The organism is Xenorhabdus sp. SGI 60 (assembly GCF_056632175.1).
Genome location: NZ_CP196860.1, coordinates 2,180,844 through 2,296,186 on the forward strand (window position 1 = coordinate 2,180,844; position 115,343 = coordinate 2,296,186).

Consider the following 115,343-nt stretch of genomic DNA (forward strand, 5'->3'; position numbering starts at 1 on the left):
GCCACCGAAAATATTGATGCTGGCAATTAACACCGCAATGAATGAGAAGAAACTCACCCATCCCCCTTCACCAATTTGCAGTACGGCGCCAACCACAATGATCCCGGAAATCGCGTTGGTGACGGACATTAATGGTGTGTGCAATGAGTGACTGACATTCCAGACAACGTAATAACCCACCACACAGGACAAGGCAAAAACAGTAAAATGAGATAAGAATTCTTTTGGCGCAACATGTGCTAACCAACCATACAGGATTATCACTAGTGCGAGTGCACCATACTTTAGCCACGGAGATTTAGGCTTTTCTGCTGGTTTCTCCTCTTTCTTTACTGGCGTCGATTTGGCAGTTGCTGGTGGGGCTGAAACTTGGATAGGTGGAGCTGGCCATGTGATTTCACCTTCTTTAATGACAGTGACACCACGAACAACGACATCATCAAAATCAATGGTGATTTCTCCATTTTTTTCTTTGCACAGTAGTTTCAGCAAATTGACCAGATTTGATCCATAAAGTTGTGATGATTGAGTCGGCAATCGGCTGGGTAAATCTGTATAGCCGATAATTTTCACCCCATTTGCTGTCACAACAAGTTGATTGGCTTGCGTGTATTCACAGTTGCCGCCAGTTTGAGCAGCCAGATCGACAATCACGCTGCCAGGCTTCATGGAATCAACCATTTCTTTTGTGATAAGTCGTGGTGCCGGTTTCCCCGGAATCAATGCAGTTGTAACGATAATATCGACTTCTTTTGCTTGTGCAGCAAACAATGCCATTTCTGCTTTGATAAAAGCTTCTGACATCACTTTTGCATAACCATCACCACTGCCCGCTTTTTCTTTGAAATTTAATTCCAAGAATTCAGCCCCCATGCTTTGTACTTGTTCCTTCACTTCTGGACGTGTATCAAAAGCACGGACAATTGCACCAAGGCTACCGGCTGCACCAATTGCTGCTAATCCGGCAACCCCTGCGCCAATGATCATGACCTTAGCTGGTGGTATTTTGCCCGCTGCTGTAATTTGCCCCGTGAAAAAACGACCAAATTCATGGGCAGATTCAACAATGGCACGATAACCCGCAATATTTGCCATTGAGCTGAGAGCATCTAAAGATTGTGCGCGGGAAATTCGAGGAACTGCGTCCATAGCAAAAACAGTTACCTTACGTTCTGCTAATTTTGCCATTAATGCCGGATTTTGCGCTGGCCAAATAAAACTAATCAGCGCAGCACCTTCTTTCATTAAAGCAATTTCATCATCTTCAGGGGCATTTACTTTTAAAATGATATCTGATTGCCAAACTTGATGGATTTCCGCTATATCAGCTCCTGCTTTTTGGTAAGCAACATCACCAAAACTGGCAAGTTGCCCTGCGCCTGTCTCAACTGTGACGTTAAACCCCAATTTCTGCAATTGCTCCACGGTTGATGGTGTGGCAGCAACGCGCGCCTCATTGGAAAGTCGCTCTTTTGGTACACCAATACGCATAATGTTTCCTTCTTTAAGAATGAAATATTGCTGATTATTACCTTGTTGATGCCTATTTAACGATTAGATTGACTTTATTGCTGCTATCAGCAAAATCTATCAATAGAATACCAAATAGTAACTTAATGAAAATAATGTCAACGAATTATCATAAAATCAGAAAAACAAAATGACCTTTTAATGTAAACAATTATTTGACTCAAATACTAATCCAACTTCAAAATGCATGTTATATTTCCCCGCTGCGCAGGGAAATATAAGGCCTCACGTCATCTTGCGGATTGCAACTTGGGGTTTGTACATAACTTACTATGTTTATTAAAATTCTTAGTGTTATATACTAAAATCTAGCAATCGTTTCTTTAGAAGGCATAATTTCTTGCGACAATTGGCATTATTACATGTAATAATTGCATTCTATGTGATGCATAACAATGTTCAGCACGTTATAAATATTTTAATGCGCAAGGCGAAAGGATTTTTTATGAAGCTGAAGACAACGATCATCGCGACTGCGGTGTTCTCACTAACCACGATGACCGCTGCACATGCGGCTAAAGAGTTAACTCCAGAACAAGCGGCAGAGCTTAAACCTTTTGAGCGGATCTCAGTTACTGGTCGTTTTAATGCAATTTATGAAGCGGCGGATGCGGTTTCCCGTCAGGCCGATAAAAAAGGCGCTGACAGTTTTTACATTCAAAGTCTTGATGATCTTAATGGACGAGGTAATTTGCGTGTTGTCGCCGATTTGTACCATAAAGATGCGGAAAAAGCAGATAAAACACCTAACTATCGCATCTACCGTGGCATCAAAGAGTTACCTAAAACTGAAGCCATTACTTTAGAGCCTTTCGATACTGTCACAGTGAATGGTTATTTCCCGACTGATCCTGACCTGAAAGAAGCTATCGCTAAGGCAGCTAAAAAGAAAGATGCTGCATCTTTCTTTATTGTCCGTGATATTGCACCGAATAATGGTGGAAACCAAATAGTCACAGCCTATGTTTATAAAGAAGATGCGCCCAAACGTAAGGTTCAGTCTAGTGAGGCTATGATCCCAGCCGATTCTGAAGCAGGACGCCAGGCTCTGGCTCAAGGCGGAGAGGAAGCTAAGAAAGTTGAAATTCCAGGTGTTGCTTCTTCAACTTCAACAAGCAATGTGGTTGGTCGCTTTTTTGAAACCCAGTCATCAAAAGGTGGGCGTTACACTGTAACTTTACCTGATGGCACAAAAATTCAAGAATTAAATAAAGCCTCCGCCGCTCTGATGGCTCCATTCGATTCCGTCACCTTTTCTGGTTATTACACTACCGCACCTGAAGTTTCTTATCAGGTTGCTAAACGTGCAGCAGAGAAAGGCGCAAAATACTACCATATCACACGGGAATGGCAGTCTAATGGTGGTAACGTTACCATCAGTGCAGATTTATTCAAATAATCATAGTGTTGTAGTTCAGTAATTCATGAAAAAGGCACAAATATTCTTTGTGCCTTTTTCATCGGTTTTTTTGGTATTTTATTATTTGTTTGCATCAATAACCTCGTGGGAATTAACAATTCAATAACGTTACAATGCGGTATAATTCGCAGATTATCCTGTTTAGCCTCTCTTTTATTGATACCATTTACATAATTGTTTGTTATTTGTTTCAATAGAGTAAAATATATAACTAATATTATCCAAAGTGCTTATCTTGTGATCATCTCAATGTTTATTAAGGCAATAACACACATTAGAAAAATTATCCGTAATTTGTTTTCTTACTCCTCTGTATAATTTTATGCATAAAATTTATATTTTTTTGCATAGTAAACCATTGCATACAATCCTTTCACTCCGTAGAATCGCCCTGTTTTTAGATTTATCGACTAAATCCGTTCTGCAATCCATCGCATGGATGCAATAAATGTCCAATATGTGTTCGATATTCAGAACAAATGTTCTGGCTAATCGTGTCGATTATATTTTTTTAGGAACGTATCTTTGGAAAAGAAATTAGGCCTTACGTCTCTGACCGCACTGGTACTCAGTTCTATGGTCGGTGCCGGCGTATTCAGTTTACCGCAAAACATGGCGCAAATAGGCAGTCCTGCTGCATTAATGATTGGTTGGGGAATAACAGGCATAGGTATTCTCTTTGTAGCCACTTCCTTACTTTTACTTTCACGACTGCGCCCTGATTTGGACAGCGGTATTTTCACTTACGCAAGAGAAGGTTTCGGGGAATTAGTTGGATTCTGTTCTGCATGGGGATATTGGTTCTGTGCCATTATTGCCAATGTTTCTTACTTAGTTATTGTCTTTGCCGCGTTGAGTTTTTTCACTGATACCGAACACTCAGTAATTTTTGGTGAGGGCAATACTTGGCAATCGTTAATCGGTGAGTCTATTTTACTTTGGTTTGTTCACTGCTTGGTATTACGTGGTGTACAAACGGCTGCGGGAGTTAACCTGCTGGCAACATTGGCAAAATTATTACCATTGACCCTATTTATTATCTTAGCTGTCATTGCTTTCAAAATGGATGTGTTTTCTTTTGATTTCAGCGGCATTGAGATGGGTGTTCCTGTTTGGCAGCAAGTTAAAGACGCGATGTTAATTACTCTGTGGGTTTTTATCGGTGTTGAAGGTGCAGTTGTTGTTTCAGCCAGAGCCAAAAGACGCAAGGATATTGGTATCGCAACTGTACTAGCTGTGATTTCAGCATTAGGGGTATATGTGCTGGTAACCCTGCTTTCACTAGGGTTGGTCACCAGACCTGAATTAGCGGCTATGCGTAACCCTTCTATGGCAACTTTAATGGTCGGGTTAATGGGTTCTGCGGGTGAAATTGTGATTGTTGCTGGCTTGATCATCTCTGTTTGTGGAGCTTATCTGAGCTGGACAATCATGGCAGCAGAAGTCCCCTTTATCGCTTCTTTACACGGTTCATTCCCTAAAATATTCAAAAAACAAAACAGCCAAAAAGCCCCTGAATCATCACTTTGGATCACAAATGGCGCGGTTCAACTCTCTTTGGTTGTAATTTGGTTAAGCGGCAGTAATTACAATACATTACTCTCTATCGCTTCTGAGATGATCCTTGTTCCCTACTTTCTTGTCGGTGCATTTTTAGCGAAAGTGGCCTTTCAACGTGGTAGCCGTGCTTTACTCTTTATTGCTCTGGGTTCTTGTATTTATGGGTTATGGTTACTTTATGCTTCGGGGCTAATGAACCTCTTACTTTCGATAGTACTATACGTTCCTGGATTGCTGGTTTTTCTGTACGCACGCAGACAAAATCAGGAAAGAGTACCGTTAACTGTTACAGAAAAATCGACTATTGTGGTTTTGTTCTTAATAGCGCTCCCGTCTACATGGCAATTAATGCACTAATATAAAAAATCAACTATTCCAAAGAATCCGGCCCTTGTGCCGGTTTTTATGTCCCATTGTTGATCTTTGGGGTGATGCGGTTAATTAGGGTAGGGGCCCCCCCCTCCTCCTCCGTTGTAGGAAACTTCCCAAAAAAAATAATGGCTGACTATGGCCAAAAAAGTTTTGTTCTATTCTTTTATTTTTGGGAGATTGGAATGGTTAAAGGAGGTTTGCCACATGGCCAACAGGGGAAAAAACCCCCCTTACCCCCCCCTCCCAAAAAAAAGGGTTAAAAAGGAAGTTGGCGGCAACCCCCATAAGCCGTATTGTAAAGGTAAAAGGACAATTTCGGATACAAACCAAAGGGGAGGTCATTTACCGGCTGTTGTAAGCAAGAAGATTTTTGGCAAAAATAAACCCCCTCCCACACCCCGCAAAAAAAAAATACCACCCACGCTTACCCTACACTCCACAAGCCAACAACCAAAAAACGTGTGTGACAAGCTCCCCACTATCCGTAACCTATATAAAAAAATAGGTAATGTGAAAAAAAATTTATATTCCTGTATATAAAAAAAAAAAAAAAAAAGAGAGCCTTATCTATAACTAACACTCCCTATCTCTTTTTATGGAGGGGGAAGTATTGGGAGCGAACAAGAAACAAACAAAGGGTAAAGCACAACCCACCTTTCTTCTGTGGAGATTGCATGAAAAATTGTGCAGCTAAATTATGGTGGTCGCCCATACTGTTAGGTGCATGTCTTTAATTAGATTTTTTGCTTAAAAACCAACCTTTTATTATTAGTAGGTTGGCTTTTAAAAAAGGTAATAAAGGGCTTATTTTTTAAAAAAACCCAACAGGGGGTTGTTTTTCCTTCCGGTTTTGGGTTTTGTTTTGTTGTGTTATTCGTTTTTATTTTAAAACCCTTTTTTTTTAGTTTACGTGGTATTGTCATCTATTCCTAATAGATATATGTCATGATTTTTGTTTTTTGAGATGGTGTTTTTATAAATTTTTGATACTCATAAATATGTTGTAACTAAAAAAGCAGCGACAGATCATTTTGCACCCAAATCATAATGATTAATTATGCTTCCATATCAATATATTCTTCAAATAGATAAAACTTGAACTATGACAGAGTATTTATCATAAAGATTTTATCAATAAAAAGTTAGCTTTAATCAGATGCAATTGATTTTCATTTAGCCTAAAAGTAGGTTTTAGCTCTTACATAATTAAAATAATCAGATATAAAAATTAAAAAATAAAAGTCACGTTACAAATAAACAATAATTATATAATATATAGTTAAAATTTTAACAAAAAAGAAAAATTTAAATATATTATGTGCCTTGTATCATTTTTATTTTTACAGAATGTCATCAATTAATAATTAATCTTATAAAATAGAATAAAAACTCATTTATGTTCAGAAAAAAATCTATGTTATGCATAACAATTCTATTAATTCTTCCATAATAGCTTAAAACTTCAAATTATGAGATTAGTCAAGTTATTATTTTGATCTTTGTTAATTATTCGCTACTATATTTTTTATCTCATCTGTTGATGAGAAAATATGAACTGTTGTTTCTGTGTTATTTTACAGAAATAAACTAAAGCAATTCGTGGTCGTATTTATATACGGCATTAACATTAACCCAATAATCTGTTTCTCTGTAGAATAAGTTTGTCAGAGGCAGATGCATTAAGAATTAAGAAATGAAAACCAAGCTAATTATTTCATCTTTACTTGTTTCATCTGTATTTATGTCCGCGGCTCATGCTGCTGATGGACAAATTAAATTTACGGGAAAAATTACCGCCAATGCGTGTAAAGTCGATTCAAATTCGGCTAACCAAACCGTAAATATGGGAACTATCAGCTCAAGTTCATTTGCTGGAGCTTATAGTACTTCTGCCCCTACCCGTTTTAGTATTAAATTGTCCGACTGCCCACAAGATTACCAACATGCACAGGTTAAATTTGACGGCCAATCGGACAGAGCTAGTAGCCGATTTTTAGCGTTAACGGGTAATGGCGGAGAGAGTCCGGCTCAAGGTGTCGCAATTGCACTTTATGAAGATGACAGTAATACCATGATCAATCTGGCAGAAAATTCACGTCCCCAGTATTTCTCACATAGAAAAACAGAAGAATTGAGATTTGTTGCCAAATACATTGCAACAGCTAAAACCGTAACCCCAGGTACGGGTGATGCAGTCGCTAACTTCACTATTATCTATAACTAACTACCTGTAACCAAAGGAAGTTATGGCAGGGAAGCCAAAACAATATCACTCTGGTCTAAATATTGTTTGGAGCGACCGCTTTGAAATATTTTCGTGTTTTAATTTTCACTCTTATTTATATTTTCAGTACTAATACTTCTTTTGCGGGCGTCGTCATTGGCGGCACACGTGTTGTTTATATTAGTGACCAGAAAGAAGCCTCTATTTCTATTAATAATCCAGAAGCTGATATCTCTTACCTCATTCAATCGTGGGTTCAAGGTGAAGATGATGAAACTAAAGTCCCTTTTATTATCACTCCCCCTCTTTTTAAATTAACAGCCGAGAATGAGAATGTTTTACGAATTGTTAAAATTGGCAATGGATTACCTGATGACAAAGAATCTTTGTTCTGGCTCAATATCAAATCTATTCCTGCCACAACTAAATCAGAACAGAATCAATTGCAAATCACGGTAAAATCTCGATTTAAGTTATTCTATCGCCCCGCCAATTTAGCCAATAATGCCGGTATTGCTTATAAGGCTCTGAAATTTAAAACCGATGGACTCAAACTCATTGCAGAAAACCCAACGCCCTACTATATCTCTTTTTCTGTGTTGACCACCGGCAATAATGTAGAAAATTACGAGATTAAATCAGCGGGGATGATCCCACCTTTTCAACAAGAGAGTTGGGATGTTCCTATTAAAAATATCAATCGAGTGACCTGGAAAACGATTAATGATTTTGGTGGCGTAACACCAGAAGAAAGACGTGAATTGTAGGATAGTAGGTATATCACAATTAAAAATTTATTATTATGAATAACTATCGTCATTATCTTCAACAAAATAGTCCTGATAATTGGACATTACTTATCAAGCTAAACTTGCGTTGTCTATATTGTAAGGTGCCTCTTTGTGCATTGTTAACCACATCTCTTTGGATGTATAACAATGAGGCTTACGCTGAAGAGTATTTCAACATCAATGCACTGGAAATCCATTCAGGTTTTGAAGATATTGATCTCTCTATCTTTACTCAAGATGATCAACAGCCTCCCGGGCGTTATTGGGTAGATATTTATCTTAATCGAGAAAAAGTAGATACGGGGAATGTCGATTTTATTATCGTCAATAACAAGTTATCTCCCGAAATTAAGATACAACAGCTCAGGGAAATGGGGGTGAATATTGAGTCATTTCCCACGCTGCTTACTTTGCCGCAAGAAACGGGGCTTGCCGATCTTGGCCAATATATTCCATCCGCATCGACATCTTTCGATTTCAAACATCAGCGGCTGGATATCAGTATTCCCCAAGCCGCCTTAAAGAGTCAGGCGAGAGACTACGTACCCCCTCATTTGTGGGATCAGGGATTAACGTCCCTGTTAGTCAACTATAGCTATAGTGGCTCCATGACCTGGCAGGATGATCAAGTAGGTTCAACAAAAAATCATTTTCTCAATCTGAGAACGGGCGTTAATTGGGAAGCATGGCGTTTGCGCAACTATTCCACTTACAGTAGTCAAAATAGAAAATGGCAGAATATCAATATATACCTCCAGCGAGATATTCATGCACTGAAAAGCCAATTAATATTTGGAGACAGTTACACACCTTCACTTATATTTGATAGCTTTCAGTTTCGCGGTATGCAATTGTCTTCCGATGACAATATGTTGCCCGATAGCTTAAAAGGATTTGCACCGATAATTAGAGGAATTGCCCAAAGCAATGCCCAAGTCACCATCAAACAAAATGGTTACATTATCTATGAATCCTATGTTTCTCCTGGGCCTTTTGTCATTAATGACCTCTATCCAACAAGTTCAACCGGAGATATAGAAGTCATTGTTAAAGAAGCTGATGGGAAAGAACATCGTTCTGTACAAACTTTTTCCACTGTGCCGATTATGTTACGGGAAAATAGCCTGCGACATTCGCTGACTTTGGGAAAATACCAATCTAATTCTCACCGTGGAAAAACACCCTATTTCATGCAGGGTACGGTGATTTATGGTATTTCTAATCATGTCACTGCCTATGGTGGAAGTACGATTGCAAAAGATTACCAATCCATTGCTTTGGGTACAGGCTATAGTCTCTCTGACTGGGGTTCCCTTTCTTTTGATGTGACTCACGCCAAAACCAATTTAATACCGAACTCCAACAATTATGGTCAATCGTACCGTTTCCAATATGCCAAAGATCTATCCCAGACAGGCACTAACCTCACTCTCGCAGGTTATCGTTACTCAACACAAAATTTTTATGATTTTAAAGAAGCGAATGAGTTAAATACTGCAATCGATGGAAGGAGCAGCAATAAACGCAGTAAATTGCAATTACATATTAATCAAACCCTTGGGGATTGGGGAACCATTTATTTATCTGCTTTTCAACAAGATTATTGGCATCAAAAAGGTTACGAAAGGAATATCAGCGCAGGTTATAATACAAGTTACAATTCAATTAATTATAGCTTGAATTATTCTCACAGCGCTTTCCCCGGTTCAAATCGCAGTGAGCAAATTGTTTCATTCAGCATGCAGGTTCCCTTTGATCGTTGGCTGAAAAACAGCTGGGTAAGCTATAACATGACCAGCAACAAAAGCAGTGATACGTCTCATCAAGTTAGCTTAAATGGTACAGCTTTTGAAGATAACAATCTGATTTATAGCATTCAGCAAAATTATACTGACCGTAATCAAAGCGTTGGCGGAAATATCAGCGCAGAATATAAAGGAACATATGGCCAAGTCAGCGCTGGTTACAATTACGACAAATACGCCAAGCAACTGACTTATGGTTTAAATGGCGGGATTGTTGCTCATCCTTATGGTATCACCCTTTCCCAACCGTTGGGAGGTACATCGGTATTAGTACGCGCCAATGGTGCTTCAGAAATCAAAGTGCAAAACCATACCGGTATCAAAACTGACTGGAAAGGCTATGCCATTGTGCCTTATGTCAGTAGCTATCGGAAAAACCGTATTGCGCTAGATACGCATTCAATGGGTAACAACGTTGATATTGATATCAATACGCAAACTATTATTCCAACCCAAGGTTCACTGGTACTGGCCAATTTCCAGACTCGTATTGGTTATCGCGCTTTACTGACACTTTCTTATCAAGGCAAAGAGATCCCATTTGGTGCAACTGCGACACTGGAAAAACAGCATGATACTGATGTTCCCAACAGCGCAATTGTCAGTAATGATGGGCAAGTTTATCTCAGTGGTATTCCTAAATTTGGTCGGATATGGGTTAAATGGGGATATAAAGAAATACAAGAGTGTTATGCCAACTATCGACTCTCTGGTGAAGAGCCTGCTTCAGGTTTGTATATGGTTGAAGCTTCTTGTGAATAATCTCTTGTAAATAACAATGACGATATATTTATATGATATATAATAAAAATAGTGGAAATTATTCTATGGCCAACAAATTAAAATTATTATTGGCAAGTACGTTTCTCATCGGCACGATGAGTAGTTTTTCCAGTTTAGCGAACAACTATTGCCAATATTCTGCGGGTTTTGTGCCTGGCATGACTCTAGTTTCTTTTGGTACGATTACAGTTCCCCGAAACCATCCTATCGGAACAACTATCAAAGAAATACGTTTGGATCAGGTGGATGAAAAAGGTAATATCGCCCTCTGCGATACTTCCTTGCCTGCAATATGGGAACAACCTGATCTTACACCTGCAAGCTATAATCAGGATGCCATTTATGAATCCGGTGTTTCGGGAGTGGGTATCCGTATTAACACCTGGGGACCATATTATGGTATTGATTGGCTGCCCAGAACAGCGACCTATCCATTCACTTGTCCTTCACCGCCGCAATTTCAATGGAAAAAACAATATTGCGGTAAATCATGGGGTTATTTAACTGTACAGTTAATTAAGATTGCACCAACAACCGGTTCAGGAGCTATCAAGTCGGCGAAACTGACTCGTGCTACATTAGGTCACAATATCCCTGTTCATACTTTCAATTTATCGAACACATATATCATGACCAAAGGTTGTTCTCTCAATCAAAAAATGATTTCAGTCAACATGGGAGATATTAAAAAAAGTGATTTTCGCGGTATTTATAGTACAGCGGGAATGCAACATTTTGATATCAATATAAATTGCGATGCTAATGTGAATGTAGGACTGGCGCTGGATGGCAGGTCTGCAAACTGGAATTCCCAAGATATCTGGGCATTGGACTATAGTGACAACGTCACGGCAAAAGGGGTTGGTTTACAGATATTATATCAAAATCGCCCCGTAACAATGCGTTCTCCAGTTGTATTTGGCTCCACTCAATCTGGTGGAAATATAACCATTCCATTAGTTGCCCGTTATATCCAAACGGAAACGGAAATTAAGCCGGGCAAAGCAGATGCAACAGCAACAATTACTTTTGTATATCAATAGATGAAGATTGCCCCCTGCTTGGTATTGATTATTAGTGTTATTAAGTGGGGGATTTGGTGGTTTAAATAAGTATGTTGTAACTAAAAAACAATAATTGAACCTCTATAAAAGTTTTTGGGCAGTTGTTGTTTACAACTGCCCCAACATATCACGATGCGATATTTTCCATCGCCTGTAAAATACGCTTATCTGATATTGGATACGCAGTACCCAGTTGTTGGGCAAACAAGCTAATCCGAAGTTCTTCAATCATCCAACGAATTTCTTCGACTTCCGCTAACTGCTTCTGCTGAACAGACAGTTTTGCCAACCATTGTTGCCATTGACGCTGGATATGCTCAACCCTGCTCATATGCGCCCTATCTTTATTAGGATCTACCGCCAATTTTTCCAATCGACGTTCGATACCATTCAAATAGCGCAAAACATCTGCCAGGCGTTTCCAGCCGTGCGAAGTCACAAATCCATTAAAGGCCAGACCGGAAATTTGTTCTTTAATATCGGATAACGCCAGCGCGAGAGAGATATCCACCCGCCCTTTCAGGCGCTTGTTGATATTAAAGACCGCAGTCAGGATCTGCTCGACTTGTTTGGCAATATCAACCACTGCGTCATTCAAATTAGCTCGAACTTTATCATGCAAACTGGAAAATGCCTGTTCATCCCAGGCTGGTCCACCATTTTCTGAGATCAATTTATCAACACCACAGGAAATACAATCATCAATCAAATCCAACACTTTTCCATATGGATTGAAGTACAGCCCCAGTTTAGATTTGTTCGGTAATTTTTCATGCAAGTATTTAATCGGCGATGGAATATTCAGCAATAACAGGCGACGTGTTCCTTTCCACATTGCATTCTGCTGTTCGGATTCGGTTTCGAACAGTTTAATACCGATGCTATCCTTTTCGTCCACCAAGGCCGGAAATGCCTTAACAGAATAGCCTCCGCGCTTCTGTTCATAACATGATGGCAATGTCCCAAAGCTCCAGATATGTAACCCATTTTGTTCTATGCCATTATCTGCAACTGCCGAAAGAGTTTCCTGAACTTTTTCTTTCAATTTCAGTTTCAATGCTGACAGATCTTTGCTTTCCGCTAGCGGTTTATTTTTTTCACCTGTTTTCTTCTCTCCGATAATGCGGAATGTGATCTTCAAATGATCAGGCACTTGTTCCAACTGCCAGTTATCACGTGACACCGTCACTCCCGTCATGCGACGTAACTCTTTCTCAAGGCTATCCAGCAAAGAAGCCTGAGGTTGTGTCACACGTTCCAGAAATGCCTGCGCATAGTTAGGTGCCGGAACAAAATTACGACGTATTGGTTTTGGCAATGATTTAATCAAGGCAACCACCAATTCATGGCGAATTCCCGGAATTTGCCAATCAAATCCTTCATCTTTAACTTGGTTCAATACCGGTAAAGGAATATGCACTGTTACACCATCAGCATCGGTTCCCGGTTCAAATTGATAACTCAAACGGAATTTCAAGTTACCTTGATGCCAGTAATTGGGATAATCCAGCGCACTGACTTTATTTGCATCTCCCTTGATTAACATACTCTTTTCAAAGTTGAGCAATTCCGGCTGATCTTTGCTGGCGACTTTCCACCATTGATCAAAATGGCGCGACGAAACAACGTCTTTGCCAATGCGCTGATCATAGAAAATGAACAAGGTTTCATCATCCACCAAAATATCTCGTCGGCGAGATTTATGTTCCAGTTCTTCTACTTCTTCACGTAATTTCAAATTAGCGCGGAAAAATGAATGACGAGTTTGCCAGTCACCTTCTACCAGTGCATGGCGGATAAATAATTCGCGGCACAACATAGGATCAATTCGGCTGTAATTGACCAGGCGGCCCGTCACAATTGGCAAACCATATAAGGTGACTTTTTCCGTTGCCATTACCGCCCCCTGGGACTTCTGCCAGTGCGGTTCACTATAGTGCTTTTTGATTAAATGGGCCGCCAATGGCTCTACCCATTCTGGCTCGATGCGGGCGGCAATACGTCCCCACAAGCGGCTGGTTTCCACCAATTCAGCCACCATCGCCCATTTTGGGGGTTTTTTAAATAGTCCAGAGCCAGGAAAAACAGAAAAACGGGCATTGCGCGCACCGGTATATTCTTGTTTATCCGTATCTTTCTGGCCAATATGGGATAACAACCCTGCCAACAAGGCAACATGAATACTACGATAATCTGCTTCCTGACTGTTAATCGGCAACCCGATTTCTTTCACAACTTGCCGTAGCTGAGTATAAATATCCTGCCATTCCCTAACACGGAGATAATTCAGATAATCCTGCCGACAAAGTTTACGGAATTGGGAACTGGAAAGCGCGTTCTGCTGTTCCACCAGAAAATCCCACAGCTTCAGGAAGGCGATGAAATCTGAATCCTTATCCACAAAACGACGGTGTTTTTCATCAGAAGCCTGCTGCTTTTCCAACGGTCGTTCCCGTGGATCTTGAATTGACAATGCGGAAGCAATCACCATCACTTCGCGAACGCAACCATGTACCTTAGCTTCCAGTACCATACGCGCCAGACGGGGATCGATAGGCAACTGGGCCAATTGTCGTCCCATTGGGGTCAGTCGATAACTCCCTTCTGACAATGACTCTGGATCAATAGCCCCCAACTCTTCCAACAGGCGAACACCATCCTGGATATTGCGTTTATCCGGTGCTTCAACAAATGGGAAGGCGCTGACATCTCCCAAGCCAATGGCGGTCATTTGCAAAATAACGGAGGCCAGATTGGTACGCAGAATTTCAGGATCAGTGAATTCCGAGCGTGACAAAAAATCTTCTTCCGAATAAAGGCGAATACAAATCCCGTCCGAAACACGGCCACAACGCCCTTTTCGCTGATTGGCTGATGCCTGCGATATCGGTTCTATCGGCAAGCGTTGTACTTTGGTGCGATAGCTGTATCGGCTAATACGTGCAAAACCGGTATCGATCACGTATTTGATGCCTGGTACAGTCAGTGACGTTTCCGCCACGTTGGTTGCCAAAATAATGCGGCGACCGACATGGGGCTGAAATATTCTGTTCTGTTCGCTGTTAGACAACCGTGCAAAAAGTGGCAAGATTTCGGTATGTGGGAAATTTTGCTTGTTGAGGGCATCCGCCGTATCACGAATTTCACGTTCACCGCTCATGAATACCAGTATGTCACCTGAGCTTTCACGCCCTAATTCATCCACTGCGTCAATAATGGCTTCAAGCTGGTCGCGATCACTATCATCACCAGCCACGGGACGATAACGCACGTCTACCGGATAAGTACGTCCAGATACTTCGATAATCGGGGCTGTGTTAAAATGACGGGAAAAGCGTTCAGGATCGATAGTTGCAGAGGTAATGATGACTTTCAGATCTGGGCGTTTTGGCAGTAATTGGCGCAGATAACCGAGGATAAAATCGATATTCAAGCTGCGTTCATGGGCTTCATCGATAATTAACGTATCATATTGCAATAACAAACGATCTTGCTGCAATTCTGCCAGCAGAATACCGTCAGTCATCAATTTGACCAACGTATTTTCACTGACCTGATCATTAAAACGAACTTTATAACCGACCGTCGAGCCAAGTGGCGTTTTCAGTTCATCCGCAATACGGTTAGCAACCGCACGTGCTGCTAAACGACGAGGTTGGGTATGGCCGATCAGCCCTTTGACTCCCCTTCCCAATTCAAGGCAGATTTTGGGGATCTGAGTTGTTTTACCCGAACCGGTTTCTCCGGCAATGATAACAACCTGATTATCCCGAATGGCTTTATAGATATCGGCTTTCTTCTGGCTAACCGGCAAGTTTTCAGGATATTGAACCGAAGGACATGCAGCCTGGCGATTCATGATCTTCTGTTTTGCAGTCGCTATATCCGCCGCAATGGATTGTACTACAGCCTGCAAGGAGACTTGATTCTTAATTTTTGCTGCTCCATGCAGACGTTTTTTTAAACGGAACTGATCGCGCAACGGTGTGTGATCAAGTTCAGCGAATAATTCAGCAAATGGTGCTGTCAAAGGTGATTCCACGTGATAAATCCTTGTGACGTTTTTTAACTGAGTAGCGCTGTCTTTGCAGGCCAAGAGGATTATTTTTTATGACATAATGATATTAGAAGTGTAACATATCTTATGCGATCTCACGTACTCCTCCACACCAACTCATCGTTTGATTCAATGAATTTGAATGAATATCTCAAAATATTGAGCTATTGACTGAACAATTCACTATATAAAATATGATGCTCAAACAATATTATCAATGAAGTTATTAGTATCTTAGATAACTTGGGTTGTAGATAACTGAGGAAGTAGAGAATGAGTAAAGTACTGGTTCTGAAATCCAGCATCCTGGCACAATATTCCCAAAGCAATAAACTGGCTGACTATTTTGTTGAAAAGTGGTTGGCTGACCATTCAGAGAGCAACATTACCACACGTGATCTGGCTGAAAACCCAGTCCCAGTACTGGATGGAGAGTTAGTCAGTGCCTTGCGTCCAAGCGATGCGGAATTGACAGAACGTCAAAAAAACGTATTGGCGCTATCAGATGAGTTGATCGCAGAGTTAAAAGCACATGATGTTATTGTCATCACTGCGCCAATGTATAACTTCGCTATTCCTGTTCAACTAAAAACCTATTTTGATCTGATTGCCCGTGCTGGAGTGACTTTCCAGTACACTGAAAAAGGCCCACAAGGGTTACTGAAAGGCAAACGCGTTGTTATTTTGACCAGTCGTGGCGGCATTCACAAAAACAACCCAACAGATTTGGTGACACCCTACTTACGTACTTTCCTCGGATTTATCGGTTTTACAGATGTGGAATTTGTCTTTGCTGAAGGCTTGGCTATGGGGGCAGAATCCGCTAACCAGACACATCAAGATGCCCGTGACACGATAGATAGTATCATATTGAAAATGTGACAAAAGCAAACCGAAAAAATCGTTGTCTGATATCGTTCAATAAAATATCTCTTAATAAAAGTGAGATGGCGCGCCAAACAGCGCGCTGCTTATTTCTGCACCCAATTACCATTAATACCAAGCACATATTCTCCAGAAGCTGCACGGTTTACCAATTTTTCTCCCGTTATTTTGGCAACCTGTTCTGGTGTCATGTTGTTTTGAACTGCGATCTCCGCATATTTCTTTTGTCGCTCACTGTTAACTCTTTTCACCACTGACTGAGCATCTTGGGTATTTTTTATCGGTGCCAGATAGCCACTGAATGTCTCTCCCACCAGCCCTTGTTGCTTTGCTTCATTCAATGTCATGCCTATGGCAAAAGAGCTGAATAGCAGGCTCAACAGAAATATCCCCCCTATTTTTTTCATATTCCAGCCCTTAGAATAAATTAGAGTTGTTTTTGAGCATATCTTCAATTTGTCTGTCAACCTTAATATGGATCTCATGCTCAATTTTGACGTTCATGTTGATGTTGATAGGCTTATCCGGTGTTGCCATTTCCAGCCTGATGCAGCCCGCCAATGCCATACTGAATAAGGCTACACAGGCCAATATTATCCCCATTCTGACCGTTGGCAACTTGAATTCAATGTTCATTATCATTTATCACTCCTGCTCATTACAGATATATTTTTCTGCAACCATTTTTCCAAGTTACTGCCAAAACGCAGGCTACGCCATAACTGAAAAATATTCTCCTCATGATGATAGTTAAGCCTGACTTCACGTTTTCTATCTATCACGGGATTTACACCACTAATTTCTGAATGCAATGTCAAGATCCCCAAATTATCGAGCGTAACATACGCTTTTGAACGATCGATTTCTAAATAACGCAGCCAATCCATTGCCATACCTGCCGATAAGTCATTTTTTCCTATAGAATCAACTGTATCCTTATCCAACCTTAATGTCAGATAATCCTCATTAGATACCCACCCCCGTTGAATAATCCAACGTTTATCATTTAATAATACGGGTAATTCACCACTAATTTTTCCTGACATCGCCATTTGTTTGACTTTTAATACGCCAAACAATTTACTCAAATTCAGTTTGTTAAACCGTAATACTGCGGCTTTTTTTTGTGGGATCTGTAATTGGTCCATTGCCAATTTACCATCCAGCATATCCACATTCACATTGGTCAACGTCAATGGTTGTTCGTCCGTTGCTGGATAGTAACCCAGCAGATCAGCTGTTACATTTTGCATATCAAATAGCCCCTTAATGGCTTTGATCCGCAACTGGACGGGAGATCCCAACCCTAACTGCCACGTGTGCCCCTGTAAACGCCACGGTAAAACAAAATCCAGGTCATTAACTTCCCCATTTTTCAGCCACATACCCGCATTTTTGACCACCCAATGTCCCCCTGCACGCAATCCTTGCCCCTTTGCTGCGGAAAAAGCGGCCTGAGCATAAATAGTTCCACCAAGCACGGTAATACCCAAATCTGACGGAATTAGAGATTGAAAGGCTAATAAAGATTGCCTCGGCCAGCGGGCTTCTCCCCTCAATCGCTCTCCATCCCAACGACTATAAAAAGGAATTGGACCAATACCGTTAGAGTACAGCTTGCCATTCAACATAAAGTTATCTGGAGATGCTCCTGTAAGCGTGGCCTTAAAATCAAAGGCAGGCAAAAAACCACCAGAACGAAATTCTGTTTTCTGAGCAGACAATTGTAAATTTCCCGTTAAGTTAGGGCGATCTGCCGCCCTCTCCCAAATTAACGAATTTGTCAGTTGTAAGCGCGGTGCTTTCATCTTCACAAGACCATATTGGATAAGATCAAAGCCGGTATTTAATTTCTCTACTGTTATCTTTGATTGATTCCAACTTCCTCTGCCAGCGATATCCCAGTTAGCTTGTAATGGCGGTAAATGCCCATTTCCCCAATAACGCCAATGCCAATTTCCCTGATCGGGTATAAAATCTTTTGCCCACCCCTCCAGATGTAGCTTAAATTTCCCCCAATAACGGTCTTGTGCCACCACAATGGCTTGAAGACGGCCAGTAAAGCCATCACGGGTCAAATAAGTACCTGCCAAAGGTAATCTGGCTTCCTTGACCGTAAATGTTTCACTGACCTTCCCCCATGCCCGAAACAGGGCACCTGGACGAAAAGTAATTTTAGGATCAACCAATGGCCCTGTAATAATGGCAGGCAATGACATGGTCATGACCATCCGACCACGATTCATTTGCCCGGTAAACTGAAACGGAATATGAGCATTGGTTATATTGACTGGCGTTGGTTTCACGGAAAGAACAACATTGCCTTTACCCTGCTCATTTTGGGTGACCAGATTTACCCGTCCACTGACGAACATACCTGACAAGCCTTTTTTCCATTGTTCAAGCGTAATATTCGCCCTTCCAGACAACGCTTGATTACTCTCCAACCATTGCCATTTTCCATTAACAATCTGGAACTGCGATTCGTCAAATGACCAGGGTAATTCTGCCAATACCTGCTGATTTTTTCCTTCAATAACGGTGAGCAACCCACTCTGTTCCTGCCAATTCAATGCCAGTTGCAACGGATCGGGATATTGGCTCAGAGATAAGTGCGCTATGATTCGGCCTTGTTCTGGGAGCGTTGCAGTATTCAAGGGTAATGCGATATTTCCATTCAAGGACATCATCTGTTCAGGCAACTTCACAATAAAACGTTGAACAATGAGTTCCTGTTTATCTGCAATATGCGCATTGAGTTTTAATTTTTCACTTTGATAAGAGAAAATTTGCCCCTGAGATGATGAGCTAAATTGAAATTTGCCTGCAAACTCCTGCCAGGGCATAAGAGCCAACCGATCAACAGTAAGATTAACCGAAGGTATCGCAGATAATAGCTCTTGCACTGATAACGGGGCTGATTGCCCTTCTGCTACAGGGAGTTGCGCCAAGCATTGGCTCTGGCTGTCAATATTGGCGGCATGAATGTTCCAGCGGCGATTTTCACTATTTTCCCCGGATAAATATTCCACAGATAGCCCGGAGACTTTGATCCATTCACACTCTTTTACTTGCCATGACAATTCATCTAACCACAATTCACTGTTCTTCCATTGAGGTTGGCTCAAAGAAAAAGTGACTCCTTGTGGCAACCAATAACTGGCAATCAATGGTAACCAGCGTGGAAGTGTATACCATCCCATCGACACCAATAACGCCAGCAGTATCCCCATCACTGCAAGCACTTTGAGTATTTTTGCCATTAAATCCTTATCTCATCTTGTCAACCTGAGAACAACTTCCTGTTATGATAATCTCATATCAGGCTCTGAGCCGATTTATTATACAAGCTATCCCTATGAATAGCTTATCCGGCGATTTATTCGAGTATAGCGAAAGATAACGCTTAGAACCTTCAGGAGACGTCATGATTGCAGGCAGTTTTTGCAGCAAAGTGAATTTAATGAATGGCTCGAATGATTCTATAGTTGCTGTAGAGTGGAGATGTTGTTATGAAACTGGTTATTTACAGTACAAAGCAGTATGACCGTAAGCATTTTGAAATGCTCAACCAAGAACTTGGCTTTGATTATCATATCGAGTTTTTTGATTTTCCTTTAAGTCCACAAACTGCCAAAAATGCCGTTGGTGCGGATGCCATATGTATTTTCGTCAATGATGATGGTGGACGGGAAGTGCTGCAAGAACTGGCAGAGATGAATATCAAAATCCTGGCACTACGCTGTGCCGGATTCAACAATGTCGATTTGGATGCAGCGAAAGAATTAGGTATTCAGATTGTCAGAGTGCCTGCTTATTCTCCTGAATCCGTTGCTGAACATACTGTTGGATTGATGCTGTGTCTTAATCGACGTATCCACCGCGCCTACCAGCGCACCCGCGATGCTAATTTTTCCCTTGAAGGGTTAACCGGTTTTAACATGTATAAACGTACTGCGGGCATTATCGGAACAGGAAAAATCGGTATTGCTATTTTGCGGATTTTGAAAGGCTTTGGTATGCGTTTACTGGCACATGACCCCTATCCCAATCCTGAAGCCTTGAATATGGGTGTGGAATATGTGGAACTGGATACTTTATATGCTGAATCGGATGTGATCTCCCTGCATTGCCCCATGACACCGGAAAACCACCATTTATTGGATGAAACAGCATTCAACAAAATGAAAGATGGCGTGATGATCATCAATACCAGCCGAGGTGCCCTCATTGATTCCGTGGCTGCCATTAACGCGCTGAAACAACAAAAAATTGGCGCATTAGGTATGGATGTTTATGAAAATGAAAGAGATTTATTCTTTGAAGATAAATCAAATGACGTTATCCAAGACGATATTTTTCGCCGCTTGTCTTCTTGCCATAATGTACTATTCACCGGCCATCAGGCATTCTTAACCGAAGAAGCCTTAACCAGTATCAGTGAAACAACTTTGCAAAATATTCAGCAATTAGTTTCAGGAAAGGTTTGTCCAAATATTGTTGAATAGTGTTCAATAATCACTAACAACTGCGGCAAGTACATCACGGCCATAGGCATCAACCGAAGAGCCTAACCAGTATCAGTGAAACAACTTGCAAAATATTCAGCAATTAGTTTCAGGAAAGGTTTGTCCAAATATTGTTGAATAGTGTTCAATAATCACTAACAACTGCGCCTACGGACTGTGATTACCCAGTTGATACTGGGTAATCACAAATAATAAAACCCCGCCAAGGCGAGGTTTAGGGTTAATTTCTCTTATTTTCTTATGACAAGATAATACCAATCGTCAATGTTACGGTAATCCAAACCCCTACAAACGTTACATAGCTCATCAATCTGTTCTTCATTTTACTTTCCCTCATTATCAAACAAACATCCATAGCTGCACGGTAGTGGCCCTGACTGTCTGACATAAAAAATATAAACAGCATTTAATATATATTTGGTATGCAGCATAAGTTCCATACTAATATTTATTACAAAGGGTATTAAATTAGCCAGGTTGTTATAGCAATAAGACAATGCTCAGGTAATAAAACTGACCAGAATAAGAGAGTTAACTCATAAAAAACCACAATACGTAGTTTTTAACGAATTATTCACCTGAACCGGATTCAGTATGTGGTTTTTCGGGATATAACGATGCACTCCAGTTACTGTAAGTGCAAACAAATATCGACGGATCTTTGTTTGAAAATGGCGTAGCCATAGATTTGATTTTTTCCGCCAACTGCACGGATTCCATCGTCGAATTACCAATATAAGTTCCACCAGGCAGGCGATGCCATTTCCCATTAGGAAAGCGGATAGATTGGCTGAATTGATTCGCCGTCATCCTTTTATGTAATTTTTCATAACCCTCAATACCCGTGCCATAAAGCTCTACGCGAATCAAATAACTTGCCATTTCTCTTTCCTTGTTTTTGATTTTTGACCAAACAAGTTATCAGTTTTTCTTTACTGTTTAAAGTCAGAAAAACGGGATAAAAATCCGATATTAATGCCAATTCCGGTACTTACATTATATGTATTTGATATAAAATCCCTTTCATATCAAATAATAAAACAATTACATTGGTGTATTTAAAATATGATCTTCCCAATCCACCACATCCGCTTCACACACAGCGATATGCCTGACAGAAATACGCTCCGCATGCATTGCCGATTTTGAACCGCTAACTAGTGGGTGCCACGGAAGGAGTCTTTCCCCCTCGCCAATCAGACGATAAGCACACGTCTTTGGCAACCATTCAAAGGTGTTCATATTCTCACGGGTCAATTTGATACAGTCAGGCTCGTATCTGAAACGATCTTCATAATTCTTGCACTGGCAGGTTTTAATATTCAGTTGATTGCAAGCAACATTGGTGAAATAAATTTCATCCGTATCCTCATCCATCAACTTATGCAGGCAGCACTGACCACAGCCATCACATAGTGCTTCCCACTCTTGATCTGTCATTTGTTCTAAGGTTTTCACCTGCCAGAAAGGTTGAGACATAATTTCTGTCATTCCTCGTGTTAAATCACTCTGGTTGTCAAAACGTGCTCATTGAGAGAAACATCTAACACATCACCAGATTGCAATGGCCCTACGCCTTCAGGCGTTCCCGTCAAGATAATATCGCCCGGACGTAAGGTAAAAAAACGCGACATGTAGCTAATCAACGGGATGATAGGCATTCGCATGTCACTCGTATTGCCGTTTTGGCGCAATTGGCCATTTACTGTCAAAGAAAGTTCGGCATTTTGTGGATCACCAAAAGCATTGACAGGAATAAATCCCGATATCGGGCATGACCGATCAAATGCTTTACTTTTTTCCCACGGTTGCCCCGATTGTTTAAATTCACGTTGCAAATCACGTAATGTCAAATCCAGTGCAACTGCAAAACCTGCAATCGCCTGACTGACTCGCTCTTCATTGGCATTCTTAAGTGCCGAACCAATCAAAACAGCCAATTCTATTTCATGGTGCACAGCACCTAATTCCTGTGGAATGAAAACAGGTTGGCGCAGATCACACAACGCGGTTTCAGGTTTAATGAATATCACTGGCTCTTCAGTGGATTGAGAGCCCATTTCTTTCATATGCTTGTCGTAATTACTGCCGACACAAACAACCTTATTAGCAGGAAAATCCAACAATACCCCCTGCCAATCTCGATGTTGGTACATAACATGGTTCCTTTAGCTTGTTTTCAGGATTTGATTTTCAGCGATTCAGCGAGTGAAAAAATGAGTACGTTGCATGATACCGTCTGCCATCATACCAACACTGAGCGCAAAATAGTAAGAACGATTCCAGTGCATGATAGTGCGGAAATTTTGTGTCACCCAAAATGCCCGTTGTGCCGAATCATCAGGGATGACTATCCAACCTTTGGTATTTGCAGGCAACTTAGCAAAATGAGGAGATGAAATTCCCAATGCCTGCCACTGTGCAATGGTTTTTCCCTGTTCAGGTTTAACGCCTTCTAAAGCGATATCAAAGCCTGTAGGTAACGAAATCGCATACCCCCAAGGTAAACCTTGTCTCCACCCTTCCTTATGTAAATAATTGGCAGTCGAGGCGAAAACATCTGCTTTATTATTCCAAATATCAATTTGGCCATCATCATCGCCATCAGCACCATACGTTAAGTAAGAGGTTGGCATAAATTGATTTTGGCCCATTGCTCCCGCCCAAGAGCCTTTCAGCACCTGATCTTTATCAATATATTGATTTTCAATTATTTCTAACGCTGCCAGTAACTGTTTGATAAAAAATACTTCTCGACGTCCCTCAAAAGCCAGCGTGGATAACGCCGAAATGACATCTTCTTTTCCCTGAAATTTGCCAAAACCGCTTTCTAATCCCCACAATGCAACAATATAGGCTTTGGGTACACCGTATTTGTGGCTGATCCTTTCTAGCTGGAGATGATTATCTTCATATTCCTTGACACCCTGTTCAATCTTCCGGGCTGGCAAGACGCGGTTCAGGTAATCATCCAAAGTCACTTTTTTTTCTGGCTGGTTACGATCGGCTTTAATGACGCGCGGAATAAAATGGATATTGGCAAATGCCCGATCCAAGGTTTTTTCACTGATCCCCTGCTCTCTGGTTTGCTGTTTTAGCAAGGCCACATAAGCAGGAAATTGTGATGGCTCACGGGCGTTCAATGGAAAATCCTGCTCCAATGCCCTGACTTCGGCTTGAGATCGTGAAGCCAACACGGATAGAGAGTACAATTGTTTGGCACTTATTTGTTTACCACTTAATGTACTGCACCCTGTCAGCAAAGTTGCTGTCAATAAAGTCAGCCCAGTGATTAATTTCATAAATCGGCTCCTCATCAATAATTCAGGATCAGGCAGTTACCAGCGATTTTTATTGCTTAGGCGGCTTATTTGGTGCCAGATGTTCATTGAGCAAACTTTCCATTGGCGGTGGTACTTGCAGGTAAAAACCCTGTTCACTCAACGCGAGTTTTACTTTTTCAATATCAGCATTAGCCAGTGTTTTTCTTCCAGATAATGAAATCATCATTGAATATTGAGGTTCACCAAATGCTTTTAACAGATCTTCAGGAACGCGTGAAAAATCCCCTTTCCTTCAATATATAGATATGTTTGGTCACGTTTTGGGCTTCTGTAGATTACACAAATCATTGTTATAAACTCTTTTAAATTAACTCTGTGACTTGCTTGAATAATTCACTAACTATAACATGCTTATTATATCTAAGAATATCGTCTCCCAGAGGCTTAGGAAAATGTTTGTGTAAACGACCTTGGGAAACTTAACCTTGCTGAGTCAGAATATCGATGTCACAATCGCCAATTGAACTAAAAGGCAGTAATTTTACGCTTTCGGTCGTTCATTTATATGATGACCAGCCGGAAGTTATTCATAAAGCTATGCAGGAAAAAATGGAGCAAGCGCCCGAATTCCTGAAAAATGCGCCCGTTGTTATCAATATATCTGCTCTCCCTGTTGATGCAGATCTCCCCACACTCCACCGAGCCATCGAGTCAGTTGGATTGCGCATCGTCGGCATCAGCGGTTGTCAAAACGAAGAACAACGAGAAGTCGTTCTAAAATCTGAACTTCCTTTATTGAAAGAAGGTAAAAGTCAGAAAGTTCTTACTCAAGAAAATAAACCGGCTGAACCTATTTTCAAAAAAACTCGTATAATTAATACACCTGTTCGTTCAGGACAAAGAATTTATGCACCAAACAGTGATCTTATTGTGACAAATAATGTGAGCGCTGGTGCAGAATTAATCGCTGATGGAAATATTCATATATATGGTGTGCTGCGTGGACGAGTATTGGCAGGCGCATCTGGTGATCAAGAAAGCCAGATTTTCTGCACCCATTTAAACGCTGAGCTCACCTCTATTGCAGGTCAATATTGGCTCAGCGAGAAAATCCCAGAAAATTTTGTTGGTAAAGCAGCAAAATTACGTCTGGTAAACAATGAATTAACTATTGAAACTTTAGTCTAGCCCTTATAACAAGGAATCGCTTCATGGCACGCATTATTGTTGTTACATCTGGTAAAGGTGGCGTTGGCAAAACCACTTCAAGCGCGGCCATTGCTACCGGCCTCGCCCAAAGAGGAAAAAAAACCGTCGTTATTGATTTTGATATCGGTTTACGGAACCTCGACCTAATTATGGGCTGTGAACGCCGTGTGGTTTTTGACTTCGTGAACGTCATTCAAGGTGACGCCAGCTTGAATCAGGCAATTATCAAAGATAAGCGCACAGATAATCTCTATATTCTGCCCGCTTCCCAGACCCGCGATAAGGAAGCCCTCACCCGAGATGGCGTTGAGAAAATTCTGAATGAATTGGATCAACAGGGATTTGAGTTCATTATCTGTGATTCACCTGCTGGTATTGAAAGCGGCGCATTGATGGCGCTCTACTTTGCCGATGAAGCAATTATTACGACAAACCCAGAAGTATCTTCTGTTCGTGACTCTGATCGTATTTTAGGTATCCTGGCATCCAAATCACGCCGTGCGGAGAAAGGGGATGAACCTATCAAAGAGCACCTTCTGCTGACACGCTATAATCCGGGACGTGTGAACCGCGGTGATATGCTGAGCATGGAAGATGTACTGGAAATTCTGTGTATTCCTTTGCTCGGTGTTATCCCGGAAGATCAATCTGTTCTCCGTTCATCCAACCAAGGGGAACCCGTCATTTTGGATAAAGACTCTGACGCGGGTAAAGCATACGAAGACACTATTTTACGTTTACTCGGTGAAAAACGGCCTTTCCGTTTCATCGAAGAAGAAAAAAAGGGCTTTTTAAAACGCCTGTTTGGGGGGTAACGCATGGCTTTGTTAGATTTCTTCCTGTCGAGAAAAAAACCGACGGCCAATATCGCCAAGGAGCGGCTACAAATCATCGTGGCAGAGCGGCGCCGTGGTGACTCTGAGCCTGCCTATTTGCCCGACATGAAACGGGATATTCTGGCTGTAATTTGTAGGTATGTGCAAATCGATCCAGATATGCTTTCTGTGCAGTTTGAGCAAAAAAATGATGATATCTCTGTACTAGAACTGAATGTAACATTACCTGAGGTTGAGGAATCGCCAAAATAGCCGTATCAAACGACGCTATTTAATTTAAGGCGGTGATTTTTGTAAAACAGTTTGTTATTTAAATAATAGATCAGGAAGTAAAGATAATTTTCCCTGCCTATATATCAGGCAGGGGGGGATCAAATTGACATCTTAAGTACTACATCTCATAAATAAGACCATAATGGTGATTGGATTAACGCTATTCCTGCGAATAATTTGCCAATATTTCAGCGATAGGTTCAGCCAGCAACTTGCCTCGCCAGCCCCTGATTAACTCAGGTTGATATTCCGGCGCTTTCAATTTCCAATGCCAACAAAGTAATTGATTAATTTGACGGCGAGAAGCCAGCAGTTCAGCACTGAAATAATGGGATCCCCCACCTGAGTGACCAAAGATTTAATTTCTTTAAATGCCTTACGATAACCAGGATAATCAACCAAATTCACAATTTGAGCCGGACACGCTTCTGCGGGAATATCCTTACTCTCCGCAACCATCGCCAACAATCGACGACCATGACAACGAATTTCTTGCCCACTCAATCCCAAAGCGTCCAATTCAGCCAAAGAAGTTGGCATATAACGGGCAACCTGCCATAAATTTTCTTCGCGGATCACGAAATTGACCGCCAAGTCACGTTCACGAGCCTGATTTAAACGCCATGCAGCCAATTTTTTCAAACAGGCCAATTGCCTTGGACGCAATTGCCATGCATTACCAATATCCTTATAAGCGTATTCCGGCATCAATACTTCTCTACGGCGTTCGGCTATCAGATTGCTTTCATCTTTTGCCGCATCCAAATATCCCGCCTGCCCTGTTTTTTCCATCAAAATATCGGCCAGCGGTAATAAATAGTAGACATCCGCCGCCGCATATTGACATTGCTTTTCGCTCAACGGTCGAGCCAACCAATCAGTGCGGGATTCACTCTTATCCAATTCAATATGCAAATACTCAGCAACTAATGTTGCAAAGCCGCATGACATGGGGTGACCAATAAATGCAGCCAGTACCTGAGTATCAATCATGGGTTCTGGCAAGCACTGGAAACTATTACTAAAAACTTCTAAATCTTCACTGCCGGCATGGATAAATTTTAATACGTTCGGATCTGTCAATAGCTCCCTAAAGGGCTGCCATTGCGAAATTTCGAGGGGATCAATCAGAGAAAGCTGTTCACCATCAAACAGTTGTATCAAACCTAATTGGGGATAATACGTCCGTGTACGTACAAATTCAGTATCCAGTACAATTCTTGCGTGTTTTTTTGCCTGCTCACAGGTTGACTGCAATTGGGCATCGGTAGTAATCAACTGATAATTCAAAACATCATTCTCTTAACCATTCATAAGACATGCACAACAACGCCGGTAAAACCGGCGCTGTTGATGTGCAATGGGATATGGCAATAAATAGGCTCAATTTGTAGCAGCATTATCCATTTTTGCCAATTCTTCATTGCGAAGTTCTCTGCGAAGAATTTTACCGACATTAGATTTTGGTAATTCAACGCGAAATTCAATGAGCTTCGGCACCTTATATCCCGTCAGGTAACGACGGCAATGCGTTTTAAGTTCATCCTCTGTCAAACTGGGATCTTTGCGTACCACAAATATTTTGACAATTTCTCCTGAGTTTTCACTCGGAACGCCCACGGCTGCCGACTCTAACACTTTAGGATGGGAAGAAACAACATCTTCTACTTCATTTGGATAGACATTAAATCCAGAAACCAGGATCATGTCTTTTTTCCGATCAACAATGTGTAAAAAGCCTTTTTCATCTACGCTGGCAATATCCCCAGTTGCCAACCAGCCATCTTTCAACACCTCATCAGTCGCATCAGGGCGATCCCAGTAACCTTTCATTACCTGTGGCCCACGTACCCACATTTCACCTGCTTCGCCCGGTGAAACTTCATTACCATCATTCCCTACCAACTTGATTTCTGTTGAAGCAACGGGAAAGCCAATACTGCCACTGTAGTAGGTCAAGTTATGCGGGTTAGCTGAAACCAGAGGGGCACATTCTGTCAATCCATAACCTTCCAACAGATGACAACCTGTCAAGTTTTGCCATTTTTCAGCCACCACTCGTTGTACGGCCATGCCGCCACCAACAGATAAACGTAATGAGGAAAAATTTAGCTTCTGGAATTCCTGATTATTCAGCCAGGCATTGAATAACGTGTTAACTCCCGATAGTGCAGTAAAATGATAACGCGATAGCTCCTTGACCGTGCCGTTTACATCGCGAGGGTTGGTAATCAACAAATTTTGCCCCCCCAATTCAATAAAGAACAGGCAATTTATCGTTAAAGCAAAGATATGGTACAACGGCAATGCAGTTACCACTAACTCTTGCCCAGGCTTCAATAACGGAGAATAACAGGCTCTGGCCTGTTCAAGGTTTGCCAACATATTACGATGAGTCAGCATTGCACCTTTCGCAACCCCTGTGGTGCCCCCTGTATATTGCAAAAAAGCCAGGTCCTCGTTTTTCACATCCGGTTTGACATACTGCATGCGATAGCCTTTATGAATCGCACTACGGAACGAAATAGCATCCGGTAAGTGATATTTAGGCACGAGCCTCTTAATGTATTTAACGACGAAATCAACAAGAGTCCCTTTAGGACGTGAAAGTTGGTCACCCATACGCGTCAAAATAACGTTCTTGACTTGCGTATTAAAGACAATCTTTTCTAAGGTATGTGCAAAGTTAGAAACGATAACAATGGCAGATGTGCCACTGTCATTAAGCTGGTGTTCCAATTCACGCGGGGTATAGAGCGGGTTCACATTTACAACAACCATACCTGCACGCAGAATACCAAATAGTGCCACAGGGTATTGCAGTAAATTGGGCATCATCAATGCCACGCGATCCCCTTGTTTCAGCCCCAGGCCATCCTGTAAGTAGGCAGCAAAGGCACGGCTACGCTCTTCCAATTTACGGAAAGTCATTACCTCGCCCATATTGATAAATGCGACTTGATCGGCATAACGCGCTACAGCATTTTCAAACATTTCAATCAACGACGAATAACGATCGGGATCGATTTCTGCCGGAACATCTGCCGGATAATGTTTTAGCCAAACTTTTTCCAAGTTGAATACTCCTGAAATCTAATTGCGATGTAACCACTGACCATAAAACAAACCTGACCTGTATATTTAACAAATTATTAACTCAGCGTACCAGTTTGCAAAGCAACAATGTTCAGGTTGGCGATACACATCACTAATTTAATACTATCAATTACTGCAAAAAAATAAGGCAGCTTTTGCCGCCTGAGTATTTTTTATTATTTATCAATAAATTAGTTAAATTATTAGCACTTGGATTTATAATTAACTAATTATACACTGATTTAATAATTTTTGGCTTGGAGTCTTACTATTATTCCAAACAGTTATAAGTAAGGCATGACAGTTAAAGGATAATTATCAGGAGTTCATGTCACACCAGATACCCCTTGGTTGGCAAGAGGTTTATTCAGTTAAAATTGTTTCAACTGATACAGGCTGGAATGATGAATAACCGAGCCAAAACGGATCATAAGGGTTGCCATAATAGCTCCATGGACCCGTTCCTACAGCAGGAGAAAAAATCATTCTCTGAGATTCATACCAACGTTTCACTCCTGTTGCATTCATCACAACATAATTGTACGGGCTATTGCCTACTTTTCCTTTTTCAAGACCAGTAATCAAACCTACAACAGTCACATAATGATCTTTAAAATCATTGGGTTCTAAAAAAGTATTCACGTAGGCATAAACTCGTCCCAAAGAAGGCGCATCCAAACGAGGGGAAGCATTGCCTGCTAATGGCATGGCAGATATTTCTAATCGAGTCTGGCTTTTTTCATTCAAGACACTAAGCACTTTGCCGCCAAATCTCCCTTCATGTCCAATGTATAACTCAGGTATATTCTTGACAGAAAGCAGGTTTTCCACTGGTGTTTTAGTCGTTCCTTTAATAACATCAGGAACTGACACGCAGCCCGCAAGTACCAGGGTTCCCAATAATGCCAACGCTTGCAGTATGCTTCGATAGTATATTCCATTGAGCATAACGCCTCCAACGCAGAAAAATCTTATTAGACTAACCCTCGTCTGGTTAGTCAGACTCTAACCCTTTATACTTCATGGACACCGTTTTCTGCCACAAGTTGCATGAATTTTATTGCACCAGGCAGAAGCGCCTTAACGGCCCGGCAATTTTTTCCATGTCACTTCATTACGTAAGTAAACGGGTTCAGCATGTTCAACCGCTGTCGCCTCCCCCGCGTTCCACATCTGAATAGCCAGTGGCAGCATATCTTCCGCATGGGGTAAAGTAACATCGCTGGTAGTCAGCATTAAGTGGCAGTTCAATAATTGAGGATAGGCTTCCCAGCCCGTTCCAGCAATTCCCCATTCGCCTGATAAGGAATTCATAATCTCTTGCACTTGCTCAGGTTTCAAAACTGCTTCCGTTTCATCGCCCTGCCATTCGCCTTGTGAATTACGAGTGTATTGCCCCCAGTAAACTTCCCCCATCCGCGCATCAATAGCAACCAAAACGTTTGTTGCTCCTGTTAAGCGAAAAGCCCCTTGCGCCATTGTTTTCAGCGAAGAAACACCAATCATCGGTAATTCAGCGCCCAATGCCAGCCCTTGGGCGATGCCAACACCAATCCGTACACCGGTAAAACTGCCCGGTCCACGACCAAACGCTAACGCATCCAATTGTTGCAGGTTTACTCCACCTTTTGATAAAACCGCTTGAACCATCGGTAAAATACGTTGCGTGTGCTCCCGTGGGGAAATTTCAAACTGTGCTTCAATAGCACCTTCATTCCAAAGTGCAACAGAACAGGCTTCAGTTGCAGTATCAATAGCTAAAATTCGCGTGGACATGCCTTAACTCCGGCAAGATATAGGATCCAAAACAAGGGGCTATACTACCATAGCCTCAACATCATCGCCCCGACATTTTATTACCCAGACCGCGGTGGGCGTGAGTTTAGAAACGCAATTGCTTTTGATAAATCACGGGTACGGGAAGCGGGAGGCAGGCTGTTTAGAAAAACCTCACCGTATGGACGCATCACCAGCCGATTATCACAAATGACCACCACGCCATAATCATCAATATCACGGATCAGACGCCCAACGCCCTGCTTCAAATCAATCACGGCATCGGGAAGCTGGACTTCGTGAAAAGCATCCCCGCCCTTAAGTTGACAATCCTCAATACGGGCCTTAAGCAAAGGATCATCCGGCGCAGTGAACGGCAATTTATCAATAATAACGCAGGACAATGCATCACCGCGGACATCCACCCCTTCCCAAAAGCTGCCGGTCGCCACCAGCAATGCATTACCCGCAGAGATAAATTGTGCCAACAGTTGTGACTTGCTCGTCTCACCCTGCACTAATACTGGCAATGTCATACTGGCACGGAACTCTTCCGCCAAACTGCGCATCATTTGGTGAGAAGTACAGAGAAAAAAACAGCGCCCTTTATTGCTTTCAATTAATGGTTTCAACATACTAGCCAACCATTTTGCACCACCATTTTGGTTAGGTGATGGCAAATGACGCGGAACACACAATAACATTTGACGTTGATAATCAAATGGACTAGACAAGAGTAATGTTTGGGCTTGTTTTAGCCCTAAACGTTCAGTGAAATGATTTAGCTGTTCATTGACCGACAATGTTGCCGATGTAAAAATCCAACTACCTGATTGTTCACGGAGCATCTCACTGAATTTGTCGGCAACAGATAACGGTGTCAGAGCCAGTAAAAAATGCCGCCCATAACTTTCGAACCAATAGCTGTAATTAGGTATGCTGACATCAATCAGACGCTTAAGACGATTGCGATACACCGTTGCCCGTTCAAAAGCCGCATCCAACATGGCTGAACGCCCCAAAGAGAGTTTCATCACGTCATAACAAAGCTCAAGAGCATCATCCAACCGCACTAATGCGCGCCGAACTTGCTGCTGTTGTAAGGCTTCACGAAGGTTACCCCGATAGCTGTTTTCCCCCAATGACAAACGAAAATCTTGTGCACTTTGGCTGAGACGATCTGCACTTTTTTGCAATTGTGCCTGATCCCGCACTTCTGTACGGTAAGCCATGATGATATCACGCGATAAGTCCATCAATTGACGGCTACTTAATTGCTGGCCAAAATATTGGCTGGCAATATCAGGGATCTGGTGCGCCTCATCGAAAATCATCACATCAGCCTGCGGGATTAATTCACCAAAACCGGTATCCTTAACCATCATATCAGCCATAAACAGATGATGGTTAACAATCACCACATCCGCTTCCATTGCTTTTCGACGGGCTTTCAGAACGAAACATTCCTGATAGCATGGGCAATCACTGCCAAGACAATTGTCATTAGTACTCGTGACCAATGGCCAAACAGTACTATCTTCTGCCACTTGATGACAGGTACTGATATCACCATCTTTTGTATGGCCTGACCAATGCTTCAATTTGATGACTTCCGCCAAGATTTCAGCATCTAACTGGGAATTGCCGATCGTCTGCTGCTCAAGGCGTTCAAGGCATAAATAATTTGAGCGCCCTTTTAATAGCGCCAGCTTGCCGGTAAAACCTAACGCATCAACGATAGTGGGTAGATCTCGATCGTAGAGCTGATCCTGTAATGCCTTAGAACCCGTAGAAATAATCACTTTTTTACCGGAGCGCAAAGCAGGTACTAAATAAGCAAATGTTTTACCGGTTCCCGTTCCTGCTTCTACGACCAATTGTTGCTGTTTTTTAATCGCAACTGTAATAGCCGAAGACATTTCCCGCTGGGCATCGCGTGGCTTGAAACCTGGTATGGCTTTGGCTAGTATGCCATTTTTCGCAAAATCGTCTGACACAAACAGTCTCTTTCAATAAAATGTGGCAGAATTATGCCAATATTGAGTTGTAATAACTACTCAATTCAGCAAAAAACTGGATAAATTAACAGGAGATTTAATGACTATTAAACGCATTGATCCAGATACCCGTTGGTCAGAAGCGGTCGTTCACAATGACACTATCTATTATACCAGTGTGCCAGAACAACTGGACGGTGATATTACAGAGCAAACCGCCGATACTCTGGCAGCCATTGATACCCTGTTACATCGTCTTGGTTCAGATAAGAGCAAGATTTTGGATGCTACGATTTTTCTGGCTGATAAAGCCGATTTTGCAGGCATGAATGCCGCATGGGACGCATGGGTTATTGCCGGAAGTGCGCCAGTTCGCTGTACTGTTCAAGCAGCATTGATGGACCCTAAGTATAAAGTCGAAATCAAAATTATTGCTGCTTTATAGTTTGTATCTACATAGTTTGTATCTACCAAACAAATATGGCCTTAAATGAGCTATTGTTCATTCAAGGCCATGTCAGAAATGAAATTTAAGGAATGGAGAGTAGAAATTAGGCCATTTTAATAATAATCATGCCAATCAACAGCAGCACAATACCACTCCATCCCTTAAAATTCAGTCTTTGGTTAAACATTATCCAGCCAGCGGCGACGGTAGCAATAATGCCGAATGCTCCCCATAAAGCATAAGCAATGGAAAGTTCGATCCCTTTCACTGCCTGAGCCAACGCACTGAATGCGCCCAAAACAGCAACCAGAGACAAAATACCCATCCAGAAGCGCTGAAATCCATTGGATAATTTCAATAAAATATTCGCCACAATTTCCAAAACAACGGCCAAAACCAGGAACGCACCATGCCACCATTCAAATTGAGTCAGCATATCATGCCTCCTTGATTTGCTTGTTCAAAACACCGTTTAGTGAGCTTGATGGAGTATTTTTTGATGTATTGTTTGAAGCATGGTCTTTGGTTTTTTTCTCCCCCACCTTGATCAAAGCAATCCCGGCTATCAACAATGCTAATCCACTTACTTTCATCAATGACAGCGATTCGTTAAACCACATTACACTAAAAGCGGTAATAAACAGGATCCCAATACCTTCCCAAAGTGCATAAGCCACGCCCAATGACACTTTTTTCACAGCGATTGCCAGCAAAATATAAGAAGTTGTGATCATGGTATACATCACGATCATGCCTGTAAAATCACCTGAAACGCTGGCGTGTTTCATTGACAGAGTACCAATGACTTCTGTCATAATCGCCAGTACAAGAAATACCCAATAAAACATTTTTTTTCTCCTGAACATACTGATAAGCATGCCAAGATATCAAGCTATAAATGCCAACAAAGTCGGCTGCAAATGCGATTATGCAACATCAGAATCAAACTGACTTTTTAGCGAAATATTTTGGCAAATGAAAATTGCCGGTGAAGAACCGGTTAGCAGGAGAAGGCCCTAAAGGGCGCCGCACCAGTAGTGCTCACTGGATAAGATAGTGGAGAGGAAAAAAACATGGGTACAACGTTGAATTTTGTTACTATGTTGAATGTTGACGCTTTTGGCGCTATTCATGATGTTTTATTCTTTCATCACACATAACTACCGCGTGATATACTAAGAACCCTCGTATTAAAATGTAATAATGCATTTCTATCATAGCACCAAATAAAAAGCAATGATTTATATTTGGCTAGCTAGTCTCCATTTTTAGTAAAAAAGTGGAGTAATGGACTATTTTTATTAAAATTTTATTATTCAGATAGCAAATTTTGAATTATTTTTACAAAACCCAGCCGGACATTAAGTCCGGCCATTACTTCGATGAGTTGTTTAGTGCAAACTAAAAAACACACCATTTATTCAAACTCATTCCATGAACGACCATCACGTGTAATCAAAGCGATAGAAGCCACGGGTCCCCACGTGCCTGCCTGATAAGGTTTCGGTGGTTCATTATCCGCTGCCCATGCATCCATAATGGAATCCACCCATTTCCAGGCTTCTTCCACTTCATCACGACGGACAAACAATGCCTGAATACCGCGCATTGCTTCCAACAATAGCCTTTCATAAGCATCAGCAAGGTGTGTCTGATTAAATGTTTCAGAGAAACTCAGATCCAACTTGGTCGTTTGCAAACGGTGTTTATGTTCCAGCCCCGGTGCTTTATTTAGCACTTCAATATCAATGCCTTCATCTGGCTGCAAACGAATGGTCAATTTGTTTTGTGGTAATTGCTGGTAGGATTCAGCAAACAGATTCAGGGAAGGTTCTTTGAAATAGACGACAACTTCAGAACACTTCGCCGGCAACCGCTTTCCGGTTCTCAGGTAGAAAGGCACTCCAGACCAGCGCCAGTCATCGATATCGACACGAATCGACACAAAAGTTTCTGTTTTACTGGCTTTATTCGCCCCTTCTTCTTCCAGATAACCCGGAACTTTCTTACCATGCACAAAACCTGCGGTATATTGCCCGCGAACCGTTTTTTCCCTGACATTAGTCTGATTAATCCGACGCAAAGAACGCAACACTTTTACTTTTTCATCACGAATACGATCTGCTGTCAGGTCAGCCGGTGGTGACATAGCAATCATAGTCAGAATTTGCAGAAGATGATTTTGGATCATATCGCGCATCTGCCCCGCCTGATCGAAATAGCCCCAACGCCCTTCGATACCAACTTCTTCAGCAACAGTAATTTGCACATGATCAATCGTGCGATGATCCCAATTATTGACGAAAAGTGAGTTGGCAAAACGCAGCGCTAACAAGTTCAATACCGTTTCTTTCCCCAAATAATGGTCAATACGGTAAATTTGGCTCTCATTGAAATATTTTGCAACTTCATCATTAATCGCTCTGGAAGAAGCAAGATCGGTTCCCAGCGGTTTTTCCATCACTACACGATTGGGTTCCGTATTCAGCTCCGCAGCGCCTAACCCATGGCATACTGCTCCAAATGTACTTGGAGGCATGGCAAAATAGTGAATAGCGGGTAAGTCATCTTTATTAATTATTTTTGCCAATTCGTTGAAATGCTCCGTTTCATTTACATCCAAATTACAAAATTCCAGACGTGAACAGAGTTTCTTCCACAATTCTGCATCTAGTTTTTCGGACATAAACGTCACCAATGCTTCTTCAACGACTTTGGTATAGGCTTTTTTATCCCAGTCAGCTCGACCGACGCCGATAATTCGGGTATCAGGATGGATATAACCCGCTTTTTCCAACTGGTAAAGGGAAGGCATTAATTTCCGGCGTGCTAAGTCTCCTTTCGCCCCAAAAATTACCAAATTACAAGCCTGAGCTATAGACGTCACCGCCATGTTGCATCTCCTCAATTACGGGATATTGTAATTTTTTTACAGAATCTGTGGGTAATGTACTCTTTTGGTTATATGCAGTAAACACTGATTATTCATGGATTATTGATATAGCTCTTCGTATTTCACGTTGCTGCTGGATTTAGTGACAAAATGAAATCCATTGGACACAGGCTATTAAATAACCACACACCCGCTTCCTGTACACTCTTTCACATTCATGGTAATTTTGTATTCACTGGCAGTATGGTCATAATTCATACTGAGCAGTGATTGTAAACTGAAAATTTACAACGATTAAGAAGTAATCTTACCAAATTGAAAATTAGACACCTGTCATATTTTCATGAAAAATCCCATGTTATCCGGTTATTGCCACTGCCAGCTTTCAATAACAAGTAGTATATTTTCATGAAAATGAAATAGATTTCTCCTGTTAATGAAATCGTTAAAACCGAGGTTAAACTTCGTTTTATGAACACACTGGAACGGCTCCAAAATAGTCTTGATGTTTTGAGTAAGTCAGAGAAAAAGGTTGCGCAGGTCATCCTTGCTTCACCACAAACTGCCATCCATTCAAGCATTGCCACTCTGGCTAAAATGGCGAATGTGAGTGAACCGACGGTTAATCGTTTTTGTCGTCGCCTCAACACCAAGGGGTTTCCTGACTTTAAATTGCATCTGGCACAGAGCCTCGCCAATGGTACACCTTATGTAAACCGAAACGTGGAAGAAAGTGACAGCGTCACCTCTTATACAAACAAAATTTTCGAATCAGTCATGGCAAATCTGGAAACGGTCAAAAGTAATCTGGATATTGCAGCAATTAACCGCGCAGTCGACCTTCTGACACAAGCCAGAAAACTCTCTTTTTTTGGTTTGGGAGCATCAGCCGCTGTAGCCCATGATGCCATGAACAAATTTTTTCGCTTCAATATTCCAGTGACCTATTTTGATGATATTGTGATGCAACGAATGAGCTGCATCAGCAGTACCGAAGGAGATGTTGTCGTATTAATTTCCCATACGGGAAGAACAAAAAGCCTTGTAGAAATTGCTAAACTGGCCCGCGAAAACGATGCAACAGTGATCGCCATTACCTCAACAGGCTCCCCATTAGCACACGAAGCTACCCTCCCCATTCTGTTGGATGTCCCCGAAGATACAGATATCTATATGCCGATGGTCTCAAGAATAGCTCAATTAACCATCATTGATGTGCTGGCAACGGGTTTTACACTGCGCCGCGGCTCAAAATTCAGGGATAATTTGAAGAGGGTCAAAGAAGCGTTGCGTAATTCACGGTTTGATAAGCCTGAATAAACCAGAAAATAGACTGTGTTTTTGTTCACTATTTATCAACTCTCCAGACTGATAGCATATGTAGACTTTTCCCCACTGCATATTCGCAGTGCGGGGTTAATAATCAATAAATTAAATGGTTATCCTACGGTAATCGAAAACTCATATACCCAATGGATTTCAAGTGACCACCCAACGGTGCGGTAACTTGAAAAACAAAAGGTATACTTCATAGGTCAACGGAGTAATACATGTCCAGACGGCTCAGAAGAACAAAGATCGTCACTACACTTGGCCCAGCTACAGATCGTGACGACAATCTAGAAAAAGTTATCCAAGCAGGGGCCAACGTCGTCCGCCTTAATTTCTCTCATGGCATTGCGGAAGATCATATCCAACGTGCTAATAAAGTGCGCGAAATTGCTGCCCGTTTAGGTTGTCATGTTGCCATCCTTGGTGATCTTCAAGGGCCTAAAATACGCATATCCACCTTTAAAGAAGGAAAAATTTTCCTGAATATTGGGGATAAATTCCTGCTGGATGCCAATCTAAGTAAGGGAGAGGGAGATAAAGAAAAAGTCGGTATTGACTATAAAGGTTTGCCATCTGATGTAACGGCTGGTGATATCCTGCTATTGGATGATGGACGTGTTCAATTGAAAGTCCTGGAAGTTCAGGGGATGAAAATCTTCACGGAAGTGACTGTAGGAGGCCCGCTTTCCAACAATAAAGGCATCAATAAATTGGGCGGCGGGTTATCAGCCGAAGCACTGACAACAAAAGATAAGGAAGATATCATCACAGCAGCCAAAATTGGTGTTGATTATCTTGCGATTTCTTTCCCTCGTTCAGGTGAAGATTTGAATTATGCGCGCCGTCTCGCACGAGATGCGGGTTGCGAAACTCAAATAGTTGCAAAAGTTGAGCGAGCGGAAGCTGTTAGTAGTGACGAAATTATTGATGAAATTATTCTGGCATCGGATGTTGTCATGGTCGCTCGTGGTGATCTCGGTGTTGAAATTGGTGACCCCGAACTGGTTGGTGTACAGAAGAAACTGATCCGCCGCGCTCGCCAACTGAATCGTGTTGTGATTACAGCCACACAAATGATGGAATCCATGATCACCAATCCAATGCCGACGCGTGCTGAAGTCATGGATGTCGCCAATGCGGTACTGGATGGTACTGATGCGGTTATGCTTTCTGCTGAAACAGCCGCGGGTCAATATCCTGCGGAAACCGTTGCCGCTATGGCACAAGTCTGTCTTGGCGCGGAAAAAATGCCAAGTGTCAATGTTTCCAAACATCGCTTGGATATTACATTTGATAGCATTGAAGAAGCGATTTCAATGTCTACCATGTATGCAGCCAACCATCTGAAAGGCGTCAAGGCAATTATTGCCATGACTGAATCTGGCCGCACGGCTCGCATGATGTCCCGCATCAGTTCTGGCCTGCCTATCTTCTCTATGTCTCGCCATGAATCAACCTTAAACCGTACCGCCCTGTATCGTGGTGTAACACCCGTTTATTGTAGTTCGCATACTGATGGGATCACAGCGGCAAATGAAGCAGTGAATCGTCTGCGCGATAAAGGTTATCTCATCTCTGGGGATTTGGTACTTGTGACCCAAGGTGATCAGATGGGAACTATTGGCAGTACCAATACCTGTCGCGTACTTGAAGTGGAATAATAGGCTATATATATTACCACTGGCATCATTTTTATGGTACGGTTTTAACGTAGGCTCTCACCCGAGAAGTGGGGAGATATAAACGATCACATTGACTTGCAAGCTGCAATATTACGTTACATGCGTATAAGAGTCAGTATACTCATTTATTAATTGCTCTCAATCACAGCACGTCCATTATTCAAATCAAGTTTAATTACACCTTATCAATCATAAGTCTTCCCTTTTATAAGGCTCAATATCCCCTTTTTTCCGCGTCTTAAGCAATTTTAAGATCCAAGTGTATTGTTCAGGATTCGGCTTCACCAATTCCTCCAATTCCTCATTCATTCGGCGAGCAATATAGGTATCATCCTGTCCTGCAATATCCTCCATGGGTGGACGGATATAAATGTCCAACTGATGAGTTTGGCAATTATAAACCGGAAATAACGGAACAACGGCTGCGCGGCAAACCTTCATTAAGCGCCCAAGTGCAGGCAACGTAGCCTTGTAAGTGGCAAAAAAATCGACAAATTCACTGTGTTCTTCGCCATGATCCTGATCGGGCAAATAGTATCCCCAAAAGCCTTCACGCACTGTAGAGATAAAGGGTTTAATTCCCGCATCACGGGAATGCAAACGACCACCAAAGTGACAACGCGCTTTATTCCATAAGTAATCAGCCACGGGATTACTTTGATGGTGAAACATCGCTGACATTTTTTGGCCACGGGCAGCCAACAACATCGCGGGAATATCAACAGACCAACCATGTGGAACCATAAAAATCACATTTTTGCCTTGTGCTTTTAAGGCTTGAATAATGTCTTCGCCATGCCATTGGGTTCGCTCAAGTGTCGATTTTGCTCCCCTGAGACAAAGCTCCGCCAGCATAACAAACGATTGAGGGGCGGTAGCAAACATGCGATCAATCAGCTCTTCGTGCTGCTGTTCCGTTAATTCGGGAAAGCAGTAAATTAAATTGATTTTCGCCCTGCGACGAGCACTTTTCACTTTTCTTCCCGCCCAAATACCTATCCTGGCCAGAAATGGATCACGCCATTTTACAGGGACATAAGACAATCCTGCCAATATCCCCACGCCAGCCCAAAGGCCCCAATAACGGGGATGTAAATAAGCTCGATGAAACCGAGGGACATATCCCAATTTACTATCTGTATCTTTTTCTTTATTCATGAGCTAACTCTGATGATCCCAATATTTGCTCTCAAGGCGAAAGTTTACAACAAAAAATAAGATAAAAGCGGATGATAGTCATCATCCGCTTTTATCTCTGTCAATAATCGGAAGTTGATGCTCTTAATCTAGCAACAATTGAGGCTTAGTTTCCTTAACCATGGCTACATATTCTGCACGCTCTTTGCCACTCAACCCGCCAGAACGTGGCAATTTTGCAGTGAGCGGGTTAACCGGCCTCTGGTTATCCCAGAATTCAAAGTGCAGGTGGGGGCCTGTTGAACGCCCCGTATTTCCTGATAGCGCAATACGTTCACCCCGTTTCACTTTCTGACCCGGTTTTACCAGTATTTTTCTCAAGTGCATGTATCGAGTTGTATATTGACGACCGTGCCGTATGGCGATGAAATTACCGGCCGCACCATCAAATTTGGCGACAACGACTTCACCATCACCGACTGCCAAAACAGGTGTTCCTACTGGCATAGCAAAATCAACCCCTTTGTGAGCTGTAATTCTGCCGGTTACCGGATTTAAGCGATGTGGATTGAAAGAAGAAGATACTCTGAACTGTTTAGTTGTAGGAAAGCGCAGGAAACCACGCTCAAGACCGGAAGCATTGCTGTCGTAAAAACGACCATCATTGGCCCGGAAGGCATAATAATCATTGCCACCACTCTGTAAGCGAACGCCTAACAATTGGCTCTGTTCACTTTTCCCATCAAGCATTTCACGGGACATCAGCACAGAAAAACGATCACCTTTACGCAATTTGCGGAAATCTATCTGCCATTGCAACGCTTTTGTCACTTCTCTGGCCTCGCTGCTTGTTAATCCAGCAATCAGGGCACTACTATTAAAACTGCCATCAACTGTACCTGTGATGACACTATTTTTCCATTCTCCCTTCTGAAACTCTTGCGTTTCGTTAAAAGTATCTCCTTCGCGAGTATAAACGCGAGTTTCACGACGTGATATATCCCAGGTCAGCGTTTTTAAATTCCCATTATCATCAGTAGTCCACGATAATGACTGACCAATACCTAAATTACGCAATGATTTATATTGATTTGCTAACAAAGCAACATCAGAGGAATCAATTCCGAACTGAGTCAAAATCGAACTCAGGGTATCACCACTGGAGACAACATATTGGTGCGGAACATTTACTGCTGTATCAACAGAACTGCCATCATCATCCCCAATGCCCTCATTGGGGAGTTGTTCATTAGCATCCCCAGCGACATCATCCGTTGCTTCTGGAATGCTATCGGGAGTACTGAGAATAATACTACCTGTCCGTTCTTCTTGTTCATGATAAACAACAGGCCGCCATATCGCGATAGCCAAAGTGACCAGCGTTAGAGATCCAAGCATGATCTTGTGTGGTTTGGGCAGGTTGTTGTATACCAGAACGATAGTTTTAGCTATCTGCTGCACTTGCACTAATAAAATTCCTTATTGTACTAATTCAGGCAGCTCGCGTATTGTTTTGATAGTTGAGTTATAAATTTCATGTAGCTATCTTTATCCAATACAATGCCGCTCCCTAAAGGGTCAAGTATTCCAATACGTACATCAGTACCTTTTGCTACGGCATGAATAACGGCTGGCCTGAATTGAGGTTCAGCAAAAATACATCTTGCTTTCTGCTCAACCAATTGTGTTCGTATTTTGTGTAATCTTTGCGCACCAGGTTGTATTTCAGGATTGACCGTGAAAACACCTAGCGGAGCCAATTGGTAATGTTTTTCAAAATAACCGTACGCGTCATGAAAAACAAAATAACCCTGATTTTGTATAGGCTTTAAAACATGAGTAATATTCTTATCAGTTTGTGCAAGCTGTCCATTGAATTTACGTAGGTTTACTTCTAATTGCTGTTTTTGTTGAGGATATTGCTCAATAAGCTGATCATATATTGCCTGAGCGGCTTTTCCCGCAATCTCTGGAGAAAGCCAAAGATGCATATTATATTCACCGTGATGATGTTCGTGATCTTCCTCATGTTCATGCTGATATGATTCAGCATCAGAATCATTACCATCTTCACTATTTTTCAATAATAATGGCTTAATGGTAGATAATTCAGCCAGTGCCAGTTGTTTATTCTGCTCAATTTTAGCTATCGGTTTCGCCAAAAAGGTTTCCATATCTGGGCCAATCCAAACAACCAAATCGGCTTGATTAATTTTCCGTACATCCAGAGGCCGTAACGCATAATCATGTGGAGAAGCACCATCGGGCAGAAGTACCTGAGTATTTGTTACACCATCAGCAATGGCAGCAGCAATAAAGCCCAATGGGCGAATGGATGTGACAACATCTGCCTGCGCAGAGCCATTCACTCCTGCCACTAACACAGCAGCTAATGCGATTTTATGAAAAAGTTTATGCGCGTATTTCTGTGAGTTGTGTAACATAATATGAATATTCCATGCAGAAAATTGAATTTTGTTATATTATAACATTTCAATGATTCTGCAAGATACTTTTAACTCGTCAACTATGATCACCCTAAAAAACATTACGGTTGAATTTGGTAACCGCAAGGTATTAAACAATATCTCATTCAATCTCAAACAAGGGAAAATTCTGACCCTGATCGGCCCAAATGGTGCGGGGAAATCAACTCTGGTTCGCGTCGTTCTTGGATTAATCCCCCCCACTTCGGGCACTATCGAACAAAACCCTACGTTGAGAATTGGTTATGTTCCGCAAAAACTAAACCTTGATCCCACTCTGCCCTTAACCGTTAAGCGTTTTATGATGCTGAGACCCAACGTGAAACAAGCGGATATCTTACCGGTATTAAATCGGGTCAAGGCTGCTCATTTACTGGAGCAACCAATGCAAAAGCTATCTGGTGGTGAAACTCAGCGAGTGCTACTTGCCAGAGCCTTACTTAATCAACCTCAGATTTTGGTTCTTGACGAACCAACACAAGGTGTCGATGTCAATGGACAACTGGCACTTTACGATCTGATCAATCAAATCAGGACAGAACTTAATTGCGCGGTACTTATGGTATCCCATGACCTGCACTTAGTGATGGCGAAAACAGACGAAGTTTTATGCCTTAATCAACACATTTGTTGTTCTGGCACACCGGAAGTGGTGTCAATGCACCCAGAGTTTATTGCAATGTTTGGGCATCATGGCGCAGAGCAACTGGCAGTTTACCGCCATCACCACAATCATCATCATGATCTTAGAGGGAAAATTATTTTGAAAAATGTTGGGGAATCACATCGATGATTGAATTATTGCTTCCCGGCTGGCTCGCCGGTATTTTTTTGGCAATTGCCGCAGGACCTCTTGGTTCTTTTGTCGTCTGGCGCAGAATGTCCTATTTTGGCGATACACTGGCACACGCATCACTGCTCGGTGTTGCATTCGGTTTCTTACTGAATGTGAATCCCTTTTATGCGGTTATTGCGGTTACACTTATCCTGGCCACTATTTTAGTTTGGCTGGAAAAACGCCCGCAATTGGCAGTTGATACATTATTAGGCATTCTGGCTCACAGTGCCTTGTCGTTGGGCTTAGTCGTCGTTAGTTTTATGACCAATGTAAGGGTCGATCTAATGGCTTATTTATTTGGCGATTTATTGTCTGTAACTTATGAAGATCTCTGCTTGATTGCGGCCGGTGTCGTGATTGTTACCGGATTACTGACATGGCAATGGCGCGCCCTGCTATCAATGACAGTCAGCCAGGATCTGGCTTTTGTCGATGGCATTAAAATTCAACGTCTGCGTGTCCTGCTAATGTTAGTGACAGCATTAACTATTGGGTTGGCAATGAAATTCGTCGGGGCGTTAATTATCACCTCCCTGCTGATTATCCCTGCCGCTACCTCCCGTCGTTTCTCCCGCACGCCTGAGCAAATGGCCGTTTTTGCAATTGTTGTCGGTATGCTTTCTGTTACGGGAGGATTAACGTTATCGGCGTTTTATAACACACCCGCGGGGCCTTCCGTTGTACTTTGTTCGGCAATGTTATTTGCATTGAGTTTAACGATCAAGGCAAGAAACTGATATTTATCCCCTCAGTCTTTCAATTCGCTGCTTTTTAGCAGTAATACAAATACAAGTGACAAGGGTTATAATTTAGATAAGTTATAATCCTTTATTCGCCTTCCTTGCTCAATCCAAAATGCCGATAAGCATGATGGGTTGCAATACGCCCGCGTGGCGTTCGTTGAATAAATCCTTGTTGGATCAGGAAAGGTTCCAGCACATCTTCGATCGTTTCTCGTTCTTCACCAATCGCCGCTGCCAAGTTATCCAAGCCTACGGGACCACCCATAAATTTATCAATAATGGCAACCAGCAACTTACGATCAAGGTAATCAAATCCGGCTGAATCCACATTCAGCATATCCAGGGCCTGGGAGGCAATATGATTATCAACTGTGCCATCACCTTTCACTTGCGCAAAATCACGTACACGACGCAATAATCGATTGGTAATACGGGGAGTGCCACGGGAACGCATCGCGATTTGCCTTGCCCCCTCATCTGAAATGTCTAATCCCATATAGCGTGCACTACGGGAAACAATGCTTTGCAAATCATCAACATTGTAAAATTCAAGGCGCTGTACGATACCGAATCGATCACGCAATGGCGAAGTTAAAGAACCTGCACGAGTGGTCGCACCAATCAATGTAAATGGGGGAAGATCAATCTTGATAGAGCGGGCGGCTGGCCCTTCGCCAATCATGATATCCAGTTGATAATCTTCCATTGCCGGATAAAGGATCTCTTCCACAACCGGCGATAAGCGGTGGATTTCATCAATAAACAGGACATCATGCGGTTCCAGATTAGTAAGCATAGCGGCAAGATCCCCTGCCTTTTCCAATACCGGCCCAGATGTGGTACGAAGATTAACCCCCATTTCATTGGCAACAATATTTGCCAGCGTGGTCTTTCCTAATCCAGGGGGACCAAAAATCAATAAGTGATCCAGTGCATCACCACGCTGACGTGCCGCCTGAATAAAAATTTCCATTTGCTCACAAACATGGGGCTGCCCAACATATTCAGACAGAAACTTCGGCCGAATGGCACGATCAATGGCTTCATCATCTTGCAGAACTTCTGCTGAAACCAGACGGTCAGCTTCAATCATCACTTAACTCCTGTGATTACAGAGCCGCTCGAAGCGCTTCTCGAATAAGGGTTTCACAATCGGCACCCGGTTTAGCAACTTTGTTTACCATCCGGCTGGCTTCCTGTGGTTTATATCCTAGAGAAACCAGTGCCGCTGCGGCTTCTGCTTCAATATCGGCAGCGGAATTCGCTTGTTTGCTGACAGCAGGCAAATTAACATCACTACTTTGGTTAAATAGATCGCCATTAAGCCCCTTAAAGCGATCTTTCATCTCTACCACCAGCCTTTCAGCCGTTTTTTTGCCAACACCCGGCAACTTAACCAGTGAAGCAATCGCTTCTTGTTCTATAGCAGTGACGAATTGCTGAGCAGACATACCAGAAAGGATCGCCAGCGCTAATTTAGGCCCAACGCCATTGACTTTAATCAGTTCACGGAACAGTGCACGCTCTTGTTTATCATTAAAACCGTATAATAGCTGGGCATCTTCACGCACAATAAATTGTGTAAATAAGATAGCTTCCTGACCAATTTCAGGCAGTTCATAAAAACAGGTCATTGGCATATGAACTTCATAACCGACACCATGAGTTTCCAACAAAACCAACGGTGGCTGTTTTTCCAACACGATTCCTCTCAAACGCCCTATCACTGCTTACCCCCTGAAAATAAAATAAATCGTTTCGCTAGCTTATAGCACAAAAAAAGCTGGACGTATATCCAGCATCATCTATTTCAGACGGCCTCGCGTTAAATTTAACCGCGCATTACCTACCCGAAGTAAATTTTGACTGAGATGACAATGTGTAATCGCAACAGCCAGAGCATCGGCAGCATCGGCCTGCGGATTAGCAGACAGTTTCAACATCGAACGAACCATGTGCTGTATCTGGCTTTTTTCAGCCGCTCCCGTACCGACTACAGTCTGTTTAACCTGACGGGCGGCATATTCAAATACCGGTATGGATTGGTTAGAAGCCGCAACAATTGCTACACCTCGCGCCTGCCCTAATTTCAAGGCAGAGTCTGCATTTTTTGCCATGAAAACTTGCTCTATGGCAAAAACTGTGGGCTGGAATTGAGTGATAATTTCAGTAATTCCGGCGTAAATCTTCTGCAAACGACCGGGTAAGTCATCCACTTTTGTTCGAATACAACCGCTACCGAGATAGATAAGTTGTCGTCCCTGCTGGCGAATAACGCCATATCCCGTGACTCTGGAGCCAGGGTCAATACCAAGAATAATCGCCATATCGAATTATTCGCTTAAATCGGTTTGCTTGTGATATGGGATAAAAACGTTAGAGAAAGTGCCCTGATTTGAGGAACACTTTCTCTACGCTGTGAACCCTAATGCTAATTACAGCAGTGCTGCAACCTCATCAGAGATTTCACCATTATGATAAACTTCCTGCACATCGTCAGAATCTTCAAGCATATCGATCAGACGCAGTAATTTAGGTGCAGTTTCTGCATCCAGTTCCGCTTTCGTGGATGGGATCATAGAAACTTCCGCGGAATCTGCCTTGAAGCCTGCTGCATCCAGTGCATCTTTAACTTCGCCAAAAGACTCTGGAGTAGTATAGACGTCAATCGCACCATCATCATAAGTTTCAACATCGTCAGCACCCGCTTCCAATGCTGCTTCCATCACCGCATCTTCGTCCAGGCCTGGTGCGTAGGAAATAACCCCTTTCTTGGTGAACAGATAAGCAACAGAACCGTCAGTTCCTAAGTTACCACCTGTTTTGGTGAACGCATGACGAACTTCGGAAACCGTGCGGTTACGGTTATCACTCAGGCATTCAACCATCACTGCCGTACCACCAGGGCCGTAGCCTTCATAAATGATGGTTTCCATATTGTCTGATTCGTCGCTGCCAACACCACGGGCAATTGCACGATTCAACGTATCACGAGTCATATTGTTGGACAGCGCTTTATCGACGGCAGCTCGCAGACGTGGGTTGGAATCTGGATCACCACCGCCCAATCGCGCCGCCGTGACTAATTCACGGATAATTTTTGTGAAAATCTTACCGCGTTTTGCATCCTGTGCAGCTTTGCGGTGTTTCGTATTGGCCCATTTACTATGACCTGCCATGCAAATATCTCCGATAAAACATCTTGTAGACTAAATGACAAATTCTTCAATTGCTTGCCGATTGCTCCACGACTTCGTCAATCTGGCCGCTTCTTCCGCAGCCAGCCATTGATAAGCCAGATGTTCGGTCAGCAAAATTTCTCGCTCCTCAGGTAACGCCAGAGAGAACCAATGTTCTTTATTGCGCGTTATCCCCGGAGCATACCGATATCGTAGGTGAGAGAAAATCTCATAATAAAGACAGCGTTGACAATCTTTCAGTTCAAGATTTTCATTGATAATATCAATGCCTGTCTCTTCCTGTACTTCACGTAACGCCGCCTCCCACGGTTTTTCGTCCTCTTCAAGGCTACCTGTCACAGATTGCCAAAATTCAGGATCGTCCCGGCGCTGTAGCATCAGCACCCTTTTGCTGTCAACGGCGTAAATCATAACCAGTACAGATTCAGGGCGCTTATAAGCCATTATTCGTTCTCTTTTTTAACGACTGAAATAGCCAGTTCTTCCAACGCTGCTGAACTCGCTGGGCTTGGTGCATCCGTCATCAAACACGCCGCTGCCGTTGTTTTCGGGAAAGCGATCACATCACGAATATTATCGGTATCAGTCAGCAACATGACCAGGCGATCCAAACCGAAAGCTAAACCGGCATGTGGCGGTGTGCCGTATTTCAGGGCGTTCAGCAAGAAACCAAATTTTTCCTGCTGTTCCTGCTCATTGATACCTAAAATGCGGAATACCGTCTGCTGCATTTCATTGCGATGGATACGGACAGAACCACCACCCACTTCATAGCCATTGATAACCATGTCATAAGCATTCGCAATAGCGGATTCTGGATGACTTTCCAATTCAGCCGCCGACATATCACGCGGAGAAGTAAACGGATGGTGCATTGCTGTCAGGCCACCTTCTCCGTTGCCTTCAAACATTGGGAAATCAATAACCCAAAGTGGTTTCCAGCTTGCCAGATCGATGATGTTCAAATCGCGGCCCAGTTTCAGACGCAGCGCTCCCATGGCATCAGTGACAATGTTTTTCTGGTCAGCGCCGAAGAACAGGATATCGCCATCTTGTGCGTTGGAGCGGGACAGCAAACCTTCAACCACCTCTACAGACAGGAACTTAGCTATCGGGCTTTGCACGCCTTCCAGGCCAGCAGCACGGTTATTCACTTTCATCCATGCCAAACCCTTCGCGCCATAAATGCCAACAAATTTACCGTACTCATCAATTTGCTTGCGACTTAGCTCTGCCCCGCCGGGCACGCGAATAGCCGCAACACGGCCTTTTGGATTGTTTGCCGGTTCGGCAAAAACAGAGAATTCCACGTCTTTAACCAGATCGGCGATATCCACCAATTCCAGAGGGTTACGCAAATCTGGTTTATCTGAACCAAAACGGCGCATGGCTTCTTCAAATGTCATAATTGGGAAGCTGCCCAAATCGACATCTTTCACATCCAGCCACAGTTCACGGATCATTTTTTCCATGATTTCGCGAACTTGTTCAGCGGTCATAAACGAGGTTTCAACGTCGATCTGGGTAAACTCTGGTTGACGATCGGCACGCAGGTCTTCATCGCGGAAGCACTTCACAATCTGGTAATAACGGTCGAAGCCAGACATCATCAACAACTGTTTGAAAAGCTGCGGAGACTGCGGCAGTGCATAAAATTCACCTTTATGTACGCGGCTTGGCACTAAATAGTCACGCGCACCTTCTGGTGTTGCCTTAGTCAGCATTGGTGTTTCAACATCAATGAAACCCGCAGTATCCATAAAACGACGCACAAAACTGGTGATCTTTGCACGGGTTTTCAGACGCTGCGACATCTCAGAGCGACGCAGATCAAGATAGCGGAATTTCAGGCGCTGCTCTTCACTGTTATTCTGGTTGCTGTCCAGAGGCAATGGCTCCGAGCGGTTGAAAACCATCAGGCTTTCTGCGAAAACTTCAATTTCGCCGGTTGCCATATCTTTATTGATTTGGTTATCAGGGCGCGCGCGCGCAATCCCTGTGATTTGAATACAAAATTCATTACGCAGTTCAGAAGCCTGAGCAAAGACCTCTTTCTGGTCTGGGTCAAAAAATACCTGAACGATACCCTCGCGATCTCGCATATCAATAAAGATCAAGCCACCTAAATCACGGCGACGATTTACCCACCCACAAAGAGTCACTTTCTGGCCTTCATGGGCCAGGTTCAACTGCCCACAATAATTAGTACGCATACAATATCCTTTTACTCAGCTCGTTATGCTTTCTGCTGCGGAAATTTTAGCATTATTCGTTTTAGGAAGAATTGCAAAAAAAGGTCACTATTATACTGGAAATTCTGACCGGAGATAAGGTCATAACGCCGTTCTTGGCAAGACAATTTTTTGCTATCCGCTAACATTCATAGAATTTATTATTAAATACTATGATTTATAGCGACAGTTTTCTTTTTGCGGTTTATCATCATTCGGCCGTTTTTTGGTTAGGCAATTGGAGTTAAAAAATGGTTAGCTCGCTTTATATCGTACTGGGCGCACTACTGTTAATTAAGCTGTCTCTGGATGTAGTCAAATTAAGAACCCAATATCGGGTAGCTTATGGCGATGGCGGTTTTTATGAATTACAAACAGCCATTCGGGTTCATGGTAATGCAGTTGAATACATTCCAATTTCAATGTTGTTATTGATTGTGATGGAGATGAATGGTGCCCCCGTTTGGATGCTGCATATTTGTGGATTGGTATTACTATCAGGCAGAATACTACACTACTTTGGCTTGCGTCATCGAGAAATACGCTGGCGACGTATGGGCATGGCAGCAACCTATATCTCAATGATAATAATGATTCTCAACAACATCTACTATTTACCGTGGGAGCAGATCTTTTCTCTCTATACATAATCTATTCCCTCTATAAATTCTGCATATTTTGTGTTGTAGTTCAATGGCAAAGCATGGATGATTAGAGTGATACCCAAGGCGGTGTGCTGCCGCCTGAGGGTCTATCTATTGATTATCCCCCTTTCTGCCTTTTCCTGCATTCTGTTAGAATAACCGCTTCTTATTGTTTCCAAAATCAATGCTGTTATGTCAAATCAAGAATCTCATAATCAACGGGATAGCCTGTTCTCTGCCCCCATCGCCAATTTAGGTGACTGGAGTTTCGATGAACGGGTTGCAGAAGTTTTTCCTGATATGGTGAAACGCTCAATTCCCGGTTATTTCAATATCATTTCCATGATAGGTATGCTGGCAGAGCGTTTTGTAACGCCAGACAGTCAAATCTATGATCTCGGCTGTTCCCTTGGCGCAGCCACGCTGTCAATCCGTCGTGCTATTAGTTCCGAAGATAATAGTACCCATTCCCATACAGAAGGTTGCCGTATTATTGCCGTCGATAACTCACCGGCAATGATCGAACGCTGCCGCCGCCATATTGACTCTTTCAAAGCCAACATCCCCGTTGAAGTCATCGAACAGGATATTCTTGATACCGACATTCAAAATGCATCAATGGTCGTTTTGAATTTCACATTACAGTTCCTGCACCCTGATGATCGCCAGAAAATGCTGGATAAAATCTATGCCGGACTAAAACCCGGAGGCGTTTTGGTGCTATCTGAAAAATTCAATTTTGATGATGAGCAGATTGGCGAGTTGCTATTCAACATGCACTATGATTTCAAGCGAGCCAATGGTTACAGTGAACTGGAGATCAGCCAAAAACGCAGTATGCTGGAGAATGTCATGCAGACAGATCCTGTTGAAACTCACAAGTCACGCCTCAAACAAGCAGGATTCCAGCATGTGGAAGTCTGGTTTCAATGTTTTAACTTTGGCTCATTATTAGCAATAAAAGGAGCTGAACAATGATTGATTTCGGTAACTTTTATCAATTGATCGCCAAAAATCACTTAAGTCACTGGTTGGAATGCCTGCCTGCACAATTATGCCACTGGCAACAAGCCTCATTGCATGGTCAGTTCAGTTCATGGGTAAAAATTCTGGAGAAACTGCCTGAAATTAACCCCACCCAACTTGATCTGAAAAATGGTGTCATTACGAACCATGAACCAGAGCTATCAAACGGTGAAAAAGCCCGTATTCAAAATATCCTAAAGCTATTGATGCCGTGGCGTAAAGGACCTTTTTCACTGTATGGTGTGGAGATTGATACCGAGTGGCGTTCTGACTGGAAATGGGATCGCGTCCTTCCCCATATTTCTTCTTTAGCAGGCAGAACCGTCCTTGATGTCGGCTGTGGCAGTGGTTACCACATGTGGCGCATGGTGGGGGAAGGTGCCCATTTAGTTGTCGGTATTGACCCAACCCAGCTTTTCCTTTGCCAATTTGAAGCCACCAGAAAGTTACTGGGTAACGATCAACGCGCCCATCTTCTGCCTTTGGGCATTGAACAATTACCAGAACTAAAAGCCTTTGATACGGTGTTTTCAATGGGCGTGCTTTACCATCGCCGCTCCCCCCTCGACCACTTATGGCAACTGAAAAACCAGTTAGTTTCCGGCGGCGAATTAGTTTTGGAAAGCCTGGTGATTGAGGGGGACGAACATCAATGCCTCATTCCGGGTGAGCGTTATGCTCAAATGCGGAATGTCTACTTTATTCCGTCTGCCAAAATGCTGAAAGTCTGGCTAGACAAATGTGGTTTTATTGATGTTAGAATCGTTGATCATGCAATTACGACTTTGGATGAACAGCGCCAGACAGAATGGATGAAGACTGAATCGCTGATCGATTTTCTTGATCCAACCGACCAGAGTAAAACGACAGAAGGCTACCCCGCACCACTGCGGGCAGTGCTTATTGCCCGCAAGCCATAATCTTTTACTTCATCTTTTAGATTATTATTTTGCTGGCTGATTACCCCAGTGACATCCTTGACAATGTCACTGGGAATTTATATGAAATATAGCGTGTTCTATTTTTTCCGTTGAACCAAACTAATCACGCCCTTCATCGATTCAACTAACTGACCATCAACACAGTGATAAGCATATTCATCTACATCACTGTCATCAGAACTCATTTTTACGCCAGCTTTCCGGTATTTCATGGCAGAAGGCACGATCTTACCTGCTGAACTGTGGACTTCTGTTATGCCAATTTCCAGGAACTTACTGATATTACTCATTCTGACTCCCGCCCCAGGCATAATAATCGGTCCCTGGCTAGCCTGTAACAACTCTTTTAACAAAGGTAATCCCAACTCAGCACTTTGTTGCTGGCCCGAAGTTAAAATACGCTGCACACCAAGCTCTGTCAGTTGTTCCAACGCAACATGTGGATTAAAACACATATCAAAGGCGCGATGAAAAGTGATTGCCATATTCCCTGACAATGACATCAATTGCCGCATACGAAGCCTGTCGATATGACCTTCTTCGTTTAGCACGCCGAAAACGACGCCGGGAAATCCCATATCACGGATACGAGCAACATCATTTTTCATCACTTCAAAATCAGGGTTGCTGTAACAGAAGTCTCCTGCTCTTGGCCGTACAATAGGATGCACTGCAATTGATAAACTCTGTCGCGCATGCTGCAATGCTCCGATGCTGGGTGTTACCCCGCCTTCCAACGGGCTTGCACACAATTCAATGCGATCAGCGCCTGCCTTTTGTGCAACCAAAGCACAGTTTACGCTATAACAACAAATTTCCAGCTTTATCATTCAAAGCCCCTCGGATATAAACGCCCAATTAGCCGACACGTTTCACATCTCCCACAAGAAAAATATAGGAGAGTGCGCCAATCAATGTGACGACAGAAATGTAAACCAGTGCTGGAGAAAAACCGTAACTCTGCGCCAAATAGCCAATCACAAGTGGTACAGAGATCCCCCCCAACCCGCCGACAAAATTAAAAATACCGCCGGTCAAACCAATCAAATGCATCGGTGCCAGTGAAGAAACCAGTGACCAGGTAATGGATGCAAAGCCGTTACCAAAGAAAGCCAGTGCCATTAGCACCATGATCCATATCGGATTGTTAGTGTAATTGGCTCCCATAATACAGGCGGAAATTATCAAACCACAAATAATCGGGGTCTTACGCGCCGCTCCCAAAGAGAAACCTTTACGTACCATTTTATCTGCCAACCAGCCAGAGAGCAGCACACCGAGAAATGCAGCCAGAAACGGAACTGTAGTCATGAAACCGACTTTTAGAGCGGTAATCCCCTTCTCTTGAGTCAAATAACTCGGGAACCAGGTTAAAAAGAACCACAACGTTGAAGCGACGGCAAATTGCCCCAGATAGACCCCCACCAGCTTATGGTGGAACACCAGCTTCCAGTCAGCGATAGTAAGAGACTGTCGTGCCATTTTCTTAGCTGGCGAGTCATCATCGACTAATCCTCCTCCCATGCGGATATATTCAAGCTCCGCCTGACTCATGTTTTTTGTTAACCGTGGCCGCCGATAAACGTTAATCCAGATTAATGACCAAATAATTCCGATACCCCCGGTCAGGAAAAAAACCCAGTGCCAGCTAATCAATTCCTGGATCCTATTAGAAATGGCGTCAGAAAAGCAAGCCCGACAAACTGCCCTGATGTGTAAAAACCAACGGCAGAGGCTCGTTCATGTTCAGGGAACCAGCTTGTCACCATGCGGTTATTGGTGGGAAATGTCGGTGCTTCAAAAATACCAATAATGGAACGTAATCCAATGAGTGACATCAGCCCGATTGCAAAGCCCTGTAATAGAGTCGCCACCGACCAGCCCAAAATGGCAATAAAATAGGTCAAGCGTGAGCCAACGCGATCCAGGAACCAACCGCCGGGAATTTGACATAAGGTATAAAACCAGGAAAAAGCAGAAAAGATATAACCCATTTCCGTTTTCGTGATAGCAAACTCTTTCTGGATATTTGCTGATGCAACAGCAAGGTTGGCTCGATCAACATAACAAATAACGACCGTAATAAAGATCATTATCAACGTCAGATAGCGCCGCCGCCCAATTTTCGCAGTTGTTACTGAAATCTTCATCTCAATCTGTCTCCAGATTTTGGGCACAGTGAAACCGTTCACCCTGCCCTATAGTTAACAGAGTGTGTAAAAGAACACATTGATTTAATTATTTAATAACGGGCATGATTACCATTCAGCAACGGAACCATCTTTGTGTCGCCACATTGGATTTCGCCAGTCTGGTACATTTTTGCTGCGCTCAATGACCTGTGCTTCGTCAATTTCAACACCAAGACCCGGTTTCATTAAGGGTTTAAAGACCCCCCCATCCATACTGAAATCTTCTTTATTTTTCACAAGATCAAGTAATTCTGTTCCTTTATTGTAATGAATGCCCATACTCTGTTCCTGGAATACCGCATTACGTGATATGAAATCGATGTGCAAGCAAGCGGCCAGCGCAATCGGTCCCAGTGGGCAATGTGGTGCCAGTGCTACATCATAAGCTTCAGCCATGCCCGCAATTTTGTAGCATTCGGTAATGCCTCCCGCATGCGATAAGTCTGGCTGGAGAATGGCCAGACCGCCCGTTTCCAGTACACGTTTAAATTCAAAACGGGAAAACATACGCTCACCTGCCGCAATTGGAATATAGGTTTGCGCCGCCAGACGTGGATAATATTCCGCCTGTTCCGCCAGCACGGGTTCTTCAATAAATAAAGGACGATATGGCTCTAACGCCTTAATTAATACCTTCGCCATGGGTACGCTAACACGACCGTGAAAATCAAGCCCAAATTCAATTTCATTACCGAACACTTCTCTGATCTGCGCTACCGTATTGACGGCAGTATCGATTTTTCGCGAATCATCAATGATACTCAGTTCTTCACAACCATTTAATTTGAATGTATCAAAACCGATCTTTCGTAAGGTTTTAATACCATCAATCACCTCCGACGGACGATCGCCTCCCACCCAGCTATAAGCTTTGATCATATCGCGCACCAATCCACCCATCAGTTGCCACACGGGCGCATTCAAGACTTTACCTTTGATATCCCATAAAGCCTGATCGATTCCCGCTATGGCACTCATCAGAATGGGGCCGCCACGGTAAAAGCCGGCACGATACATCACCTGCCATAAGTCATTAATGCGGGCAGGATCTTGTCCAACCAAATATTCACCTAGCTCGTGCACTGCCGTTTCCACTGTGCGGGCACGGCCTTCAATCACCGGTTCCCCCCAGCCTACAACACCTTCATCTGTTTCAATTTTTAGGAACATCCAGCGTGGAGGTAAACGATAAGTCGTGAATTTAATTATTTTCATTGCACAGCCTCTCGATACGCATTAACAAATAGGACTGCTTGCCGTGCGGTACGATCAACCGATTGACCGGCACGATAAAGATCACTGCCTAAACCGGCTCCTATGCAACCTGCGTTAATCCATTGAGACAGATTATCTGGCGTTACACCGCCTACTGCGAAAACAGGCACGTCTGGCGGCAAAACAGCTTTTAGCGCTTTGATATAAGCCGGACCAAATGCCGATGAGGGAAAAATTTTTAATGACTGTGCACCCGCTTCCAGCGCGGTAAAAGCTTCTGTGGCCGTCGCACAACCTGGACATACTGTCATACCATAAGCGACCGCTCTGCGGATCACTTCACTGCGGATATTAGGCGTGACAATCAGTTCGCAACCCATTTCCGCCAACACATCTACCTGTTCTGGTTTGAGTACAGTTCCCGCCCCAATCAATGCCTTACTGCCAAACGCTTTCACAATGGCCGGAATACTCTGTTCCCACTGCGGAGAGTTAAGTGGGATCTCCACTGTGTCGAACCCAGCGTCAATGACCGCCGCGATGTGTTCAAGCGTTTCGTCCGGTTTAATACCGCGAAGAATAGCGATAAGCGGAAGATTGGTTTGCCACAACATTTGCGATACTCCTTATACCTACCTGAAAAACGGTATCACCGTCTGCCAGAGCGATATTTCGTCCGATAGCGCTGAACGCCTGCTTATAACGAGCCGCTAACGAAAGTCCGGCGACAAGAGTGATAGCCGGTTGATCAACAAAATAGTGACTCATGCTCGCAACTTCTGCGCCAATCAACAGGCCGGATAAAAATTCACTGACATGTTCACGCGGCAGAACACCTAATATAGGTGAGGCGCGAACTTCGAATAAAAATGGCAAAAGCACAGGAGAATCTATTCCCCGTTTAAGCCCCGCATTAAAAGCCTCTGGGCAGGCAACCTGTTCTGGCAACCCTGCTCCCACCAGTGAATGATGCAAAAGTAAATGGTGGAGTTCGCCGGTCATCACAGTACGAAAATCATGGATTTGTTGGTCGTCAGCTAATACCCATTTACAGTGAGTGCCGGGCATGACATAAAGAGAAGCAGGAAAAAGCTGATGAGCGCCTAATAATTGAGTCTCTTCGCCTCGCATCACGTTGTGATTATCTTCACGTGAAACACACAATCCCGGAATAATCCAGACATTGTCTGCAACGGGGGTTAATTGTTCTCCTATTGCAGAAAACGAAATGGGAACTGGCAGGTAGGGGGCTATTTTCCAACCCACATTACTACCAACCATACCGGCCATAACAACCGGTGTTTGGTCATCCCGCCAGCCTTGAGTAATTTCTGCTAACACCACCTGCGGGGATTTTCCATTGAAACGGGTGACTCCCGCTGCGGATTGCCTGCTTTCCAGACATTCATCACCCTGATATAGCCAGGCTCGTAAATTGGTCGATCCCCAATCAATCGTGATGTAGCGCGCTGTCATGTGATTTCCTTAAGCCTTCGTGCTGAACTGGCAATCATGACAAAGGCCGTCTGTTTCTGCGGCATTCCCGCCTTGATGCCGTACCGTATCAAACAGCGCCTTCTTTTCCTGGAGTGTCTTAATCGCCCATCCAGATTCGTTCAAATATCGCTCACTGAATCGAGCTTATCGCTACGCTGAGTTGCAGTACTACGATAAAGATCACAAAAAGAACACTGCATGTTTAATTTTTGATAATTTCTTTGAGAGAAAAAGGGTGAAATTTGATTGTGACATCATCTTTTGTCACGGCTAACGTTGGATTTGGTAACCTTTCATTGTCACCTTTCGGATAGCTCTCTTTTGTACGAAAAACAACGGGCAACGGATCAGGCAGTAATTTATAGGCTTCGAGTATCAGTTGTTCTGGTGGCACAGGCAGGACAAATTCGACATGTTCCCAACCTTCGTGAATATATTGCTTTTTACCCGGATAAGGTAATTCGACACAATCAATTTGCCAGCCAAGTAAAGTGATTGGCTGTTCTAACTCAAATAAGCAGATCGGCCGGCCATTGATCCTGCTTTCAGACAACAATTGACCACATTGTAGAAAACCTTGACGCCAGCGATCAGCAATTGAAATAGCATTACAACGCAGGGAAATATGATCCGCTGCATATTGCGTAAGTTCCAAGCCCAAATGTTCACCAAACTGCTTTAACTTTTGCTCAAACTTATATAAATCAGTCACCAAATCCTGTAATTCAGAAATTGTTGAAAAGTGTGTCATCTTTCCCCCAGCAAAAAACTATCGCCTGAAAGGCGAGCTGAAAACAAAAAGTCATACCGCAAGCGGCGGCTGATGGTAGCATGCAGGATGCTGAATATGGTATAAAACCCGTTATTTTGTCTAACCCACACGCTTGAAAGTATTTGCACAGTTCAAATGCAGGGGCTTTTGTGCGTAATTTAAGGTAACTCGGTGAATATTCAGGCCATTCTTTCAGAAAAAATCAGCCATGCGCTGATTGCTGCTGGTGCTCCAGCCGACAGTGAAGCTCACGTTCGTCAATCTGCAAAAGCTCAATTTGGTGACTACCAGGCAAATGGTGTCATGGCGGCAGCGAAAAAAGTGGGCATGCCACCCCGACAATTGGCAGAAAAAGTCGTCTGTTTACTGGATCTGCAAGGAATTGCCAGCAAAGTTGAGATTGCAGGCCCTGGCTTTATCAATATCTTTCTGGATAAAACGTGGATGCTGCCAATGTTGAAACAGCGCTGAAAGATGAAAAACTGGGCATCACGCCAGTAGCACCGCAAACCATCGTTATCGACTATTCTGCGCCGAATGTGGCAAAGCAAATGCACATTGGGCACATTCGTTCCACGATTATTGGCGATGCCGCAGCACGTACCCTTGAGTTTTTGGGGCATAAAGTCATTCGAGCCAATCACGTTGGTGACTGGGGTACTCAGTTCGGGATGCTGATTGCCTATCTGGAAAAAGTCCAGAATGAAGATGCCGGTGATATGGCATTAGCCGATTTGGAAGCCTTCTATCGTGAAGCGAAGAAAACTTACGACGAAGATGAAGAGTTCGCTGTTCGCGCCCGTAGCTACGTAGTAAAACTGCAAGGCGGAGATGAATATTGCCGGACGATGTGGAGCAAACTGGTTGATATCACCATGTCACAGAATCAGGAAACCTATGATCGCCTGAATGTGACGCTGACAAAAAACGATGTTATGGGTGAAAGCCTGTATAACGATATGCTGCCTGGCGTTGTTGCCGACCTGAAACAACGTGGGCTTGCCGTTGAGAGTGATGGTGCTATCGTGGTTTACTTTGATGAGTATAAGAACAAAGAAGGCGAACCAATGGGGGTTATCATCCAGAAAAAAGATGGGGGCTATCTTTATACCACCACGGATATCGCTTGTGCTAAGTACCGTCATGAAATCCTGCATGCTGACCGGGTTCTTTACTACACCGATTCACGCCAACATCAACACCTGATGCAAGCCTGGACAATCGTACGCAAGGCCGGTTACATTCCTGAATCCATGTCGCTCGAACACCATATGTTCGGCATGATGTTGGGCAAAGATGGCAAACCATTCAAAACCCGTGCAGGTGGTACAGTAAGACTGTCTGATTTGCTGGATGAAGCGATCGAACGTGCAGACACTCTGATCCGTGAGAAAAAACCAGATATGTCGGAAGACGAACTGAAAAAAGTTGTCAACGCCGTAGGTATTGGCGCGGTGAAGTATGCCGATCTCTCCAAAAACCGGACTACCGACTATGTATTTGACTGGGATAACATGCTCGCCTTTGAAGGTAATACCGCACCTTATATGCAATATGCATATACCCGCGTAAATTCTATTTTCAAACGTGCACAAATCGATGAAAACAGCCTGATCCACCCTATTCTTCTGAACGAAGAACGTGAACAAGCGCTGGCAACGCGCCTGTTACAATTTGAAGAAACCATCACAACCGTTGCCCGAGAAGGCACTCCTCACGTAATGTGTGCTTACCTCTATGATCTGGCTGGCCTGTTCTCTGGTTTCTACGAACATTGCCCAATCCTGAATGCGGATAGCGAAGAAGTGCGTCAGAGCCGCCTGAAATTAGCACTGCTGACGGCAAAAACGTTGAAGCTGGGTCTGGATACCCTGGGTATTGAGACGGTAGAACGGATGTAATCACCTTGTCTGAAACTGGCATGGACAAATCATGCCAGTTTTTAGTCCATTTAATACAAACAGTCCAATTAAAATCAAACGCAATTAATCAATCGATATGATTTTTCTTTGACAATGTAACGGTATGTTGTGGGAGCAATTAGTGGGTGACAATTGAATACTAAGGGAACCCCAAATTTATAATTTAAGTTTGCCAAAACTGTGTTTAGTGTGGCCATTTCCCTGCTTTAGTCAACGCCCATAGTAACTAGTGGTTGGGGTTATGTAGGCTAATTTGGAGGCTAGGGTTTTTCTGTTTAGTTCACGGTTGATAAAGAAACGTTATCACCAAAATTTGCTCATAGGTCAGTTTTATTCCCAATTGGGGTAGCCGGCAAGAAAAATTCTCCATTAATGTCTAACCATTGGCGGGGCGTTCATAATAACTGAAGTTTCGTGATTTTTGCAGTCACTTAAACGATATAGGTTTAGCGGAAAGTTTAATTAGTCGCCCAAACTTGCAGTCCAATGTTGGTTTTTTCAGTAAAGTGACCATCATAATAGTATTTAAGCCATACATCAGTCTGATTAAAATAGCGGCCACCTAACCGAGATTCAGGGTTTTCGGTATTTTGTTATACTTGGGAAAAGAACAACATTGTTTGTTTCGTAGGGGTTAGTTTCGAGCGAGTTATTTTCAGTGTCTTTCTATTAGCAGGTTATTCTGGAGTGCATGTGTACATTTTTGAGCTGGAAGGTGTTTAAATTTACAACGTAGGATTTTGTTTTTCGATTCGAGGGGGAAGAAGTTACTGCAATCCCCGTTGAGCAAAATCCTTCAATCGAAACCCCATTACAGCCAATGCGGCAAAATAACTCCCCGCACCGGCCACCACGACCCCCATCAACCGTAACAGGCGCAATGCCATATTGCCCTCATCCCAGGCAGGCATAAACCACAATATCGTCAACAATACCCCGACCATGACCGCAATGGCCACCACCAGTTTCAACAGGAAAATGCCCCATCCTGCCAGCGGCTTAAAAATCTCACGCTTGCGCAATTGCCAATAAAGCATACTGGCATTGAAGCAAGCAGCCAAACCAATAGAAAGCGCCAACCCTGCATGTTTTAATGAACCAATAAAAGCCAGATTCATTAACTGAGTCAAAATCAGGGTTGCAATCGCAATCTTGACTGGGGTTTTAATATCCTGACGGGAGTAAAAACCAGGAGCGAGGACTTTAACCACAATCAATCCCATCAAGCCAAAGCAGTACGCAATTAATGCGCGTTGTGTCATTTCTGCATCAAAGGCAGAAAAATTGCCGTACTGGAAGAGTGACACGGTTAAGGGCTTTGCCAAAATGCCCAACGCCACCGCGCAAGGTAAAGCCAACAAAAAGCAAAGGCGCAATCCCCAATCCATTAGCCTTCTATATTCCTGGTGATCCCCATTGGAAAAACTTTTTGCCAGTGAAGGCAAAAGGATTGTTCCTAACGCCACTCCCAACACTCCCGAAGGCAATTCCATTAAACGATCGGCGTAATACATCCACGAAACAGAGCCAGAAACCAGAAATGAAGCAAAAATGGTATTGATGATCAATGAAATTTGACTGACTGAAACCCCCAAAATAGCAGGTCCCATCTGACGAATAACACGCCATACTCTGCTGTCACGAAAGGAAATTCGTGGCAATACCAGCATACCTATTTTTTTCAGGTGCGGAAGCTGATAAGCCAATTGCAAAATACCACCAGCGATCACTGCCCAACCTAATGCCATCACAGGTGGATTGCAGTAAGGTGCCACAAACAACGAAAAAATAATCATGCTGATATTAAGCAATGTTGGTGCAAAGGCAGGCACAGAAAAACGATTCCACGTATTGAGAACCGCTCCCGCTAAGGAAGCCAGAGATATCAAAAAAATGTAAGGGAAGGTAATTCTGAGTAGATCACGGGTTAAAGTGAATTTATCCGGTGTATCGGTAAAACCCGGCGCCGTGACATAGATGACCCAAGGCGCGGCAATCACCCCAATCACCGTAACTATCGCCAAAATCAGCGTCAACATCCCTGATACATAGGCAATAAAGGTGCGTGTTGCCTCATCCCCCTGCTGATTTTTATACTCAGCAAGTATCGGAACAAACGCTTGTGAAAAAGCGCCTTCAGCAAAAATACGGCGCAATAAGTTAGGGAGTTTGAAGGCAACGAAAAAGGCATCTGTCGCCACACCTGCACCAAATATACGAGCAATGATGGCATCACGGATAAAGCCCAGAACGCGGGAGAACATCGTCATTGAGCTGACCGCAGCCAGTGATTTCAGTAAATTCATGGTATCTTCTAAGATTGATTTTTATGAAATGAGCATAAAAGATGTAAAGCGATTAGGCCAAAGAAATCAAGATAATATTGTTGAATATTAATAATTTCCATTCATTTCAAGGTTGAACAGAATACCAGTAAAAAGGGCCGTCAGGCAGCTAAACGTTGAAGAGCCACTTGATCAGGGGATTCCGCAGCCAACTTATCTTTGATTAAATCAAAGGCAAAGCGAAATCCCGCCTTGTCTATTAATCAAACACATTATTTGACAGAGAAATGACTTTTAGAACCGCAACTTTCAGAGATGAATTTCTCCTGAAAGAAGACATTTTTAAGATGACTACTCAGAGGGCTTTCATGAGTGAATTTATTATATAAATGCAAGCACTTTTGAAAGTATATACGCATTAAACTTCAAGTTGCAATTTACAACACAATATGAAACCTGATTTCTCCCCGCTTCGCGGGAAGAAATCACACTCATCTTGAAGTTATACGCATTAAACTTCAAGTTGCAATTTACAACACTGTATGAAGCCTGATTTCTTCCCCGCTTTGCGGGGAGAAATCACACGCATCTTGAAGTTATACGCATTAAACTTCAAGTTGCAATTTACAACACTGTATGAAGCCTGATTTCTCCCCCGCTTTGCGGGGAGAAATCACACGCATCTTGAAGTTAGATTGGTTTAGTTATTATGTGAATCATATAATTAAATAAATTAATATTTTATATTTTTGTTTTTATAACCTTTGATTATAAATTAAAAAATAAATAAACCAGAATTTAATTAATTAAACTTGTATATAATTCATTTAATATCTGCAAAGTATAATTAAAAATTTTTTATGGACTAATTTTCTATATACCAATCTCCTTTCAAGATGCGTCTTATATCTTCCCGCGTAGCGGGGAGATATAAAAAATCACATTGATTTGCCAGCGGCAACCTGAAGTTAGATTGGTATAAACACGGATGCATTCCTGTCATTGTATTCTCCGCTATCTGTCATTATCTGGCTTCTGCGGCTGAATCATTTCACATACTATCTCTACTGCGGCTTCTGAGCGGTATTGGTGAAGTTTTCTCTTAATTGTAAGATTAACGTTAATTATAACGAAAAACGACCTTGTGTTTATTAAAACCCTTTACTTAATAAACACATATAAAAAAACACCTAACAACCAAATTAAACTAAAAACAAAACTATATATTTCATAAACGAGATAGCACCTGTAGATTGCAAATACTAAACATTATGCTTAACTCATAGATCAGAGAAACTATCGCCCTACATTCCCATTTCTGTATGTTCCTTAGCCCTGCAAGGAATATGCGGTAGCTTTAAGTAAAGCAAGGATATCCTTATGGAAAGACAGTTTATCGCACATACCTCATTATCTGATAATACGTTATATTTCAAATCCCTTAGAGGGATAGAAAGACTATCTGAAGCCTATCAGTTTGAGATTGAATTATTGAGCGAAAAGAGGTTATCAGACCCAATAGCGCTGCATAAGACGATATTAACGGTAGAAATAAAGAATAAAACAGCACAAACAAGATATCTAAGTGGTTATATAGAAAAGATATCCTATGCCCCATTCTATAAGTATGATGACAGGCTTTATTTATATACGGCCACTGTCAAACCTAAGTTATGGGAATTAAAACAAAATCTTGGTTATAGTATATGGCAAGATAATACTGTACCCGATATTATCGCCGAAGTTCTTAATAAGGCTAACATTCTATTTGAAAATCAGCTTATTGAAAAATATCGCACATGGGAATATTGCGTCAAGCATAATGAAACTGATTTTGATTTTATCCATCGCCTGATGGAACATGAAGGAATTTACTATTATTTCAAACATGAAATGGGAAACCATACTATGATCCTGGTTGATGCGCCTCAATCACATGAGCCAATGCCTGGATATGAAAATATTTACTATATCAACAAGGGTGATTCACCAAGAGCACACATCAAAGAATATATCTACAATTGGAATGTTTACAGTATCACTATACCAAATACATACAGCCTTGATGACTACGATTTCCGTAAACCACGGGCTGAGTTATATACCGCTACTCAGACCCCAATCAGCTCTATTGATAACACAGAAATATTCATTTGGCCCGGACGCTATGTAGAAAATGAACAAGGGCAATTTTATGCCCGAGTTCGCCAGCAAGCTGCCGAAGCAAAAAGTGAACTGGTTAATAGCAAAGGCAATGTGCTGGGAATCGCTCCGGGAAGTACTTTCACACTATCACTCCCCAATGACATCAAAGGCGATGATCATGGTGACTATTTAATTATAGGCGCACACTACTTTCTTTATGAAAAACCTTACATAGCCAGTTCTTCTGACGATGTTTTTGATATCGTTGTTGATGATATCTTTAATACACTCACTGGCGACCTGTTTAATTCAGACGCAGATAAAAACAAAAACACGATTCAATTTGAAGCAATTCCTGCCAACACTCATTGGAAACCGCTGGCAGTGACACCGTGGCCAAAAGTGACCGGTCTTGAAACTGCTGTTGTTACCGGCCCCAAAGATAAACAAATATGGACTGACAAATACGGCCGTATAAAAGTGAAATTCCGTTGGGATAAGGATCGCAAAAAAGATGATACCCGCTCTTGCTGGGTACGTGTTGCGAGCCATTGGGCTGGCTGGCGTTATGGCAATATATGTGTCCCTCGTGTGGGCGAAGAAGTGGTTATCAGTTTCGTCAATGGTGATCCTGATAAACCTTTAGTGATTGGCAGCACTTATAACAATGAGAATATGCCTCCATGGGAACTACCTAAACATGAAACTCGTGTTGGTATTATGTCGAATACCAAGGGAGGTAAGCATGATCAGGCAAATTATCTCTTTTTAGATGATGAACCGGATAAGGAATTATTTGATCTACATGCAGAAAGGAACATGAATATCTCGGTAGAAAAAGATAAAAATGTCACTATTGATGGAAACCGTACGACTGAAATAAAAAAACAGCAAAAAGATACTGTGACTGGAAATGCTAACTTTACCTATAAGGCAAACCATGAAACAACCATTCAAGGCAAAGATACATTAACGATCAACAATGGTCAGCAAGAAACCATCAAAAATGGACGAAAAACCGAGATTAATGGTGGTGATACTTACACACTTAATGGGAATTTAAACGCAAAAATTGAGGGGAATTGGGTGCAGAACATTACAGGAGTGACGGCAATCTCAAGCCCCAACCTCATTACGATAAAAAGCGATACCAATGTAATAATAGATTGTCCGCAATCTATTATTACAACGAAATATGCTTCTATAACCACAACACATTTCTCAATGAGTGCGGCCGTAATAACATTCAATGCTACCGAGCAGTCATACAGTGCCGGTGCAGAGTCGCTGAATGTAAAAGGTCTAGACATATCATTTACTGGCTGTAGCATCAGTAAGACAGGGATATCCAAAAAACAAACAGAAGTTGGTATACAAACAGCGGAGATAACATTGGAGGAGTCAGAGGTTTCAATTGAGAATTCAAGCGCCAATATTTCAAATAGCAGCTTACATATCCTCAACTAATGACTATCTTCTAATAACTATCCCCATGAATAATTGCCAATACCTCCAGGGTTGTTATGAAAATCATCAAACCGTTGCGCCTGAGTGTACTTTATCGGCCTTATCGTTGGTTACAAAACAACTACCTCGGAATTTCCATTATGGCACTGGCAGATATGGGAGCGAGCCCACGCTTACGCCCGGAAATAGAACTTTGGCAACTTGCAGAAAATGAGTTGCAAACCTGTAATGGTGTTATCGATCTCGCTATGCCGAAGTCGTGTGCTGAATTTTTGGCGACAGGATATGCCTATACCCACCACCAAGCTGATAAAACCACCTGTGCTGCACGTATTCAGATTGGGCAGTTGGACAAGACATTAGTTGCGTTTGGTGATCGCTATTGGATTGATGATTCTCCTTCAAAACCCCAACCCTTTACACAAATGCGATTAGACTGGAGTCGAGCGTTTGGGGGGGAGGGCTGTGAAGAAAACCCATACGGAATTGGTTTCACCCCAGAAGAACGGGATAATAAGCTGAAAATTCATCGTCTGCCCAATATTGAAGCCCTGCACCATCGCTTAACATCACAACGGCAATTGGCATCACAACAGGAAATTCCCATTCCGGCCAGCTTTTGCCCTTTAGATTTTGTATGGCCGCGTCGTTTTACCCGTATTGGAAAAAAATACGACAAAGCCTGGCTGGAAAATGAATTCCCCGGTTTTGCCAATGACATTGACTGGCGGATATTTAATGCTGCCCCCGAAGATCAATGGTGGGAAGAAAACACCACACTGCCAGAGAAAGCGGCGTGGCGCATTTGGAATATGCATCCAGAACAACCTGTTCAGGAAGGCATTCTGCCTGCATGGAACGCACGTTGTTTTATCAAACGGTTGCGTCTTGATGAGGAGATTTTTGAAGAAGTCGTCATGCGCAACACAACGGTATGGTTCTTTCCTCACCTGGAAAAAATGGTTCTGGTTTGGCATGGCAGCGCACAAATTAATGAAGATGATGCCAGGGATGTCTTGCAAATGATATCGGCATTAGAATTAAGCGATAATCCTCGTCCGCCGGAACATTACCTGCATGTCCTTGAACAACGATTGGATAAAGAAAAAGGCGCCCTATACGCTTTTCGGGAAAAAGATCTTATCGCCGAAGAGATGATTGGCCCGTGGCTAGATACAGAACAACCAGAAAATAGTTCACCATTGCGACAAAACTTGCAAAATCGTGAAAAACGCCTGCGTGAACAGCAACAAGAACGCTTGTCTGAATATGGCTACGATATCAATACGATACTGCCTGTTGATACAGAACCTCCCCCTCCTGCTCCAAAACTGGCTGAGTTACCAGAGTTCATGGAAAAAATCGAACAATATACCACCGAAAAAAAGGCTGAGGCTGAATTACAGAAAGAAAAAGCAATGGCTTTAGCCAAAGAACACGGCATTGATATTGAAAAAATAACGGCAAAGTCAGAACCCAAGGGGCCAGAAAATCTGCATCAGATGCGGGATATGTTACAAAAGCACCCATTAGACTTCAATGATAAAGAGCTGGCACAAATCGAGCAAACACTACACTCAATGTATCTGTCTTCAGTACAGGCACAAAGCCCTGCCCTGCGCTTAACAGGTAGCCTGTCACAGATCATTCGTAAAAGAGTACAAAAAATCATGCTGCAAGGGGGAAATTTCACTGGCATGGATTTTACTGGCGCGGATTTGTCAGGCATGGATCTACGGGGAGCTAATTTCACTCGCACTTTATTGGAAAGCGCATGTTTAAACCATTGTCAGTTGGACGAAGCAAATTTCAACGAAGCTATGCTGGCGAGGACTGAAATTTGCAACGCCTCATTACGTGGCGCCAAATTAGATCATGCCAGCCTGTCGCTGGCTAAATGTGAACAGAGTGACTTTTCTTCTGCAAGTTTCACTAAAACCCAGCTGCAAGAAACGCGATTTGACCATTGTCACTTTGACCATACCCTGTTTACAGGGCTATTTCTGCAAAAAATATTTATTACGCATTGCCAATTCCAATATTCACAGTGGAAAAACTGTACATTTATAGGGCTTGAACTTCCTGCTCTTAGCTTCAATCACACAAACCTGAATAAAGTTTCGTTTATTAAGTGCACGCTAACACAAGCAATTTTTGATTACGCAAAACTGGAAAGTTGTTCATGGGTGGAAACTAAAGCAAACGGTATCCGGTTTCAGTCAGCCAAATTGTTGACCTGCGCATTTGCCATGGACAGTGAGCTTAATCAAGCCGATTTCAGCCATGCAACATTGACAGAATGTAATTTGCGCCAATTGCCGTTAGTCGGGGCGAAATTCTATGCCACAACCTTGAGTAATACCGATCTCAGTGAATCCAACTGCCAGTCAGTTGATATGCAGTACCTTAATGCCGAAAAATGCCTGTTTATTAGGACAGATTTCCGGGGTGCCTTACTGAATAACGCTAACCTGATGAGCGCATTTATGCAGAAATGCAACTTCAATAATGCCGACTTACAGGGTGCCAACCTATTCCGCACTGATATGTCCCAATCAATTATCAGCGATTCAACCTCAATTACAGATGCTTATATTAAGCGCACCAAGACCTTGCCCAAACGGGATAAGGATGTGATATGAGTTCACTGACAGCCGATGAATTAGTAGACAAAATCAAGCAAGGTGAGGTTATTGAAAAAATCAGTTTGCAGAATATTTCCCTGACTGGACGTGACTTATCTGGCGGCATTTTTAAAGAAGTCGATTTTTCAGGTGCTGATTTTTCTCGAACTTTAATAAAAGAAACGAATTTTACCGAGTGTCAGGCACAAGGCGCTATTTTTGACTCGGCTGTACTTGAGCAAAGCACGTTTGAACAGTGTAATCTGAAGCTCGCGGTCTTTAATAACAGCACATTAACCGGCAATGTATTCCATAAATCTGTTTTAGAAAAAACCCAATTTACAACGACAAAACAGAAAAATAACCAGTTTGCATCTTGTTCACTGCAACATGCTGATTTCAGCCACAGTGACTTCGAACGAATCATATTTTTTGCATCATCAATGGATCAAACAAGGTTTAGCCACGGTCACTTTTTTTTGGTCACTTATTTTCGGCAGGATTTACGAACAAGCCATTTTTCTGCCAGTGAATTTAATAAAACCGTTTTTTTCGAATGCGATCTGCGTAAGCAAAATTTCCATAAACAAATCTTTAAAATGTGCCAATTTATGGATAGTCAGCTTGAATCCGTCAATTTTAATCACGCCATACTGACTAATTGCAATTTCAAAGGTGCCATTTTAAAAGACGCCTTACTATCAAATGTCAATGCAACCCAGGCATTATTTACTGAAGCTGATTTAACCCAAGCCCGTTGCCAAAATAGCCTATTTGAACAAGCCCTTTTTATTCAAGCATCCCTTGAATTTGCCGATTTTCGGCATAGTAACCTGGCATTGGCGGTTATGCACAAAGTACAGGCAATGAACGCACAATTTACAGGCTGTAATATGCGTTACACCGATTTTTCCTATGCAAACGTCAACAATAGTGATTTTCGCACTGCTCAATTTATGAGAACACTTTTTCATCGTGCTCAACAAATTGGAACTCTATTTTCTGACCGTCAAGGTATTCTGGAAAATGATCCTGAACTATTTGCCGCTGAAGAGTGGAATATACGACATAACAAGCTTTCATCAGGAGAATCAAAATGACGAAATCCGCTTATGCACTTTCTTCATTCACTCTTAATACTGAGCCATTACAGCAGATTACCGGCCAGATTGTTAACGTTCTTCCAGATGGCAGTTTTATGGTGGAAAGCCATAACAACCGTGGCTGGCATTGCCGACAAGCCGCCAGTTGTTTATTGATACCCAGCATGGGGGATATGGTGTTAATGACGAAAACCAACAACCAACTCTGGATATTAGCCATATTGGAACGGGCGGAACAACAGCACATTGCTGAAATCAGCGTCCCAGGTGATCTTACCATCACCGCGCAAGGGAACCTAAGCATGCACAGCAACGGATTCGCTATCACCGCCAATAATGGCAACTGTCATATCAATGAAATGCAATATAGCGGGGAATCCCTGTCGGCATGGATCTCAATCACTCGTCTGGTTGGTAATCAGTTCGAATCTCTTTGGAAAACAGTTACACAACTGAGTCATCGTCTATTTCGTCATACCACCCAAACAGAGCAGGTTCGTGCAGGTCAATTAGATATGCAGGCTGAAAATTATGCCCGCTTACATGCTCAGCAGGCTATTGTCTCGGCAAAAGCCATAACCAAAATCGACGCTGAACAAATTCATATCGGCTAAGGATAAAACTATGTTTGCTAACACACAAAGTGGTGGAATGGATATAGCCGTTCCTGATGTCTGCCTGACGCCAATGTTTACACCTGTACCTGTGCCTTATCCCAATATGGCACAAGGCACTACCGGTATAAGCAATGCCACCAATATCTTATTTATGGGTTGTCCAGCCCATAATTTGACAACAACCATACCCATGACGACAGGAGATAACTCCGGCGTTAATGGTGGTGTAGCTTCCGGCACCGTGATGGGTAGCGCCCGCCATGTTATGGGGGCCAATTCCGTCTTGATCAAAGGCTCTCCGGCAACCCGACTTTCCAGTTCGACTATGCAAAATTCGACCAATGCCATGGGTTCACGCCTTGTACCCAGCCAAACTAAAGTTCTTATCACGGCTGCTTGACTTTTTTATTTATTAACAGTGCATTATGCCTCAATATGCTTTAACAAACATGATGACAATGTCTCTTTCACTCAGTAAAAAGATGGCAGAAAGAGGACTTATCATATCGATAACTACAGCATTGATAGTCATAACGGGTTGTTCATCAAAAGCAAATTTGCCGCCCTATAAACTCATTTTCAATACAGAATCTAATGTAAATGATTCCGCTCCCGTGAAAATCGATGTCTTTTTACTAAAATCGAATGAAAAGTTTATGTCTGCCGATTTTTTTTCCCTGCAAAATAAAGCGCAGAATACGTTAGGCGATAAACTGGTTAATAAAGATCCATTGTTTATACTCCCTTCCCAATCTACGCATTGCCTGTTGGAAAAAAACCAACCGGAAGCTAACTACATCGGCCTCATCGCTGAGTATAAAAACTTGAACGGCAAGAAATGGCGCATTTCATTTCCCGTTCCTGTACCTGAAAAGCCCTCTTTTTACGAATTTTGGCGCACTCCTTCTGAAGAATTACGTCTATGCGTAAAGGTCACTAACAATGGCTTAAGTCTCATTAAAGAATGTAACTTGAGTTGTGTGACAGGAGATAAATAAGATAATGAATAAACCAGAAAAAGTTATCTGGACAGAAGGCATGTTTTTACGTCCCCACCACTTCCAGCAGGCTGAAAACTACCTGGAAGCCTATGTTCGTGACTGGGGTATCACACAACACCCTTACTACTGGGGGTTTTTAACGCTCGAATTGGATCAGGAACTGCTTAATCAGGGTAAAGTCAGCCTTTTCACAGCCAGTGGTATTTTCCCTGACGGAACCCCTTTTAGTTTTGATGCCGCCAATGCCCCCACCCCCTTACAGCTTGGTGAAAACCCGTCTGATAACCATGTTGTTCTGGCTGTACCGGCTTGTCGGCGAGGAAAAGAAGAGGTTATTTTCAGTGAAAAAAGCGATTCGCTGGCACGCTTTATTAGCTTTGAAGCTGAAGTCAACGACTTTAATGCCATGTCTGTTGGCAATGCTGCAATACAATTTGGCAAAATGCGTTTGCGTCTGATGTTGGCCTCTGATTTAACACCCGAATGGACCGCATTGGGTCTTGTATATGTCATGAATAAAACAAATGACAAGAAACTCTATCTTGACTCGCAATTTATTCCGCCCCTGCTCAACTGCCATGCGAATCCACAAATAGGAAGTTTTATTAATCAAATACAAGACTTACTAGAACAGCGCCGCCAACAAATTAGCCAGCGTCTGTTACAGTTGGGGCGATACAATGATTCTGAGATTATGGATTTTCTCTTGCTGTCACTTTTGAATCGCTATAGTGGCCAGATGAACCATCTGCAGAACCTGTCACTATTGCATCCAGAACGGTTATTCAGCGAATGGCTACAATTTGCCACTGAATTGGCGACATTTTCTCAACACCGTGTACCGGAAGAAAATTTACCTCTCTATGATCATGATAATTTAACGCAGTGCTTCAACCAACTTATGTTCCAACTACGCCAAGGGTTATCAATCATACTTGAAGAACATGCCATTCAGTTGCCATTAACGGAATACTCTCATGGCTTGAATATCGCCACATTACCCAACGCCGATATGATACATACGTTCAGCTTTATTCTGGCCGTCCATGCTGATGTTGCAAATGATATGCTTATGAGCAAATTTCCTGCCCAAATGAAAATTGCCCCCGTTGGCCGTATACGTGAATTGGTTCAATTGCAATTACCCGGTCTCTCACTACGCGCCATGCCCTCTGTACCCAGACAAATTCCCTGGCATTCAGGTTATGTCTATTTTGAATTAGAAAAAGAGGGAGACTTATGGAAACAGATGGAGAAATCCAGCGGTTTTGCCTTACATCTGGCCGGTGAGTTCCCTGGCTTGATCATCGAGTTTTGGGCTGTCCGTAATCAGGAAAAATCGAGGTAATGAAGCCTATGACGCAGGAAAAACAGATAACTGAACATCAGGTGTTTTCTGATGATACCAATCGTAACCCGTTGGTTTCTTCCGCAAATCCATTGTTAAATACGATCCCCCAGATCCGGCATTCAATTGTTCACCCTGATCCAACCCATTTACGCCAGCAACTGATTAATGAAATCCGGCGTTTTGAAGTGGAATGCCAACAAGTCAAACTACCCTATAACGTGATCATTGGCGCCCGCTACTGTCTATGCACCGCATTGGATGAGGCCGCAGCACTCACGCCTTGGGGGTTGCGCAGTGTTTGGTCTGGCAGTGGCCTGCTCGTCACTTTTCATAATGAAACTTGGGGGGGCGAAAAATTTTTCCAACTATTAGCCAAGTTGTCGCAAAATCCCAAGGACAACTTGTTCCTGTTAGAACTCATGCACTTTTGTCTCCTGCTTGGATTCGAAGGGCGCTATCGTGTCATCGATAACGGCCGTACCCAATTGGAAACCGTGAAGCAACGTTTATTCCAGTTAATAAGTTCGATTAGAGGTAGTTATCCCATTGAGTTATCAAAAAAAACACGAGCCATTACCTTACCGAATAAACCTCAATATATTTCCTTACCAGTATGGATATCTATAGCAATATTAAGTTTTCTGGTATGTCTCTTGTATATAAACCTGAACTGGAAGTTGAATGATAAGGTTAATCCCATTTTGGCTAAAATCTACCAGACTAATTTGCCTAATATCACCGTCAGCGATAGAAGATTTCCACGCACTCTGAACCTGCAAAACAGGCTACAGGATGAAATAGCCACAGGATCATTGGACGTCACTGACTTACCTGATAGAAGCGTGATCACGCTAAAAGGCGCTGGTTTATTCAACACCAGTGCCATTCAGATCAAAAGCGGCTATTTGGATGTCATCAGGCGGGTTGCTGAGGTATTAAACCATTTTAACGGCGAAATTCTGGTTGTTGGGTATACCGATAATATTCCCATTAATACCCGTTTTTCCCGTTTTTCATCCAATGATGCTTTATCACTCGCGAGAGCCAAGTCTGTACAAAAAGAACTTCAACGTTATCTGAACCAACCAGAAAGAGTCAAAGCAGAGGGAAAAGGTGCCCAAAATCCTTTAGTTCCCAATAATACTGCCAGTAATCGAGCCAAAAACAGACGAGTTGAAATCACACTGTTTGCTTCTCCTGTAAGCCAAACGATGTAAGGAAATTAAGACATGCTGAATGCACTTTTTTCTATCATCACCAGCCCGTTGACATGGAGTTTTCTTAGTGTAACGGCAGTCTCTTTTTTTATCTGGTTCATTGGTCCCATTATTTCTGTTGGTAACAAGTTCCCTTTTGAAACAAATACAACACGGATCATTACCATTATTTCTCTCTTCTTGATCTGGTTTTTCATCAAAGTAATGCCGCGGTTATACCAATCATGGCTTAACCAAAAGCTGACCAAGGAATTGAACATCACTAAAAATGAAAACGAAGAAAAGAAGCAGAATGAACAATATATTACATTAGCAGAGCGTTTCTCTGATGCTGCAAAGTTATTGAAAAAAGCCTATTTTTCTGGTTGGTATAATAAAAATAAACCAAGCTGGATACACTTTCTCAGTCGCCGATATATATATCAATTACCCTGGTATCTGGTTATCGGTGCCCCCAGTTCAGGCAAAACGACAGCACTGACAAACTCTGGTCTACATTTTCCTCTGTCGGACTACCTGGGTAAATCGGCACTGCACAGTACACAAGACATGAATAGCTGTAGCTGGTGGTTCACCAATAAAGCCGTTCTGCTAGATACTACAGGTCGCTATGTCACACAGGATAGTTTTCACCAACAGGATGCTGATGAATGGAAAAACTTCATCCGACTGTTGAAAAAATATCGGATAAGCCAACCACTGAATGGAATTATTATTACTATTAGTGTGGAAGATTTGCTCAATCTATCTACTGAAAAACGGGAGCAGCAGGCTTATATGCTGCGTAAGCGCCTGTCAGAGCTACATGAACAACTTAAAATACAGTTCCCTATTTATATCATGATCACTAAGACGGATTTATTAAAAGGATTTAGTGCTTATTTCTCCCATTTTGACAAAAAATCCCGTGAACAAATTTGGGGATTTAATTTCCCATGGAGTAACACTTCACGGGGAAAACGGAATAAAGGTCTTGATTTTGATTTGCATGACATTCTTAATCAACAGTATAACCAATTAGTATTGCGGTTAGATGCTGAATTACCTTCTATTCTCTTAAACGGACACAATTCACAACAATGTGCCGAAAGTTATTTATTCCCACAAGAATTTGCATCCCTGCGCCCCCTGATCGCACAATATCTTGAAATTGTATTCGCAAAGTCGGGCTTTGAAATACCCTATTATCCACGTGGGCTCTATTTCACCAGTGGAACACAAACAGGATTTTCCTTTGACAATGTCATGGAGAAATTTAACCGCAATTTTCAGTTACCAACCAATAACAATAGTGAAGCCATGTCATGGGAGAATAATAAAGAAAGTGTTCATCCTGCTCCGGCCAGCCAGGCTTACTTTATAAAAAATTTACTGGAAAATATCTTTAATGAAGCAGGAATTGCCGGTTATAACCGCTGGTGGATATACCGCAGACGCTTGCTGGGCGGATTGGAATATGTTGTTTCAGTGGCAATACTGGCATTGGTAGCCAATTTACTTTTGATAAGCTACAACAATAACCAAGATTACCTGATGGAAGTACAAGCCAGATTTCCGACCATTGCAAAACAAAGCGCTCACTTAAAGAAGAATGCCAATGATATTTATGCCTTGCTGCCGATTTTAAATAGTTTGGCTCATTTAGATAAAAGCCAACGTTTTTCCTTAAATGATCCCCCCTTATCCTATCGAATGGGATTGTATTGTGGTGAACAAATCAGTGATGCCAGCCGTTTTCTATATAGAAAGGCCCTAAAAACATTATTGTTGCCCCAGATAGCAACTATCATCACTAACCAGCTGTATGATGACAACAACGATGACATAGAGAACACCTACAATACGCTCAAGGCTTATCAAATGTTATACCAGCCTAAGCATTATGATGGTAAGTTTCTGCATAATTGGATCATGCAATATTTGAAAACCCAATTAAACACAGACACAACCCAGCAGCATTTGCAACAAATCTCGGAACACATCGGCCAATTGTTAGATAACCAAGTTGTCACATCTCCTTTCATTCGCGATGACGCGCTGATCAAAAAAAAACAGCAATTAATTAGCAATATTCCACCAGCACAACGTGCTTATAACTATATGAAGGAAAAATTAATCAATGATCCCAGTTTAGCCCCCGTAAATCTGGAATCACTCGCAGGTCCGCAGGCTGAATTGGCTTTCTCACGTATCAGTGGTGCGCCCATTACAGATGGCATATCAGGGATGTTCACCCCAGCGGGTTATCAGCAAGGTATTGAGAAAAACCTCAACACTTTTCTAACAACCTTATATTCACAAGACAGTTGGGTACTCGGTAGCTATGCAAAAAAGCAGACCGATAAGGAAATAAAATCCGCTGTTAAGCAATTTTATATTAACGACTATATATATCAATGGAACGAGTTTCTGGCGGATATTGGTTTGATAAATATCGATACCCTGGAACAACGGATCAACACTTCACGCCTGTTGTCTTCTTCTGATTCACCTATGCGTAACCTTTTAATTAATATCAGTAAAAACGTCATACTGAATGAAAATAGCAATAATATCAAACAACTCAACGATATTGAGAATAGCCGTATTGTGAAGAGTCAATCAAATAAATTAACGAAATTAGTGCCCAAACAAATAATGCCAGTTAATAATCAACCTACACCAGAGCGGGCATTAGAAGAATCTTTTGCCTCAATTATTGCGTTAGCAAAAAGGCCAAATAAAAACACCCAAAGTATCCCTTTTGATAAGACCTTAAAAGAAATTAGCGAGTTATACCTGTATTTAACCTCAGTACAAAATGCAACCAATGCAGGAATGCCCTTGCCCCCTGGTCAGATTGTCACGCAGCTACAAACAACATCTGCTCTCCTGCCTATACCGTTCAGAAGCATAGTTTCGTCACTCGCAGTGGGAGCCAGTAGCGATACTCAGCTTAGTGATATGAAAAATGTCGGTAAGCATCTCAGTACAGAAATCGGCGGGTTTTGCAACCAGGCGATTGCCAATCGCTATCCGTTAAACCCTAACGCAAAGCAGGATATTAAGCCCGATGACATGGCACGAATGTTTGCGCCAGAAACCGGCTTAATGGACAGTTTCTTCCAGAAAAATTTAGTGGGTAAAGTAGATACGACTCTGCCAAAATGGCAATTTATGCCAGGTGTGAATGGCAAGCCCTTGCCAGGGGGGGGAAATCTGCTCAAACCTTTCCAACAGGCCCAGATTATCCGCAATACGCTATTTACCAACGGAACTCCAACACCATCATTTCGCGTCATGGTTCGTCCAATCAATATGAGTAACGATATATTGAGTATGGTGCTGGATGTTGATGGACAGATAGTAGAATACAGTCACGGCCCGCAACTTTCACAACTGATTAGCTGGCCTGGCCCTGCCAATATCAATCTGGTTCGCATTCAATTAAATCTCACGGATGGTACAACGGCAAACTTATCAACGTCAGGTTTCTGGGCACTAAACCGCTTGCTGGATCATGCCAAACGTATCTGGCGCGGTAAAACAGGGGAGTCAACCAATAATGGTGATATGAGCTTATGGGCAAGGTTTAATATCAGTGGTCATACTGTCTTGCTAGCATTTACCCCGAACAGCATTTTCAGCCCGTTTAATCTCCCTGCTTTCTCATGCCCAAATCCAAAACGGCTTCAAACAGCATGATCGATATCCTTACTGTGGACTTGTGAACTGAATATAAGCTGAAAATACCATGAATATTGATACCTTACTCACTCCAATCAGTGTAGCGTTTCCGTGCGGGGAAGACCTCGAATACGATGATGAATTTCTGACATTAGAGCGAAACCTAATCGAGAAACCTGAACAGCAATTTGGTGATGTACTCATCCCTGCTGAACCACCAAACTGGATAGAGGTGGAAAAAAAAGCCACTCACCTACTGTCCCGTTCCAAAGATCTGCGTGTCATCATCGCCCTGATGCAAGCATGGTTAAATATTCGGGGAGTATGTGGGTATGCCGATGGACTGAATTTACTACGCCAAACCCTGGAACGTTATTGGGAAGATGTATGGCCAAAATTGGAATTTAATGGTGAATATGATCCCTTATTCCGCCTCAACACGCTAGCCATCATTGAAGATGGTTCACCCTGTACGATAAAAGCCCAGAACTCGATTGTGCTCAGGAGTGTTTCAACGGAATTGTCATTACAGGAAATTTGTTCACTGCTTAATGGTACGGTAACCGAAATCAAAGGTTATACTGGCGGACGCACAAGATTAATTAATGAATTACACCAACAATCTAATAGCCCTGAGATCAAGGCAGTCATTGCCATTCACGAGCAACTCACTGCCTTGATTGAAATTATTCGCCATCATTTACCCAACAATTACCTTCCCGAATTGACGCAGTTTTTAAAACAGTTGGATACCATCATTAAATTTTTTCCCATGCATAAACCAGGAACAGATATTCAGGAATATTCTGACAGCGCAAAAACATTTGCATCCGAACCTATGCAACAAAACAGTGCAGCGGAGCAAATAACTTCATCAGCAACAATCCTTGAGTCCCTTGAAAAGAGTGAATTTACTCATTGGCGAGAAATCGAAGTCAGTAACCGAGACGATGCACGCATTTTATTAGAAAAAGCCAAAACTTATTTTCTTCAACATGAGCCAAGCCATCCAGCGCCTATAATGATTGACCGTATTCTACGGCTGATTGACAGTGATTTTATTAATATTATCCACGATCTTGTTCCCGAAGGGTTAAGTCAGCTTGAGAGCGTTTTTGGTCGCTCCAATACCCCTGAAACGGATCAGTAACTTATTGTTTTAACCAATTAAATTAGTTATCCGCGAATCCCTTTATACCCATTAAACTTCAAGTTGCCATTGACAACACGATATGAAATCACACGCATCTTGAAGTTAGATTGGTATAACAATCATTTTCTAGTTGCAACCTGATGACAACAGGAGCAGCTCCCTGAACACATAGCTAAACGCTATAGCTATTAGTCGGAATACATGTACGTCACTTACCAGCGGCTTAAAGCTAAAAGGGTATTAACTTAGTTATCCAGACAATAACGGAGAATGTGTTATGAAATCCAGTGGACAAAAATTTATCGCACGGAATCGCCCTCCTCGTGTACAGATTGAATATGATATCGAGCTTTACGGTTCGGAGAAAGCGGTTCAATTACCCTTTGTTATGGGAGTTATGGCTGATTTAGCAGGAAAACCGGTAGAAGCCTTGCCAGACGTTAATGATCGTAAATTTTTGGAAATTGACATTGACAACTTTGATGAACGGATGGGTTCAATCAAACCGCGAGCAGCCTTTCAGGTTGAAAATACCCTGACTGGTGAGGGTAAGCTGAATGTCGATTTAACATTTGAAACTATGGAAGATTTTCAACCTGACGCCATCGCCAAAAAGGTCGAGCCATTGGCGCAATTGCTGGAAGCACGCACCCAACTGGCAAACCTGCTTTCCTATATGGATGGCAAAAATGGCGCAGAAAAACTGATTGCCGAGATATTGCAAAACCCCGCTCTGCTCAAATCCTTGGCTGAAGCACCAAATCTTACAGAGGGTGCTCCAGCAGAAGTTAATGAAGATAAGGAGTAATTGATGAGCCAAATTGACCAAGAAACCCAGATTCAACACGCACAGGGAGCAAAAGAATATACCCCTGATGAACTAAGTACATTGCTGAATAAGGAGTTTCGTCCGCAAAGTGATCATACCCGTAGTGCCGTTGAAAATGCGGTGAAGACACTGGCACAACAGGCGTTGGAAAACACGGTCACTATTTCTGGCGATACTTACCGTACTATCCAATCATTGATTGCTGAAATCGATACCAAGATATCACAACAAGTGAACCATATTCTGCACCACGAAGAATTCCAGGCCCTGGAAGGCGCTTGGCGTGGCTTGCATCATCTGGTAAACAACACAGAAACCGATGAAATGCTAAAAATCCGTGTGATGTGCATTTCCAAAAAGGAGTTGGGCAAAATATTAAAACGTTTCAAAGGCGTGAGTTGGGATCAAAGCCCCATTTTCAAAAAGATCTATGAAGCGGAATATGGTCAATTTGGTGGCGAGCCGTTTGGCTGTCTGGTGGGGGATTACTATTTCGACCATACCGCACCAGATGTTGAACTTTTACGCCAGATAGCACAAATCAGTGCAGCAGCACACTGTCCATTTATTTCAGGTGCATCACCAAGTGTTATGCAAATGGAATCCTGGCAGGAATTAGCTAATCCACGGGATCTCTCCAAAATTTTCCAAAACACCGAATATGCGCCCTGGCGCAGCTTACGTGAATCAGAAGACGTGCGTTACATCGGGTTGGCACTACCGCGTTTCCTCTCCCGTCTCCCCTATGGTGCCCTCACTAATCCCGTTGATAGTTTCAATTTTGAGGAGAATACAGAAGGCCCAACGCACAATAACTACACTTGGGCAAATGCCGCTTATGCTATGGCAGTTAATATTAATCGTTCTTTTAAACTGTATGGCTGGTGTACTTCTATCCGTGGTGTAGAATCCGGCGGTATTGTAGAAAACCTGCCTTGCTACACCTTCCCTTCTGATGATGGAGGGGTAGATATGAAGTGCCCAACGGAAATCGCCATTAGCGATCGCCGTGAAGCAGAATTAGCAAAAAATGGGTTCATTCCATTATTGCATCGCAAGAACACGGATGTTGCCGCCTTTATTGGTGCCCAATCCCTGCAAAAACCCGCAGAATACTATGATCCTGATGCGACTGCCAATGCCAACCTTGCAGCCCGTTTGCCCTACTTATTTGCCTGCTGTCGTTTTGCCCATTACCTGAAATGTATCGTGCGCGATAAGATCGGGACTTTTCAGGAACGTTCAGATATGGAACGTTGGCTGAATGATTGGATTATAAATTATGTTGATGGCGATCCCATTAACTCATCACAAGGGACTAAAGCGCGAAAACCGCTAGCTGCTGCAGAGGTTACGGTGGAAGAAGTGGAAGGCAACCCAGGCTACTATCAGGCTAAATTTTTCTTGCGTCCCCACTACCAACTGGAAGGTTTGACCGTTTCCCTACGCTTAGTTTCAAAACTCCCTTCACTAAAAGGAGCCTAATATTAAAAAATTAAAGAATACTTTTTTACTTATAAAACGTCTATCTGTCCAAAACCTATTTATTCATCTTTGAATTTCAATACATATATACCCTTATGTCTAGCACCAATAGGTAGTTATTGGCTGCACTTGTTAGTTTCATTCAACTCTCTATATTAAGGAGAAAATTATGTCTACTCCAGGCATTGATGCATATATTAAATTTACTGATGTTAAAGGAGAATCAGGCGATAACGAATTCAAAGAGTGGACGGCTGTCCAATCGTTTGCACTTGAAGTAATGAACAATGTTAATTCACATGCTCAGGGTTCTGGACTCGGTGCAGGTATCGTGACAGTTTCCGGTTTGTCTTTGGATATTTTGTTTGACAAGTCTGCCATAACCTTGCGCCAATACCTCGTTAAAGGGACACATATTAAAGAAGTGCAACTTAAAGTACGTAGACAAGGAGGTAAACAAGAGCCTTGGTATACATTGGTTTTGACAAACGCTTTAGTCGCGAGATCCAGCCTGGCATACGGGGATGGTGGTTTTTATTCTTCTATCCTCCTCGCCTTCCAAAAACATAAAGAAAGCTATTTCTCTCAAGAATATGGCTCAGGCGCTAAAGGTGCTGAAGTTAGCTATGAATGGGATTCTTACGCCAATAAAGGCGGTTAATCACACATATAATAGCCTTCCTGTGGATACTCACAGGAAGGCCGTCTTTTCAATTTCATTATTTCAAAACGTCATTATTTTCTCATTCATCGTTATCTATACGCATTAAACTTCAAGTTGCCATTGACAACACGACATGGAACCTGATTTCTCCCCCACTTCGCGGGGGAGAAATCACACGCACCTTGAAGTTAGATTGCTATATAACAATAGGTATCCATACTTATGAGATTCACCATTGTTAATCACTCTGGCTCCAGCCAACCCCCACAACTGAGTCATGATTTTTCTCCTCCTGGCGGCACAATCGGTCGCAGTACGGAAAATAACTGGTATTTGCCCGATGACGGACAAACAATTGCCAGACTGCAGGCCATTGTGTCTATTTCTGCTGACGGAGAATGCCAGATAAATAATCAAGGCTCTGCCTCTGAAGTTTTATTGAACATGATCCCCTTGGCGCCCAATCGCCAAGTTGAAATTCGTGATGGTGATATGCTGAATATTGGCAATTATCAGATCCAAGTTATTGATATCAAAAAGAACCCATCACAACACGGGATCAATGCCGAGCACTCGCTAACTGCCAGTGAAATTTGGGACGATCTTGAGCGTATTTTAACCTCCTCTGATACCTTATCTTCTTCTGATTCGCCCCAAGCTAAACCAGAAATAAACGACAATAATCCTCTGGTAACAAACCAATACGATAAAGAACGCAATCCAATTGATCCATTGGCAGAAATTGAGCCAACAATCGATTTTGACGCCCTACAATTGCGCACAACAGATCCGATCGCCATGTTCAATGCAGATACCACTTTTCAACAAGAAAACATATTGGATGACCATACACCTACCACGTTATTGTCACATGATGAGAATGAGCAAGATGATGATAAGCAGCAGGTTGATCCACTGGCACTGTTTTCCGACAAACACATTAAGGTTGCACAATCAACCAAAAATGATGATCTGTTGAATCAAATATTGGATGAGGCCATACCATTGAATGCGGTCGATGACGCGACTACTTCAGCATCTCAACTTTTTTCTCAGCCATCATCCGAGTTATTTGAAGAAAAAATCCTAAAGGAATCAATTAACTTAGAAGAAACAGATCAAGATGCACACCAAAATCAAGACAATAACGTCAAAAATAGCATCAAATTGGAAGGAAAATTACTGGCGGCGTTATTAGAGGGTATGGGACTGAAAGAGATCAACAACCTGCAATTTGATGAACAAAAGATGTATCAATTAGGACGATTCGTCAGTCAGTTAACTCAGGGTATCGTTACTCTCAACACTTTACGTACCCAACTGAAACACGAAACAAAAGCAGCCATGTCTCTGTCTCAACCTCAATCTAACGCCAATAACCCATTTAAACTTCTGCCTACTGGTCAGTCTATTTTGGTGCTGATGCTTTGTCATCATGTACCAGGGTTTATGCCACTTGAAATGGCAACCCGTGACATTTTGATTGAGTTGCAAGCACACCAAATGGGAATGATTGCGGGAATGCGTGCTATTACGACAGATATATTGCATCTATTCCATCCCGCGACCCTTGAACGCAAAGTACGCGAAAACAATGAATTATCGCGTTTTCCTTTGTCATTGTCTAACAACAAAGCCGCAATGTGGGAGTACCTCATCAAACATTACCAAAAAACAGAGAAAGCGTTTAAACAAGATCCTTTCCTGTTTGATGAAAAATTCCTGCAAGCCTATGAAGCAGAAGTTAACCGATATAAAAACTCCCAATGTAATGGCGAATAGGTGAATCATGAACGAGAATATAACTTTATTACATGGTGGTTATCATAGCCGGAATAACGCTACGCGCATCACTGCCAGAGATAGGATGTTACCTTCTTTATTCGACAGACTCACCGATCATGAACCTGATAAAAAACAAGAAACAATCAACAATTACATGTTGTCGCACACAGCCCTAAGGCAGAATGTCCTAAGAGATTTGCAATGGCTGCTCAATAACATCAACAACGAATTTTTGGAAGATCTCACCCCATTTCCAGAAATTCGTCATTCTGTGTATAACTTTGGTTTACCTTCCTTAGCGGGTGAATGCATATCTGAAATAGAATGGGGAAATATCCAGAACAGAATCATTACAGCAATTCATATATTCGAACCACGTATCATTCCCGATGGGCTTGAAGTCAACTGTGTATCCGATCCCCATACATTACCCCTATACAACACCTTATCCATAGAGATAAAGGGCTTGTTGTGGTGCGTTCCTTGGCCACTAGAGTTCCTGTTCCGCAGTGATATCGATCTTGAAAACGGTTACTTCACTATAAAAGAGACTGCATAATCGCCATAGGTGGACGGTGCTGAAAAAATGCCAATCGGCCTGTGTAGCGATTCCTTTAACTTTTAACCACAAGGGTGAATGCAGAAAGATTGCCGAGGCAAGAATAACGATGTCAAAGTGATTTTTGTCTTGCAAACGGGATGCGTTCATATAGGGAGTATGGATAATAAATTACTTGAATATTATAACCGTGAATTAATGTATTTACGGGAAATGGGTAAAGAATTTGCCAAACTCTATCCTAAAGTTGCCAATCGTTTAGGAATGCATGGCATTGACGTTGTTGATCCCTATGTTGAACGCTTGATGGAAGGTTTTGCTTTTCTGACTTCCCGCATCCAATTGAAAATGGATGCGGAATTCCCTCACTTTTCCGAGCAATTACTGGAGGTCCTGTACCCTAACTATTTATCTCCTACACCTTCAATGGCAATCATCGAACTCAAGCCAGATACCAGTAAGGGGGATATCAGCCATGGATTTTTAGTGCCGCGTGGCACAATCATGCACTGCCAAACATTGAAAAAGGATGGGATCAATTTCTACTACAGCACCACACAAGATGTCACCTTACAGCCGCTGCATCTAAAAAACGTTGAACTTGGCAGGATCCCCGCTAACCTCCCGCTCGTGGCACTGAACCTTCATCAATATGGCGCCGTCAGTGCACTACGCATTCATCTTGGCTGTCAAGGAAAATTCTTCCTCAATGAACTGAATCTCAAGAAGCTGGTATTCTTTCTTTCCGGGCCAGATATTCAATCCCAACGGTTGTTGGAACTGATTATGGAACATTCTGTTGGCATAGTATGTCAGACGCTGGGTGATACTCCCCAATATCAGGTCTTGCCCGATATCTTCCCGCATCATGAAGGATTTGATGATGATCAGTCATTACTCCCCAATGATTCGCGTAATTTCAGTGGTTATCGTCAACTTCAGGAATATTTTGCTTTTCCGGCACGCTTTCAATTCTTCAGTATCAGCAGTATGGAATCTTTACTACAACAAACTCAGGAAAAGAATGAATTTGAGTTGATACTGCTTTTGGATCAAACCGACTCCGAACTGGAACGTCTGGTAGATGCCTCTTATCTGGCCTTGAACAGTACACCAGTCATTAATTTATTCCCTAAAATCACGGAACGGATCTCAGTGGAAGAAAGTGCCAATGAATACCACTTAGTGGTCGATAACATTCGTCCTCTGGATTACGAAATTTTTTCAGTACAACGTCTGCACGGTGCAAACATCAAACGTAAAGAAACACAAATATTCAGGCCATTTTGGTCTACTTTCAGTGACGACCAGGATAATTACGGCTCTTACTTTTCTGTGCGCCGTGAACCCCGTATCTTATCTGAACATACCCGTCACTACGGAACCCGAACCAGTTATGTTGGAACAGAATCCTTTGTCTCTATTGTTGATGAACAAAACTCCCCGTGGCTCAATGAGTTAAAATTCCTGACCGCTGATGTCATGTGCACTAATCGTGACTTATCAGTGATGTTGCGCCAACAGGATCTCAACAGTTTTGTCATGTTAGATTCGATTCCAATTAACCAAATTGTATTTCTAAAAAGGCCCACCATTCCACGCCCTGCCTTAGCACAAGGTTCAACCTCTTGGAAACTAATTAGCCAGCTTCAACTTAATTATCTAAACCTCATGGATAAAGATGACGAGCAAGGTACCCAGGCATTACGACAATTGTTGAGCTTATACGCCAACCTTGCAGAGCCAGCCGTCATGCGCCAGATTAATGGTATCCGCCACAGTTCATTAAAAACGATTTATCGGCGGGTTCCTGAACCTGGCCCGATCGTCTTTGCTCGTGGTGTTAGTATTAGGATTGAAGTGGATGAACAAGAATTTGCCGGAACCAGTCCCTGGTTGTTGGGCAGCGTATTGGAAAAGCTCTTTTCACGACTGGTCACCATGAACTCCTTTACTGAAATGACATTATATAGCCAACAACGCGGCAACATCGGATTTTGGCCTGCCCGTATGGGCAACAAGAATTTGCTATAACAGACAAGAAATGAATATGATGCAAAAAAATTCCATTTCTATTCATCACCTATGTCGTTTACCGGATAACTTTTGGCAGCAACTCAGCCAAACTCCCTGGCAATTCGACTTATTTCAAACCCTGCGCCGGATCGATGCCCAATCTGGAGCAGATTATATGCTCGGTTCTGCCCCATTGCCGAAATATGAGCTACTGCGGTTGGGACAAAAAGCGTCCATGATTTTCGCCCCTTCTACTATTGCTGAAGTCAGGCAACGAGAAAACTCGACACTGTATGACATACTCATTTACAGTTTTGGTTTGTTCGGTCCCAATGGCCCATTACCACTGCATATGACCGAATATGCCTATACACGACAATATAATTATCAAGATCCAACCCTGAATGCTTTCGCTAACCTATTCCATCATAGATTAATCCTGTTGTTCTATCGAGCCTGGGCCAATACTCAACCAACCGTATCACTCGATCGTCAGGATAATCAACGCTTTTGCCATTATTTCTCCTGTTTGGTGGGTATGGGTTTGCCTGCTCAACAACAACCAGACACCATCAATGATCACGCGCGTTATTTTTTATCTGGCCATTTATCCCGTCAAGGGCATAACTCAGAAGGGTTAGAAAAAATACTGTCCTGTTATTTCCATGTCCCACTCAAAATTGTGCAAAATATTCCCCAATGGCTGGAAGTCGAAGTACAGGATCAGGCCCAATTAAAAACAGGACGTAACATGCCACGTTTGGGTAAATCGGCTTTTTTAGGCATTGCACACTACGATATTCAACATAAATTTCGCATTAAATTAGGTCCGCTAAAACTGGCTGAATACCAGATGTTCTTGCCGGAAGGAGCCAAATCAAGGCAGTTGCGTGACTGGGTTTATCAATATTTGGGGATTGAATACGCATGGGATATCCAGTTAATTCTCCACCAGTCAGATGTAAAAGGGATTTGTCTGTCTGAACCGATAAAATTAGGACTCAGCAGTTGGCTTGGAAAAATTGAGCGGGATAAAAATAAACAACCAACCCATCGCGGGGATTTAATTTACAAGCCGGAATGATCCCCCGCTCTTGCCTGCAAAACTCAATCACTGTCAACAATACTACGGGTTATACACTATGTCAGAAATCAGTCGTTCTGTACTCTTCGGCAAACTTAACCGCACCCTGTTCACTTCCTTAGAAAGTGCCACCACTTTTTGTAAACTACGCGGCAACCCTTATGTTGAATTAGTTCACTGGCTGCATCAACTCATGCAGCAACAAAACAGCGACTTACAGCAAATTATCCGCCACTTTTCACTGGACGAATCTGCGTTGGCTAAAGACATTGTTACAGCACTTGATCGCTTGCCACGGGGAGCCAGTGCCATCTCTGATCTTGCCGAACATATTGATAATGCCGTAGAACGCGCTTGGGTATATGGATCGCTGAAATTTGGTGTCAATGAAATTCGCAGTGCCCACTTGCTGATAGGCATACTGAAAACCTTTAACTTACGCAATGCGCTGAAATCCATTTCCCCCCAGTTTGACCATGTGAATGCAGATACTCTACTCGACAATTTCAACAGCATCTGCAACGATAGCGATGAATCCCAATCAAATGCACCACAGAGTGCGGCAAGCCCTTCCCCACAATCATCCTCTCTACAACCGTCTTCTCTGCAACAATATGGACAAGAACTGACTGCGCGCGCGCGCAATGGTGAAATTGATCCAGTATCAGGGCGTGATGAAGAAATTCGTCAGATTATTGATATTCTGATGCGTCGTCGCCAAAATAATCCACTACTGACTGGCGAAGCCGGTGTCGGTAAAACCGCCGTCATTGAAGGGCTGGCATTGAAGATTGTGGCGAAAGAAGTGCCCCCACCTTTGCTGGATGTCCAGCTTTGGTTATTGGATATCGGTATGCTACAAGCCGGTGCAGGAGCCAAAGGCGAATTTGAGTCACGTCTACGCCAAGTGATCGATGAAGTACAATCTAGCCCTACCCCAATCATTCTGTTTATTGACGAAATTCATACCTTGATTGGGGCAGGTGGACAACAGGGAACCGGTGATGCTGCCAACCTGTTAAAACCGGCATTGGCACGCGGGCAATTACGTACTCTTGGCGCCACAACCTGGTCGGAGTACAAAAAATATATCGAAAAAGATCCCGCACTTACCCGCCGTTTTCAAGTCGTTCAAATTCATGAACCCAATGAAAATAAAGCGCTGATCATGCTACGCAGTCTGGCCAAGGCACTGGAGCAACATCACCATGTGCTTTTGCTGGATGAAGCCATTGAAGCCGCTGTACGCCTTTCACATCGCTATATTCCCGCCCGTCAATTACCGGACAAAGCTGTGGCCCTATTGGATACCGCCTGTGCCAGGGTTGCAATCAGCCAATATGCAGAACCACCCCAACTGGAAAATTGCCGTCATCACATAGATGCATTGAAAATTGAGCTGGAGATTGCCGAACGGGAATTTAAAGTAGGCATCGGTGATAAACAACGTCCGGCCACTATTCTGAACGAACTATCTACGCTGGAAGCTCAAAAAAAACAATTACAAGAACGTTGGGAACAAGAACTGTCCTTGATCGATAAAATTATTTCTCTGCGAACGCAATTACACACCGACCAGGATGACAACTTTGCAGCAAAACATGCCGAATTGTCAGAGTTACAGCAACAATTGAAAACCTTACAAGGTGAAGAACCTCTTATCTTTGCTGCTGTAGACAGCAATATTATTTCTTCCGTTGTTTCAGACTGGACAGGCATTCCACTCAATCGTATGGTAAAAGACGAAATCGATGCCGTATTACAATTGGCTGATATCCTTAGTCAACGTGTTATCGGTCAGTATCATGGATTAGAGTTAATTGCAAAACGCATACGCACTTCACGCGCTAAACTAGATGATCCCAATAAACCTGTTGGTGTTTTCATGTTGTGTGGCCCATCTGGTGTGGGTAAAACGGAAACAGCTCTCGCCCTTGCCGAAACATTATATGGCGGAGAACAAAATCTTATTACTATCAATATGAGCGAATTTCAGGAGGCACATACGGTATCAACGTTAAAAGGAGCGCCTCCTGGCTATGTTGGTTATGGTGAAGGTGGCGTACTGACGGAAGCTGTCCGACGCCGCCCTTATAGTGTAGTCTTGTTGGATGAAGTAGAGAAAGCCCACCCCGATGTACATGAAATTTTCTTCCAGGTCTTCGACAAGGGCTGGATGGAAGATGGCGAAGGGCGCCACATCGACTTTCGAAATACGATTATTATCCTGACATCTAATATCGGTGCTGATTTGATCAGTTCATTGTACAGCCAACAAGATACCTTACCGGAACCAGAAGAACTCACTGCTGCATTGCGTAAGCCGTTATTGAATGTGTTTCCTGCCGCCCTGTTAGGACGATTACTGGTCATTCCTTACTCCCCATTAGGTCATGAAGTGATGATAAATATTGTGCACTTACAATTGGAGAGGATTAAAAAACGTCTGTTGGAAAACCACGGAATTACAGCAACATTCGATGATGTCATGGTCGAGCATATCGTCAGTCGATGTACAGAAATTGAATCAGGTGGACGCATGGTTGATGCTATTCTGACAAATACCCTGCTACCGCAAATCAGCCAGCAACTGCTTTCCGCTAGTGCACATGATGAACAATATCATCAGCTTCAGGTTTCTCTTGAGCAAGGTGAGTTTCAGTGTAAATTCATGGAATAAGCAGATAACAAGAGATTGCCCATTTGCAAAATTTTCACAGGATACATATCGGTGGTAGCATTGGCTTTACTCCCCCTCTTCCAATCGGATACTGCCTCAATGAATTTGAAATCGAAGAAGTCATTGGCAAAAGCCGCAGCAGTATTGTGTATCGTGTTTGGGATCACCATCTCAAGCAATCTATTGCTATCAAAGAATATACGCCCCACTCTTTTGCTATACGCCGTCAAGATATGAAACTCAACTTACGAGGAAAAAAATTAGAGGAACAATTTTATGCTGGGTTGCAAAACTTTATCCGTGAAGCCCACTTGATGTCCTGTTTCAAACACCCCTGTCTCCCCCGTTTTCTGCGTTTTTGGCAACAAAACTGCACAGCATATATAGCAGCTTCCTTCTATAAGGGGATGACATTAAATAAATTGAGGATAAAACATCCACATTTCATCAATGAAAATTGGCTTCGTCAGATACTGTTTCCCTTGTTAAATGTCCTTGATACGCTCCATCAAAGAAATTATTTACATTGTGATATTTCCTTGGACAATATTTTGATCCAAGAGAATCAATCACCCATATTGCTGGATTTAGGATCTACCCGCCAAACAACAACACGCTTGTCTGATGATACAGAAATAACCATCCGCTCCGGCTTTACTCCCGTTGAGCAATACACTGCCAATGAAGAAAACCAACATGGACCCTGGACAGATCTCTATGCGTTGGGAGCAGTACTCTATACTTTGATTGTGGGTAAATCCCCTCCTGTCAGCATCGTGCGCAATCTTGAAGATAATTATCAGCCGCTGGTCAAACTGCGTCCTGCGGGATATTCCTTACCGTTTCTGCATGCCATTGACTCTGCCCTGGCAATAAAGCCCTCAAGACGGCCACTGTCTATATCCGAATTCATTGCTATTTTTTCAACAAATTTATCGCCATGCATCATCAATCAGTGATGTCAACACATGATCCTGCCAAACTCCGTCAATCATTAAATAGTTCCTGGCATAACCTTCTCGTTCAAAACCTAACCTCTTAAGTAAATTTCCACTGCGATGATTATGTGGCATGTAATTAGCCATAATCCGGTGCATTTTTTGGTGGTGTTGCATATAACGGATCGTCGGTTGCAAAGCTTCATACATTAACCCTTGACCTTGCCATTTTTCGCCTAAAGAATAACCAAGATAACAGGAATAGAATGCCCCCCGTACAACATTAGTGAAATTAGCAATCCCCATTACTTCATTTTCATTAAGATCTAATAACAAGAAATTAAATGCCGATCCCTGCCGCTGTAATTCCGCAATATAATTCAGCCTATTTGTCCATCCAGAAGGTTGATAAAAACTACTATCTCTTGTTGGTTCCCATGTCTTAAGAAAATCTTTATTTTCTGCATAATATTCAGCCAATCTATAGGTATCCCGTTCATACACCACACGAACAACCATTCTATGCGTAATAAAGCGAATCTTGGGAGATGCAGAACGATAACCAAACATGTTTTCTCCTGATATTTACCTTGGAAAATTTATTAAGTAATTTAGCGCTTACGGTATTTTTAATCACCATCCGACGATAAAAAAATATCATATATATTCCTCTACCTTAATACATAAATTAAGTCCAAAATAACAAAGTATTCACATTTATCTTTTCATATTCCAATGGTGCAAAATGTCATTAGTTTCACAAGCACGTAGCTTGGGTAAATATTTTCTTTTATTTGATAATCTGTTAGTTGTTTTAGGATTTTTTGTTGTTTTTCCCCTAATTTCTATTCGCTTCGTCGAACAACTTGGCTGGGCTGCCGTTATTGTCGGTTTTGCACTCGGTTTGCGTCAACTGGTACAACAAGGGCTGGGTATCTTTGGGGGGGCTATAGCGGATAGGTTCGGTGCCAAGCCAATGATTGTTATAGGTATGTTACTGAGGGCTGTGGGTTTTGCCTTGATGGCCCTGGCATTTGAGCCTTGGATATTACTCCTTTCCTGCATTTTATCTGGTTTGGGCGGAACATTGTTCGATCCGCCAAGGGCTGCATTGGTCATAAAATTAACCCGCCCTCATGAACGTAACCGTTTCTATTCGCTTTTATTGATGCAAGATAGCGCGGGTGCCGTCATTGGTGCGCTGATAGGAAGCTGGTTGCTGCAATATAATTTCAATATTGTCTGCTGGATTGGCGCAACAATTTTTGTACTGGCCGCTCTATTTAACGCTTTGTTTCTGCCGGCATACCGTATCTCAACAATTCGCACACCAATCAAGGAAGGTATGGGGCGTGTGATTAAAGATCGGCGTTTTTTTTACTACGTACTGACATTAGCCGGTTATTTTGTCCTATCAGTGCAAGTTATGTTGATGTTTCCTATCATAATCCATGAAATTTCCGGTACAGCTACCGCCGTTAAGTGGATGTATGCCATTGAAGCCGTGATTTCCCTGACACTGCTCTACCCCATCGCCCGCTGGAGTGAGAAATATTTTCGCCAAGAACAACGCTTGATGGCAGGTCTGTTTTTAATGAGTCTTTGCATGTTCCCAATAGGTTGGGTCAATCAACTGCACCTCATATTTGGCCTGATTTGTCTGTTCTATCTGGGCATGGTGACAGCTGAGCCGGCACGTGAAACGCTGAGTGCTTCACTGGCTGATCCACGGGCACGCGGTAGTTATATGGGATTCAGCCGACTGGGGCTGGCATTAGGAGGCGCTTTAGGCTATACCGGCGGCGGGTGGCTCTATGATGCAGGCCATGCCTTGAATATACCACAATTACCGTGGCTCCTGCTGGGATTGGTGGGCTTAGTTACCATTTATGCCCTGCACCATCAATTCAACCAGAAGAAAATTGAACCTGTCATTATCAGCAAGCATTAATCATATGATGAGCTAATTAAGTCATAATTAGTGTAAGATCTGCTCATTGAAAACGAAAGGAGACAACAATGAGAAGGTTTTTCTTAGGGGCGGTATTGGTATTGGCAGGATTAATCAGCGGCTGTGATCAATTCAAGGAAGTCAGTATTAACGAAGGTTTGCTGAATGATTATTTATTAAAAAGAGTTCATTATCAAAAGCAAATTAGCCTGCCCGCAGCTACCAAAGCCAATATCACACTGGGAGATTTGACCAGTCAAATCGGCCGCCAAGATCCAGAAAAAATTGAATTATCAACTCTGGCAAAAGTTCAATTAGTGACCTTGCTGGGAACGGTTCATGCTGATATGAAACTGACTATCAGGGCTAAACCGCTATTCGATGCGAAAAAAGGCGCTATTTTCATTAAGGGATTGGAAATCGTAGACTACCAAACCACACCAGAGAAAGTCGCCACGCCAATTAAAACGTTACTCCCTTATTTGAATGTGTCTTTAAATGAGTTTTTTGATGCTCATCCGGTTTATGTCTTAAATCCAGAAAAAAGCAAGTCTGAAGCCGCTGCTTTAAAATTAGCCAAAGGCTTGAAAATTCAACCCGGTAAATTGGTTATTGATTTGGGTGATAAATAATTTTCATTATCGATAAAATAGTAAAGGCGGGTCATTTAACAACCCGCCTTTACTTATTGTCGCTATTTACCGATTGACTTATCTGTATCTACTTCCAGATCTTCACGTAACGCTTGCAACGCCTCTCGGGTCATCATCGCCAACGTTCGATAAAAACCGCTGGTCGCATGGGCTTCAACTTTACCAAGAAATTGCCCACACCAAGGCAACAAATATTCATCAAACAACTTAATCTGGGCCAGGATTTCATCCTCTGCGGCCTGATCTTCCAACCATGATGCAGCTAACAATAAAGAGCCAAATTGATCGGCAGGAGTATCAGACAAAGGCATGCCTCGTTCCACCAAAAACTGGCGTACTTCACTTTCATCCTGATCAGTATAATCAGAGCGGCAGACTGCAACGCCCGCTGACGCTCCGGTAAACAAGGCATGATAATCGGCTTCAACCACCGATAACTCACTGTTTTTCTGTAACCTATCCAATAACTCATCCTGATCCAAAGGCCACAATGGTTTCAATTTTCCCTCAGCAATCATGGTGATTATAGGTTGCAAAACAGGATCTTGTGGTGCCCGGTTAAACAATGTTCCCAATATGCGGCAGACAATAGAAAATTCGTTCATAGTTTAATTTACCTCCCAATAACTTACCTAAATAATAGATATCTGTTATTGTCCCTAATCGTCTGCCTTTCTGTAAAGCAACTTGTCAATAACCAAGGCTCATATCAACGAGGCCAATGGGTAATTCACCTTTTTCCATTCGTCTGATATTGTCACAAATCATATCCATAGCTTCATCAGGAATAGTCTTAGCCGCGATATGTGGAGTGATATTAATGCGTGGGTGAGTCCAGAAAGGGTGAAAATTTGATAGTGGCTCTTCAACAAATACATCAAGGGTCGCACCAGCCACATAACCTTTATCAATGGCTGTCAGCAGATCTTGCTCTACCAATTGGGCGCCTCGTGCAATATTGATCACATAGGAGCCAGATTTTAACTGCCTGAATAATGAAAGATTTAAGAGACCACGAGTTTCTGGCGTATCCGGCAGGATATTAATCAATACCTTACATTCAGAAAGAAAGTCATCTAGCTGTGCTTTCCCATAGAAATTCTCGACATGATCTATTTGTTTTGGCGTTCGGCTCCAACTACGAACGTTGAAACCAAATTCTTTCAATTTTTCAATAACGCTACGCCCCAAAATGCCTGCCCCCAAGACGCCAATAACAAACTCTTTTCGATTATGGGCAGGCATGGGGTTCCAGAGACGCTGTGCTTGATATTGTTTATATTCATCCATGCGGCGGAAATAATATAAAACGGAGGAAACCGCATATTCCTGCATTTGCTGTGCCATACCTGTATCTTCGAGACGTATTAACGGGATCCCTTTAGGTAATGTTCCCGGATTTTCTAACTCTTGTTGAAGGATGGTATCCACTCCAGCCCCAAGCGAAAATATCCCTTTGATATCCTGGCGGTTAGATAACATTTCATGGGGAGGCAACCAAACTAAAGCATAATCAGCAGGAGCATTATCACCCCTCACCCATTGCCGGATGTTAGCCTCAGGTAACCTAGCTTGTATGCCCTGAAACCATTTATCGCAATTAAAATGAGGAGCAGAAGAGTGAAAGAAAATGATGTTCATAAAATCTCATTCCTTTTTGTTTTTCTAGTAGGGTTAACTTATTGCTGAAAGGTTGCAAGCCTCCAATTAGGAAGAGAGGAATGAAAATATTGATAATGTTATCTGGTTAACAAATTTGCCATGACGCGTTGCAACAAAAAAAGCATTTTTACTCCCGTAATTGGCTACCAGCCACACAAATTGTTTTTTATTTGTCTAATCGGTCAAAAAGCCTGAAAAAAATCGTCATAAGCCTGTTGACGCCTGCCCTGCTTTTCCCTATAGTAGCGCCCCGTTGCAACGATGAACTCAAGAGAAATCACTGCAATATAAATATGGTGAGGTGTCCGAGAGGCTGAAGGAGCACGCCTGGAAAGTGTGTATACGTGAAAACGTATCGAGGGTTCGAATCCCTCCCTCACCGCCATTTTCTATGAAAGAGCCTGAACAGAATACGCAGGCTTTTTTTAATGCCTGACAAAATAACCATAAACAGTTAGGTTCATTAGTAATGCGGTTACAATAGTGCATTCTTATTAAATGCAACAAAACAAAATTCGGTGAGGTGTCCGAGCGGCTGAAGGAGCACGCCTGGAAAGTGTGTATACGTGAGAACGTATCGAGGGTTCGAATCCCTCCCTCACCGCCATTTTCTATGAAAGAGCCTGAATATCAGTTTAGGCTCTTTTGCATACCAAATACCCAATAAAATCGCCTATACCACCAGCATAATCACCAGCAATAAGATCGCAACAATCACATCTGCACCACGTCCATTAGGCGCTTGATTTATTTTTATCTATCTTCTTTTTATTATAGGTGTTACTATCGGACAGCCATTTTTATTAAAAAAATATAAAATAATTTCAACTTATTCCTTTTTATTATTTTTATAGTGAATAAATAAATTAAGCGTTCCTCCCCAAAAGACACCATCCGATAGACCACAGATAAAACCAAACAGTAAATTAAAATTGAAGGAATATAACAAATTAGAGTTAATACTCATCATGGAAGAAATAATAAATTTCACTATAAAAACAGTAAGAATCAGACTCAAAGTCAAAGGAGTTCCTGAACGAATGATTGAGCCATCTTCATTACCCTTTCTTAATCTTGGTTGACTACGCCATAAGCCCCATCCGATACCCCCTCCCACAACAATACCGACAATAAGCGCCAGGAATGCCGAATTTGGAAATGTCGTTTCATTTAATACACTGTAAACAGCCCATATTAAAAACAAAACCGGCATAAAAAAAAGTCGATCAATACGCATTTCTCTGTCATATAACGCATTGATACCCCGTTTAATCAGAAAAACAAATAAAATCCAAACCCAGATAGGAGTACCTTTAATAATGGCCAAAATTGACATATTACTCACCCTTCTTACATTGAGCATTAAGCCCTTTACATTTTAAATAAAATAGTCCACTCTTCATATTTATTCATCATTAAACTGTTAATTCTTAATATGATATGGACAAAATCGTTATGTCAGTATCAGTTACTGATAACATGCAAGGTTAAAAGTAACAAATGGAAACAATACCAAAGATAAACCAATTGCACTTTGATTTACATTATCAGTAACCTTATGACAAATAAAAACTTACTCAATAATAACCTCTTACTTTTAACCACAACATAGGGGATAAGCAGTGACATTTTTAGGAATAATCAATAGTAAAGATATAAGACATGAAAGCGCCCACCCCCTTTTCTCCCTTGCTTTCATTTTCATGAAATCCATGAATCAGAATCTATAAAGATCGCCGTTCTCGGTAACCCAACCTTTCAACTTGAATACACCTACCGCGCGTGCCAACGGTATCAAAGCAACAAATTGTTGATCTGTCATGAACAACGCCGGGCATTCGTGATACTGCCCGGGCGCTACATATCAGCATTAATGCCGTTGTCTGCACTTTAAAAAAACTCCAGCCGCGATGCGTAACGATACTCCCGCTGGATAAGGTCGAAGTTCAGCTCATCTGTGAAGTTTGTCGAAGATTTTCACCCAACCTATCTTCATTTCCCTTAATCCAAAGGACAAACCCGAATCATATGACCATCGGGATCTTTCGCGAGAAAAGTGCGGCCAAAAACGTCAGTGTAGGGTTCCTGCTGAATGTCAATATTTGGATTTCGTTGCCATTTTTCAAAGAGTTGATCAACCTCTTCGCAAGTAGGTAACATAATACCAATTTCTGAAAACCGCGGCACTGTGTTGTCTGGCTTCGCCCCACCACTCCAAATAGCAAAGATAGCTTCTTTACCTACAGTAAATGCGACATAACGCGGGCTGGAAAAAACCGGTTCAGCATTAAAAATAGTTGAATAAAAGGCCGTAGAACGTTCGATATCAGAGACATAAATCAGTTGAAGATTGGGTTTAACAACAGAAATGAGTTTTTCTGTCTCGTTTTTTTCAACCACAGCTTTAAGCCTTGAGAGTGTTTCTACCAAGTCTTGCGTCACTTGCTTAAAAAAACGGACTGCCTGGGAATCAGGCAGGTGCTTTTCAGGCTCAAAAGAAACACGCACCTGAATGCCATTTGCCATGTTACTTTCGTCGGTCAAAATTTGGTGACAGAAAGTTAACTCTCCCATCTGTGGCAGATTGACTTGGTCAGTGAATTCTTTATTGATTTCAATATTTGCAAGATAGAAACGAATTTCCGGCATACCACTCAATACCATTTTGCCGTATTGCCCTGTTTTCACTTCACTTTCAAATTCAAAATATTCAAGATCCACTTCCCATTTTTTTCGTAAATCAGAATCGACATAATGGGACCAAATATGAGATGGCTTTGCATTTACCGATGTAGAAAAAGTTAGGGTTAACATAAAAAAACTCCAACAATCAGATAGCGGGTTCAGTACATTAAGAACCTTCAAGGTAACAACCCCGTGTGACAGTTTTTGTCAGTAGTTAACGCGATATTTTTTCCATTTCCCGCCATTCTTTAAGTAAAGACTGCCTTGAACGGGGATAACACTGTTGTTCTATCTTCAAATGGCTCATTCTATCCGATCTGAAATGGCGAAATGATTTTCTTAATTCACACCAACCAATAACAATACTGATATTCTCAAAATATCCCAATGCAAATGGCCATATTGTTCTTGTCGATTGATTGTTTTTCAGATCTAAATAAATGAAAGTGATTTTATGCCGCTGACTGATCGCTTGCCGTATTTGCGGAATATCAACGGAGGGTTCAATTTTCGCAGCCGCAGGCCCAATTAATAATGCGTTCGTCTCAAGATATTGTCTGAGTTCTGTTGGGATAACTGAGGCAATTTTATTGATTGCACTATTGGCAGAGGCTTTTAATTGTGAATCAGCGCGTCTAGCCACCCAACTAGCCCCTAATGCCAAAGCTTCTATCTCATTTTGCGTTAACATCAATGGGGGTAAAACAAACCCCGGCCGTAAAACATAACCAATACCCGTTTCTCCCTCAATATTTGCCCCTTGAGCCTGCAAAGTCAAAATATCCCGATAGAGAGTTCTTAAACTAATATTCAACTTTTGCGCCAATACCTTGCCCTGTACGGGAAAGTGATAACTACGCAATATTTCCATCAGAGTTAACAAACGTTGTGCTCTAGACAATTTATCGTATCCTTTAACATTAACCGCTAATTCACCAACTTCACGTACAAAAATCGTAATCAAAATCATCATCATCTTCCTCACGATAGATTTCAATTACCTTTATTTGATTGCTATTTTGCATTTTTTACTTTATTTATAATGATGATAGTTTGACCTATAAGGAAATTTAGGACAAGATGACCATCTATACTCTCAAACCTCACTTTCAGAATCTCTTACGTCCTATCGTAATCTCTTTGCACAAACATGGGCTGAGAAAGCCATTATTATTTTTCACCGTGGTCATGAACACTCGGGACGAATCCAACATGTCGTTAATGAGCTGGATCTGCCGGATGTAGCAATGTTCGCGTGGGATGCCCGTGGACACGGAAAAAGAAAAAATATCAATTAACTGATAACTATGAAATATTTACTGTATCAATCGCCAAGAAAGTCCATATTGAGAATTAATTTATCATCGTTAACGCCCCCTCAGAGGCGTAGAAATTAACCGATTAGTTTGACACCGAAATATTGTATTGGATCTTTAGAAAGTCGTTTTCATTAAATTCAATGTTTGCTTTTTCACCCTTATCATTTAATATCTTTTCCACAATAAGACTGGTTAATGGCCTAATAATATTAAAATGATCACCATTTTTAATGCGATAAATATATAAAGGAATACCTTTTTTTGAAGCAATCTCTTTGACTTCATCAAACTCATCCCAATAAGCATATTCTCCTTCAAAATAGAAAGTGGGAGATTTTATAGATTTTAAAAAAGTTCGGGGAGAACGAAGTTCAAATTCTTTAGGATCATTCTGATCAAAAGGCACTGTAACAGGAATAGGGGCATAATTAATACGTAAACGTAAATCAGGAATACCCCCTAATGAAAAAACTGCTCTAAATCCTTTGGAATATTCGCTAGCTAACAGTGATCGAGTCCCACCAGTACTGTGTCCAGCCAAATAAATTCGATTTGGATCAACATAGGGTAACTTGGCAAGATATTGTCTCGCTGAGTCAATGTCACGCAATTCGCCATAAAACATTTCATAACGCCCTGGGTTGGCATTTTCTCCCCTAAAACTAGGGATCATTAATACCAATCCATCGCGTCTAAATGATGAAGCTGATTGATCATTATCAGCAGAGTGCTCAGACCAGAAAAAGTCATCATTACCAATGCCACCATATCCTCCTGTTAACCAAATTATCGCCGGATATTTTTTAGTCTTATCGGCTGGTGGGGGGCTAAGAAAGGCAGCCATGTTTCCATCTTCAGCAGAATAATATATTAACGAAAAAATATCTTTTGGTGGCATAGCCGGTTGTCCATCACCAACAAAACTGTCATCAACAATCTGAGTTTTGAATTTACTATGCGCTTCAACATAATCATCTTCACGTAATTTAAAACTGTAATTGTCTTCATCACACGCCAAGAGCAAAAAACTAAAAATAAGATGGGTAAATTTTAACCATCGGTATGGTCTCTTCATAAAGATTATGCCTAATAATTTTTTGTTAAACGTTATATTTTCTTCTCCTTATTTTTATCACTTAGTTTTAGACTTGAAAAGCTCAAATATAAGTGTAATCCAACAATTATCTGACTTTTTAATAGCTTCAATAAAATTCCCTATCGATAAAACTCGTACTAAAATGATTGAGAAAGAACATTTTCCAAAAATGGACAAGTAAAATTAGTTAACTTTTTGACATATAACACTTTTCTGAGCTGATAAAAGCGATATGCTGGCATGACTTTTTTCAGCTCATCACTTGCTATCTTATTTTTTGGTTCTCAATTAAATGAATACTCGTAAAATTAAGGGAATACGTCCATTTAGTGCGCTTATTGACGCTTGTTGGAAAGAAACTTACTCTTTTCACCGTTTTATTAAAGACCTGATTGCCGGGATCACCGTGGGAATCATTGCTATCCCCCTGGCAATGGCGCTGGCAATCGGCAGTGGTGTTGCACCACAATACGGCCTGTATACTGCGGCCATTGCCGGCATGATTATTGCTGTGACCGGAGGATCGCGCTATAGCGTTTCCGGTCCTACAGCAGCTTTTGTGGTTATACTCTATCCTGTATCACAGCAATTTGGTCTTAGTGGTTTGCTTATTGCCACGCTCATGTCAGGTATTATTCTGCTTATCATGGGATTAGCGCGATTAGGCCGACTGATTGAGTACATTCCACTGTCTGTTACGCTTGGATTCACTTCTGGTATTGCTATTACTATCGCTACCATGCAAGTGCAGAATTTCTTCGGCCTGAAATTAGACCATGTACCGGAAAATTATATTAATAAGGTGATTGCCCTTTCCCAAGCGTTTTCTTCATTACAACTCAGCGATACCCTCATTGGTTTAACAACCCTGCTGGTATTGATTTTTTGGCCAAAGCTTGGGTTAAAGTTACCGGGTCACCTTCCGGCTTTGATGGCAGGTACGGGTATCATGGGGATCATGCATCTGTTAGGCCACGATGTGGCAACGATTGGTTCATCATTTAGCTATACGCTGGAAGGGGGTACACAAGGACAAGGTATTCCCCCTATTCTTCCTCAATTTGTCCTGCCGTGGCAATTACCTGATACTCACGCTTTTGATATTAGCTGGAATACAGTATCAGCATTACTGCCCGCTGCATTTTCTATGGCAATGTTAGGAGCAATTGAATCCCTGCTGTGCGCCGTTATTTTGGATGGTATGACTGGAAAAAAACATCATTCCAACAGTGAATTAATCGGTCAGGGAATGGGGAATATTGTCGCCCCCTTCTTTGGCGGGATCACCGCAACTGCGGCTATTGCGCGTTCAGCCGCCAATGTGCGGGCAGGGGCAACCTCACCAATTGCCGCTATTGTTCACTCCCTGCTGGTATTATTGGCGCTGCTGGTTCTTGCCCCAATGCTTTCTTATTTACCGCTTGCCGCCATGTCAGCCATTTTGTTGATTGTGGCGTGGAACATGAGCGAAGCCCATAAGGTGGTAGATCTCATCCGCCGTGCTCCCAAAGACGATATCATCGTGATGTTGCTGTGTATGTCATTAACTGTTCTGTTTGATATGGTAGTGGCAATCACAATAGGCATTGTGCTGGCTTCACTGCTGTTTATGCGCAAAATTGCCAATATGACCCGAATCAGCATTTCTCCTGTAACAAATCAGGATACAGGTTTGTTGGTTGTGCGAATTAATGGTCCTCTGTTTTTCGCAGCCGCCGAGCGTATTTTTGCTGAACTGAAAGAACAAGGAACCGATTATCACACCATTATTATGCAGTGGGATGCTGTTCCGGTTCTGGATGCGGGTGGGCTACATGCTTTTCAGGGATTCGTTCGGGAGATGGGAAAAGAGAGAAACATCTCGTTGTGTGTGATATCTCCTTCCAGCCCTTGAAAACGCTGGCAAGAGCTAAAGTCGAGCCGATTAAAGGGCAATTGAGTTTTTATGCCACTTTATCCAAAGCGCTGCAAGAAATAGATTAGCCTGAATCTCCAGATAAGAATATTAGATGTTTTAGGGGTCTAATATTCTTCTTGAATCAGTCTCAAAATAAACTCATGTTTGTTACAGATTCCATTGCAGCTGGCTGCTGAAAGAGACGATTTATTAAAAATAATACGTAAAAAATCAGCGGTTACAGAGTAAAGTATCTGTAACCGCATTCTCAAAAAATTCGAAAGCTCAAATGATTATTCGCTGGTATCCAGCTCTGGGAAATTTTTCACCACATCATCAATGGCTTTTATCTGCATCAGGAATGGCTCCAGTTTTGCCAGCGGCAGTGCTGACGGACCATCACATTTTGCATTTTCTGGATCAGGATGGGCTTCAAGGAACAAACCGGCAATTCCGACCGCCATACCCGCACGAGCCAATTCTGACACTTGCGCACGACGACCGCCGGAAGCTGAACCAAATGGATCACGGCATTGCAATGAGTGAGTGACATCAAAAATCACTGGTGAGCCATTGGTTGCCTGCTTCATGACACCAAAGCCCAACATATCGACGACCAGATTGTCGTAACCAAAATTACTGCCACGGTCACACAGTATTACCTGATCGTTGCCACCTTCTTTAAATTTGTCAACGATATTCCCCATCTGGCCCGGGCTAACAAACTGAGGTTTTTTGACATTGATCACTGCACCAGTTTTTGCCATCGCTTCAACCAGATCAGTCTGGCGGGCAAGGAAAGCGGGAAGCTGGATGACATCAACCACATCTGCAACAGGCTGGGCTTGCGCGGGTTCATGTATATCAGTGATGATTTTCACGCCAAAAGTTTGTTTCAGCTCCTGAAAAATTCTCATGCCCTCTTCCAAACCAGGTCCGCGATAGGAATGAATAGAAGAACGGTTAGCCTTATCAAAAGACGCCTTAAAAACATAAGGAATGCCCAGTTTTTGCGTTACAGTCACATAATGTTCACAAATGCGCATGGCCAAATCCCGTGACTCAAGGACATTCATACCACCAAACAGTACAAAAGGCAGATCATTTGCGACCTTGATGTCACCAATATTAACCACTTTCTGTTGCATGTTTATACCTTCTCTTGTTAAGGGCAAATAAATTTGCTGTATCCATAAAAATAAATAAAGGGCAAAGAAATGCTGCCTTATAACGCCTTTAATGGAGGGTGAGCGCTCTCTGATCAATAGAGTTAATCTGCATTTTTATCATTTCTGAGATCGGGTCCTCAGGGCAATGCTCCACGAAATAACTCAAATCTGAAACAGCAATGTGATTACAATCGAGCTGCGCATAAATCAACCCTCGGTCGCGAATTTCATATGGATCATCGGGATCGAACATCAGCACGACTTCGCTGGCTTTTAACGCCAACTCCATCTTTTTCTCTTCCATTAAGGAAATTTTGATAATATCGGTAACTTTTCGCACAATGCTGTTATTATCGGCTTCCTGTAAATCCTTATTTTCCAAACGAATCATCGGGCCAATATTACCTTTCAACCAGACATCAAGGATATGTTCGTTGAGCGTATCGCCATTCATCGGGTTAATAAACCATGTCGGCTCATCAGCCAAATCAAGTCGCAAGATTAACTGTGTCGGGAATATAACAGGCTGTACGGGCAATGCCAGCGCCTGAGCAATATGGGCAAATATCGTCCCCAATGTTACGGGAGCGCCTTGGCGTGAACGCAATACATTATCCAACCACAGGGTATCAGATAAACAATACACCCCATTCGCTCCGCCAAATTTCCATTCTCGATAGAAAAGCGTCAATAGTACTTGTAATTTTGCTTTGGTGTCAGTAATAGAGGAAAGTTTTTGTCGTGCTTCTTCAACCAATACAGTTAACTGCTCAGTCACCATTGTGTGGTGGAAATCAGGACGAATGGCCCGTGTTACCAGAATAATACCATCTATCAGGGAAGCATTATTGAATTCATAATTAACTATGGTTTTCATCTTTATTCCATTGACCTACCGTGATACGTTCGTTACCACCATAATCCTGAAAAGTTGCTATCTGTTGATAACCTTTTTCCAAAAATAGGTTTCTGACAACGATTCCCTGTTTCCAGCCATGTTCCAATAATAGCCATCCGTTTGGTAACAGGAAGTGGCGAGCCTGCTCTATAATTGTCTGCAAATCTGCTATGCCATTTTGTGCAGCGATCAATGCAGTGGCTGGTTCAAACCTGACATCTCCTTCGCGCAAATGAGGGTCAAGCTCATCAATATATGGAGGATTACTGACAATCATATCAAATTGTCTTTCACCAACCGCAGAAAACCACTCACTTTGCAGAAAATTCACATTGTGAACAGACAATTTTCCCGTGTTTCTTGCAGCATTATGTTTTGCCAATGCTACTGCATCAGGATTGATATCCAACCCGATGACACAGCAATCCTGCCGCTCACTTGCCAGCGCCAATGCAATTGCTCCGGTTCCCGTGCCGAGATCCAGGATCTGTGCCGATGATTCGGGCAATAGTTCCAAAGCTTTTTCAACCAGGCATTCCGTATCAGGACGTGGGATTAACGTTGCTGGTGATACCGTAAGAGGCAGCGACCAAAATTCACGCTCTCCCACAATATAAGCAATCGGCTCTCCCTGAATGCGACGAGCCAGCAAAATATCAAGCTGGCTCGCTTCCTCTGGGGAAACAGGCGTTTCATTGAATGCAATTAAATAAGTACGGGAACGCCCTGTCACATGTTGCAACAGGATTTCTGCATCACGCTTCGGGCTATCACTTTCAATCAACTGCGCAGCCGCATGCTGGAGCCAATGTTGATAATTCATCAATCCTGCTCTGACAATGCGGACAGTTGGTCTGCCTGATATTCAGTAACAATAGGCTGGATAAGCATATCCAGTTTGCCTTCCATCACTTCCTCAAGGCGGTATAACGTCAGGTTGATACGGTGATCGGTAACCCGCCCTTGTGGGAAGTTATAGGTACGGTTGCGATCTGAACGGTCACCGGAGCCGAGCAAATTACGGCGTTCGCAAGCCTCAGCTTCTTGGCGTTTCCGCATTTCAGCGGCACGAATACGCGCACCAAGCACAGACATCGCTTTTGCTTTGTTCTTATGCTGGGAGCGCTCATCCTGGCACTCGACGACAATCCCCGTTGGTAAGTGGGTAATCCTAATTGCAGAATCCGTGGTGTTGACGTGCTGTCCGCCCGCACCGGAAGAACGATAAGTATCAATTTTCAGATCGCCCGGATTGATTTCCGGTAATTCCGCTTCTGGAATTTCTGGCAGAACAGCCACAGTACAAGCAGAAGTGTGAATTCGCCCCTGTGACTCTGTTTCCGGCACACGCTGAACACGATGCCCACCAGACTCAAATTTCAGGTGACCATAAACTTGCTCGCCCGAAATTTTGGCAATCACTTCCTTATATCCACCATGCTCACCTTCATTGGCACTCATAAGCTCCACTTTCCAACGACGGGATTCTGCATAACGGCTATACATACGGAATAAATCGCCGGCAAATATCGCCGCTTCATCACCACCGGTTCCGGCACGAACTTCAAGGAAACAGTTACGCTCATCATCCGGATCTTTCGGCAATAACAGCAATTGCAGTTGCTGTTCCAACTCTTCATTACGAATTTTTGCGCTTTTGAGTTCTTCCTGTGCCATTTCCCGCATTTCGGGATCATCAAGCATCATTTCGGCTGTTTCAATATCATCCTGAACGCTTTTCCAGGCTTTAAAACAGTTAGTCACATCGGTCAGTTGGGCATATTCCTTTGATAACGCGCGAAAACGTTCTTGATCAGAAATGACTTCTGCATCACCGAGGTGAGCCAAAACTTCTTCATGGCGTTCTTGTAATGCTTCCAATTTAGCGACAATAGAAGGCTTCATTCGTAATATCAGACCTTATTTAGAATAGGGTTAGGTTAGTTATGATCCAGCCCAAGGCTGTCCCGTAATAGATTCAGGCGTTCCAAATCGCCATCGCTGGCAGCCTGTTGGAGAGATTTAGTCGGTGTATGGATCAGACGATTCGTCAATTGGTGGGTCAATTGGTTAATGATCTGTTCGGCATCAGCACCCTGCCGAATGGACATCAATGCCTTTGCCGTCATCTCAGCCCTGATTTTCTCTGCCTGTTCTCGATATTCGCGAATTGTATTAACCGCGCCTTGAGAACGCAACCAATCCATGAAATAGCTGCTTTCTTGTTGCACAATCCCTTCTGCAACAACTGCCGCAGCTTTACGTTGGGCAAGATTTTGCTGAATGATAGCCTGTAAATCATCCACACTGTACAGGTAAACATCACTCAATTTTTCCACATCCGGTTCAATATCGCGAGGAACGGCAATGTCAATCAGCAACATGGGTTGGTTACGACGTAATTTCAACGCCCTTTCGACCATGCCTTTGCCAATGATTGGCAATGGGCTGGCGGTGGAGCTAATAACAATATCCGCTTCAGCCAATCGGGTATCGATATCTGGCAGGGAAATGACTTCTGCATTGACTTCACTGGCAAGCATCTGTGCCCGTTCTTTTGTCCGGTTGGCGATCATCATGCGATTCACACCATGCTCTTTTAGATGACGGGCAACCAATTCGATCGTTTCCCCCGCTCCCACCAGCAGGATATTCAGTTGGGAAAGGGATTCGAAAATTTGCCGCGCAAGTGTACAGGCAGCAAATGCGACGGAAACGGCATTGGCGCCAATTTCTGTTTCTGTTCTGATCCGCTTCGCCACCGAGAAAGATTTTTGGAATAAGCGTTCCAGTTCACTCGACAGCGATTGATAATTTTGCGACTCAGCGAAAGCCTTTTTCACCTGTCCCAAAATCTGCGGTTCCCCCAATACAAGGGAATCCAGGCCACTCGCAACCCGCATTAAATGGCTGACGGCCGCATTGTCTAAATGCCAGTAGAGGCTTCCTGTCAGATCACCAGGGTTAAGTTGATGATATTTGCATAGCCAATTAATTAGCTGTTCTTCAAAATTACCCTGCTGTTCAACACTGAGGTACAACTCTGTACGGTTGCAGGTGGACAGCACAACGCCGCCTCGCACCAGTGGTTGCTGGAGCAAGTCATCAAGCGCTAATCCTATCGTGTCAGGAGAAAAAGACACCCGCTCACGTAAAGAAACAGGCGCTGTTTTATGGTTAATACCGAGTGCTAATAAAGTCATCTTAACTGCATTGAGTTATCATAGGAGGCAAGGTTATGATGATATCGATAATTATTCTCATAAACTCACACCCTTCATAAGGACTCTCATTGGTCGAGCATTCTACTTGATGCATCAGTGCAATAAAAGTCAATCAGGTGATTATGCGATAATTTTATTTGAGAATTCTCAGCGAACTTTCGCTAAATTACCTTCTATGATTATAGGCTTGGAGAGCATACTTTAAGTTGTTATATAAATATTGCCATATTTATAATCGACAAAATGCCAAGCTCTCTTACTACCAAGGGTTACCGTATGAAAATGTCTGTTTTTTTTCGCTTACTTCCCCTCTCCGGCGTTTTACTGACTGCCTGTACAGTCACGCAACCCCCTATGGGCACGGGATCAGCGGATACACCACAATGGCACACCCGTGAACAGCAATTGCAAAAATTAGGGCATTACCAAACCCGAGGTTCTTTCGCTTATCTGACAAATGAAAAAAAAGTGTACGCCCGATTTTTCTGGCAACAATATTCGCCTGACAATTATAAGTTACTGTTGCTCAATCCACTGGGTACAACAGAATTGGAATTATTCGTCGAACCGAATATGATTCAGGTCACGGATAATAATGGTAAAAAATATCTCAGTGATAAACCCGAATCTTTAATTTACCAACTTACCAATATGAATATTCCTCTGAATAATCTACGAAACTGGATCATTGGACTGCCCGGTAGTGCTAAAGATTTTCAGTTGGATGCAAACTACCTGCTTAAATCCGTCAGTGACAAAAAAAATGGTGAGATTTGGCGAGTGAATTATCAAGGATACGATACAGAGATCACGCCGGCATTACCTACCCGACTGGAGCTGACGCAAGGAAACAACCGCATAAAATTAAAGATGGATAACTGGACGATTCAATAATGACGTTAACCTGGCCTTCTCCGGCAAAATTGAATTTATTTTTGTATATCACAGGGCAGCGGTCTGATGGCTACCACGAACTGCAAACACTGTTTCAATTTTTAGATTATGGCGATGAAATCACTATTTCACCGCGTCAAGATAATCAAATCCGCTTACTCACTCCGGTTGCGGGCGTAGCCCATGATGACAATTTGATCGTGCGGGCAGCCCGATTATTGCAGAACCATCTATTACAAAAACGCACATTACAGCATCACAATGCAAACACTCAATTCGGCACCGAGCAATCTGTCACCGAACATTTGGGAGCCGATATTTGCGTTGATAAATGTCTGCCAATGGGCGGAGGTTTGGGAGGCGGCTCTTCCAATGCTGCAACGATATTGATTGCCCTCAATCACCATTGGCAAGCCAATCTGCCCGATGATGAATTGGCACAGCTTGGCGTATGCCTTGGGGCAGACGTTCCCGTATTTGTCAAAGGCCATGCCGCTTTTGCCGAAGGTATTGGGGAAAAACTCCAGCCTGCTTCACCGGAAGAAAAATGGTTTTTGGTTGCTCACCCTGGAATTGAAATATCGACTCCGACAATCTTCACAGATCCTGAATTAAAAAGAAATTCTCCGATTCGCTCTCTACCCGCATTATTACAGGCACCATTTGCCAATGATTGTGAACCAATCGCAAGAAAACGTTTTCGTGAGGTTGAACAGCTTCTTTTATGGCTGTTAGAATACGCACCGTCACGCCTGACCGGAACCGGTGCATGTGTTTTCGGCGAGTTCGAATCAGAAGCATCGGCCCGTAAGGTGTTAAATGAAACTCCAGAGTGGATGCAGGGTTTTGTTGCGCGGGGCGTTAACATTTCCCCATTGCATACATTCCGCTCTGGGATACCCGTGTTATTGAACCAATGAGTTTGTTTGATTGGTCAACAATATCTCTCTGGACGCAAGCCTGAGGTTTTTCTCGTGCCCGATATGAAGCTTTTTGCTGGTAATGCCACACCTGAACTAGCACAACGTGTTGCCAACCGTCTGTACACTAATCTGGGAGACGCTGCTGTCGGTCGTTTCAGCGACGGTGAAGTCAGTGTTCAAATCAATGAAAATGTACGTGGTGGTGATGTTTTTATCATTCAGTCCACCTGTGCACCTACCAATGATAACCTGATGGAATTAGTTGTTATGGTCGATGCGCTACGTCGTGCTTCTGCTGGTCGTATTACCGCTGTTATTCCTTACTTCGGTTATGCCCGTCAGGATCGCCGTGTCCGTTCGGCACGTGTACCTATCACTGCAAAAGTTGTTGCTGATTTTCTGTCCAGCGTTGGTGTAGACCGTGTTCTCACTGTTGACCTACACGCCGAACAGATCCAAGGTTTCTTTGATGTTCCAGTTGATAATGTATTTGGTAGCCCAATCCTTCTGGAAGATATGCTCCAGAAAGAGCTGGAAAACCCGATTGTTGTCTCCCCAGATATCGGCGGTGTTGTTCGCGCCCGTGCGATTGCCAAACTACTGAATGATACAGATATGGCTATCATCGATAAACGTCGCCCACGTGCAAACGTTTCTCAGGTCATGCATATTATTGGTGACGTTGCCGGCCGTGATTGCGTTCTGGTTGATGACATGATCGATACAGGTGGCACACTGTGCAAAGCAGCTGAGGCATTGAAAGAGCGCGGAGCGAAACGGGTATTTGCTTATGCAACCCACCCTATTTTCTCTGGCAATGCAGTGGAAAACATCAAGAACTCAGTGATCGATGAATTTGTGGTCTGTGACACCATTCCTCTGTCTGATGAGATTAAGGCGTTGAACAAAGTTCGCACTTTGACACTGTCTGGCATGCTTGCTGAAGCTATCCGCCGTATCAGTAATGAAGAGTCAATCTCTGCGATGTTTGAGCACTAATGTTTAAGTTTTTAGCTTAAATATTAAGCTAAAACTTATTCAAGTGATTAAATAAACCATTGCTTGAAAAACCCCGTTGTTGTATTTGCAGCAGCGGGGTTTTCTGTTTATTTGATATATTTAGCTAATGTTTTTGCCATGAATTGATAATCATTATTAATAGTTTTATATTGAAAATAGTTAATTTTTCCAAAAAGTTACCTGATTGTTGTAAATTTCATCCAATGAAATAAAACGATTAAATTGACATACAATCTAATATTAATGTCCCACAAGTATTCCAATCCATCTGGTACGTCCAGTTCCAAATATTCTCACAATACTGGTGTCATTGAATAGTTGCTGCTAACCTGTCGCACGCTTGATGGCGGTGGTTTTATTTCCTTACATCACACAACAGTATTGAAAAACAGGTATTATTTCTTATCTAAAAAATAAACTATTCTAATGTATAAGCTATCAATATCCAGGAACGAAAAGAATAATTTTCGACTGGTTATTTTATATTCATGTTTAAGCGCTGAACTTTTTAAGCTCACCTTATCCATAAAAAATGCAAAGCAACATGGCAGTTCAATAACCGGAAACCATAATTAATCGTAGGCAGCCGTTACCAACAAGTTAGCTGTCTTATATGGATTTATTTCAATATTAAACATATCGACATCTCTAACCTGCTGAGGAAGAGTTGCAGGATGCTTTTTGTCCAAAAACAAGCTTTTCCAAAGGCGAGATGTGGGTGAATAACAAAAACGACTTTTTAAGGAGAGTGCCAATGAAAAAGGCATTTTTATTTACACCTGCACTGCTAGCGCTTTCAATCAATGCTATTTCTAATGCTCATGCATATGATCGCGTCTATGTCTTTGGGGATAGCTTGAGTGATGGTGGAAATAACGGACGTTTTACAACGAATGGAGCGACAAGCCAGTTATATAATGAGTATATAGCTCAATACATTGCGGAGATTAACCTAACTAACTCTGACGCAGGGGGAACCAATTATGCCCAAGGTGGTGCTACGGCTCTTAAACAATACAGTAAATACGACTTTGATACGCAAGGGCAGGTAAATAAATATCTCAATGCCCATAATGGAAAAGCAGATCCTAACGGCATCTATATTCACTGGGTAGGGGGTAACGACCTTGCCAAGGCTTTGGAAGATGGCCAAATAGAAACTGAAAAGAAAAAGATCCAATAAAAGGGCAAAAAGTTGCCGCTGACATTGTCATCACCAGCGCTACCGCAGCTGCAAATCAAATCAATCAACTTGTCGAAAAAGGGGCGGGACTTGTTATCGTACCTACAGTTCCTGATGTTGGTACTACTCCTAAGCTTTTAGATACAATAAAGACAGGTTTGGACCGGTAAAGGTTCCTAAAGATATTAATCTGTTTTCTACAAGAAGTTCATGCAGAACAATTAATAAACATGAAATTCCCAATGCTCAGGCTCGTGATATTGCTCTAAAAAAAGTGTTTCATGGATTAGCACAAATAAGGTGCAAATCTAATTAAAGGTGTTTCTGCTGAATGAAATTGAAGAAAAACTGACAAAGGGCTATGAAAAAGCCAGTAAAGATGCGACAGAACTCACTATAACGATCTAATAGAAGAAAAAATCAACAAAAAAAATAGCAATATTTTGCGGGCCGATATCAATGGCTTGCTGCATGAAGTAATGGCCAATCCTCTGATTTATGGCATTCAGAATACATTAGGCTATCCCTGTCCACTTACTATGGGCGCCAATAATGAACTATGCGGACGCAAATAAATGCTCCTCCAACGACCCAGAATTTACTAAAGACAAAGAATTTTTATTCTCTGATTCTTTCCACCCAACCCCGTTGGGACAGAAGATCATGGGCCAGTACATTTTCTCTATTTATAAAGCGTCATCACAGGTAATGACCCTGACTCAAGTCAACCGTGCCTCCGTTAAAAGCGCCCTCTCCTCTCTTGATGGTCACCTGCAACAACTGCGTAACGGTGGCAACGAACAGGGCAAAGTCGGTGTCTTTAGCGGCTACACGGGCAACCGAGATAAAACCTTTACACTGGGTAGCGATTATCAGCTGATAGATAACCTGCTGCTGGGCGCTATGTACTCTAACTATAAAGAGGAACGCTCACCGATTGCTGACTTTTCTTATGAAGGCCGTGGTCATGTTTTGACGGCGTATACATTGTGGAACTATTACAACAATGGTTGGTTAAGTGGTGACTTCCATTATTCGCGCACCGATTATGACAGTCTGACCCGTACCATCCAGCTTGGAGAAGCGACACGCAGGGAAACCGGTTCTACCACGGGTAAACAATGGGGAGCACGCATTACCGCAGGTTGGGATATCCCTGTTACTCACTATCTGACCACCAGCCCAATCATCCAATATGTCTGGGATAAAGGTGAAGTCAATGGCTATCGTGAATCCGACAACAATAGCACTTCTATGCATTTTAGTGATCAGGATTATACCTCTAAAGTTGGCACCCTGGGTTGGCGCGTAGATACTAAACTAGGCCGTTTCAATCCTTACGCTTCTGTTCAGTTTAATCACCAATTTGGGGATACACACTACAAACTGAGCAGTGCCATTAATTCCACCGAAATATCTTTTGTACAGGAAAGTGGCAAACAGAGCACGAACTGGCGTCAATATATTGTCGGCGTGAACGCAAACCTGATCAATAACCTGCGCGGATTTGCTTCCGTCACCCGTAATGACGGCAATAGCCAAGATCCTAGCTACCATTTCAGCTTGGGTATCAACGCGAGTTTCTAAGAAAGTACTTACTCTGGGACGCGAGGCCATGAATATTATGGCCTCGCATTTTTATTTCATTATCGTTCAACATTTGTATCATTCGTTAACACTTTGTTTGATTTTCGTATATGCAAATGGAAGTAGTATCGAACTGAAACAATCAGAAAATCAGCCATCAATCGGAGGAGAATGGGTAAATACCCTTTTAAATCAAGGTATTTTGGCTGACATGAAAATAATGCGCTGTTTTTTCAGGAGAACGATATGAAAAAAGCACTCTTTTTAGTATCAGCCACGACCGCACTGCTAGTTAACCTCATAACAAATGCTTATGCCTATAACAATGTGTATGTTTTTGGGGATAGTTTAAGTGATGGTGGGAATAACGGCAGATTTACAACAGATGGAAAAGACGCTGAACTCTATGATGAATATATAGCCCGAAACCTCACTGGCAAGAAATTGATATCCTCAAAGAAAGAGGGAACCAATTATGCCTATGGGGGAGCAACAGCCAGTGATACAGGGGATCCATTCTGGGATAGTTTTGTCCACTCAACACAAAAACAGCTTGATGACTATTTGCAAGCGCACTCTGGGCGAGCTGATCCGAACGGTTTATACATACATTGGGTGGGAGGCAATGATATAGCTCAGGCTCTGCAAGACTCGACGCAAGGCGACGAAAAAACAGCACAACAGCGTATCAAGGACAGTTCTGCATCCGCCGCATCGCAGATTAATCAACTCATTAAGGCTGGAGCGGGTTTAATTATTGTACCTAATGTTCCCGATATTGGTACGACCCCTAAAATTATGGAAGCCGTGCTTAAAGGCGCATTAAAAAAAAGCAAAATACCCCAGGGCGAAATCGACAAAATTCTGAAACAGACTCATGAAGCTATCAACAAGTACCCTACACCGAATACGGAAATCAGGAATGGGATCATTCAGGGGGTATTGAAAAAAATTGCTGAAGGTGCTTCTCCCCAAGATCCAGATAAAGCAAACGAAATTTATCATCAATTGCTTGAGGCTTATGATAATACCAGCAAAACTGCTTCCCAATTTTCCAACGAATTTAACCAAAACGAAGAAAATCAACTCCTTGACGGCAATATCCTTTTTGCCGATGTCAATCATCTCTTACATGAAGTCATTGAAAATCCGACCATTTATGGTATTTCTAATACCCTTGGCTATGCCTGTCCACAAGGCTCGTTAGCGTCGGATTGTTCTTCTTCCAATCCTGATTTTGATAAAAGCCAGTCATACTTGTTTTCCGATAGCTTCCACCCAACCCCTTACGCACACGAAGTCATCGGCCAGTACATCACGTCTATCTACAACGCACCTTTACAAGTGATGGCATTGAATCATATCAACCGAGTCCCAACGACTACCGCGTTAAGCTCACTTGATGGTCACCTGCAACAACTTCACAATAATCATCAGGCCAAAGGTAAAGTTGGCGTATTCGGGGGTTACACAGGCAATCGCAATAATACCCTCTCATTGGGCAGCGATTATCAACTGACGAATAATTTACTATTAGGCGCAACAATTTCACGTTATAAAGATGAACAAAATGCAACACCTGATTTCAACTATGCTGCTACTGGTCATGTCATAACCGCTTACACACTATGGAACTACTATGGCAGCGGATGGCTGAACGGTGATGTCCATTATTCACGTACCAATTACGACAATCTGTCACGCTCCATTCAGCTTGGTCAAGCCACTCGCAGGGAATCAGGTTCAACGATGGGTACACAGTGGGGTTGGCGGATTACAGCAGGCTGGGATATTCCAGTCACTCGTTACCTGACTACCAGCCC

The 115,343-nt window shown here is 42.5% G+C and carries 90 protein-coding genes, 2 tRNA genes and 8 pseudogenes (2 of these 100 cut by a window edge); 52 read left to right on the forward strand and 48 right to left on the reverse strand.

Going from position 1 to position 115,343, the window contains the following annotated elements; all coding sequences use genetic code 11:
* Window positions 1-1,491, reverse strand: partial view of a Re/Si-specific NAD(P)(+) transhydrogenase subunit alpha gene (gene pntA, locus ACSJJG_RS10200; protein WP_481089286.1) — the 5' portion only. 45 nt of this gene lie to the left of the window's left edge; the window shows 1,491 of its 1,536 coding nt (coding positions 1-1,491); it begins with the start codon at window positions 1,489-1,491; the stop codon falls past the left edge of the window.
* A gap of 484 nt (window positions 1,492-1,975) precedes the next feature.
* On the opposite strand from pntA, the gene ydgH reads away from it, so the two are divergent.
* Entirely contained in the window at window positions 1,976-2,929 is a 954-nt protein-coding gene (gene ydgH / locus ACSJJG_RS10205) for a DUF1471 family protein YdgH (RefSeq protein WP_481089287.1), read from the forward strand.
* A 546-nt stretch (window positions 2,930-3,475) separates the two neighbouring features.
* Entirely contained in the window at window positions 3,476-4,867 is a 1,392-nt protein-coding gene (locus ACSJJG_RS10210; protein WP_481089288.1) for a basic amino acid/polyamine antiporter, read from the forward strand.
* A gap of 749 nt (window positions 4,868-5,616) precedes the next feature.
* Here ACSJJG_RS10210 and ACSJJG_RS10215 read toward each other — a convergent pair.
* On the reverse strand, window positions 5,617-5,805 hold the full coding sequence (locus ACSJJG_RS10215; protein ID WP_481089289.1) for a hypothetical protein: 189 nt from the start codon (window positions 5,803-5,805) through the stop codon (window positions 5,617-5,619).
* A gap of 770 nt (window positions 5,806-6,575) precedes the next feature.
* Here ACSJJG_RS10215 and ACSJJG_RS10220 point away from each other — a divergent pair.
* The 4 genes from ACSJJG_RS10220 to ACSJJG_RS10235 all read left to right on the forward strand — a co-directional run bounded on the left by ACSJJG_RS10220 (window position 6,576) and on the right by ACSJJG_RS10235 (window position 11,528).
* Window positions 6,576-7,106, forward strand: a complete 531-nt coding sequence (locus tag ACSJJG_RS10220) for a fimbrial protein (protein WP_481089290.1) — start codon at window positions 6,576-6,578, stop codon at window positions 7,104-7,106.
* 80 nt (window positions 7,107-7,186) lie between these two features.
* Window positions 7,187-7,873, forward strand: coding sequence for a fimbrial biogenesis chaperone (locus ACSJJG_RS10225; protein WP_481089291.1), 687 nt, complete (start codon window positions 7,187-7,189; stop codon window positions 7,871-7,873).
* A gap of 140 nt (window positions 7,874-8,013) precedes the next feature.
* Window positions 8,014-10,464 (forward strand): fimbria/pilus outer membrane usher protein, encoded by a 2,451-nt coding sequence (locus ACSJJG_RS10230; protein ID WP_481089292.1) that lies wholly within the window; start codon window positions 8,014-8,016, stop codon window positions 10,462-10,464.
* Window positions 10,465-10,496: 32 nt separating this feature from the next.
* Window positions 10,497-11,528: a fimbrial protein gene (locus tag ACSJJG_RS10235; protein ID WP_481089293.1), complete on the forward strand. Its 1,032-nt coding sequence runs from the start codon at window positions 10,497-10,499 to the stop codon at window positions 11,526-11,528.
* Between the two features lie 148 nt (window positions 11,529-11,676).
* On the opposite strand, the gene hrpA is transcribed toward ACSJJG_RS10235, so the two are convergent.
* Window positions 11,677-15,591, reverse strand: a complete 3,915-nt coding sequence (gene hrpA, locus ACSJJG_RS10240; RefSeq protein ID WP_481089294.1) for an ATP-dependent RNA helicase HrpA — start codon at window positions 15,589-15,591, stop codon at window positions 11,677-11,679.
* A gap of 288 nt (window positions 15,592-15,879) precedes the next feature.
* On the opposite strand from hrpA, the gene ACSJJG_RS10245 reads away from it, so the two are divergent.
* A complete protein-coding gene (locus ACSJJG_RS10245) occupies window positions 15,880-16,488 on the forward strand; it encodes an FMN-dependent NADH-azoreductase (protein WP_481089295.1) in 609 nt (202 codons plus the stop codon).
* Window positions 16,489-16,577: 89 nt separating this feature from the next.
* Here the strand turns inward: ACSJJG_RS10245 and ACSJJG_RS10250 are convergent, their stop codons facing one another.
* From ACSJJG_RS10250 to ACSJJG_RS10260, 3 genes are read right to left on the reverse strand one after another with little or no spacing between them, the layout of a single operon-like run.
* The gene (locus ACSJJG_RS10250) at window positions 16,578-16,898 is read right to left on the reverse strand and encodes a YdbL family probable chaperone protein (RefSeq protein WP_481089296.1); all 321 of its coding nucleotides are present in this window, start codon (window positions 16,896-16,898) and stop codon (window positions 16,578-16,580) included.
* A 10-nt stretch (window positions 16,899-16,908) separates the two neighbouring features.
* A complete protein-coding gene (locus ACSJJG_RS10255; RefSeq protein WP_481090419.1) occupies window positions 16,909-17,094 on the reverse strand; it encodes a YnbE family lipoprotein in 186 nt (61 codons plus the stop codon).
* Window positions 17,095-17,129: 35 nt separating this feature from the next.
* Window positions 17,130-19,754, reverse strand: a complete 2,625-nt coding sequence (locus tag ACSJJG_RS10260) for a YdbH family protein (RefSeq protein WP_481089297.1) — start codon at window positions 19,752-19,754, stop codon at window positions 17,130-17,132.
* 249 nt (window positions 19,755-20,003) lie between these two features.
* On the opposite strand from ACSJJG_RS10260, the gene ACSJJG_RS10265 reads away from it, so the two are divergent.
* A complete protein-coding gene (locus tag ACSJJG_RS10265; protein WP_481089298.1) occupies window positions 20,004-20,999 on the forward strand; it encodes a 2-hydroxyacid dehydrogenase in 996 nt (331 codons plus the stop codon).
* Window positions 21,000-21,590: 591 nt separating this feature from the next.
* Here ACSJJG_RS10265 and ACSJJG_RS10270 read toward each other — a convergent pair.
* The 5 genes and pseudogenes from ACSJJG_RS10270 to ACSJJG_RS10290 all read right to left on the reverse strand — a co-directional run bounded on the left by ACSJJG_RS10270 (window position 21,591) and on the right by ACSJJG_RS10290 (window position 24,652).
* Entirely contained in the window at window positions 21,591-21,902 is a 312-nt protein-coding gene (locus ACSJJG_RS10270) for a type V toxin-antitoxin system endoribonuclease antitoxin GhoS (RefSeq protein ID WP_099119045.1), read from the reverse strand.
* A 162-nt stretch (window positions 21,903-22,064) separates the two neighbouring features.
* Complete coding sequence (locus tag ACSJJG_RS10275) at window positions 22,065-22,502, reverse strand: YcgN family cysteine cluster protein (protein WP_481090420.1); 438 nt, start codon at window positions 22,500-22,502, stop codon at window positions 22,065-22,067.
* A gap of 17 nt (window positions 22,503-22,519) precedes the next feature.
* Window positions 22,520-23,176: a fumarylacetoacetate hydrolase family protein gene (locus ACSJJG_RS10280; protein WP_481089299.1), complete on the reverse strand. Its 657-nt coding sequence runs from the start codon at window positions 23,174-23,176 to the stop codon at window positions 22,520-22,522.
* 45 nt (window positions 23,177-23,221) lie between these two features.
* The gene (locus ACSJJG_RS10285) at window positions 23,222-24,322 is read right to left on the reverse strand and encodes a lytic murein transglycosylase (protein WP_481089300.1); all 1,101 of its coding nucleotides are present in this window, start codon (window positions 24,320-24,322) and stop codon (window positions 23,222-23,224) included.
* Window positions 24,323-24,371: 49 nt separating this feature from the next.
* Window positions 24,372-24,652: pseudogene (locus ACSJJG_RS10290) on the reverse strand (YcgL domain-containing protein).
* A 156-nt stretch (window positions 24,653-24,808) separates the two neighbouring features.
* Between ACSJJG_RS10290 and minC the strand changes: the two are divergent.
* From minC to minE, 3 genes are read left to right on the forward strand one after another with little or no spacing between them, the layout of a single operon-like run.
* The gene (gene minC / locus ACSJJG_RS10295) at window positions 24,809-25,492 is read left to right on the forward strand and encodes a septum site-determining protein MinC (RefSeq protein ID WP_481089301.1); all 684 of its coding nucleotides are present in this window, start codon (window positions 24,809-24,811) and stop codon (window positions 25,490-25,492) included.
* Window positions 25,493-25,515: 23 nt separating this feature from the next.
* Window positions 25,516-26,328: a septum site-determining protein MinD gene (gene minD / locus ACSJJG_RS10300; protein WP_481089302.1), complete on the forward strand. Its 813-nt coding sequence runs from the start codon at window positions 25,516-25,518 to the stop codon at window positions 26,326-26,328.
* Between the two features lie 3 nt (window positions 26,329-26,331).
* Window positions 26,332-26,601, forward strand: a complete 270-nt coding sequence (minE, locus tag ACSJJG_RS10305; RefSeq protein ID WP_481089303.1) for a cell division topological specificity factor MinE — start codon at window positions 26,332-26,334, stop codon at window positions 26,599-26,601.
* Between the two features lie 181 nt (window positions 26,602-26,782).
* Here the strand turns inward: minE and rnd are convergent.
* From rnd to yoaA, 5 genes and pseudogenes are all read right to left on the reverse strand, one after another.
* Window positions 26,783-27,912 (reverse strand): annotated as a pseudogene (rnd, locus tag ACSJJG_RS10310) (ribonuclease D).
* A 93-nt stretch (window positions 27,913-28,005) separates the two neighbouring features.
* A complete protein-coding gene (fadD, locus tag ACSJJG_RS10315) occupies window positions 28,006-29,697 on the reverse strand; it encodes a long-chain-fatty-acid--CoA ligase FadD (RefSeq protein WP_481089304.1) in 1,692 nt (563 codons plus the stop codon).
* A gap of 384 nt (window positions 29,698-30,081) precedes the next feature.
* Window positions 30,082-30,666, reverse strand: coding sequence for a Slp family lipoprotein (locus ACSJJG_RS10320; protein WP_481089305.1), 585 nt, complete (start codon window positions 30,664-30,666; stop codon window positions 30,082-30,084).
* A 132-nt stretch (window positions 30,667-30,798) separates the two neighbouring features.
* Window positions 30,799-31,494 carry a tRNA (adenosine(37)-N6)-threonylcarbamoyltransferase complex dimerization subunit type 1 TsaB gene (gene tsaB / locus ACSJJG_RS10325; RefSeq protein ID WP_481089306.1) on the reverse strand — a complete coding sequence of 232 codons (696 nt, stop codon included), beginning with the start codon at window positions 31,492-31,494 and terminating at the stop codon, window positions 30,799-30,801.
* An 80-nt stretch (window positions 31,495-31,574) separates the two neighbouring features.
* Window positions 31,575-33,491 (reverse strand): DNA repair helicase YoaA, encoded by a 1,917-nt coding sequence (gene yoaA / locus ACSJJG_RS10330; RefSeq protein ID WP_481089307.1) that lies wholly within the window; start codon window positions 33,489-33,491, stop codon window positions 31,575-31,577.
* A gap of 100 nt (window positions 33,492-33,591) precedes the next feature.
* Here yoaA and ACSJJG_RS10335 point away from each other — a divergent pair, with 100 nt between their 5' ends.
* Entirely contained in the window at window positions 33,592-33,936 is a 345-nt protein-coding gene (locus ACSJJG_RS10335) for a RidA family protein (RefSeq protein ID WP_189759463.1), read from the forward strand.
* A gap of 106 nt (window positions 33,937-34,042) precedes the next feature.
* On the opposite strand, the gene mdtI is transcribed toward ACSJJG_RS10335, so the two are convergent.
* From mdtI to zwf, 3 genes are all read right to left on the reverse strand, one after another.
* Entirely contained in the window at window positions 34,043-34,375 is a 333-nt protein-coding gene (gene mdtI, locus ACSJJG_RS10340; protein ID WP_481089308.1) for a multidrug/spermidine efflux SMR transporter subunit MdtI, read from the reverse strand.
* 1 nt (window position 34,376) lies between these two features.
* Window positions 34,377-34,787, reverse strand: coding sequence for a multidrug/spermidine efflux SMR transporter subunit MdtJ (gene mdtJ / locus ACSJJG_RS10345; protein ID WP_481089309.1), 411 nt, complete (start codon window positions 34,785-34,787; stop codon window positions 34,377-34,379).
* Between the two features lie 569 nt (window positions 34,788-35,356).
* Window positions 35,357-36,832 carry a glucose-6-phosphate dehydrogenase gene (gene zwf, locus ACSJJG_RS10350; protein ID WP_481089310.1) on the reverse strand — a complete coding sequence of 492 codons (1,476 nt, stop codon included), beginning with the start codon at window positions 36,830-36,832 and terminating at the stop codon, window positions 35,357-35,359.
* Between the two features lie 471 nt (window positions 36,833-37,303).
* On the opposite strand from zwf, the gene ACSJJG_RS10355 reads away from it, so the two are divergent.
* Both ACSJJG_RS10355 and pyk read left to right on the forward strand, forming a co-directional pair.
* Window positions 37,304-38,152: a MurR/RpiR family transcriptional regulator gene (locus ACSJJG_RS10355; RefSeq protein ID WP_047770038.1), complete on the forward strand. Its 849-nt coding sequence runs from the start codon at window positions 37,304-37,306 to the stop codon at window positions 38,150-38,152.
* Between the two features lie 230 nt (window positions 38,153-38,382).
* Window positions 38,383-39,825, forward strand: coding sequence for a pyruvate kinase (gene pyk, locus ACSJJG_RS10360; protein ID WP_481089311.1), 1,443 nt, complete (start codon window positions 38,383-38,385; stop codon window positions 39,823-39,825).
* 210 nt (window positions 39,826-40,035) lie between these two features.
* Here the strand turns inward: pyk and lpxM are convergent, their stop codons facing one another.
* The 3 genes from lpxM to znuA form a co-directional block, all read right to left on the reverse strand.
* On the reverse strand, window positions 40,036-41,004 hold the full coding sequence (gene lpxM, locus ACSJJG_RS10365) for a lauroyl-Kdo(2)-lipid IV(A) myristoyltransferase (protein ID WP_481089312.1): 969 nt from the start codon (window positions 41,002-41,004) through the stop codon (window positions 40,036-40,038).
* 123 nt (window positions 41,005-41,127) lie between these two features.
* On the reverse strand, window positions 41,128-42,444 hold the full coding sequence (gene mepM / locus ACSJJG_RS10370; protein WP_481090421.1) for a murein DD-endopeptidase MepM: 1,317 nt from the start codon (window positions 42,442-42,444) through the stop codon (window positions 41,128-41,130).
* A 26-nt stretch (window positions 42,445-42,470) separates the two neighbouring features.
* Complete coding sequence (gene znuA, locus ACSJJG_RS10375; RefSeq protein ID WP_481089313.1) at window positions 42,471-43,427, reverse strand: zinc ABC transporter substrate-binding protein ZnuA; 957 nt, start codon at window positions 43,425-43,427, stop codon at window positions 42,471-42,473.
* Window positions 43,428-43,479: 52 nt separating this feature from the next.
* Here znuA and znuC point away from each other — a divergent pair, with 52 nt between their 5' ends.
* Window positions 43,480-44,262 (forward strand): zinc ABC transporter ATP-binding protein ZnuC, encoded by a 783-nt coding sequence (gene znuC, locus ACSJJG_RS10380; RefSeq protein ID WP_481089314.1) that lies wholly within the window; start codon window positions 43,480-43,482, stop codon window positions 44,260-44,262.
* Window positions 44,259-45,044, forward strand: a complete 786-nt coding sequence (gene znuB, locus ACSJJG_RS10385; protein ID WP_481089315.1) for a zinc ABC transporter permease subunit ZnuB — start codon at window positions 44,259-44,261, stop codon at window positions 45,042-45,044. The genes znuC and znuB overlap by 4 nt, the downstream gene beginning before the upstream one ends.
* A gap of 91 nt (window positions 45,045-45,135) precedes the next feature.
* On the opposite strand, the gene ruvB is transcribed toward znuB, so the two are convergent.
* From ruvB to aspS, 6 genes are all read right to left on the reverse strand, one after another.
* Entirely contained in the window at window positions 45,136-46,143 is a 1,008-nt protein-coding gene (gene ruvB, locus ACSJJG_RS10390) for a Holliday junction branch migration DNA helicase RuvB (protein ID WP_481089316.1), read from the reverse strand.
* A gap of 16 nt (window positions 46,144-46,159) precedes the next feature.
* On the reverse strand, window positions 46,160-46,777 hold the full coding sequence (gene ruvA / locus ACSJJG_RS10395; RefSeq protein ID WP_481089317.1) for a Holliday junction branch migration protein RuvA: 618 nt from the start codon (window positions 46,775-46,777) through the stop codon (window positions 46,160-46,162).
* Between the two features lie 78 nt (window positions 46,778-46,855).
* Window positions 46,856-47,377 (reverse strand): crossover junction endodeoxyribonuclease RuvC, encoded by a 522-nt coding sequence (ruvC, locus tag ACSJJG_RS10400; RefSeq protein ID WP_481089318.1) that lies wholly within the window; start codon window positions 47,375-47,377, stop codon window positions 46,856-46,858.
* A 108-nt stretch (window positions 47,378-47,485) separates the two neighbouring features.
* The gene (locus tag ACSJJG_RS10405) at window positions 47,486-48,229 is read right to left on the reverse strand and encodes a YebC/PmpR family DNA-binding transcriptional regulator (RefSeq protein WP_047770018.1); all 744 of its coding nucleotides are present in this window, start codon (window positions 48,227-48,229) and stop codon (window positions 47,486-47,488) included.
* Window positions 48,230-48,259: 30 nt separating this feature from the next.
* Entirely contained in the window at window positions 48,260-48,694 is a 435-nt protein-coding gene (nudB, locus tag ACSJJG_RS10410; RefSeq protein WP_481089319.1) for a dihydroneopterin triphosphate diphosphatase, read from the reverse strand.
* Window positions 48,694-50,463 carry an aspartate--tRNA ligase gene (gene aspS, locus ACSJJG_RS10415; RefSeq protein WP_481089320.1) on the reverse strand — a complete coding sequence of 590 codons (1,770 nt, stop codon included), beginning with the start codon at window positions 50,461-50,463 and terminating at the stop codon, window positions 48,694-48,696. Before aspS ends, nudB begins: the two co-directional genes overlap by 1 nt.
* Window positions 50,464-50,732: 269 nt before the next feature.
* Here aspS and ACSJJG_RS10420 point away from each other — a divergent pair, with 269 nt between their 5' ends.
* The 3 genes from ACSJJG_RS10420 to cmoB all read left to right on the forward strand — a co-directional run bounded on the left by ACSJJG_RS10420 (window position 50,733) and on the right by cmoB (window position 53,071).
* A complete protein-coding gene (locus tag ACSJJG_RS10420; protein ID WP_047770012.1) occupies window positions 50,733-51,131 on the forward strand; it encodes an MAPEG family protein in 399 nt (132 codons plus the stop codon).
* Between the two features lie 186 nt (window positions 51,132-51,317).
* Window positions 51,318-52,103, forward strand: coding sequence for a carboxy-S-adenosyl-L-methionine synthase CmoA (gene cmoA, locus ACSJJG_RS10425; protein WP_481089321.1), 786 nt, complete (start codon window positions 51,318-51,320; stop codon window positions 52,101-52,103).
* The gene (gene cmoB, locus ACSJJG_RS10430) at window positions 52,100-53,071 is read left to right on the forward strand and encodes a tRNA 5-methoxyuridine(34)/uridine 5-oxyacetic acid(34) synthase CmoB (protein WP_481089322.1); all 972 of its coding nucleotides are present in this window, start codon (window positions 52,100-52,102) and stop codon (window positions 53,069-53,071) included. Before cmoA ends, cmoB begins: the two co-directional genes overlap by 4 nt.
* A gap of 98 nt (window positions 53,072-53,169) precedes the next feature.
* Here the strand turns inward: cmoB and cutC are convergent, their stop codons facing one another.
* The 7 genes and pseudogenes from cutC to ACSJJG_RS10465 all read right to left on the reverse strand — a co-directional run bounded on the left by cutC (window position 53,170) and on the right by ACSJJG_RS10465 (window position 58,747).
* Window positions 53,170-53,922 carry a copper homeostasis protein CutC gene (gene cutC / locus ACSJJG_RS10435; protein WP_481089323.1) on the reverse strand — a complete coding sequence of 251 codons (753 nt, stop codon included), beginning with the start codon at window positions 53,920-53,922 and terminating at the stop codon, window positions 53,170-53,172.
* 28 nt (window positions 53,923-53,950) lie between these two features.
* Window positions 53,951-55,242, reverse strand: a pseudogene (locus ACSJJG_RS10440) (MFS transporter).
* A 108-nt stretch (window positions 55,243-55,350) separates the two neighbouring features.
* Complete coding sequence (dgoD, locus tag ACSJJG_RS10445; RefSeq protein WP_481089324.1) at window positions 55,351-56,499, reverse strand: galactonate dehydratase; 1,149 nt, start codon at window positions 56,497-56,499, stop codon at window positions 55,351-55,353.
* Complete coding sequence (locus ACSJJG_RS10450; protein ID WP_481089325.1) at window positions 56,496-57,113, reverse strand: 2-dehydro-3-deoxy-6-phosphogalactonate aldolase; 618 nt, start codon at window positions 57,111-57,113, stop codon at window positions 56,496-56,498. Before ACSJJG_RS10450 ends, dgoD begins: the two co-directional genes overlap by 4 nt.
* Window positions 57,064-57,975, reverse strand: a complete 912-nt coding sequence (locus ACSJJG_RS10455) for a 2-dehydro-3-deoxygalactonokinase (protein WP_481089326.1) — start codon at window positions 57,973-57,975, stop codon at window positions 57,064-57,066. Before ACSJJG_RS10455 ends, ACSJJG_RS10450 begins: the two co-directional genes overlap by 50 nt.
* A pseudogene (locus tag ACSJJG_RS10460) lies at window positions 57,972-58,168 on the reverse strand (transcriptional regulator); the annotation flags it as partial. The pseudogene ACSJJG_RS10460 and the gene ACSJJG_RS10455, both read right to left, overlap by 4 nt.
* A 30-nt stretch (window positions 58,169-58,198) precedes the next feature.
* Complete coding sequence (locus ACSJJG_RS10465; protein WP_481089327.1) at window positions 58,199-58,747, reverse strand: VOC family protein; 549 nt, start codon at window positions 58,745-58,747, stop codon at window positions 58,199-58,201.
* A gap of 192 nt (window positions 58,748-58,939) precedes the next feature.
* Between ACSJJG_RS10465 and argS the strand changes: the two are divergent.
* A pseudogene (argS, locus tag ACSJJG_RS10470) lies at window positions 58,940-60,669 on the forward strand (arginine--tRNA ligase).
* A gap of 788 nt (window positions 60,670-61,457) precedes the next feature.
* Here argS and murJ read toward each other — a convergent pair.
* Window positions 61,458-62,996, reverse strand: a complete 1,539-nt coding sequence (gene murJ / locus ACSJJG_RS10475) for a murein biosynthesis integral membrane protein MurJ (protein ID WP_481089328.1) — start codon at window positions 62,994-62,996, stop codon at window positions 61,458-61,460.
* 1,359 nt (window positions 62,997-64,355) lie between these two features.
* Between murJ and ACSJJG_RS10480 the strand changes: the two genes are divergently transcribed.
* The 19 genes from ACSJJG_RS10480 (at window position 64,356) to ACSJJG_RS10570 (ending at window position 91,380) form a co-directional block, all read left to right on the forward strand.
* Window positions 64,356-66,587, forward strand: coding sequence for a type VI secretion system Vgr family protein (locus ACSJJG_RS10480; RefSeq protein ID WP_189759816.1), 2,232 nt, complete (start codon window positions 64,356-64,358; stop codon window positions 66,585-66,587).
* 56 nt (window positions 66,588-66,643) lie between these two features.
* Window positions 66,644-69,229, forward strand: coding sequence for a DUF2169 family type VI secretion system accessory protein (locus ACSJJG_RS10485; protein ID WP_189759817.1), 2,586 nt, complete (start codon window positions 66,644-66,646; stop codon window positions 69,227-69,229).
* Window positions 69,226-70,311: a pentapeptide repeat-containing protein gene (locus tag ACSJJG_RS10490; RefSeq protein WP_189759818.1), complete on the forward strand. Its 1,086-nt coding sequence runs from the start codon at window positions 69,226-69,228 to the stop codon at window positions 70,309-70,311. Before ACSJJG_RS10485 ends, ACSJJG_RS10490 begins: the two co-directional genes overlap by 4 nt.
* A complete protein-coding gene (locus ACSJJG_RS10495; RefSeq protein ID WP_189759819.1) occupies window positions 70,308-70,928 on the forward strand; it encodes a DUF3540 domain-containing protein in 621 nt (206 codons plus the stop codon). The genes ACSJJG_RS10490 and ACSJJG_RS10495 overlap by 4 nt, the downstream gene beginning before the upstream one ends.
* 10 nt (window positions 70,929-70,938) lie before the next feature.
* Window positions 70,939-71,331: a DUF4150 domain-containing protein gene (locus ACSJJG_RS10500; protein WP_189759820.1), complete on the forward strand. Its 393-nt coding sequence runs from the start codon at window positions 70,939-70,941 to the stop codon at window positions 71,329-71,331.
* A 25-nt stretch (window positions 71,332-71,356) separates the two neighbouring features.
* Entirely contained in the window at window positions 71,357-71,929 is a 573-nt protein-coding gene (gene tssJ, locus ACSJJG_RS10505; protein WP_223281715.1) for a type VI secretion system lipoprotein TssJ, read from the forward strand.
* Between the two features lie 4 nt (window positions 71,930-71,933).
* Window positions 71,934-73,280 carry a type VI secretion system baseplate subunit TssK gene (tssK, locus tag ACSJJG_RS10510; protein ID WP_189759821.1) on the forward strand — a complete coding sequence of 449 codons (1,347 nt, stop codon included), beginning with the start codon at window positions 71,934-71,936 and terminating at the stop codon, window positions 73,278-73,280.
* An 8-nt stretch (window positions 73,281-73,288) separates the two neighbouring features.
* Window positions 73,289-74,500, forward strand: coding sequence for a DotU family type VI secretion system protein (locus ACSJJG_RS10515; protein ID WP_189759839.1), 1,212 nt, complete (start codon window positions 73,289-73,291; stop codon window positions 74,498-74,500).
* A 12-nt stretch (window positions 74,501-74,512) separates the two neighbouring features.
* Window positions 74,513-78,184: a type VI secretion system membrane subunit TssM gene (tssM, locus tag ACSJJG_RS10520; RefSeq protein ID WP_189759822.1), complete on the forward strand. Its 3,672-nt coding sequence runs from the start codon at window positions 74,513-74,515 to the stop codon at window positions 78,182-78,184.
* A 49-nt stretch (window positions 78,185-78,233) separates the two neighbouring features.
* Window positions 78,234-79,316 (forward strand): type VI secretion system protein TssA, encoded by a 1,083-nt coding sequence (gene tssA / locus ACSJJG_RS10525; RefSeq protein WP_189759823.1) that lies wholly within the window; start codon window positions 78,234-78,236, stop codon window positions 79,314-79,316.
* 280 nt (window positions 79,317-79,596) lie between these two features.
* Complete coding sequence (gene tssB, locus ACSJJG_RS10530) at window positions 79,597-80,127, forward strand: type VI secretion system contractile sheath small subunit (protein ID WP_189759824.1); 531 nt, start codon at window positions 79,597-79,599, stop codon at window positions 80,125-80,127.
* A gap of 3 nt (window positions 80,128-80,130) precedes the next feature.
* Window positions 80,131-81,633, forward strand: a complete 1,503-nt coding sequence (gene tssC / locus ACSJJG_RS10535) for a type VI secretion system contractile sheath large subunit (protein WP_189759825.1) — start codon at window positions 80,131-80,133, stop codon at window positions 81,631-81,633.
* A gap of 169 nt (window positions 81,634-81,802) precedes the next feature.
* Window positions 81,803-82,294: an Hcp family type VI secretion system effector gene (locus tag ACSJJG_RS10540; RefSeq protein WP_189759826.1), complete on the forward strand. Its 492-nt coding sequence runs from the start codon at window positions 81,803-81,805 to the stop codon at window positions 82,292-82,294.
* Window positions 82,295-82,519: 225 nt separating this feature from the next.
* Entirely contained in the window at window positions 82,520-84,079 is a 1,560-nt protein-coding gene (gene tagH, locus ACSJJG_RS10545) for a type VI secretion system-associated FHA domain protein TagH (RefSeq protein WP_189759827.1), read from the forward strand.
* A gap of 7 nt (window positions 84,080-84,086) precedes the next feature.
* On the forward strand, window positions 84,087-84,641 hold the full coding sequence (locus ACSJJG_RS10550) for a type VI secretion system baseplate subunit TssE (RefSeq protein WP_189759828.1): 555 nt from the start codon (window positions 84,087-84,089) through the stop codon (window positions 84,639-84,641).
* A 159-nt stretch (window positions 84,642-84,800) separates the two neighbouring features.
* The gene (gene tssF, locus ACSJJG_RS10555; RefSeq protein ID WP_189759829.1) at window positions 84,801-86,675 is read left to right on the forward strand and encodes a type VI secretion system baseplate subunit TssF; all 1,875 of its coding nucleotides are present in this window, start codon (window positions 84,801-84,803) and stop codon (window positions 86,673-86,675) included.
* Window positions 86,676-86,685: 10 nt separating this feature from the next.
* Window positions 86,686-87,741, forward strand: coding sequence for a type VI secretion system baseplate subunit TssG (gene tssG, locus ACSJJG_RS10560; RefSeq protein ID WP_399478133.1), 1,056 nt, complete (start codon window positions 86,686-86,688; stop codon window positions 87,739-87,741).
* 58 nt (window positions 87,742-87,799) lie between these two features.
* Window positions 87,800-90,421 (forward strand): type VI secretion system ATPase TssH, encoded by a 2,622-nt coding sequence (tssH, locus tag ACSJJG_RS10565; RefSeq protein WP_189759831.1) that lies wholly within the window; start codon window positions 87,800-87,802, stop codon window positions 90,419-90,421.
* A 23-nt stretch (window positions 90,422-90,444) separates the two neighbouring features.
* Complete coding sequence (locus ACSJJG_RS10570; protein ID WP_481089329.1) at window positions 90,445-91,380, forward strand: serine/threonine protein kinase; 936 nt, start codon at window positions 90,445-90,447, stop codon at window positions 91,378-91,380.
* Here the strand turns inward: ACSJJG_RS10570 and rimJ are convergent.
* Window positions 91,354-91,929 (reverse strand): ribosomal protein S5-alanine N-acetyltransferase, encoded by a 576-nt coding sequence (gene rimJ, locus ACSJJG_RS10575; RefSeq protein ID WP_481089330.1) that lies wholly within the window; start codon window positions 91,927-91,929, stop codon window positions 91,354-91,356. The two genes, ACSJJG_RS10570 and rimJ, sit on opposite strands and share 27 nt — an antisense overlap.
* A gap of 175 nt (window positions 91,930-92,104) precedes the next feature.
* Between rimJ and mdtH the strand changes: the two genes are divergently transcribed.
* Together mdtH and ACSJJG_RS10585 are read left to right on the forward strand one after the other, a co-directional pair.
* Entirely contained in the window at window positions 92,105-93,310 is a 1,206-nt protein-coding gene (gene mdtH / locus ACSJJG_RS10580; protein WP_481089331.1) for a multidrug efflux MFS transporter MdtH, read from the forward strand.
* A 68-nt stretch (window positions 93,311-93,378) separates the two neighbouring features.
* Window positions 93,379-93,942 (forward strand): lipoprotein, encoded by a 564-nt coding sequence (locus ACSJJG_RS10585; protein ID WP_481089332.1) that lies wholly within the window; start codon window positions 93,379-93,381, stop codon window positions 93,940-93,942.
* 62 nt (window positions 93,943-94,004) lie between these two features.
* On the opposite strand, the gene ACSJJG_RS10590 is transcribed toward ACSJJG_RS10585, so the two are convergent.
* Both ACSJJG_RS10590 and ACSJJG_RS10595 read right to left on the reverse strand, forming a co-directional pair.
* Window positions 94,005-94,568, reverse strand: coding sequence for a TorD/DmsD family molecular chaperone (locus ACSJJG_RS10590; RefSeq protein WP_481089333.1), 564 nt, complete (start codon window positions 94,566-94,568; stop codon window positions 94,005-94,007).
* An 85-nt stretch (window positions 94,569-94,653) separates the two neighbouring features.
* Window positions 94,654-95,604 (reverse strand): 2-hydroxyacid dehydrogenase, encoded by a 951-nt coding sequence (locus ACSJJG_RS10595; protein ID WP_481089334.1) that lies wholly within the window; start codon window positions 95,602-95,604, stop codon window positions 94,654-94,656.
* A gap of 316 nt (window positions 95,605-95,920) precedes the next feature.
* Between ACSJJG_RS10595 and ACSJJG_RS10600 the strand changes: the two genes are divergently transcribed.
* Window positions 95,921-96,010, forward strand: a tRNA-Ser gene (locus tag ACSJJG_RS10600).
* A gap of 132 nt (window positions 96,011-96,142) precedes the next feature.
* Window positions 96,143-96,232: transfer RNA gene (locus tag ACSJJG_RS10605), tRNA-Ser, on the forward strand.
* Between the two features lie 222 nt (window positions 96,233-96,454).
* Here ACSJJG_RS10605 and ACSJJG_RS10610 read toward each other — a convergent pair.
* Window positions 96,455-96,961 (reverse strand): DUF6622 family protein, encoded by a 507-nt coding sequence (locus ACSJJG_RS10610; RefSeq protein ID WP_481089335.1) that lies wholly within the window; start codon window positions 96,959-96,961, stop codon window positions 96,455-96,457.
* Window positions 96,962-97,378: 417 nt separating this feature from the next.
* On the opposite strand from ACSJJG_RS10610, the pseudogene ACSJJG_RS10615 reads away from it, so the two are divergent.
* Window positions 97,379-97,605: pseudogene (locus ACSJJG_RS10615) on the forward strand (IS1-like element transposase); the annotation flags it as partial.
* Between the two features lie 21 nt (window positions 97,606-97,626).
* On the opposite strand, the gene ACSJJG_RS10620 reads toward ACSJJG_RS10615, so the two are convergent.
* Window positions 97,627-98,439 carry a VOC family protein gene (locus tag ACSJJG_RS10620; RefSeq protein WP_481089336.1) on the reverse strand — a complete coding sequence of 271 codons (813 nt, stop codon included), beginning with the start codon at window positions 98,437-98,439 and terminating at the stop codon, window positions 97,627-97,629.
* 85 nt (window positions 98,440-98,524) lie between these two features.
* On the reverse strand, window positions 98,525-99,211 hold the full coding sequence (locus tag ACSJJG_RS10625) for a helix-turn-helix transcriptional regulator (protein ID WP_481090422.1): 687 nt from the start codon (window positions 99,209-99,211) through the stop codon (window positions 98,525-98,527).
* 244 nt (window positions 99,212-99,455) lie between these two features.
* Between ACSJJG_RS10625 and ACSJJG_RS10630 the strand changes: the two are divergent.
* Window positions 99,456-99,590, forward strand: a pseudogene (locus ACSJJG_RS10630) (serine aminopeptidase domain-containing protein); the annotation flags it as partial.
* A gap of 121 nt (window positions 99,591-99,711) precedes the next feature.
* Here the strand turns inward: ACSJJG_RS10630 and ACSJJG_RS10635 are convergent.
* Entirely contained in the window at window positions 99,712-100,704 is a 993-nt protein-coding gene (locus ACSJJG_RS10635) for an alpha/beta hydrolase family protein (RefSeq protein ID WP_481089337.1), read from the reverse strand.
* Window positions 100,705-101,017: 313 nt separating this feature from the next.
* On the opposite strand from ACSJJG_RS10635, the pseudogene dauA reads away from it, so the two are divergent.
* Window positions 101,018-102,708 (forward strand): annotated as a pseudogene (gene dauA, locus ACSJJG_RS10640) (C4-dicarboxylic acid transporter DauA).
* Between the two features lie 207 nt (window positions 102,709-102,915).
* Here the strand turns inward: dauA and kdsA are convergent.
* The 5 genes from kdsA to hemA form a co-directional block, all read right to left on the reverse strand.
* Window positions 102,916-103,770 (reverse strand): 3-deoxy-8-phosphooctulonate synthase, encoded by an 855-nt coding sequence (gene kdsA / locus ACSJJG_RS10645; RefSeq protein WP_481089338.1) that lies wholly within the window; start codon window positions 103,768-103,770, stop codon window positions 102,916-102,918.
* Window positions 103,771-103,858: 88 nt separating this feature from the next.
* Window positions 103,859-104,668: an invasion regulator SirB1 gene (sirB1, locus tag ACSJJG_RS10650; protein WP_481089339.1), complete on the reverse strand. Its 810-nt coding sequence runs from the start codon at window positions 104,666-104,668 to the stop codon at window positions 103,859-103,861.
* Window positions 104,652-105,512, reverse strand: coding sequence for a peptide chain release factor N(5)-glutamine methyltransferase (prmC, locus tag ACSJJG_RS10655; protein ID WP_481089340.1), 861 nt, complete (start codon window positions 105,510-105,512; stop codon window positions 104,652-104,654). Before prmC ends, sirB1 begins: the two co-directional genes overlap by 17 nt.
* Window positions 105,512-106,594 carry a peptide chain release factor 1 gene (gene prfA, locus ACSJJG_RS10660; protein WP_481089341.1) on the reverse strand — a complete coding sequence of 361 codons (1,083 nt, stop codon included), beginning with the start codon at window positions 106,592-106,594 and terminating at the stop codon, window positions 105,512-105,514. Before prfA ends, prmC begins: the two co-directional genes overlap by 1 nt.
* A 35-nt stretch (window positions 106,595-106,629) precedes the next feature.
* Window positions 106,630-107,892 (reverse strand): glutamyl-tRNA reductase, encoded by a 1,263-nt coding sequence (gene hemA, locus ACSJJG_RS10665; RefSeq protein ID WP_481089342.1) that lies wholly within the window; start codon window positions 107,890-107,892, stop codon window positions 106,630-106,632.
* A 297-nt stretch (window positions 107,893-108,189) separates the two neighbouring features.
* Here hemA and lolB point away from each other — a divergent pair, with 297 nt between their 5' ends.
* From lolB to ACSJJG_RS10695, 6 genes are all read left to right on the forward strand, one after another.
* Window positions 108,190-108,807 (forward strand): lipoprotein insertase outer membrane protein LolB, encoded by a 618-nt coding sequence (gene lolB, locus ACSJJG_RS10670; protein ID WP_481089343.1) that lies wholly within the window; start codon window positions 108,190-108,192, stop codon window positions 108,805-108,807.
* Window positions 108,807-109,727 (forward strand): 4-(cytidine 5'-diphospho)-2-C-methyl-D-erythritol kinase, encoded by a 921-nt coding sequence (gene ispE / locus ACSJJG_RS10675; RefSeq protein ID WP_481089344.1) that lies wholly within the window; start codon window positions 108,807-108,809, stop codon window positions 109,725-109,727. The genes lolB and ispE overlap by 1 nt, the downstream gene beginning before the upstream one ends.
* A gap of 54 nt (window positions 109,728-109,781) precedes the next feature.
* Window positions 109,782-110,729, forward strand: coding sequence for a ribose-phosphate diphosphokinase (gene prs, locus ACSJJG_RS10680; RefSeq protein WP_120211349.1), 948 nt, complete (start codon window positions 109,782-109,784; stop codon window positions 110,727-110,729).
* 775 nt (window positions 110,730-111,504) lie between these two features.
* Window positions 111,505-111,933 (forward strand): SGNH/GDSL hydrolase family protein, encoded by a 429-nt coding sequence (locus ACSJJG_RS10685; protein ID WP_481089345.1) that lies wholly within the window; start codon window positions 111,505-111,507, stop codon window positions 111,931-111,933.
* Window positions 111,934-112,485: 552 nt separating this feature from the next.
* Entirely contained in the window at window positions 112,486-113,520 is a 1,035-nt protein-coding gene (locus ACSJJG_RS10690; RefSeq protein ID WP_481089346.1) for an autotransporter outer membrane beta-barrel domain-containing protein, read from the forward strand.
* Window positions 113,521-113,766: 246 nt separating this feature from the next.
* Window positions 113,767-115,343, forward strand: the 5' portion of a protein-coding gene (locus ACSJJG_RS10695) for an autotransporter outer membrane beta-barrel domain-containing protein (RefSeq protein ID WP_481089347.1). The gene runs 406 nt beyond the window's last position; 1,577 of the gene's 1,983 nt are visible here — the first part of the coding sequence; the start codon lies at window positions 113,767-113,769; the stop codon falls past the right edge of the window.

What these genes read in the sequence shown, in the direction of transcription:
- ydgH (WP_481089287.1), top strand. Translation starts at nt 1,976, where the DNA reads ATGAAGCTGAAGACAACGATCATCGCGACTGCGGTGTTCTCACTAACC.
- ACSJJG_RS10215 (WP_481089289.1), bottom strand. Translation starts at nt 5,805, where the DNA reads ATGACAATACCACGTAAACTAAAAAAAAAGGGTTTTAAAATAAAAACG.
- ACSJJG_RS10220 (WP_481089290.1), top strand. Translation starts at nt 6,576, where the DNA reads ATGAAAACCAAGCTAATTATTTCATCTTTACTTGTTTCATCTGTATTT.
- ACSJJG_RS10235 (WP_481089293.1), top strand. Translation starts at nt 10,497, where the DNA reads ATGATATATAATAAAAATAGTGGAAATTATTCTATGGCCAACAAATTA.
- ACSJJG_RS10245 (WP_481089295.1), top strand. Translation starts at nt 15,880, where the DNA reads ATGAGTAAAGTACTGGTTCTGAAATCCAGCATCCTGGCACAATATTCC.
- ACSJJG_RS10250 (WP_481089296.1), bottom strand. Translation starts at nt 16,898, where the DNA reads ATGAAAAAAATAGGGGGGATATTTCTGTTGAGCCTGCTATTCAGCTCT.
- ACSJJG_RS10255 (WP_481090419.1), bottom strand. Translation starts at nt 17,094, where the DNA reads ATGGGGATAATATTGGCCTGTGTAGCCTTATTCAGTATGGCATTGGCG.
- ACSJJG_RS10260 (WP_481089297.1), bottom strand. Translation starts at nt 19,754, where the DNA reads ATGGCAAAAATACTCAAAGTGCTTGCAGTGATGGGGATACTGCTGGCG.
- ACSJJG_RS10265 (WP_481089298.1), top strand. Translation starts at nt 20,004, where the DNA reads ATGAAACTGGTTATTTACAGTACAAAGCAGTATGACCGTAAGCATTTT.
- ACSJJG_RS10270 (WP_099119045.1), bottom strand. Translation starts at nt 21,902, where the DNA reads ATGGCAAGTTATTTGATTCGCGTAGAGCTTTATGGCACGGGTATTGAG.
- ACSJJG_RS10280 (WP_481089299.1), bottom strand. Translation starts at nt 23,176, where the DNA reads ATGTACCAACATCGAGATTGGCAGGGGGTATTGTTGGATTTTCCTGCT.
- ACSJJG_RS10285 (WP_481089300.1), bottom strand. Translation starts at nt 24,322, where the DNA reads ATGAAATTAATCACTGGGCTGACTTTATTGACAGCAACTTTGCTGACA.
- minC (WP_481089301.1), top strand. Translation starts at nt 24,809, where the DNA reads ATGTCACAATCGCCAATTGAACTAAAAGGCAGTAATTTTACGCTTTCG.
- minD (WP_481089302.1), top strand. Translation starts at nt 25,516, where the DNA reads ATGGCACGCATTATTGTTGTTACATCTGGTAAAGGTGGCGTTGGCAAA.
- minE (WP_481089303.1), top strand. Translation starts at nt 26,332, where the DNA reads ATGGCTTTGTTAGATTTCTTCCTGTCGAGAAAAAAACCGACGGCCAAT.
- ACSJJG_RS10320 (WP_481089305.1), bottom strand. Translation starts at nt 30,666, where the DNA reads ATGCTCAATGGAATATACTATCGAAGCATACTGCAAGCGTTGGCATTA.
- tsaB (WP_481089306.1), bottom strand. Translation starts at nt 31,494, where the DNA reads ATGTCCACGCGAATTTTAGCTATTGATACTGCAACTGAAGCCTGTTCT.
- ACSJJG_RS10335 (WP_189759463.1), top strand. Translation starts at nt 33,592, where the DNA reads ATGACTATTAAACGCATTGATCCAGATACCCGTTGGTCAGAAGCGGTC.
- mdtI (WP_481089308.1), bottom strand. Translation starts at nt 34,375, where the DNA reads ATGCTGACTCAATTTGAATGGTGGCATGGTGCGTTCCTGGTTTTGGCC.
- mdtJ (WP_481089309.1), bottom strand. Translation starts at nt 34,787, where the DNA reads ATGTTTTATTGGGTATTTCTTGTACTGGCGATTATGACAGAAGTCATT.
- zwf (WP_481089310.1), bottom strand. Translation starts at nt 36,832, where the DNA reads ATGGCGGTGACGTCTATAGCTCAGGCTTGTAATTTGGTAATTTTTGGG.
- ACSJJG_RS10355 (WP_047770038.1), top strand. Translation starts at nt 37,304, where the DNA reads ATGAACACACTGGAACGGCTCCAAAATAGTCTTGATGTTTTGAGTAAG.
- pyk (WP_481089311.1), top strand. Translation starts at nt 38,383, where the DNA reads ATGTCCAGACGGCTCAGAAGAACAAAGATCGTCACTACACTTGGCCCA.
- lpxM (WP_481089312.1), bottom strand. Translation starts at nt 41,004, where the DNA reads ATGAATAAAGAAAAAGATACAGATAGTAAATTGGGATATGTCCCTCGG.
- znuA (WP_481089313.1), bottom strand. Translation starts at nt 43,427, where the DNA reads ATGTTACACAACTCACAGAAATACGCGCATAAACTTTTTCATAAAATC.
- znuC (WP_481089314.1), top strand. Translation starts at nt 43,480, where the DNA reads ATGATTCTGCAAGATACTTTTAACTCGTCAACTATGATCACCCTAAAA.
- znuB (WP_481089315.1), top strand. Translation starts at nt 44,259, where the DNA reads ATGATTGAATTATTGCTTCCCGGCTGGCTCGCCGGTATTTTTTTGGCA.
- ruvB (WP_481089316.1), bottom strand. Translation starts at nt 46,143, where the DNA reads ATGATTGAAGCTGACCGTCTGGTTTCAGCAGAAGTTCTGCAAGATGAT.
- ruvC (WP_481089318.1), bottom strand. Translation starts at nt 47,377, where the DNA reads ATGGCGATTATTCTTGGTATTGACCCTGGCTCCAGAGTCACGGGATAT.
- ACSJJG_RS10405 (WP_047770018.1), bottom strand. Translation starts at nt 48,229, where the DNA reads ATGGCAGGTCATAGTAAATGGGCCAATACGAAACACCGCAAAGCTGCA.
- nudB (WP_481089319.1), bottom strand. Translation starts at nt 48,694, where the DNA reads ATGGCTTATAAGCGCCCTGAATCTGTACTGGTTATGATTTACGCCGTT.
- aspS (WP_481089320.1), bottom strand. Translation starts at nt 50,463, where the DNA reads ATGCGTACTAATTATTGTGGGCAGTTGAACCTGGCCCATGAAGGCCAG.
- ACSJJG_RS10420 (WP_047770012.1), top strand. Translation starts at nt 50,733, where the DNA reads ATGGTTAGCTCGCTTTATATCGTACTGGGCGCACTACTGTTAATTAAG.
- cmoA (WP_481089321.1), top strand. Translation starts at nt 51,318, where the DNA reads ATGTCAAATCAAGAATCTCATAATCAACGGGATAGCCTGTTCTCTGCC.
- cmoB (WP_481089322.1), top strand. Translation starts at nt 52,100, where the DNA reads ATGATTGATTTCGGTAACTTTTATCAATTGATCGCCAAAAATCACTTA.
- cutC (WP_481089323.1), bottom strand. Translation starts at nt 53,922, where the DNA reads ATGATAAAGCTGGAAATTTGTTGTTATAGCGTAAACTGTGCTTTGGTT.
- dgoD (WP_481089324.1), bottom strand. Translation starts at nt 56,499, where the DNA reads ATGAAAATAATTAAATTCACGACTTATCGTTTACCTCCACGCTGGATG.
- ACSJJG_RS10450 (WP_481089325.1), bottom strand. Translation starts at nt 57,113, where the DNA reads ATGTTGTGGCAAACCAATCTTCCGCTTATCGCTATTCTTCGCGGTATT.
- ACSJJG_RS10455 (WP_481089326.1), bottom strand. Translation starts at nt 57,975, where the DNA reads ATGACAGCGCGCTACATCACGATTGATTGGGGATCGACCAATTTACGA.
- ACSJJG_RS10465 (WP_481089327.1), bottom strand. Translation starts at nt 58,747, where the DNA reads ATGACACACTTTTCAACAATTTCTGAATTACAGGATTTGGTGACTGAT.
- murJ (WP_481089328.1), bottom strand. Translation starts at nt 62,996, where the DNA reads ATGAATTTACTGAAATCACTGGCTGCGGTCAGCTCAATGACGATGTTC.
- ACSJJG_RS10480 (WP_189759816.1), top strand. Translation starts at nt 64,356, where the DNA reads ATGGAAAGACAGTTTATCGCACATACCTCATTATCTGATAATACGTTA.
- ACSJJG_RS10485 (WP_189759817.1), top strand. Translation starts at nt 66,644, where the DNA reads ATGAAAATCATCAAACCGTTGCGCCTGAGTGTACTTTATCGGCCTTAT.
- ACSJJG_RS10490 (WP_189759818.1), top strand. Translation starts at nt 69,226, where the DNA reads ATGAGTTCACTGACAGCCGATGAATTAGTAGACAAAATCAAGCAAGGT.
- ACSJJG_RS10495 (WP_189759819.1), top strand. Translation starts at nt 70,308, where the DNA reads ATGACGAAATCCGCTTATGCACTTTCTTCATTCACTCTTAATACTGAG.
- ACSJJG_RS10500 (WP_189759820.1), top strand. Translation starts at nt 70,939, where the DNA reads ATGTTTGCTAACACACAAAGTGGTGGAATGGATATAGCCGTTCCTGAT.
- tssJ (WP_223281715.1), top strand. Translation starts at nt 71,357, where the DNA reads ATGCCTCAATATGCTTTAACAAACATGATGACAATGTCTCTTTCACTC.
- tssK (WP_189759821.1), top strand. Translation starts at nt 71,934, where the DNA reads ATGAATAAACCAGAAAAAGTTATCTGGACAGAAGGCATGTTTTTACGT.
- ACSJJG_RS10515 (WP_189759839.1), top strand. Translation starts at nt 73,289, where the DNA reads ATGACGCAGGAAAAACAGATAACTGAACATCAGGTGTTTTCTGATGAT.
- tssM (WP_189759822.1), top strand. Translation starts at nt 74,513, where the DNA reads ATGCTGAATGCACTTTTTTCTATCATCACCAGCCCGTTGACATGGAGT.
- tssA (WP_189759823.1), top strand. Translation starts at nt 78,234, where the DNA reads ATGAATATTGATACCTTACTCACTCCAATCAGTGTAGCGTTTCCGTGC.
- tssB (WP_189759824.1), top strand. Translation starts at nt 79,597, where the DNA reads ATGAAATCCAGTGGACAAAAATTTATCGCACGGAATCGCCCTCCTCGT.
- tssC (WP_189759825.1), top strand. Translation starts at nt 80,131, where the DNA reads ATGAGCCAAATTGACCAAGAAACCCAGATTCAACACGCACAGGGAGCA.
- ACSJJG_RS10540 (WP_189759826.1), top strand. Translation starts at nt 81,803, where the DNA reads ATGTCTACTCCAGGCATTGATGCATATATTAAATTTACTGATGTTAAA.
- tagH (WP_189759827.1), top strand. Translation starts at nt 82,520, where the DNA reads ATGAGATTCACCATTGTTAATCACTCTGGCTCCAGCCAACCCCCACAA.
- ACSJJG_RS10550 (WP_189759828.1), top strand. Translation starts at nt 84,087, where the DNA reads ATGAACGAGAATATAACTTTATTACATGGTGGTTATCATAGCCGGAAT.
- tssF (WP_189759829.1), top strand. Translation starts at nt 84,801, where the DNA reads ATGGATAATAAATTACTTGAATATTATAACCGTGAATTAATGTATTTA.
- tssG (WP_399478133.1), top strand. Translation starts at nt 86,686, where the DNA reads ATGAATATGATGCAAAAAAATTCCATTTCTATTCATCACCTATGTCGT.
- tssH (WP_189759831.1), top strand. Translation starts at nt 87,800, where the DNA reads ATGTCAGAAATCAGTCGTTCTGTACTCTTCGGCAAACTTAACCGCACC.
- rimJ (WP_481089330.1), bottom strand. Translation starts at nt 91,929, where the DNA reads ATGTTTGGTTATCGTTCTGCATCTCCCAAGATTCGCTTTATTACGCAT.
- mdtH (WP_481089331.1), top strand. Translation starts at nt 92,105, where the DNA reads ATGTCATTAGTTTCACAAGCACGTAGCTTGGGTAAATATTTTCTTTTA.
- ACSJJG_RS10585 (WP_481089332.1), top strand. Translation starts at nt 93,379, where the DNA reads ATGAGAAGGTTTTTCTTAGGGGCGGTATTGGTATTGGCAGGATTAATC.
- ACSJJG_RS10590 (WP_481089333.1), bottom strand. Translation starts at nt 94,568, where the DNA reads ATGAACGAATTTTCTATTGTCTGCCGCATATTGGGAACATTGTTTAAC.
- ACSJJG_RS10595 (WP_481089334.1), bottom strand. Translation starts at nt 95,604, where the DNA reads ATGAACATCATTTTCTTTCACTCTTCTGCTCCTCATTTTAATTGCGAT.
- ACSJJG_RS10610 (WP_481089335.1), bottom strand. Translation starts at nt 96,961, where the DNA reads ATGTCAATTTTGGCCATTATTAAAGGTACTCCTATCTGGGTTTGGATT.
- ACSJJG_RS10620 (WP_481089336.1), bottom strand. Translation starts at nt 98,439, where the DNA reads ATGTTAACCCTAACTTTTTCTACATCGGTAAATGCAAAGCCATCTCAT.
- ACSJJG_RS10635 (WP_481089337.1), bottom strand. Translation starts at nt 100,704, where the DNA reads ATGAAGAGACCATACCGATGGTTAAAATTTACCCATCTTATTTTTAGT.
- kdsA (WP_481089338.1), bottom strand. Translation starts at nt 103,770, where the DNA reads ATGCAACAGAAAGTGGTTAATATTGGTGACATCAAGGTCGCAAATGAT.
- sirB1 (WP_481089339.1), bottom strand. Translation starts at nt 104,668, where the DNA reads ATGAAAACCATAGTTAATTATGAATTCAATAATGCTTCCCTGATAGAT.
- prmC (WP_481089340.1), bottom strand. Translation starts at nt 105,512, where the DNA reads ATGAATTATCAACATTGGCTCCAGCATGCGGCTGCGCAGTTGATTGAA.
- prfA (WP_481089341.1), bottom strand. Translation starts at nt 106,594, where the DNA reads ATGAAGCCTTCTATTGTCGCTAAATTGGAAGCATTACAAGAACGCCAT.
- hemA (WP_481089342.1), bottom strand. Translation starts at nt 107,892, where the DNA reads ATGACTTTATTAGCACTCGGTATTAACCATAAAACAGCGCCTGTTTCT.
- lolB (WP_481089343.1), top strand. Translation starts at nt 108,190, where the DNA reads ATGAAAATGTCTGTTTTTTTTCGCTTACTTCCCCTCTCCGGCGTTTTA.
- ispE (WP_481089344.1), top strand. Translation starts at nt 108,807, where the DNA reads ATGACGTTAACCTGGCCTTCTCCGGCAAAATTGAATTTATTTTTGTAT.
- ACSJJG_RS10685 (WP_481089345.1), top strand. Translation starts at nt 111,505, where the DNA reads ATGAAAAAGGCATTTTTATTTACACCTGCACTGCTAGCGCTTTCAATC.
- ACSJJG_RS10690 (WP_481089346.1), top strand. Translation starts at nt 112,486, where the DNA reads ATGAACTATGCGGACGCAAATAAATGCTCCTCCAACGACCCAGAATTT.